Raw genomic sequence first — 115,343 nt, forward strand, 5'->3', positions numbered from 1 at the left:
GGCCGCCATCGGCCAGACCCGCGACTTCCTGACCGTCATGCTGCGCGAGGTCGGGGCGTCGGGGTCGGTGAAGGAGGCGTTCGAGCGCACGCACCCGTCCCGGTGACCTGGCTGAACGCGCTGCCCGAAGGCCCCGACCTGGCCGCCCCCGCGATCAGTGGGCGCGGCCGGCCGGTCACCGGGCCCGGCGGGAAGGCCGCCGCCGTGGGGCAGGTGTTCCGCGCGGGCGCCGTCGCGGGCGGCCAGGCCCGCTGGTACGTCCAGCTCGGCGACGGCCTCGCCCCCATCACCCAGGCCCAGGCGGCGCTGCTGCTCAGCGACCCGGCCAGCAGGGCCGCGTACGGGGGCGGCGCGGTCAGGGAGATCCCCGTGGACGCCGCCACCGCCAACGCCGCGCCCCGCTCCCGCACCGCCCTGCCCGCCGACGGGCTGCCCGCCGCGATGCCGGAGATGACGGCGTACGACCCCGCCCGCCAGCTCTGCGTGGTCTACGCGGAGACGGCCACCGGCTCCACCCGCGTCCGCCTCACCACCGGCGCCCGGCTCCCCGCGCCGCGCGGCGACGCCACCGACCTCGTCCGCCTCCCGCCAGGCCGCGCCGTGCTGGCGGGCGTGCTGCCCGGCGACGGCCAGCTCGGGGCCGTGCGCTCCTACTACCTGATCACCCAGGAGGGCCGCCGCTACGCCGTGCCGGGCAAGGAGGCGCTGAGCAAGCTCGGCTACGCCACCACGCAGGCCACCCCGGTGCCCCTGAACCTGCTCCAGCTCATCCCGGAGGGCCCGGTCCTGGACCCGGCCCGCGCCGCCAGGCCGGCCCTCGAAGACCCCCAGTAGCCACCGCGGCTCGCCGCCCCCGCTGCCCCCAGCGGCCCCGTGGGTCAGTAGCCGCGGTAGCCGGTGCCGGTCTTCATGCCGACGACGCCGGGGACGTTCGAGACCGAGCCGTAGCGGGCGATGGCGTAGCGGACGCCGGCGATGATGTTGTCCACCGGGTTGTAGATGTCATCGTGGCCGGGCAGCTTGTGGCGCTGGAAGGTCGGGTCGATCGTCTGCATGAGCCCCTTCGACGGGGTGCCCTTGGCGGCGTTGGAGTCCCAGTTGTTGATGGCGTGGGGGTTCCCGCCAGACTCGTGCTTGATGATCATATAGATGTCGTTCGGGCGCATCTTGTCGGCCGGGTAGCCGTGCGCCTTGAGGATCTCGATGGCCTGGTTGATCCAGCCGGCCACCTGGCCCTGGGGCGCGGGGCCGCCGCCGGGCGGTGGCGGGCCGCTCGGGCCGTAGCCGCCGAAGCCGCCCGTGGTGCCGCCCGTGGTGCCGCCGTGCCCGCCTGCGCCGGTGCCGTGCCCGGCGAGGGAGGTGCCGCCTCCATCGCCGCGCGGCGCCGGCGACCAGCCGAGCGGCTGCCCGGCGCGGGGCGCGAAGGGCTGGGCGTCCGGCTCCGGCACGGTCGCGGCCACGTCGGGGATCCCCGCGGTGGCGGCGGTGACCTTGCCCGCCAGGCTCGACAGCGTGGAGCCGGTCTCGGTGACCAGCCGCTGCAGGATGCCGCGGGCCTCGTTCAGCGCGGGGGCCGCGCTCCGTGCCAGCTCCTCGTCCGTGGGCGGCGGGGTGGCGGCGCGCAGCTCCCGTACGGCGGAGGCGTACCCCTGGCAGACCTCAAGCGCCTGCGACTCGGCGGCGCGCAGCGTCTCGGCGGCCGAGTCCAGGTGACCGGCGGCCTCCTCCAGCGCCTGCGCCACCCGGTCACCGGCGCCCGTCAGCGTGCTCATGTAGCCGGCGAACGCCTCGGCGCTGCCGCCCTGCCAGGCCGTCCGCACGTCGCCGGCGGCGGTGACCAGCGCACCGGTGTGCTGCCGCGCCGTGCTCGCCGCCGCCCGCCACGCACCGGCCGCCGCGGCGACAGCCCCCGGATCTCCGATGAGCCGCTCCGCCAGCCCGGCCAGCTCAGCCCCGCCCGGCACCGACCTGACCTCGTCGAGCCCGCTCACCTTCTGACCGCCTGGGCGTCGGCGGCGGTGTAGGTGCGGTCGACGGCGTCCAGGGTGCGGTCCACCGCCTCCAGGCGGCTGCCCAGCGTCCTGCTCGCCCGCTCGGCGGCGCCGCGCAGGCCGGCGGTCGCCGTCGCGAACGCCTCCGAGCCGGAGACGGCGCCGAAGGCCGCCGCCCCGGGGACGGCCGCGCCGATCAGGCCGGAGAAGGCCCCCGAGGCCGACTTCGCCGCCGCGCCGCAGCCCTCCAGCGCCTCGCGGTGGAACGTGAGCGCCATCGGCTCCCTCCTTCCTCAGCGCCGGAACAGCTCCAGCAGCTCCTCGGCCCGGTGGGTGCGGGCGATCCAGACCTCGCGCCCCCGGCGCTCCCTCGTGATCAGCCGTCCGGCGCGCAGCCGGTCGCAGTGGTACGTCAGCCCGCTGGGCGCGATCTTCATGTCGGTCGCCAGCATGGACATGGTCATGGGCTGGTCCAGCGCGCAGAGCAGGTCGGCGCGGACCGGCCCGACCAGCGCGGACAGCTCGTCCACCGCGGGCGCGACGGGCCGCCGCCACAGAGAGTCCGCCCCGGGCACCGGGTAGGCGATCCAGACGGCGTCGGGGTCGTCCAGGCCGATGATGAGCGCGTCCCGTCCGGCCAGCATCGGCACCAGGACGATCCGCCGGTCGCCCAGCTCGTACGCGCCGACGCCCACATCGGGCACGACCAGCCCGCGCTCGCCGTACACCATGCGGTCACTGATCGCGCCGAGCAGCAGTTCAGGCCCGCCGCGCACGGTCGTCACACCGACCCGCTCGACCTCCCTGTCCAGCAGCGGGCGGGCCCGCTTCCACAGGGGTTCCGTGGCGTTCCAGACGTCGGCCAGGGCGCTGGCGTACCCGCGCAGCCAGTGGCCCGGACGGTCGACGGCCGCGCGCCAGTGCGGGGGCGGCGCGCCGGGCCCGTACGTGCGCTCCAGGTCCTTGACCAGGGCGTCGGGCGGCAGGTCCTGCAGGGCGGTGATCTGGGCCTGCACGGAGACGTCGCCGCCGGCGGGGGAGCGCGGCACCAGGATGTCGGGCGCGAGCGTGGTCCCGGGAGCGGACAGGGGACGTACGGCCTCGTGGCCGAGCGGGCCGACCCGCGCGCCGACCGCCCGCCGCCACAGCTCGGGCAGGCCGCGGCGGCGGCCGGCGAGCGCGTCGGTGATCATGGCGAGTGCGGTGAGGCTGGTCGAGATCGAGATGGAGAGCTGCGGTGCGGAGCCGATGATCAGCTCACTCCGCACATTGGTCCTTGTTACTTGGGCCCCCACAGGTAGGAACTGTAGACAGGGAAGACATCGCCGGAGGAATGCTTCAACGAAGCTCGAAACATCAATAAAGCGGGCGATTCACGGGACTAAGTGCCGCTCGTTTCGGCGGCGTCCGGCCGGTGGTCAAATGATCTTCATCGGGTGCTCTCTCGCAAAGGCGGCTTATTCGCTGCGCGAAACTACGCCCCCTCGCTAACTCCTGCCTTAAAAGTGGCTTACAACCCCCGTTGCGGCATACGTCCCGTAGGCTGCGGGCGCCTCCCCGCACTGCAGACGCACCGGCGGAACGCGTTTCTTGCACCGAGACCAAAAGACCGACCACCGCGTGATGCCTTTTTCCACCGCCACCCGGCAGGCTGGTGGCAGCGGGCCCCGCCGGGATGGAAGGCTTCCGGCAACCGCCCCGGTCCTCCTGCGAACGGGCGGCCGGGGCGGAGCCCGCATCGCACCGAGAGGAGTGCTGCAGATGACACAAGACGCCGGCCGCGTCGCGGCGAAGCGCATCAACGACCACGTGGAGGTCATCCACGTGGATCACCCGGACGTGGTCCTGGAAGTACCTCGCCGCGACTGGGAGGCGTTCACCGCGGCCGTCAAGTCGGGGGCGTACGACCTCGACGTGCTCCCCCGAGTGGCCGAGGAGAGCGCGGCCTGACCTTCCGCAGCACGACGGCGCCCGCTCCCACCAGGGGGAGCGGGCGCTCCGCTGTCAGTGGCGCCCGGTTCAGTACGCCTTCGCGCGCTCCCAGGCCGCCGTGCCGACGGCCCTGCCGAGTGCCCGGCCCTCGAGGTCGCCGGCCTTGAAGTGGATGCCGCCGTACCGGCGCGACAGGCCGGCCTCCTCGGCGGCGGCGCTGAACGTGCTCCAGCGCAGCGTCACGTCACTGGCGGGCGTCACCCCCGGCTCCACCGGCGACGACCCGGCGGCGACGACCGCCAGCCCGCCGAACGCGTCGCTCCCGGTGAACCGCTTGAGCACCTCGGCCGCCGCCGCGCTGAACGTGCTGTGCCCCGACACGTACTCGCCGAACGGCGGCGTCGGGAACGTCGGCGGCTGGTACGGCACCCACGACGCCCCGTCGACGGTCCGCCCGCCCCACGTCGGGATGCGCTGCCCCTGGTACAGGAAGCGGATCGCGGTGATCGGCCGGGCCGAGTCGCGGTCGCGCTTGACCTCCCACGAGGCGATGCCGGCGTCCATGACGGAGTTGGCCAGCGCGAAGAAGAGCTTGACGTCCTGGTCGAGCCCGAGCCGGTCGCGCGCGGAGACCTGCTGGGCGAACAGGCACCAGTGTCCTGGCGGCGTCTCGCTGCTGGGGCCGTCGGACTTGACGGGCGCGTAGCCGCTGGTGTCGGCGTAGCCGCCGGCCTGGTTGGAGCCGTCGGCGTGCCGGTGGTCGAGCACCGCCTGGCAGGCGGCCAGCCCCGTACGGGCGGGGCGGCTCGACGAGTCTGCCGGGTCGAAGCCGAGGTCGGCCATGAGCGCGTCGAACACGGCCCGCTGCCCCGGGTACAGATCGACGGCGGCGAGGTGCGCGGCGTAGCTGATGGCCTCGGTCTTGGCGGCGGTGGTGCGCTCGGCCGGGGGACGCCGCAGGGAGCCGCCCAGCCGGGTGCCCACGGCGACGGGGTCGTAGGCGGCCCAGGCGTCGTAGGCGCAGGTGTGCGCGACGGCCAGCGCCCGCGCCACCATGGGCGGGCCGAGTGTGCCGGTGCGCACGGCCTGCAGCAGCGCCTGGTTCCAGCGCACCACCACGCTGGGCCCGTGCCGCCCGGTCTCGGCGTGGGCGGGGGTATTCGAGCCATCTTCGGGGTGACATCGCCCTACCCCGGAACGGCTCAGGGCAGCTGCAGCTCGGCGAACACGCCGCGATGGTCGGTCCCGGGAACATCCAGCACCTCGAAGTCGCGCACCGCCACCCGCCGGTCCGCCACCACGTGGTCGATGGCGATGATCGGGGGCATCGGCCGGAAGTTCGGCCACGTGGGCGTGAGCCCCTGGCCGAGCTGGTCGGCGGCGTCCACGTACCCCCTGGCCAGCAGCTCGCGGAAGGGGCGGTGGTCCAGGCCGGCGTTGAAGTCGCCGGCCAGCACCCGCACCACCGACGGCGAGGGGCCGGGCAGGGCGCGCAGGGACGCCTTCCACTCCTGCTCCTTGCGGCCCAGCGGCGGGTTGGGATGCACGGAGACGAACTCCACCCGGCTGCCGCCGGGCAGCGTCAGGGCGGCGGCCGGCATGTTGTGGCCGATCGGCGTGAACAGGCCGGTCAGCTCCGTGACCGGATGCCGGGCGTAGATGCCGCTGCCGCTCACGTCGGCCTCCGCCTGCAACACCCGGTACGGCAGAAGCCCGCGCAGCCCCGCCGCGTCGAGCCGGTCCGCCTCGGCGTGGGTCAGCTCGGGGGCGCTGAAGACGTCCACGTCGTAGCGGCGGACGGCGTCCACCACGGCGGCGGCGTCCGCCCGGCCGAACAGGTTGATCGACAGCACCCGCAGCGTCGCGCCCTTGGCGGGCGGCTGCTCGGCGGCCACCGTACGCGGCGCCACCAGGGCGATCATCGTCACGCACGCCAGCCCGGCCACCAGCGCCGCCCACCGGTTGCGGCGCAGCAGCGCCACGGCCGAGGTCAGCGCCGCCAGCACCACGCCGTACGGGGTGACGGTCATGAGCTGCGCCTCGAACGAGCCGCGCTCCCACCCGAAGGTCCGGACGAGCGCCCACAACGCCAGCAGCACGGCCGCCGTCCACGACATCCACCTGCGGCGCCGCCGCCGCACCGGCAGCTCGTCGGCCGCGGGCTGCTCGGCGGTGACCGTCGTACTCACGTCGTCGTCAGCGCTTGCGGCCGACCCCGGCGTACATCCAGGCCGGCTCGTCGGGGAAGAGCGGCGTCTCGCGCCACTTCGACACCGCCACCAGCCCGGGCTCCAGCAGGTCGAACCCGTCGAAGTAGCGGGAGATCTGCTCGCCGGTGCGCGGCGTCCTGTGCATGGCCTGCGAACTCGTGGCGGCCACGTAGTCGTCGGCCGTCCGCTTGTCGATCAGGTCGAGCGTCAGGTGGCTCAGCACCAGGTAGCTGCCCGCCGGCAGCGCCTGCGCGTACGCCTTGACCAGGCCCTCAGGGTCGTCGGCGTCGGAGATGTGCATGAGGATCGCCACCATGACGAGCGCGACCGGCTGGGTGAAGTCGAGCGTGGCCAGCGTGTCGGGGTGCTCCAGGATCGTGCGGGGCTTGCGGACGTCGGCCTCGATGTAGGCCGTGCGGCCCTCGGCCGTGCTGGTCAGCAGCGCCCTGGCGTGCGCCATCACGATGGGGTCGTTGTCGACGTAGACCACCCGCGACTCGGGCGCCTCCGCCTGCGCGACCTCGTGCGTGTTGCCCTGGCTGGGGATGCCCGTGCCGAGGTCGAGGAACTGCCGGACACCGAGCCGGCTGAGGTGGCGCACGGCCCGGCCGAGGAAGGCCCGGTTGTTCCTGGCGCTCTCGCGGATGCCCGGCACCGCGGCCATCGTCTGCTCGGCCACCCGGCGATCGGCCTCGAAGTTGTCCTTGCCGCCGAGCCAGTAGTCGTAGACCCGGGCGGAGTGAGGGATGTTCGGATTGATGCCGTGTGGTGCGCTCACATGGACGATCTTACGGGCATACCCGGCCTTCCCGGCGTTCACGCCGTCACGAACTCCGCGATGATCACCGTGGCGTCGTCCTTGGGCTCCTGGGCGGCCATCTCGTCGTAGATGCGGTCCAGGCAGGAGGCCGGCGACGCGCCCGCCGCGAACAGCACCTTCAGCCGCTCCGCCCCCAGCGCGTCGAGCGCCCCCTCGCTCGCGATCGCCACCCGGTCGCCCGGCCGCAGCGCCACCGTACCCACCTGCGGGCCGAACGGGCCAGGCAGGCCGACACGGCACTCGCCGTACGCGGGGGTCGTCAGCAGCCGCGCCTGCCCGCCCTTCGGGCAGTGCCAGATCGTGCCGCCGCCGGCGTGCAAGAAGCGCAGCCGCGGCGTCTCCGTACGGTCGAGCACCACCAGGTCCAGGGCGCTGGCCAGGCCGTCGCCCGGCGCCCGCACCGCGCGGTGCGCCGCCTGCGCGCACTCGTCCAGGTCCTCCTCCTGCACGCCGCCGTGCTGCGGCCGGGCCGCCACCACCGTGCCGACGGTCAGCGCCGCCGCCGCGTGCGCCCCGCCGCCCATGCCGCGGGCAGCGGCGATCATCCGCTCCTGCACGACGTACGCGTCGGACGGGCTCGCCTGCCCGCCCTCGTACGTGCCGCCCACCGCCACCAGCCGCGACCGCGACCCCGGCATCCCCGCCGGCCAGTTGCCCTGCCTGCCCCTGACCGTCATCACCGAGAGGCAGCCCAGCAGGAACGTGATCACGAAAACCGTCATGAGGTCCCCTCCCCCTGCCGCGATCACCGCGGCACACCGGTCCCAGTGAACGCCTTTTACGCGCGCGGCAACTGACGGCCGATCGACCGTCATGTCGTGACGTCCGGGCGGGGACAGATTTCGGGGTGAGGGCCGACACCACGCAGCACACCGCGGCCACCCCCGGTGACGAGGATGACACACACATGCCAGCCAGCACGCGCGAGCCCACCGCGTACCCGGCGACCCCGCCGGGAGCGGGCAGGATCTTGACAAGGCCGGAAACCCTGGTGACAACAGGATTTGACGCCTTATGGAGCATCATTCCCTGCGTTATCGTGAGTCCCGTCTTGTGCCCATCTCGCGTGCGGACGGCTCATGGCTCACTCCGGCTCCACGAGATACGACTCGGCCACCAGGCAGCTGGAGAAGGCGGTCGCCCGCACGGCCTCCGGCGCACGCGGCGCGGTCGGGTCGGTGGCGGTGGTCGCCGCGCTGTTCGGCGCCGTACCTCCGGTCTCGCTCGGCTGGCTCGTGCCGATGCTGCTCGTCCACCTGGCCTGGACCGCGCTGCACCTGCGGGTCTTCCTGCGCGCGCTGCCGCTGCCGCACTGGCTGGTGGCCGGTGATGTGGCCGCCACCGCCGTGCTCTGCCTGGCCCAGGTCCACCTGGTGCCGCCCGAGGCGCTCAACACCGGGTCGAGCTTCGTCTCGGGGCTGGTCACGATGACCATCGTCCTGGCCGGCGCCCAATGGCGTCCTCGTCTGGCCGTGCCCGCCGGGCTCGCGGTGGCCGTGTCGTTCGCGGCCGGCGTCCGCATCGCCTCGCCCACGCACGACGTGACAGGCCCTTTCGGGGTCAACATCGTGCAGCTGCTCGCCATCGTGCTGCTGATGGCGCTGCTGCGCCGCTCGGCCGCCTCCGCCGACGCCTTCCTGCGGCAGAGCGCCCAGGCCGAGATCGCCCTCATCGTCGAACGCCTGCGCCGCGAGGACGAGCTGCGCCAGGTCAGCAGCATCCACGAGACCGCGCTGCACACGCTCACCATGGTCGGGCTCGGCACGTACGACAAGCCGTCCGCCACCCTGCGCGCCCAGGTCGGCACCGACCTCACCGCGCTGGAGAAGCTGCGCGACCAGCCGACCGCGGACTCCGCGCCCATCGCGCTCGACGCGCTGCTCGACGAGGTCGCCGGACGCGCCGACGGCCTCCAGGTACGCCGCGATCTCATCCCCGAGACCGTCCCTGGCGAGGTCGCCGAGCGCTTCGCCCGCGCCGTCACCGAGGCGCTCGCCAACGTCGCGCTGCACGCCGGCGTCCGCGAGGCCGAGCTGGTCTGCGGCCGGCGCGACGGCACGATCAGGGTCGAGGTGGCCGACCACGGGCGCGGCTTCGACCAGCACCGCCTGCCGCCCGACCGGTTCGGCGTCCGCGGCTCCATCCTCGACACCATGCGCTCCCTGCCGAACGGCGGCGCCGCCATCACCTCCGGCGACCGCGGCACCCGCGTCAGCCTGTGGTGGCGGCCATGACCGAGGAGATCGAGCAGGTAGCCCAGCGCTACGCCCGCTACACCGCGCTCGGCGCGGTCGTCATCGCCGCCGTCTGGCACCTCGGCTACGACCTCACGGTGACCCTCACCGGCTGGAGCTCCTTCCGCTGGCCGATCGTCGTGCTCGTGGCCTGGGTCGTCTACTCCGTGATCCTGGTGATCGGCGCGCTCGCCCTGGCGCGTACCTCCAGAGGCCCCGCGCGCATCCGCGAGCTCGCCGTCGCCGCGCTCGCCGTGGACGTCGCCGTCATCCTCGCCTGCCGCCCCGGCGAGCTGCTCGGCATCAGCGACTGGGGCTGGGGCTCGGTCGGCTGGCTCGCCGTCATGCTGAGCTGGAACCGGCCCCGCTGGAAGGCCGAGATGATCGCCTTCCTGAGCGCCAACGCCGGCATCATGCTCCTCGCCATGGCGCTCTCCGGCTCGCTCGACCGCGTCTCCATCGCCAAATACCTCGTCGTCATCGCCGGCGGCGTCACCATGCAGCTCGGCTACATGGCCGGCTGTCACATGCTGCGCGCCCGCGCCGAGGAGACCGTGCTGCTGGCCCGCAGGCTCGCCGCCGACGACGCCTGGCGCGAGTCCGCCCAGCGCATCCACACCGACCGGCTGCGCCGCTACGAGGCGATCCGCGACGTCGCCGAGACCCTGCTCCACCAGCTCGCCGACGGCGCCGACCCCGGCGACCCGCGCGTCCGCGAGGACTGCACCGCCGGCGCCGCCCGGCTGCGCCGCCTCATCACCGAACGCGAGGACGTGCCCGACGAGCTGGTGTCCGTGCTGCGCGAGCGCATCGACGCCGCCGAGCGCCGCCAGGTCCTCGTCACCGCGCCGCCCTTCGGCGAACGGCTGCCCGAGCTGCCGGACGGCGTCCGCGAGGACCTGCTCAGGGCGCCCGTCCGCGCGCTCGACGGCGCCAGGTCGCGGGCCAGGGTGACGGTGTCGGCCATGTCCACGATGGTCAGCGTCGCCGTCGTCGCCGACAACGAGGACCTGCCCGTCAGCCCCAGTCCCGTACGCGAGGCCAGCGGGGTCGTCGTCAGCTACCAGCGGCAGGGAGGTGAGGTGTGGGTCAACAGCATCTGGGAGGGCCCGTGACCGTCGCGCTGGTGGAGGACCACCAAGTGGTGGTGGACGGCGTACGGTCGTGGTTCGGCCCGCCTGGTCCCGTCACGCTCGTCGCCCAGGGGCCCACCATCGAGTCGGTCCGCGGCGTCGCCGCCGACGTGCTGCTGCTCGACCTCAACCTCAACGGCACGATGGTCATGGACCGCATCGCCGGGTTATGCGCGGGCGGGCAGCGCGTGATCGTCTTCTCCGAGCACGAGGAGCCGGAGATCGTCCGGGCCGCGCTCGACGCCGGCGCCTCGGCCTTCATCGGGAAGGGCCGCGCCACCCGCGAGTCGTGCCTGGAGACCATCATGGAGGTCGCCGCCGACCGGCCCAGCGTCACGCCTCCCATGGCCCAGGCCATCGCCACCGACGAGGGCCCGCACCGTCCGCAGCTGTCCGACAAGGAGCGGATGGCGCTGCTCTACTGGTTCCAGTCGATGTCGAAGGCGTCGGTGGCGGCCCGCATGGGGATCAAGGAACGTACGGTGCGGCAGTACATCGACCGCGCCCGCGTCAAGTACGCCGCCGCCGGCCGCCCCGCACCCACCAAGGAGAAACTCCTCATCTGCGCCATCCAGGACGGCCTGGTCCGGCCGGACGAGGTCACCGTCTACACCTCCCTGGCCGCGAGGACCTCACGGGAAGAGGGATGAGAACCCTGGACCCCGGCCACTCCCGGCAGGAGGGGGCCGGCAGACCCGGGGTCCAGGCACATCTCCTGCGCCGGAGGGTTCAGCGGTGCTCGGCGCTGAGCACGACGGGATCGAAGGCGAGCGGGAAGGGCGCCGTCAGGTGAGCGACCGTGCCTGCCTTGTGAATGGCGGGCTCGCCATATCCGTCGCCGTCGAGCCGGTAGGTGTAGAGAGCAGGTCCTTCGTCGGGCTCGATGCGCCAGTAGTGAGGGATGCCTGCCCGGGCGTACGCGAAGGGTTTGATGCTTTGATCATGGGTGGTGGTGCTCGGGCTGCCCACCTCCACAGCGAGGAGCAGGTGACGGGGCGCGAACATCAACTCCACATTGCTAGCCGCTTCCGCGCGGACCACGACCAGGTCGGGGATGTAGAAGGTGCTGTCGGTCACCCGCAGATTGACGGTCGCCAGTGGTTCCAGCCCGGGCGGTGCCGCATCATCGAGCAACCGCTGCAGGCGGTAGATGATGCGCTGGTGCAGGGGCGTAGAGGCTGGACTCACCAGTAGGCTCCCGTTAAGAAGCTCGTAGCGGTTCCCATCGTCAGGGAAGCCGAGCAGGTCGTCGACAGTGAACGGCGGCTTGCCGGGGAGAACGGTTCGCTCAGTCCCGGCCGGCTCGATCGTTGCCATTGCGGTCACCCACTCAGTATCGAGATTCTCGCCCTCGGCCACATGCTACTTACCCGTATTTCATCACTCTTAGTTTTGGCGCCGTTACAGCTCGCCCTCTTGAAAGTTTCAAGTCTCTGAGCGATATCGGGAAAGCCCTTTCCGCAGCTCAACCCCCACGCGGGACCACCCTCCGCGGAGCTGACAGCGGGCATCACTTGGCCGGACCACGGCCGTCAGATACCGTCCCCCCACCAGGAGCGCTCCTCATCACCGGCAACCCCCCGACCGGAACACGGAGACCGCACATGCCCCAAGCACCGCACCGCCGCAGGGCGCCGCGCGCCCTGGTCCTGCTCTTCTCCATCGCGATGATCCTGCTCGTGCCGCTGACCGGCACCGCATCGGCGCACGGTTCCGTCGTCGACCCGGCCTCCCGCAACTACGGCTGCTGGCTGCGCTGGGGCAGCGACTTCCAGAACCCCGCCATGGCGCAGCAGGACCCGATGTGCTGGCAGGCGTGGCAGGACAACACCAACGCCATGTGGAACTGGAACGGCCTCTACCGTGACAACGTCGGTGGCAACCACCAGGCCGCCGTGCCCAACGGCCAGCTCTGCAGCGCCGGCCGCACCCAGGACGGCCGCTACCGCTCGATGGACACGCCGGGCGCGTGGAAGACGACGAGCCTCGGCGGCACGTTCGGCATCCGGCTGACCGACCAGGCCCACCACGGCGCCGACTACATCAGGGTCTACATCACCAGGCAGGGCTACGACGCCACGACCACGCCCCTCGGCTGGAACCACCTGGAACTGATCAGAGAGACCCCCAGGTACGCCCCCGGCGGCGAGTACACGATCACCGGACTCAACAAGGGCTCCCGCACCGGCCGCCACATCGTCTACACGATCTGGAAGGCCTCCCACATGGACCAGACGTACTACTTCTGCAGCGACGTCACCTTCAGCTGAGCGGGAGAGCCTCCGGCCGAGGAAACGCCACCCAGGCACTTCCCCCGTCACGGTCGAGGACCGGCATCCCACGACCGAACCCCGGCCGGCCGGGAAGGCCCCTCGCCGCCTCCCTCCGCAGGGGAGGCGGCGAGGGCCTGCTGCCCTTTCGGGGTCGGATCGCCCCGGCACCGTCCGCGAGCCGGGCGCGTCCGTGACGGCGTGAGGCCGGCCTGCCGCTATGGGCGGGGAGTGGTGGAGGCGCGGATGGCCAGGGCTATGGGGTGAACGCGTTCCGTGCCCGGCTCTGCGGTGCCCGAGAGCAGCTCGAACAGTAGCTCGGCGCAGCTTGCGCCCGCCTCCTTCGGGCGGAGGTCGATGGCGGTGATGGGTGGGTCGGCGAGGCGGGTGGCGGCGCTGTCGACGCAGGAGGCCAGGAGGACGCCGGTGCCCGAGGCGTGCAGCAGCGGCGCCACCTCCGTGGCCGCGCCGGCGGGGGCGCAGATCAAGGCGTCCATGGGCGTCGCCAGCAACGCGCGGGCGGCGGCTCTGACCTCGTCGCCGTTCGCGTCGAAGGAGACCCGCCGCACCAGTGGCTCCACCCTTTTGGCGGTGCACCAGGCGAGGTAGCCGCGGTGCAGGCTGGCGGCCCAGTCGCTCTCGTCGCCGGCCACGACGAGGCCGGGCCGGGTCGATCCGGCGTCGCGCACATGGTCGAGCAGGCGGCCGAGCATCACGGCGTGTTCGGACCAGACGACGCCGTCGGGCTGGCGGTCGCCGGGGAAGCGTTCGCAGGAGACGGTGGGCAGGCCGGTCGCCATCAGGCTCTCCACCACGGGATCGCCCGAGAGCGGGTCGCCGAGCACGAGCCCGTCGACGCGCGGCGGGCGGGCGCGGCGCTGGCCCGAGGTGATCAGCGTGACGTCGTAGTCGTGGCGGGCGGCCTGCTCGACCACCCCGAACACGAACGACATGTAGTAGGACGACCTGGTCAGCACCTCGGGCACGTGCAGGCCGATGGTGCCGGTGCTGGCCTTGCGCAGGTGGCGGGCCGAGCCGTTGGGGACGTAGCCGAGGCGCTCGGCGACCCGCGCCACCTGCTCCCTGGTGCGCTCGGACACCCGCCCAGAGCCGCGCAGCGCGTCGGACGCAGTCGTCTTGGACACCCCCGCCTCCCTGGCGACGGTGAGGATCGTGACCGGCTCGTCTGCGTGCACGCCCTGATCGTAGCTGTCCGTAAGCCTGCTCCTTCCCGGCCCGTCCGGTAAACGATCTGTTTCGCCTGGACTCCAGGTCTTGTCACCGCCCGCCCCGCGCAATTAAGTTGGCCCGCACGTTGCCGGAACGTTCCGGCATCCAGGAAGGGGCGAACGTTGCACCTGTCCACCGGCTCCCACCCTCATCCCCTCGACCCTCTCGCCGCGCGGGAGATCGACGAGGTCAGGCGGATCCTGAGGGAGGAGGGCCTGCTCACCGACACCGTCCGGGTGGCCTACCTCGGGCTGGAGGAGCCGCCCAAGGAGGACGTGCTCGCCTACCGGCCGGGCGACCCCGCCGGGCGCCGCGCCCGCGCGTTCCTGCTCGACCTCGCCACCGAGACGAGCCAGGACGTCATCGTGGACGTCACCGCCGGCAAGGTCGCCGCGCGCACCCCCATCGACCCGCTCACCGACGGCCAGGTGCCGATGCTGGACGAGGAGCACGCCCTGGTCAGGCGGGTGCTCAAGGAGGACGCCGGCTGGGCGAAGGCGCTGGCCGCGCGCGGCATCGACCCGGCGGGCGTGTACGTGGCGGCGCTCAGCGCGGGCCACTACGGCCTGGCGAAGGAGGAGGGCCGCCGGGTCGCCAGGGTGCTGGCCCACGTCATGCCCACGCCGGACAGCCTGCCGTGGGCGCACCCGGTGGACGGCCTGGTCGCGTACGTGGACCTGGTCAAGGGCGAGATCCTGGAGATCGTGGACACCGGCCCCCAGCCCGTCCCGCAGGAGTCCGGCGACTACGGCCACGGCCCCCACCGCACCACCCAGAAGCCCATCCACATCACCCAGCCGGACGGCCCCAGCTTCACCGTGGACGGCCCCCTGGTGACCTGGGAGAAGTGGAGCCTGCGCCTCGGCTACGACATGCGCGAGGGCCTCACGCTGCACCAGATCGGCTTCGACGACGACGGCCGCACCCGCCCGATCGTCTACCGGGCGTCGGTGGCCGAGATGGTGGTCCCGTACGGCGACCCGAGCCCGATCCGCTTCTGGCAGAACTACTTCGACACCGGCGAGTACCAGCTCGGCAAGCTCGCCAACTCCCTCGAACTCGGCTGCGACTGCCTGGGCGAGATCACTTACTTCGACGCGGTGGTGACGGACGGCGCCGGCGTCCCGAAGGTGATCACGAACGCGATCTGCATGCACGAGGAGGACTACGGCGTGCTGTGGAAGCACACCGACCCGGCCAACGGCTCGCGCGAGACCCGCAGGCAGCGCCGCCTGGTGATCTCGTTCTTCGTGACGGTGGGCAACTACGACTACGGCTTTTACTGGTACCTCTACCTGGACGGCACGATCGAGCTGGAGGTCAAGGCCACCGGCATCGTCTTCACCGGCGCCTATGACGACCGCGCCGCCCCTTACGCGTCGGAGGTCGCGCCCGGCCTCGCCGCCCCCTACCACCAGCACCTGTTCAGCGCCCGGCTGGACATGACGGTGGACGGCGTCGCCAACGCGGTGGACGAGGTGGAGGCGGTCCGGCTGGACAGCCCGTACGGCAACGCGTTCGGCCGCGAGGTCACCCGGCTGCGCACCGAGCGCGAGGCCCGCCGCGACGCCGACCTCAAGGCCGAGCGCACCTGGCACGTCGTCAACCCGGAGGTGCGCAACCGGCTCGGCCGCCCGGTCGGCTACGCCCTGCACGCCGAGGGGAGGCCGACGCTGATGGCCGCACCCGGCTCCAGCATCCACCGCAGGGCCGAGTTCGCCACGAGCCACCTGTGGGTCACCCGCTACCACCCCGCGGAGCGCTATCCCGCCGGAGACCTGGTCAACCAGCATCCCGGCGGCGCGGGCCTGCCCGCCTACACCAGGGCCGACCGCGACATCGACGGGCAGGACATCGTGCTGTGGCACACGTTCGGCCTGACGCACTTCCCCCGTACCGAGGACTGGCCGATCATGCCGGTCGACACGTGCGGGTTCGTCCTCAAGCCGGTCGGGTTCTTCGACCGCAACCCCACGCTCGACGTCCCGCCGAGCGCCGCCGAACATTCCTGCCACTAGAGGAGTAGAGGCCCATGCGTCCCATACGCCTGGCCTGCGGTGTCGCGGCCGCCCTGCTGGCTTCCGCCTGCGCCGCCACCGGTACGACCACCGCCCCCCAGGAGAACGCCCAGGAGAGCGCCGCCCCCGGTTTCCTCGCCGTCGCCGACACCGCACTGCCCACGGGTGGCGCGCTCAACGTCCAGGTGCACATCGACAGCGGCGCCGCCACCGGCTACGACCCCCAGCTCGCCGACGTCGCCACCACCTGGCAACTGCTCTCGCTGTCCTACGAGACGCTCGTGACGGTCGGCCCCGACTTCGCGATCCAGCCGCTGCTGGCCGAGAAGTGGGAGACGCCCGACGACCAGACGTACGTCTTCCACCTGCGCAAGGGCGTCAAGTTCTCCAACGGCAGGGAGATGACGGCCGCCGACGTGGTGGGCAGCCTGAAGCGGCTGCTGGCCTCGAAGTCGGTGTGGCGCGGCCAGCTCGGCCCGGTCGAGTCGGTCACCGAGGGCGAGGACGGCACGGTCAAGGTCGCGCTGAGCGAGCCGTACACGCCGTTCCTGGCGGCGCTGGCGAACGTGCCGGCCGCGGTGCTGCCGATGAAGGAGATCGACGCGGGCACGGTGGACCCGGCGACGACGCTGCTCGGCACCGGCCCGTACGTGGTGCGGGACCACCGCCAGGACGTGTCGTGGACGTTCGAGCGCAACGACGCCTACTGGGGCGAGGGCAGGCCGGCCGCCGACACGCTGACGATCACGATCGCCCCCGAGGAGGCGGCGCGCATCGCGGGCCTGCAGAACGGCAGCGCCGCCCTGGCCACGCTGGGCAACGTCGACTCGGCCTCGATGCTGGCCGGGGCGCGCGACGTCAAGGTCGTCACCCAGGCGACCACCGACTTCTACTACCTGATGCTCAACACGCTCAAGCCGGGCTCCAAGCTGGCCGACCCGAAGGTGCGCGAGGCCGTCGCCATCGCGCTCGACCCGGAGCAGATCGCGAGCGTGGCGCTCGGCGGCAAGGGCAAGCCGACCGCGATCACGCCGGCCGGGCTGCCCGGCGCGTGCGACCCGGCCGCGCTCCCGTCGGCCGGCAAGAGCGTGGACGACGCCAAGCGGCTGCTCGCCGAGGCGGGCGCGCAGGACCTGTCGTTCACGCTCAGCATCTACTCCACCGAGCCGGCCCCGGCCGTCGCGCAGGTCATCCAGCAGAACCTGCAGCAGGCCGGCATCACCGTCAAGATCGAGCAGATGGACGAGGCGAGCTGGTCGGGCAAGGTCTACGGCAAGGCGCCCGCCGACTTCGACGCCGCGCTGTCGTGGTTCGCCGGATACGCCGACGCCGGCATGGTCACCAAGTGGTGGAACCCCGAGCAGGCCGGCTTCAACGTCGGCTTCATGAAGCCGGACAAGGAGCTCAACACGCTCATCGACGCGGCGGGCCGCGTACCCGCGGGGCCGGAAAGGGACAAGGCGCTGAGCGCGGTGTGCGCCGGGGCCGACGCGGACGCCCAGATGATCCCGCTGGTCACCCGCCCTGCAACGGTCGCCTACCGGACCGACGCGCTCAGCCCCAGCCTGTACGCCACCGAGGGCTACGGCAACGTGCTGCGCCTGGTCGCCGACGCCCGCGTGAAGAAGTCGCAGTGACCATGCGGCTGCTGATGTGGTGGACCGGCCGGGCGCTCAGCTCGGCCGCCACGCTCCTGGGCGTCTCCGTGCTGATCTTCGCCGCCGTGCGGCTGATGCCGGGCGGCTTCGCCGAGACCGTGCTCGGGCCGTTCGCCACCCCGGAGCAGAAGGCGGAGCTGGCCGCGCGTTACGGGCTCGACCAGCCGGTCTTCTTCCAGTACGGCCACTGGCTGGCCGCCGTCACGGGCGGCGACTTCGGCTTCTCCATGATCAGCCGCCAGCCGGTGGGCGCCGAGCTGCTGGCCAGGCTGCCGGTGACGGCCGAGCTGACCGTGCTCGCGGTGGCCGCGAGCGTGCTCGCCGGGGTGCCGCTCGGCGTGCTGACCGCCGTACGCGCCCGCCCCGACGGGCGCGGCGGCGCGGCGGGGCGGCTGCTCAGCGGGCTAGGGGTCAGCGTGCCCGAGTTCGTGCTGGGCAGCCTGATCGTCTTCGTCTTCTCCCGGTACGCGCTCGGCCTGCGCATCGGCTCCTGGGTGCCGCTCACCGAGGATCCGGCCGCGAACCTGGCCACGATGATCCTGCCCGCGGCCGTCCTGTCGGTGTTCGCCGTCTCGGTCACCGCCAGGACCACCCGCGACGCGGTGATGGGCGTGCTGGTCGAGCCGTACGTGACGGCCGCCGTCGCGCGCGGCGAGTCGCCGTGGTTCATCGTCAGGCACCACATCCTGCGCAACGCCGCCGCCCCCGTGGTCACGCTCATCGGCACGACCACCGCGTACCTGCTGGGCGGCGCGCTCATCGTGGAGCACGTGTTCAACCTGCCGGGCATCGGCTCCTACGTGGTGCAGGCCGTCGGCCGCCGCGACTACGCGGTCGTGCAGGCCGGGGTGCTGCTCGCCGCCGCGGTCTTCATCGTCATGAACGCGCTGATCGACCTGCTGGTCGGGGCCATCGATCCCCGGCTCGGCGTGACCGCGGGGAGGAGCTCGTGAGGAAGCTGGACCGGCTGTCCGCCGGCGGGCTGGCCTGCCTGGGGATCCTGGTGCTGTTCGCGCTCGGGTCGCTGATCGGCGCCGGGGGAGACCCGGACGCCATCGTCGGCCCCCGCCTGCAGCCGCCCGGGCCCGGCTGGTGGCTGGGCACCGACAACCTGGGCCGCTCGCTGCTGCCGCGCGTCATGGAGGGCGTCGGCACCACGCTGCTGCTGTCGTCGGTCGCCGTGCTGGTGACGGCGGCGCTCAGCGCGACGTTCGGCATCGTCGCCGGCTACCGCGGCGGCTACCTGAACGAGCTGGTGATGCGGCTGGTCGAGGTGCTCTACTCCTTCCCGGCCATCGTGCTCGCCATCCTGGTCGCCGCCGTGCTCGGCCCAGGGCAGACGGCGGCGCTGGCCAGCATCGTGCTGGTGACGATCCCGCTGATGACCAGGCTCGTGCGCGCCTCCGCCGTGGCCGTCGCGCAGCGCGACTACGTCACCTCCGCCGTCATCAGCGGCGCCCGGCTGCCGCGCGTGCTGGTCAGGCACGTGCTGCCGAACGTGGCCGGCACGATCGCCGTGCAGGGCACGTACGCGCTGTCGGTCGGCATCGCGGTCGAGGGCGGGCTGAGCTTCCTCGGCTTCGGGGTGCAGCCCCCGCAGGCGTCGCTGGGGGTGCTCATCCAGCAGGGCGGCACGTACATGATCGCCGCGCCCTGGCTGATCCTCGGCCCCGGCGTCGTGCTCGTGGCGGCCATCCTGGCGATCAACGTGGTGGGCGACGGGCTGCGCGACCGCTTCGAGCCCAGGGAGACGAGGTCACTGACATGAGCCTGCTCTCGGTACGGAACCTGGTGATCGACTACGCGCGTACGCGTGCGCTCGACGGGGCCGACCTGGAGGTGGCGCGGGGCGAGAAGGTCGGCCTGGTCGGCGAGAGCGGGTCGGGCAAGTCCACGCTCGGCTCCGCCGTGGGCCGGCTGCTGCCGGGCGCCGCCCGCCACTCGGGCGGCGAGGTGCTGCTGGCCGGTGAGCCGGTCTTCGGCCTGCCGCCCGCCCGGCTGCGGGCGCTGCGGCGGCGGCAGCTCGGGTACGTCTTCCAGGACCCGATCGGCTCGCTCGACCCGACGATGCGCGTCGGGGCCCAGCTCAGGCTGGTGCTCGGGCGGGGTGGCGACGTGCACTTCCACCTGGGCCGGGTGAAGCTGGACGATCCGCGCGTGGTGCGCGCGTACCCGCACCAGCTCTCCGGCGGCATGGCGCAGCGGGTGGCGATCGCGATCGCCATGGCCACCGCGCCGGAGCTGCTCGTCGCCGACGAGCCGACCGCCGCGCTGGACAGCCAGGTACGCGAGGAGGTGTCGGACATGGTCTTCGCGCTGGCCGCCGAGGCGGGCACGAGCATCCTGTGGCTCAGCCACGACCTGCCCGCCGTGGCCCGCCGGTGCGACCGGGTGGCCGTCATGTACGGCGGCCGCGTCGTCGAGAGCGGCCCCGCCCGCGAGGTGCTCGGCGACCCCGCCCACCCCTACACGGCGGCGCTGGCCGGCTCCGCGCCCGCCGCCGCCGCGCACGGGGTGCGTCTTGAGCCCGTGCCCGGCCGCCCGCCGGTCCTCACCGGCCCCTCCCCGGGCTGCGCCTTCGCGCCGCGCTGCGCGTTCGCGGAGAGACGCTGCGAGCACGAGCGCCCGGCGCCGGTCAGAATCCGCGCCCAGGACGTCCTGTGCCACCGGGCCGCCGAGCTCCAGGACCGCCTGACCGCTCTCAGCGAGGTGAAGGCGTGATACTCGAACTCGACGACGTCACCGTCACCTTCGCCGCCGGGCCGCCGTTCCGCCGCATCCACCTGGACGCCATGCGGCACGTCTCGCTCCACGTGGCCGAGGGCGAGACGCTCGGCCTGGTCGGCGAGTCAGGCTCGGGCAAGACCACCACCAGCAGGGTCGCGCTGGGCCTGCAGCGCCCCACGTCGGGGACGGTGCGGTTCGGCGGCGAGCCGTTCCCGAAGCGGCGGCGCGCGCTGGCCGGCCGCATGCAGGCCGTGCTCCAGCACCCGCACTGGTCGCTCAACCCGCGCATGCGGGTCGGCAGGAGCGTCGCCGAGCCCCTGGACGTGCTGGGCCGCCCGGCCGGCGACGCCGTCGCCGAGATGCTGGAGCAGGTCGGCCTGGAGGCCGGGTTCGCCGACCGCTACCCGCACGAGCTGTCCGGCGGCCAGCGGCAGCGCGTGTCGATCGCCCGCGCTCTGGTGACCAGGCCCGCGTTCATCGTCTTCGACGAGGCGGTCAGCGCGCTCGACGTCAGCGTCCAGGTGCAGATACTCAACCTCATCAAGGACCTGCAGGCCGAGTACGGCTTCAGCGCCCTGTTCATCTCCCACGACCTCGGCGCGGTCCGCTACGTCGCCGACCGGATCGCGGTCATGCGCAAGGGCGAGATCGTCGAGACAGCCGACACGGCCACCTTCTACCGGGCCCCGGCCCACGCATACTCGCAACGACTTCTGGAGGCCCTGTGACTGCAAGCCCGGCGGCGTACGAGCCCCGTCCCGCGACCCCGTCCGCGTTCGCGCCGGGCGTGCCGCGCAACGCCGACCTGCCGCTGACTCCGCAGCCCAGCCCAGGACGCGGCTCGGTGGCGTTCGGCCTGCCCGGCGTGTACGTCGGCACCGCCGAGTACGCCGAGGGCCCGACCGGCTGCACGGTGATCCACGTGCCGGCGGGCGCGCGTACGGCGGTGGACGCCCGCGGCGGCGCGGTCGGCATGAGCGGCGGCTACGACTTCAACCACGCCATCTGCCTGGCGGGCGGCTCGGTCTACGGCCTGGCCGCCGCGGCGGGCGTGAGCGACGAGCTGCTGGCCCGCCGCGAGAACCGGACGAGGTGGGACGACCTGCAGCTCGTGTCGGGCGCGGTGATCTACGACTTCTCCTGCCGCGACAACGCCGTCTACCCCGACGCCGAGCTGGGCAGGGCCGCGCTGCGCAACGCGGTCGAGTGCGCGTTCCCGGTGGGCAGGTGCGGCGCGGGCCGCACGGCGAGCGCCGGCAAGGTGGACTTCGGGCGGGCCGAGTTCGCCGGCCAGGGGGCCGCGTTCGGCACGTTCGGCGAGGCGAAGGTGCTGGTCGCGACCGTGGTGAACGCCGTCGGCGCGGTGGTGGACCGCGGGGGCCGGGTGGTGCGCGGCAACTACCACGCCGAGCTGGGCGACCGCCGCCACCCGAGCGCCGACTACGCCGAGCTGGTGGGGTCGGGGGCCGCGCCGGTGATGGGCAACACGACGCTGACCGTGATGGTGACCAACGTGCAGCTGTCGGACGTGGAGCTGCTGCAGGTCGGACGGCAGGTCCACAGCTCGATGCACCGCGCGATCCAGCCGTTCCACACGCTGACGGACGGCGACACCATGTTCGCGATGACGACCGACGAGGTCGAGCTGACCGGGATCAAGCCGACCGGCCTCGGAACGCTGGCCTCCGAGCTCGCCTGGGACGCCGTCCTGAGCGCGGCGGAGTGACGCGATGCACGTCTTTCCCCGTTACCAGGCCGATGACCCGGCACAGGTGACCGAGCTGGTCAGGCGGAACCCGTTCGCGCTGGTCGTGAGCGCGGACGGCGGCGGCGCTCCGACGGCCACCCACGTGCCCGTCATCCTGGAGGGCGACACCCTGGAGGACGGCACGCTGCTCGGCCACCTGGCCCGCGCCAACCCGCACTGGCGCTCCTGGGGCCCCGGCACCGAGGTGCTGGTGGTCTTCACGGGGCCGCACGGCTACGTCTCGCCCACCGTCTACGGCACCGACCCGGCCGTCCCGACCTGGGACTACGCGGCGGTGCACGTGACCGGCCGGGTGGAGCTGCTCGACGACGCGATGGAGGTCGTCGAGCGCACGGTGACCGCCGCGGAGTCGCTGCGCGAGCCGTCCTGGGAGCCGACGCCCGCCTCGCGGGAGAGGTTCCGCGCGCTGCTGCCCGGGGTAGTGGCCTTCCGCGTGCACGTACGGTCGGTACAGGCCATGTTCAAGCTGAGCCAGGACATCGACGCCGAACGGTACGAGCGCGTCCGCGCCGACTTCGCCGCCGACAATCCGCGGCTCGCCGATTTGATGGACAAATAATGACTTTTCCTACTTTTTCGTCCAGCCAGACCGAACCCAGGCTCCGCGGCAAGGAACTCGGCGCCCACCTGCGCAAGCGCATCGCCGCCAACTACGCCGGCTACATCGACCTGTTCGCCGTGGCCGGCGCCACCCACGCGCAGGTGCGCGCGTGGGGCGAGCGGGCACTTGACCGCAGCGCCGACTGGGCGCCGAACCTGGCGGAGGAGATGGCCGGGATCGCCGCGGGCGCCGGTCTGGAGCCGTGGCAGGTCGCCGTCGTCAACGCGCGCACGGAGATCCTGGCCGCCATCGACGCGATCGGGCACGGCGAGTGCTCGACCTCGGTGGTGCTGCCCGAGAGCGGCCCGCCGCGTACGGTGCAGACCTGGGACTGGCACGACCACCTGCGCGACGCGCCCATCCTGTGGGAGCTGGAGCCGCGCCCAGGGCACGTCGTGCGCACGTTCACCGAGGCAGGGGCGCTGGCCAAGATCGGGGTCGGCACCGCAGGGCTGGGCGTGCACTTCAACATCCTGCGCCACGAGTCCGACAGCGCCGTCCTGGGCGTGCCCGTGCACCTGATCGCCCGCCGCATCCTCGACGAGGCGGCGACCGTCGAGGAGGCCGCCGGGATCGCCCGCTCGGCCCGGGTCTCCGCCTCGACCGTCATCACGGTGGTGACGGAGTCGGACGCGGGATCCATCGAGATCTCCCCGGCCGGCGTGGCCGTCATCCCGCCGGGACCCGACGGCGTCCTGCTGCACTGCAACCACTTCCTGGACGCGGACCTCGCGGCGGGGGAGCGGCACGCCACCCAGCGGCCCGGCACCTACGACCGGTTCCGCCACCTGAGCGGCCACGTCGAGGGGCTGAGCCAGGAAGGTCAGAACGCGCGGGCGCTCGCCATGCTCAGCCACGCCCCCGCCGCCCCCGTCTGCGCGCATCCCGACCTCACCCAGCCGCTCAACCAGCGGTGGGAGACGCTCGCCACGATCGGGCTCGACCTGCCCGCCGGGCGGCTGCGGGTGCACCAGGGCGGGCCCTGCCAGGTCACCGAGGCGACCTGGCAGACGTTCTGAGCCCCTACTTGAAGGCGGCGATGCCGGTCAGCGCCTTGCCGATGACCAGCTGGTGGACCTCGGAGGTGCCCTCGTAGGTCAGCACCGACTCCAGGTTCACCGCGTGCCTGATCACCGGGTATTCGAGGGTGACGCCGTTCGCGCCGAGCAGCGTGCGGCACTTCCTGGCGATCTCCAGGGCCTCGCGCACGTTGTTCAGCTTGCCGATGCTCACCTGCTCGGGGGTGAGCGTCCCCGCCTCCTTCAGCCGGCCGAGGTGCACCGCGAGGAGCAGCCCCTTGCCCAGCTCAAGCGCCATGTCCGCGAGCTTCTCCTGGGTGAGCTGGTACGACGCCAGCGGCCTGGCGAACACCTCGCGGTCGGCCACGTACGACAGCGTCGTCTCCAGGCAGTCGAGCGCCGCCCCCATCGCCCCGAACACGATGCCGAACCTGGCCTCGTTCAGGCAGCCGAGCGGCCCCGACAGGCCGCGCGCGCCGGGCAGCATCGCGTCGGCGGGCAGGCGCGCGCCGTCGAGCACCAGCTCGCTGGTCACGCTGGCGCGCAGCGAGATCTTGTGCTTGATCTCGTTGACCGTGAAGCCGGGCGTTCCGGCCGGCACCAGGAAGCCGCGTACACCCTCGTCCGTGCGCGCCCAGACCACCGCCACGTCGGCGACCGAGCCGTTGGTGATCCACATCTTGGTGCCGTTCAGCACCCAGTCGCCGCCCTCGCGCTTGGCCGTGGCGCGCATGCCGCCCGGGTCGGAGCCGAAGTCGGGCTCGGTCAGGCCGAAGCAGCCGATGCGCTCGCCGGCCGCCATCGCGGGCAGCCACTCCTGCTTCTGCTCCTCGCTGCCGTACTTCCAGATGGCGTACATGGCGAGCGAGCCCTGCACGGAGACCAGGCTGCGCAGGCCGGAGTCGGCGGCCTCCAGCTCCAGGCAGGCGAGCCCGTACGCGACCGCGCCCATGCCGGCGCAGCCGTACCCGTCGAGGTGCATGCCGAGCACGCCGAGCGAGCCGAGCGTGCGGGCCAGCTCGCGGGCGGGCAGCTCGCCGGCCTCGAACCAGCCCGCGACGTGCGGCCGGATCTCCCGGTCGCACACGCGCCTGACCGTGCTCCTGATCTCGCGCTCCTCCTCGGCCAGCAGGGTGTCCAGGGAGAACAGGGCGGTGGGTGCGATCATGACCTCTCCGTATTTTGGATCCAATATTGAAAATCCAATATGGCATAGTTAGGGTGCGTTGACCATGGACGTTCTGAATCTCATCGCCGGCCGCTGGGTCGAGGGGGACGGCGCCGAGTTCGCCGACACCAACCCCGCACGGCCCTCCGAGGTGGTCGCGCGCGGGCGCTTCGCCTCCGTGCCCGAGGTGGAGCGGGCGGTCGCCGCCGCCCGCGACGCGGCGCCCGGCTGGGCCGCCACCCCGCACCACGAGCGCGCCGCGATCCTCACCGCCGCCGCCGCGCACGCGGACGAGCACGCCGGCGCGTGGGGCGCGGAGCTGGCCCGCGAGGAGGGCAAGACGCTGCCCGAGGCGGTGGCCGAGGTCAGGGGCGCGGCCCGCATCCTGCGCTACTACGCGGGCGAGGCCGACCGCGAGAACGGCGAGATCTTCGCCTCGCCCCGCCCCGGTGAGAACGTCCTCGTCGTCCGCCGGCCCATCGGCGTCGCCGGGCTGATCACGCCGTTCAACTTCCCGATCGCGATCCCGGCATGGAAGATCGCCCCGGCGCTCAGCCACGGCAACACCGTCGTGTGGAAGCCGTCGTCGCTGGTGCCGCTGCTGGCGTACCGGCTGGCGCAGGCGCTGACCTCCGCCGGGCTGCCCGACGGGGTGCTCAACCTCGTCCACGGCGAGGCGGAGGCCGGAGCGGTCATCGTCGATCACCCCGGTGTCGACGCCGTCTCCTTCACCGGCTCCACCGCCGTCGGCAGAGCCGTCATCGCCCGCTGCGGCGAGCTGGGCAAGCCCGTGCAGACCGAGATGGGCGGCAAGAACGCCTCCGTCGTGCTCGCCGACGCCGACCTCGACCACGCCGCCGAGCAGGTGTGTCTCGGCGCGTTCCGCTCGACCGGGCAGAAGTGCACCGCCACCTCCCGGCTCATCGTCGCCGACCAGGTGGCCGACGACCTGCTCGAACGCGTCGCCGCGCGGGCCGCTGGGCTCGTCGTCGGCGACCCGCTCGCGGCCGGCGTCGAGATGGGGCCGCTGGTCAGCTCGGCCGCCCGCGACCGGGTCACGGCCGGGGTGCGGCGGGCCGTGGACGAGGGCGCCAAGCCGCTCGCCGGGGCCGCTCCGCTCGACGGGGAGGGCTGGTTCGTGCCGCCGACCGTGCTCGACCTGCCGGGGACGGGGGTCGGCTTCTGGCGTACGGAGCTGTTCGGGCCGGTCGTCGGCGCGGTGCGCGCGGGATCGGCCGAGGAGGCGCTGGGCCTGGTCAACCTCAGCGACCACGGCCTGTCGGCGGCGCTGTTCACCCGCGACCTGGGCGCCGCGCTGCGCGCCGTGGACCGGCTGGAGGTGGGCGTGCTGCACGTCAACTCCGAGTCGGCCGGGACGTTCCCGCACGTGCCGTTCGGCGGCGCCAAGCACAGCGGGTACGGCCCCAAGGAGCAGGGCCGCGCCGCCAGGGACTTCTACACCCGCACCGTCACCGTCTATCTGGGGGCGCCGGCATGAGCGGCGCGCTGTCGGGGCTGCTGATCGCCGACTTCAGCCGGGTGCTGGCCGGTCCCTACGCCACCATGCTGCTGGCCGACCTGGGCGCCGAGGTGATCAAGGTCGAGCGGCCCGGCGCGGGGGACGACACGCGGGCCTGGGGGCCGCCGTACGCCGACGGCGAGGCCACGTACTTCCTGGGCGTCAACCGCAACAAGCGCTCGATCGCCCTCGACCTCAAGGCCGACGCCGAGGTCGCGAAGGCGCTCGCCGCCCGGGCCGACGTGCTGGTGGAGAACTTCAAGCCGGGCACCATGGACCGGCTCGGGCTCGGCCACGAGACGCTGCGCGAGCTGAACCCGGGGCTGGTCTACTGCTCGATCACCGGCTTCGGCTCCGGCGCCGGAGCGGACCTGCCCGGCTACGACCTCATCGCGCAGGCCGTCGGCGGGCTCATGAGCGTCACCGGCGAGCCGGAAGGTCCCGGCACCAAGGCGGGCGTGGCGCTGGTGGACGTGATCACCGGCCTGCACGCCGGCCTCGGCATCCTCGCCGCGCTCCGCCACCGCGACAGGACCGGCGAGGGGCAGCGCATCGAGGTGTCGCTGCTGTCGTCCCTGCTCTCGGCGCTCACGAACCACGCCTCCGCGTACGCCGCCGCCGGGGTCGTGCCGCGCGCCATGGGCAACCGGCATCCGAGCATCGTGCCGTACGAGGTGTTCCAGGCCGCCGACCGCCCGATCGTCATCGCGGCGGGCAACGACCGCCAGTTCCGCGCCCTGTGCGCCGCCCTGGACCGGCCCGGCCTCGCCGGCGACCCCCGCTACGCCACCAACGCCGGCCGCGTCGCCGCACGCGAGCCGCTCGTCGCCGCTCTGAACGCGGCGCTCGCCGAGCGTACGGCCGACGAGTGGTTCGGCCGGCTGACCGAGGCCGGCGTGCCGTGCGGCCCGATCAACGACCTGGCCGCCGCCTTCTCCCTCGCCGCCGATCTCGGCCTCGGCCCGGCCGTGGACCTCGACGGCGTCGGCCAGGTCGCGAACCCGCTGCGGCTCAGCGCCACCCCGCCCGCCTACCGCCGCAGGCCGCCGGAGCTCGGGCAGGACGAGGCGTGGGTTCGTGAGATATTGGGGCGGTGAGTCCGGAAGAGGCACGACGCAGGCCGCCCACGGCCCAGCAGTTCGTGCTGGGCGAGCTGCGGCGCGCCATCACCACCGGCAGGCTGCGCCCCGGCGCCCCCATCCGGCAGGACGCGCTCGCCGAGGAGCTCCAGGTCAGCAGGGTCCCGCTGCGCGAAGCGCTCAAGACGCTGCAGGGCGAGGGCCTCGTCACCTATGAGGCCCACCGGGGCTACTTCGTCGAGACGCTCTCCCTCGACGACCTGCGCGAGGTCTACCGCATCAGGGAGCTGCTGGAGGAGGAGGCCGTGCGCCGGGCGGTCTCCCGGCTCACCGACGCCGACCTCGCCCGGCTCGAGGCCGCTCAGGACGACGTCGAGCGGGCCGCCGCCGCGGGCGACGTGCCGGCCATGGCCACCGCCAACCGGGTGTTCCACATGACGTTGTTCGACTGCGCGGGGATGCCGCGGCTGGCCCGCCTCATCCGTACGCTGTGGGACTCGACCGACGCCTACCGGTCGATGTACTACGGCGAGCCGGGCAACCGCGAGCGCGTGATCAAGGAGCACCGCGCCACCCTCGACGCGCTGCGCCGCCGCTCCGCCGACGACGCCGTGGCCACCCTCGACGGCCACCGCGCCCACGCGGTGGCCGCGCTCGCCCCCCAGCTCGACACCAGACCACCGGGGCAGGGTCAGCGCAGGGTCACCGACGACAGCGGCCGGCCCCTGTGGTCGAGCAGCAGCGCCGGGCAGCCCGCTCCTGGTCACGCCGGCCGGTCGGCCAGGGTGAGGACGGCGTTGATCAGGTCGGGGCCGTTCAGCATGTCCAGGTCGTTGTGGCCGGCGCCGTTCATCTCCACGACGGGGGCGCCGGCGGCCTCGGCGACCGTGCGGCTCAGGCGGGCGGGGACGATCGTGTCGGCGGTGCCGTACACGACGACGACCGGCGCCCGGACCCGGCGGATCTGCTCGGCGACGGGGAAGCGGTCCCGCAGGAGGGGGCGTACCGGGAGGAAGGGGTAGTTGACCTGGCCGGCCGCCGCCAGGTCGGTGAACGGCGAGCGCAGCAGCAGCCCGTGCGGCGGGCGCTCTATGGCGAGGCGGGTCGCGACCGCCGCGCCCAGGCTCTCGCCGAAGTACACCACCCGGCGCTCGCCCAGCCAGTCGCGGGCCGCCAGCGCGTCGCGGAACAGGCCCTCCTCGTCCGGGTCGCCGGGGTTGCCGCCGTAGCCGCGGTAGTCCATGAGCAGCACCCCGAGACCGTGCGCCGCCAGCGCGCTCGCCAGCGGCGCCCGGTGCAGCCTGTTGCCCGCGTTGCCGCCCATCACCAGCACGGTCACCTCACGCCGGCCCGGCACGTGCCAGGCGGCGAGTTCGAGCCCGTCCCGGGCGGTGAACGTGACGTCACGCGCCCCCGGCACGACCGTCCCGGCCGGCGGCGGGGCGGCGCGGTCGGGCAGGTAGATCAGCCGCCGCTGGAACACCCACAGCAGGGCGATGAGCAGGACCGCCACCGCGGCGACGACCAGGGCGGCACGCACGAGCGTCGGCACGCCCCTCACGGTACGCACCCGCCCGTCGGCCCGCACCCCTCAGGTCAGACCACCACGCCGGACTGGACGACGTGGCGGATGTGCTCGGGGTCGGCGAGGACGCCGATGTCCTCCAGCGGGTCGCCGTCGAGCACCAGCAGGTCGGCGTGCGCGCCCACCGCGAGCGTGCCGAGCTCGCCGGTCAGCCCGACCAGCTCCGCCGCCCCCGTGGTGGCCGCGCGCAGCACGTCGAGGGGCGACTGCACCTCGGCCCGCAGCCGGAACTCCTGGTTCTGGTGCCGGTGCATGCCGCCGAGCAGGTCCGTCCCGTACGCCAGCCGCACCCCGCCACGCGCGGCCCGTTCCAGCGCGACGATGCCGGCTTCGAGCACCTCGTCCACCTTGCGCCAGCTGCTCTCCGGCAGCCCGAAGTCGCGGCCCTCCTCCTTCAGCGCCCAGTAGGTCACCAGCGTCGGCACGAGGAACGCGTCGTGCCGCAGGAACAGCTCCACGCTGGAGTCGTCGATGAGGTTGCCGTGCTCGATGGAGCGCACCCCGGCCTCCAGCGCCCGGTTGACGGCGCGGGCGGTGTAGGCGTGGGCGGCGACGTACCGGTTGGCGGCCTCGGCCTCCTCGACCACGGCGCGCAGCTCCTCCATGGAGTACTGGGTCGAGTCGATGCGGTCGGTGGGGGAGGCGACGCCGCCCGAGGCCATCACCTTGATGTGGTGGGCGCCCTTGCGCAGCTCGTCGCGGGCTGCGGCACGCACGGCGTCCACCCCGTCGGCCACCCGCCCGACGCCCGCGCAGCACGGATGGTCGTCGGTGAGGTGCTCGCCCCGGCCCCGGAAGTCGGCGTGGCCGCCGGTCTGGCTCAGCCCCTTGCCGCAGAACAGCAGCCGCGGCCCCCGGATGAGCCCCTCGGCCTGCGCGTCGGCCAGGCCGAAGTCGGCGCCGGACGCGTCGCGCACGGTGGTGAAGCCGCGGCTCAGCATGTCGCCCATGATGCGGGCGGTGTGCGCGGTGACGTACGACGGGGGCTTCGAGCGCAGCGAGCCGAGGTCCGCGCTGGAGGCGGTGACGTGCACGTGCGCGTCGATCAGGCCGGGCACGACCCGCGCGCCGGCCACGTCGATCACCCGCGTGCCGTCGGGCGCGCCGAGCTCGTGCCCGGTCTCGGCGATCCGGCCGTCGGCGCAGCGCAGGTCGGCCTCCGCGTACGCGCCGGTCTCGACGTCGAGCAGCAGCGCGTTGCGCAGCAGCAGGCTCATGCGGCACCTCCGAACGTGAACTCCTTGGCGATCGCCTGGGCGGCGGCCACCGATGCGTCGTCGTAGGCGCCCTCGGCGTCGAGGATGTTGAGCACGCCGGCGACCTCGCCGTCCCGGCCGAGCACGGGCACGTTGATGATCGAGCCGCAGCCGAGGCTCTCGATCAGCTCGTGGTCGGCGAAGATCTCCCGTACGGCGGCCTTGTCGCGGCCGAAGTACGGCTCCCGCCCCTCGATGCACGTGCTCAGCCACTGCTGGGCCACCTCGACGGTCTTCTCGCCGCCCACGGGGTACTCGGCCGGGTGGCTGCTGTGCACGCGGCGCAGGGCCCGGCGTTCCGGCACCCAGGCGAGGACGGTGAACAGCCGCACGCCCACCTCCTCGCGGACCCGCCGCTCCAGCTCGTCCAGGTCGTTCACTTGGTCGCCTCCTCGGTGGTGGATCCGGTGGTGGATTCGGTCAGCTCTTCCAGCGATCGGCCCGCGGTGGCCAGGCCGAACACCATCACGCAGATCACGCCGGCCGCCAGCACCGCCGTGGTCAGGCCGAACACCCCGGCGAAGCCGAGGCTCGCGGCCGACCAGCCGATGATCGCCGGGGCCATGATGCTGCCGACCCGGCCGAACGCGCTGGACAGGCCGGTGCCGGTCGCGCGGATCCAGGTCGGGAAGACCTCGGGGGTGTAGGAGTAGACGCCGGCGTACGTGCCGTTCAGGAAGAACGACAGCACCGCGCCCGCGAGCGTGATCGTGACGGGCGAGTCCATCTGCGACAGCCAGAACGCGCTGACCGCCGAGCCCGCGAGGTAGATGGCGATGGTGTTCTTGCGGTCCAGCCGCTCCGACAGCCAGGCCGCGGAGAAGTAGCCGGGGATCTGCGCCAGATAGATGATGATCGAGAATTCGAAGCTCTTGGTGACGGTGATGCCGCGCTGCACGAGCAGCGTGGGGATCCAGGAGAAGAACCCGTAGTACGAGAACGTGATCACGAACCAGATCAGCCAGATGACCGCCGTGCGCCTGGCCATGGCCCTGCTCCACAGGAAGCGCAGGGCGCTGAGCAGGTTCACCTTGGGGGTCTGCGCGGCCGGCGCGGTCGCGGACTCGGGCACCGGCGGGAGCGGCGCTCCGGTGGCGCGCTCGACGCGGCGCTCCAGGTCGGCGACCACCTGCTCGGCCTCGCCCGTACGGCCCTGCTGGAGCAGGTACCTGGGCGACTCGGGCAGCGAGCGGCGCCACCACAGCAGCATGAGGATCGGCAGCGCGGTGATGACCTGCGCGATCCGCCAGCCCTCGTCGAACGTCGGCACCACGAACCGGCCGATCAGCGCCGCCGCCACGAAGCCGAACGAGAAGAACCCGGACAGCGCGCCGACGAACCAGCCGCGCCGATTGGCCGGCACGAACTCCGCCAGGAACGGCGCGATGATCGCGCTCTCGGCGCCGGCGCCGGCTCCGGCCAGCACGCGGGCGCCCAGGAACACCTCATAGTTGGGGGCGAACGCGGCGATCACCGAGAAGACGGCGTAGAAGGCGAGCGCGTACATCATGACCTTCTTGCGCCCGATCCGGTCGCCCAGCAGCCCGGCCGCCGTCGCGCCGAACAGGAACCCGAACGGCGTCGCCGACCCGATGATGCCGAGCTGGCCGTTCGACAGGTCCCAGGCCTCCTGGGCGCTCGGCAGCAGGAAGGCGACGACGGCGGAGTCCATGCCGTCGAAGGTGTAGCCGAGACCGCCGATCAGGAGGAGGAGATAGTGGGGACGGCTCAGCGGGAGCCGGTCCAGACGGGCCAACAAGGTCATCGAACACACCTTTCCCCAGGTAGTGGCCCTGCAGGTCGAATGCGAAGCAACATATAGTGCGTTTCGCTAAAATTGCAATGTTCTTTGCAAATCTGGCTCGACTGGAGCACGTAGCATGTTCCCCGCCGGATGCCCGCGCAGGGCTTCAGAAAGCCGGGCGAGGAGAGGGATGACGGGCACCGACAGCTTCGAGGAATGGCTGCGCGACCGGCTGCCGGCGCGCGGGCTGCGCGGCAAGTCGGCCGCCCTGCTCGAAGTGCTGCTCTCCCAGCCGCGCCGGGCCTCGTTCGGGTCGGCGCAGGAGCTGGCCCAGCTCGCCGGGGTCAACGTGGCCACCGTCACCCGTACGGCGCAGGCCCTCGGCTTCGCCGGCTGGCCCGCCCTCCAGCAGGAGCTGCGCGCCCGCTACCTGTCCTCGCTCAGCGCCGGCCAGGTCGCCGCCGAGCACCGGGGCAGCGGCTCGCCCAGCGCCCGCTCGCTGCGCCGCGACCTCGACAGCCTGGCCCTGCTCAACCGCCGTCTCGACGAGCGCGTGCTGGTGACCATCGCCGAGGCCGTCGCGGCGGCCCGGCGTACGGTGATCGTCGCCGACGGCAGCTACGCCGCCGTCGGCATCGCCCTCGCCCACAACGCCCGCCTGGCCGGCTACCCGGTCACCGCCGTCACCGGGGGAGACGCGGAGCTGGCCAACACCATGGCCGCCAGCGCCGCGGGCGACGTCCTGATCGCGATCAGCTTCTGGCGCCTGTACGAGAGCACCGTCCTGGCCGCCAACGAGGCCCGGGCGCGCGGCGTACGCGTCTTCGCCGTCACCGACGCCGCCAGCCCCGCCCTGGCGGGGGCCGCCGAGGAGGTCGTCATGGTGCCGGCGGAGGGAGAGGCGTTCTTCCCTTCGCTGACGGCCGGCATCGCCGTCGCCCAGGCCCTGGTCACCCAGCTCGCCGCCGTGGACCCGGCGCGTACGGGGGCCTCCATCGAGGCGGCGGAGGCCATGTGGGCGAAGTTCTCCCTCCTCCACCGCCGCCCCAGCACCCCCTCGGGGGACCGCTGACCTACGGGCGTGTCACAACCAGCTGGCCCGCACGCTGGTGGCCACCTCGGCACCTTCGGGCACGGGTGCGGACCGGGTGACGTCGAGCAGCCGCGCCACCGTCTCCACGATCTCCGGCGCCCGATCGCGCAACCCCACCACGTCGGCCTCCGACACCGTGTCGCGAGGCTCGCCGGCCTTGTCCAGCACGTCTTCGAGGTCCGACAGCCGCAGCAGCAGCCATTTCAGCGGCTCCTGCGACAGCCCTTTGTCGAACACCCGCTGCCCCGGCTCCCAGCCGTCCACGCCGGGATGGTGATGCGTGCGATCGAAGCTGCCCGGCTTCCCCGAGACCGACTCCAGCAGGTCCACCCGCCAGATCGGCCGGTCGACGGTGATCGGCCGGGCCGAATAGATCGACCCCTTCAGCTCACCCGTCTCCAGCCGGCGCAGCTCCAGCCGCACGCCGCGCTCGGCCCCCTCCTGCCCCTTCATGGGGTGGGGATCGACGAAGAAGATGTCGCTGACGGCCACGCCGATGCGATCGAAGCCGAAGAGGTAGAGCACGGAAGACCACGTCCTTCGCCGGGTGTGTGGGGCACCGTCTGCTCCTTCAACGTAACACCCCATACCGGGCGATCAAGGGCGGTTGGTAACGCGATGGGCGATTCGCTGGATGACCTTAGGAGTACGTCCCGCCACTGACCGTCACCACGGAGCAAGATCAAGCAGGTTCACGGTCCCTCGGGGCGGGCAAGCTGACGCTCGCGGAAGGGCCGACCGGGCAGGTGCCGCACCGCAAGGAGTCAGCGGGGCGGCAGGTGCTCGTGGGCCCACTGGGAGATCTGCTCCAGGGCCGGCATGAGCGCCTGGCCGGCCTCGGTCAGCTCGTACGACACCGTGACCGGCGGCCCCTCGTCGACCTTGCGGACGATCAGCCCGTCCTTGGTCAGCGCGGACAGCCGGTCGGACAGCACCGAGTCGCTGACTCCTTCGATGGCCCGTGACAGCTCGCGGAACCCGGCGGGCCCCATGCGCAAGCTGGCCAGCACGACGCCGACCCAGCGCTTGCCGAGCAGGGTGAAGGCGCGGGTGAGCGCCTCGTCGCGGCGCATGCAGGCTTCCACGGCGTGAGGTGTCGGTGCCGGCATGCCTCAAAACTAGCAGAAAAACTGCCGCTTTGATTTTCGTAGTGGGTATGGATAACGTAGCTGCATCTCGATACCTAGCGAGGAGATGTGTGATGAGTCAGACCCCCGCGGGCACCCGCCCGTCCGTCGTGGTGCTCGGTGGCGGCTACGGCGGCCACAAGGTGGCCAAGCTGCTCGACGACGTCGCCGACGTGACGCTCGTGGACCCGTCCGACGCCTTCGTGCACAACGTGGCCGCCTGGCGCGCGCTGGTGGAGCCCGAGTGGCTCGACCGGATCTTCCTGCCCTACCGGCGGCTGCTTGAGCACGGCCGGTTCCTGCGTGACAGCGCGGTGGCGGTGGACGGCCGCCGCGTGACGCTGGCCTCGGGGGCCACGCTGGAGCCCGACTACCTGGTGCTGGCCACCGGGTCGGCTCACGCGTTCCCCGCCAAGATGGACACCCCGGACTCGGACCTGGCCAAGGCCCAGGTGCGGGCCGCGCACGACGCGCTCAGGCAGGCGGGACGGGTGCTGCTGGTCGGCGCCGGGCCGGTGGGCCTGGAGCTGGCGGGGGAGATCAAGGCGGCCTTCCCCGGCAAGCACGTCACGCTGGCCGACGTGTCCGACGACATCCTGCCCGGCCCGTTCGAGCCGTCGCTGCGGGACGAGCTGCGCCGCCAGCTCGCCGAGATGGGAGTCGAGCTCAAACTCGGCAGCCCGCTCGTGGAGCTGCCTGCCGCCGAGCCCGCCACGGTGGCGCCCATCGCGATCGCGACCGAGTCGGGGGACAAGCTGGTCGCCGACATGTGGTTCCGCTGCTTCGGCGTGCGGCTGCGGACCGGCTACCTGCGCGGCGAACTGGCCGACGCCCTCGACGAGCGCGGATACGTCCAGGTGGACGAGCTGCTGCGGGTACGCGGGCAGGAGCGGGTGTTCGCGATCGGCGACATCTCCGACGCCGACCGCGACATGGCCGGGCTCGCCGGCCGGCAGGGCGAACTGCTGGCCGCCAACCTGCGCGCGATCATCACCGGCGAGGGAGAGCCGGCCCCGTACGAGCGGCAGCCGCCGGTCATCCTCGTCCCGCTCGGCCCGGAAGGCGGCGCGGGCCAGCTACCCGGTCAGGGCGTGGTCGGCGCCGGCGCCGCCGCCGAGATCAAGGGCCGCGACATGCTCGTCGCCTACGCGAGCGGGGCCTTCGACGTCCAGGACACCACCGCCTGAGCCGGTCATGGCTCGACGAGGCCGGCGCGGATGGCGTAGCGGGTGAGTTCGAGCCGGTCGCGCATGCCCAGCTTCTGCAGGATGTTCGCCCGGTGCCGATCGACCGTCTTCACGCTGATGACCAGCGTCTCCGCGATCTCCTTCGCGGAGTTGCCCTCCGCGATCAGCTTGACGATCTCCTCCTCCCGCGGCGTCAGGATGCTGTCGGGGATGCGCTCACCCTCCCTGTCGCGCTGCAGGTAGTCGCGGATCAGCGCGGTGACCGCCCCCGGATAGAGGAACGGCTCGCCCCGCATGGTGGCCCGGCACGCCTCCAGCAGGTCCTGGTCGGCGACGGACTTGAGCACGTAGCCGGACGCCCCGACCTTGAGCGACTCGAAGAAGTACTGCTCGTTGTCGTACATCGACAGGATCAGGATGCGGATGCCGGGCGCCCGGCGGGAGATCTCCCTGGCCGCCTGCAGCCCGGTCATGCGAGGCATCGCGATGTCGAGGATGGCGAGGTCCGCCTCGCTCTCGTCGGCCGCCGCCACCGCCTCGGCGCCGTCGGCGGCCTCGGCGACCACCTCGAGGTCGGGCTCGGCGTCGAGGATCAGGCGCAGCCCCCGCCGTACGAGGGCGTGGTCGTCGGCCAGCAGGATCCGGGTCTTGTTCACGAGGGTGCGCTCCGATTCGCGGGATCCGGGATGTCCAGGCGCACGCACGTGCCCACGCCTGGCGGGGAGTCGACGCTCAGCCGGGCGCCGATCAGCAGGGCGCGCTCGCGCATGCCGCGGATCCCGGCGCCGTCCTGGCGCGCGCCGCCCTGCCCGTCGTCGGCGATCCGCAGCACGAGCCGGCCGTCCTCGGCCTGCAGCGACAGCTCGGCGTGCTCGGCGTGGGCGTGCCTGGCGATGTTGGTCAGGCTCTCCTGGGCGATCCGGTACAGCACCAGCTCGACGTCGGGGCCGAGCTGCGGCAGGTCGGGCTGGACGGAGCGCAGAACCTTCACGCCGCTCATCTGCGACACGTCCGCGGCCAGGGCGTTGAGCGCGCTGTGCAGCCCGAGGTCCTCCAGGACGCCAGGACGCAGCCGGCGGGCGACCTGGCGGACCTCGTCGAGGCTCGCGCGCACGGTCTCCTGCACGCCGTGCAGCTCCTCCCGCAGGTCGGCGGGCGCGCGGTCCACCACCCGCTTCAGCCCGAGCAGCACCACGGTCAGGCTCTGGCCGATCTCGTCGTGCAGCTCGCGGGCGATGCGCCGCCGCTCGCCCTCCTGCGCCGCGAGGGCGTGCGCGCTGCTCGCGCTGCGCTCGGCCTCCAGCCGGTCGAGCATCGCGTTGAACGTCTCGATCAGGTGGGTCAGGTCGCTGTTGCCTCCGTCGGACAGGCGGTCACCGGTGCGCAGCAGGTCGACCCGCTGCATGAGGGCCGTCAACGCGTCGAGCGGCGCCAGGCTGCGGCGCAGCAGCAGCGCGTTCGCCCCCAGCATCACGGCCAGCCCGATCAGCAGCACCGGCACCTCGGCCAGCACGATCGGTGAGGAAATGGTGGCGGGGGAGAACGCCAGCACCAGCGTGCCTATCGTGAAGACCAGCCCGTTGATCAGCACCAGCCGCCGGAACAGCGCCTGAGCCGGAGTGCGCGGCAGGTGCACCGCCCGCTGCGCCGCCCCGCCGGCCACGCGGTCGTCCATGTCATCAGCCTCTTCGTCCAGGTGCGTCGTCGTCCATCAGGGCTGACCCCCATCCCGTGCCCACGTCTCCATGGTGTATCCCCACGGAGATGGGTGACGGACCCGATGGCCGGCGAACCCTGTCCGCCGCGAGACTTGAGCGGAGCCGGATGGGAGAGATAGCGGATGTCATGCATGCCAGCGATATCGCCGTAAGCCTGCCCACGGTCACCGCCGACGACCCCGTCACCAAGGCGGTCCGCCTCATGGCCCTGGGCCGCATGCCCGGCCTGATCGTGGTGGACGGGCGGGGGCGGCCCGCCAGCGTCCTGCCGGGGACGCAGGTGCTGCGGCTGGCGGTGCCGGGGGCGTACCAGGAGGACCCGGCGCTGTGCCGGACGATCGACGAGGCCCACGCCGACGTGTTCTGGGGGGAACTGGGCGAGCGGACGGTCGGTGACTGCCTGCCCCGGCACCCGGTCACCCCGGCGACCGTCCGCATGGAGGCGACGCTGCTGGAGGTGGCCGCGCTGATGGCGCGGCTGCGCAGCCCGATCGTCGCCGTCGTCGGCCGCGACGGCGTGCTCGCCGGCGCCATCACCCTCGAACGGCTGCTCACCAGTCTGGCCCTGGCCCCCGACGACTGACAGAACCAGGCCCGCCGGGCGTGTGCCGCGCGGCCACGCCCCGACCTTCCGGGCGCGGGCCGCCGGCACCGCCGCGGCGGCTCCTCTATCGCGAAAGGTCATCGCCGTGTTCGCCCTTCACTTTGCGCTGCCGTCATGTCCCGGACGGCTGCTGTGTCGTTACGTGCCCGCTGAACGCGGGCTCTCCGCCGACGGGCAGGCCGGCCCGCCGGGGCAGAACGGATGAGCGCGATACTCGCACTGGCCATCTTCATCGTGGCGTTCTTCTTCATCGCCACGGAGAAGGCCGACAAGGTCAAAGTCGTCCTCATCGCCGCGGGCCTGATGGCCGTGCTCGGCCTGATCCCCGGCGCCGAGGTGTTCTTCTCCGAGCACGAGGGCATCGACTGGAACGTCATCTTCCTGCTGCTCGGGATGATGATCATCGTCGGCGTCATCAAGCAGACGGGCGTCTTCGATTACCTGGCCATCTGGGCGGCCAAACGCTCGAGAGGGCGGCCGTACCGGCTGATGGTCATGCTGATGGGCATCACCGCCGTCGCCTCGCCGTTCCTCGACAACGTCACCACCATCATGCTGGTGGCGCCGGTCACGATCGTGGTGTGCAACCGGCTGCGGATCGCTGCGCAGCCGTACCTGATCGCCGAGGTGCTGGCGTCCAACATCGGTGGCGCGGCCACGCTCATCGGCGACCCGCCCAACATCATCATCGGCAGCCGCGCGGGGCTGACGTTCAACGACTTCCTCGTGCACATGGCGCCGATCGTGGTGGTCATCTTCGCGGTGTTCGTGCTGTTCACGCGGGTGCTGTTCCGCAAGTCGTTCCAGTACAACGCCGAGCACGTCGCCGAGGTGATGGCGCTGCAGGAGCGGCGGGCGATCACCGACATGCGGCTGCTGGTGCGCTGCCTGATCGTGCTGGCCGCGGTGGTGACGGGGTTCGGGCTGCACGCGGTGGTGCACGTCGAGCCGTCGATCGTGGCGCTCGTCGGCGCCGGCGTGATGCTGCTGGTCTCCCGCGCGAACGTCGACGAGGTGCTGCGCGAGGTCGAGTGGCCCACGCTGGTGTTCTTCGCCGGGCTCTTCGTCATGGTGGCGGGGCTCGTGCACACCGGCGTGATCGCGGCCATCGGCACCTGGGCGCTGGACGCCCTGGGCGACGACTACCTGGTCGCCGCGACGGCGCTGCTGTTCGGCTCCAGCGCGCTCGGCGCGTTCTTCGACAACATCCCGTACGTCGCCACGACCGCCCCCATCGTCGAAGGCGTCGTCGACGCCGCGACCGACCCGCAGGCCGGTCAGGCGCTGTGGTGGGCCTTCGCGCTCGGCGCCGACTTCGGCGGCAACGGCACCGCGGTCGCGGCCAGTCCGAACGTGGTCGCCCTCGGCATCGCCGCGCGCAACGGCCACAAGATCACCTTCTGGCAGTTCACCCGGTACGGCATCGTCGTCACCGTGCTGAGCACCGCGCTCGCCTGGCTGTACGTCTGGCTGCGCTACTTCACCTGACCCGGCGCCCCTGGTGTCCTCAGGGATGAATCAGGGGCGATCACCGATGATCTGGCCGGGCGGCAGGGGGCATCGTGGTCCGTATGAACCCCGCAAGCCGCCTGGCCCAGATCTCCTTCACCGCCGGCCCCGCCGCCCTGCTCGCCGGCTGGTTCCTCCTGCGTCCCGTTCACGGCGACACGCAGCCGGGGCTGTGGTGGACGGCGGCGCACCTCGCCTGGTTCGGCGGCTTCCTGATGTTCGGGCTGATGACGCTGGCCATGCGGGGTCTCGCCCAGCCGGTCTCCGGCGGCCGCCGGGTGGTGGTGGAGGCGGCGACCGGGGTCGCGCTGTTCGGCGTGGCGGCCAACCTGACGCAGCTCGTCATCGACCTGCACGCCGGGTTCGTCGCGCCCGACGGGGCCGGGCTGCGGGCGCTGCTGACGCAGGCGCGCGGCTATCCGGGGATCGAGCTGGTCGTCTACACGCCGGGGGCGCAGCTGTTCTTCGGCGCGGTGCTCGCGCTGGCGGCCGTGCTCGCCGTGCTGCGCCGCGTCACCCCGGTCAGCGCCGCCGTCACCGCCGGCGGGGTGGTCCTGCTGGGCGCCGCCACCCTCCAGGAGGGCAAGGCGACGGCGCTGGCCGCCGTCGGCATGGCGGTCATGTGGCTCGGGACGCTGCTCCTGGGCCGGGGGCCGTCCGGCGACGGTCTCCCCGCCGCCACCCCGACCCGGGTCTGACGCGCGGGTCAGCGGGCAAGGGGTGGGCAGACCGGTTCGTACGGGCGGTCCGGCAGGTGACGGTGCCACTCGGCGGCCGTCAGGGTGCGGCCGGCCCGGATGCAGACGGTCTCGGTCAGCGCCTCGACCGTGGTCGGCAGGCGGGTCAGGCGGCCGCCTCTGCCGACGGCCAGCACCTCGGCGGAGCCGGCGGTGAAGGCGACCGAGCGGGCGCTGCCGGTGAGCCCGACCGGCGGGCCGATCCGCCGCCCCTGGCGAACGTCCCACAGACTGAGCGTGTTGTCCTGGGAGGCGTAGGCGAACAGCCGCCCGTCCGGCGAGAGCGCCGCGTCCCACGGCGCGCCCTCCACCCGCATCCAGCCGCCCGCCTGCGCGCCCGTCGCGGTGTCCCAGACGCCGACCTTGCCGGCGAAGTTCACCGCGACCAGGTCGAGCCGGGCGCCGAACCACACGTCGTCGGCCCGCCCAGGCAGCGGCAGCCGGGCGCCGAACGGCGTGTCCGTCTCCAGGTCCACCAGCCGCCGACGGACCGTGTCGAGGCCGACGAGCCGGCCGTCGGCGGTGGCCGTCCAGCCGAGCAGCCGTTCCGGCCGCGGCACCTGCTTGAGCCGTCGCCCGCCGGGCAGCCCCCACAGCGTGAACGTCCGCTCGCCCGCCGTCCACAGGCCCTTCGAGGTGGGCAGCACCGACGCCGCCTCGCTCTCGCCGGCGAACCTCGGGGTGAGCGCGGCCAGCTCCCGCCAGGAGGCGACGTCGCGGACCGTGACGTGGTCGCCGCGCCGGACGGCCAGCAGCCGGTTGTCGGGGCTGAACGCCAGCTCGCTGTCGTAGTCGGCGAAGGCGCCGGTCTCGCGGCGGCGGCCGTTCAGGGTGATCTCGGTGCTGCCGAGCGCGTGCATGGCCACCGTGCGGCCGTCGCCGCTGAGCCGTACGGTGTCCATCGGCTCGTCGGACGGCGGGGCGGGCACGAGCGTCACCACCGTGTCGTCGCTGAGGTAGCGCAGGCCGTCGGGGCCGAACGCGGCGGCCGTCACCGGGTCGGGCGGGCGGCGCTCCAGCAGCAGCGGCTCGCCGGCGCCCGGCCGCCACACCGTGATCTTCGCACCCACGCCCGCGACCAGCTCGCCGTCCTGGCTGAACACCGGGATCGCGTGGTCCTCCCAGCCGTGCAGGACGGCCAGCTCCTCGCGGGTGCGGGTGTCGTACAGGGTCAGGCCGTCGTCGTCGCTGATCGCCACCCTCGTGCCGTCGGGGCTGAACGCGGCGGCGCTGTCGCAGTCGGCGCAGACGCCCGGGTAGCCGGGGCGGCGCTTGCCCGACGGCAGCAGGTAGCGGTCGGGGCCGGCGACCGCGTACCCGCCGTGGGGGTGCACGGCCGGCCGCCGCAGCGCGGGCAGCGGAGTCGTCGTCCCGGTACGCCAGTCGTGGACCTGCGTCCCCTGCCCGATCGTCACCAGCAGCCGGTCCCCGCTGAACGCCACCGACACGTCCACGGCGCCGGGTGCCGCGATCCGCCGCCCGACCGGCCGCCCGGTGGCCACCTCCCAGATCCCGATCCCGGAGTCGTCGGCCACGGCCACCACCTTCCCGTCGCGGCTGACCGCCACCTCCCGCAACCTCCCACTCCCGCCTTGGAGGGTTCCGGCCTGGGCGATGCTCCTGACTCCGGCCTCGGCACCGGAGCCGGGCAGGGTGGTGATGGGAGCGGTGAAGCTCCTCGTGCGCCGGCCGGTGGCGACGTCCCAGACGGTCACCTCGTCCGGGGTGACGCTGATCAGGGAGCGGCCGTCGGAGGTCAGGGTGCGGACGACGTCCGGGCCCGTCGCCGGGTCCCTGAAGGAGGTGGTGGCCGGGTCGGACGCGGCGGCCAGCAGGCTCGACCTGGCCTCGGCGGTGGGGGACAGCTTGCCTGAGGCGGCGGCGAGCAGCATGCCGAGCACCGGGTCGCGGCCCCGTACGGCGTCCGAGGCGGCGGCCAGCCTCGCCGAGTCGGCGGCGTCGCGCTGCCCGGCCAGGGTGGCGCTCTGCCGCCAGGCCAGACCGCCCGCCCCGACGGCGAGGGCGAGCAGGGCGGCCAGGCCCACGGTCAGGAGCCTGACGCGGCGGGAGCGCCGGCGGGTGAGGGTGGCGGAGGAGGCCAGGAAGTCGCGCTCCGCCGGGGTGAGCGTGAGGTGCTTGCGGTCGGCGGCGGCCCAGCGCAGCGCGTCGTCCAGGGTGCTGCCGTGGAACAGGTCGGCGTCCCTGCGGCCGTGCTCCTGCCAGCGGCCGGTCGCCACGATGATGCGGCGGTGCACGGCCAGGCCGTCGCGGTCGGCCTCGATCCACTTGCGCAGCCTGGGCCAGGCGAGCGGGAGCGCGGGGCGCAGCAGGCGTACGGGGTCGCCGCAGGACACCAGGTACGTGAACGCCCTCAGCACCCGGTCCGTGCCGGCGGGCAGCTCCGACCGGCGGGGCGCGCGCAACGCCAGCTCGCCCGCGTCGGTCACCGTCACCAGCCGCAGGAACAACTCGGGCACGAGCAGCCGGTCCTCGGGCGAGAGCGACGCATAGGCGTCCTCGGCGATCACGCCGAGCGCGGGGTCGGTCTTCGCGCCGAACGCGGCCCCGATCCGGCCCCCGTCACCGGCCCCGAGGGCGAGCAGCCGCGCCGTGTCGATGGCGCCTCGTCCGGCGACGGTGTCCTGGCCACGGCGACCGCGATCGGTGGTGCTTCGCATGAGGACGTGGGCAGCGGGGTCGGTGCCGGTCAGGAGGGAGAGCAGGAGGTCGCGGGAGGACGGCCGGAGGTCCGGGTCCTTGGACAGGGCGGCCTTGACCGGGCGGTGCAGGGAGGCGGGCAGCACCGACAGGTCCGGGTCGTGGGTCAGGACCTGGTGCATGATCGCGCCGACCGAGCCGCCGGTGAACGGGTCCTCGCCGGTGGCGGCGTAGAGGACGACGGCGGCCCAGGCGAAGACGTCGGCGGCGGGGCCGGCGCGCAGGCCGGAGAGGACCTCGGGCGCGAGGTAGCCGGGCGTGCCGGTCACGTCGCCGGTGGAGCTGAGCGTCATCTCCCGCGTACGGGCCACGCCGAAGTCGATGACCCGCGGCCCGTCGGGCCCGAGCAGCACGTTGCCCGGCTTGAGGTCGCGGTGCACGACACCGGCGTCGTGCACCGCGGTGAGCGCCGTGGCGATCGCGATGGCCAGGCGGTGCAGGTCGTCGCCGCCGAACGTACGCCCGGCGTCCCGCAGGCTGGGCCCCTCGACGTACGCGCTGACGATGTACGGCCGCGGCCCGTCGAGGTCGGCGTCCAGCACCCGCGCGGTGCAGAACGGCGCGACCCGCCGCGCGGCGGCGGCCTCCTTGGCCAGCCGCTCGCGCAGCCGCGGCGCCCCGGCCGGGTCGCCGCGCAGCACCTTGACGGCGACCCGCGTGCCGTCCTGGTCATAGCCCTCGTAGACGACTCCCTGGCCGCCCTCGCCGAGCCGGCCGGCCAGCCAGTAGCCGCCGAGCCGCTGCGGGTCCCCGTCGATCAGTGGACTGCTCATGCCTGGTTGGACGGCGGTGGTGACGCAGAGGTTGGGTAAAGGTCACACCCTGTGTCCGTTGACCCACACGTTACGCAGCTCGAACCCGGTCACGTCGGTCACCACGTCGGCCTCGGCCATGTTCTCGAACACGCTGTTGCTCACCTTCACGCCCCTGATCGGGTTGCCGGGGTTGCCGATGAGGGTGAACGCCCGGGGCGCGGTCCCGGCCCGCAGCCGGGTGATCTCGATGCCGCCGACGTCGGGGAAGTAGGGCCCGGTGTGCTTGTTCTCGTAGTTGAGCGCGACCTCGATGACCGCGTCGGCGGCCTGCCCGACCTTGACGTCCTTGACGTGAACGTCCCTGACGTAGCCGCCGCGCTCGGGGTTGGCCTTGATGCGGATCGCGCGTTCCAGGTGGGGGCTGCTCATCTCGCAGTTCCAGGCGAACACCCAGCGCACGCCGCCGGTCGTCTCACTGCCGACGGTCACGCCGCCGTTGCCGTCGCGCATGACGCAGCCGGTGACGAGGACGTTGAGGCAGGGCTCGTTCACCCGGCGGCCGTCGGCGTTCTTGCCCGCCTTGAGCGCCACGCAGTCGTCGCCGGTGTCGAACGTGCAGTTCTCGATGAGCACGTCCACGCAGGACTCGGGGTCGCAGCCGTCGTTGTTGGGGCCGCGCGGGCTGTCCACGGTGACGCCGCGGATCGTGACGTTCCTGCACAGGACGGGGTGGATGTTCCACATGGGGGAGTCTTTGACCGTCACGCCCTCGATGAGCACGTTGCGGCAGCGGTAGAGCTGGATGAGGTTGGGACGCAGGTGGTGGCCCTCGCCGAAGACCCGCTCGGCGACCGGCACGCCCTCCTCCGCCAGCTGCGCGAGCAGCCGCTTGTCCGGGCCTTCGGACGGCGGCGGGTCGTTCGACCAGTCCCACCAGTGCGTGGCGTCGGCCTGGCCGTCGATCACGCCCGAGCCGGTGATGGCGACGTTGGTACGGCCGTGGGCGTAGATGAACGGGGAGTAGTTCATCAGCTCGATGCCCTCGTACCGGGTGGCCACGACGGGCAGGTAGTCGGCGGGGTCGCGGCTGAAGCGGATGGTCGCGCCCGCCTCCACGTGCAGCTCGACGTCGTCGGCCAGGTGGATCGCGCCGGTCAGGTACGTCCCCGCCGGCACCAGCACCCGGCCGCCGCCGGCCGCCGCGCACGCCTCGACGGCCCGGCGGAACGCCTCGGTGCACGGGGTGACGCCGTCGCCGGTGGCGCCGTACCGGGTGATGGGGAACGTGCGGGCGGGGAAGCGCGGCGGCCTGATGCGCCGCCTGATGTCGGGCACCCGGCTCCACGCGGTGCCCGTCTCAGTGCCCGTCTCAGTGCCCGTCTCAGTGGCCGCCTCAGTGGCCGCCTCAGTGGGCCCGGCCAGGGCCGGCGTGACGAGTAAGCCGCCGAGCGCGGCGCCCAGGAACGTCCTGCGGGAGTGCTGCATCGATGTCCTCCGGATCGAAGCGGGGGTTCAGCCCTTCACGCCGGTGAGCGTGATGCCCTGGATGAAGGTGCGCTGGGCCAGGAAGAACAGCACGATGACCGGGATGAGGATGACCGTGCTCGCCGCCATCAGCGGCCCGAACTGGGTGGAGTACTGGGTCGAGTAGTAGGTCAGGCCCAGCGACAGCGTGTACATGTCGGAGTCGGACAGGTAGATCAGCGGCCCGAGCAGGTCGCCCCAGGCCGCGAGGAACTGGAACAGCGCGACCGCCGCCAGCGCCGGCTTGGCCAGCGGCAGCACGATCCGCGCGTAGATGCGCAGCTCGCCGGCGCCGTCCACGCGGGCGGCGTCGAGCAGGTCGCGGGGGATGCCGCGGAAGAACTGGCGCAGCAGGAAGACGAACAGCGGCCCGCCGAAGAAGTGCGGCACGATCAGCGGCAGGTACGTGTTCGTCCACCCCATCTCGCGGAACAGCGAGAACAGCGGCACCATCGTCACGTAGAACGGGATCATCATGGTCGCCAGCAGCGCGCCGAAGACGACGTTGCGGCCAGGCCACTCGATGCAGGCCAGCCCGTACGCGATGAACGAGCTCGACAGCACCGCACCGACCATGGAGAACGCGCAGACGACCATGGTGTTGACGAAGTAGCGCACGAACGGGAAGACCTGCAGCCCGTCCAGGTAGTTCGAGAACGTGATCTTGTCGGGGAACCAGACGACGGGGAAGGCGTTGAGCACGTCCACCGTCTTCAGCGAGGCCGTCACCATCCACACGAACGGCAACAGGAACACGATGCTCAGCGTGATCAGGACGGCGTGCTTGGCCATCCCCTGGAGCAGCCGCGGGTACATCATCGGCCTCCGTAGTAGACGCGGCGGCCCACCAGCCGGAACGTGGCGACGGTGAGGGCGGCGACGATCGCGAAGAGCACCCACGCGATCGCCGACGCGTAGCCGACCTTGAAGTATTGGAACGCGTTCTGGTACAGGTACAGGCCCGACACCAGGGTCGAGCCCGCCGGGTTGCCGGTGCCGCCGGTCATGACGTACACCGGCGTGAAGAACTGGAACCCGCCGATCAGCCCCGTGACCAGGGCGAACAGCATGTGCGGGCTGAGGTAGGGCAGCGTGACGTGCCGGAACCTGGCGAGCAGGCCCGCGCCGTCGGTGGCGGCCTGCTCGGTGAGCGCGGCCGGCACGTCCTGGAGCCCGGCGAGCATGATGACCATGAGGTTGCCGACGCCCCACGCGCTCATCACGATCAGCGCCGGCTTGGCCCAGCCGGGGTCGGACAGCCAGCCGGGGCCGGTGATGCCGACCTTGGCCAGGGCGTCGTTGAGCAGGCCGTACTGCGGGTCGAAGATGTACATCCAGAGCACCGCCGAGGCCACCGCGGGCACGATCGTCGGCAGGTAGAACACGGTCCGGTAGACCGGCTGCCCGCGGACGCCGAGGTTCAGCAGCAGCGCCAGGCCGAGCGCCACGACGATGCCGAGCGGCACCGACCACAGCACGATGACCAGCGTGTTCCACAGCGACGACCACCACACCTGGTCGGTCAGCAGGTCGCCGTAGTTGGCCAGGCCGATCCACTCGGGCGGGTTGACCATCGTGTACGACGTGAAGCTGTAGTACAGGGAGGCCAGCACCGGATAGGCGGTGAACCAGAGCAACCCGATGATCGCGGGAGAGGTGAACACCAGCCCCCACAGGACGTTTCTGCGCATGGTCTTACAGCCCCATCTGGTTCTTGAAGCGGGCGGCCTCCCTGCGGGTGTTCTCCTTCACCGTCCGCAGCGCCTCCAGCGCGGAGACCTCGCCGTACACCGCGCGGGCCACGTGGATCTCCAGCTGCTGGCTGAAGTAGTTGGTCTCCGGCAGCGACGGCTTGATGTTGGTCGCGGCGAGCATCGCGTCGTAGGAGGGCCGCAGGATCGGGTCGGCCCGCATCTTCTCCAGCGCGGGCGAGCCGAGGTAGCCGGGCGGGTAGTTCACGGTGTCGAACTCGGCCTGCGTGCCCTCGGGCGTGGCGGCGAACCAGCGCAGGAACTCCCACGCCGCCTCGGGGTTGCGCGCCTCCGACGGGATGAACGCGCCCCACCCGCCGATCCACGTGCCGGTGCCCGGCTTCGAGGCGCCGGGCGGCTGGTACGGCAGCAGCGTGGAGCCGTACGAGAAGTCCGGCACCGCCTCCAGGATCTGGCTGACGCTGCGCGGCCCGAGCGCGGCCATGCCCATGTGCCCGTACCCGAACGGGTTCATCTGCAGGGTCGGCGGCGCGACGTTGAGCCGGTCGGCGCCGCCCAGCGACTTCGCGTAGCGGGCCATCCACTCGACGGCGGCCACGACGTGCTCGTCGTCGGGCGTCACCTGGCCGCTCGCCGGGTCGACGAACTCCCCGCCGAAGGCGAACCCCCAGGTGAAGGCGGCGTTGGCGAACCCGGCCACCTGCCACGGCACGGTCCCGACCCGGGAGGCGCCCGCCCTGCCGACCTGGTTGATGGCCCGGGAGAACTCGTCCACCTCGGAGATCGTGCGCGGCGGCCGCTCGGGGTCGAGCCCGCACTGCTCGAACAGCTTCTTGTTCCAGTAGAAGGGGAAGTTCGGGTCGACGTCCCACTGGAGCTGCCAGACCCGGTCGTCCCACCGCATGCCGCGCCAGACGGCGGGCAGGAAGTCCTTCTCGCCCAGCCCGGCCTGGCGGACGAGGTCGGTGAGGTCGGTCATGATGCCCAGCTCGGCCCACTGCGGCACCTGGAACGGGATCACCTGCGCGAGGTCGGGCGGGTCGCCCGCGGCGATCGAGACCAGCAGCTTCTGCTGCTCGCCCTGGCCGGTCGTGGGCGCGTAGACGACCTCGACGCCGATCTCGTCCTGCACCGACTCGAACCGGGTGGCCAGCTCGACCCAGCCCTGGCCGTCCACGCCGCCGAACAGGTTGTAGAAGACGATGGTGGTGCGCCGGCCGGGGGCGGGCTTCTTGCTGAGGCCCTGCGTGTTCGGCGGCGGGCCGCCGTCCACCACGGTGCAGCCGGTCAGCGCGGCGAGCCCGGCCGCGCCGAGCGTCCTGAGCGCCGCGCGCCTGCTCATGCCCATGCCGCGCCGACCCCCCTGTGCTCGGTCATGCGGTGCTCGCCCACCCGGTACGGCTCCGCCCGCCGCACCGCCGTGTAGAAGTGGTGCAGGCGACCGTCATGGGTCACGACCGCGGGCTTGTGCGCGTACGTGTCGTCCACGCTGCCGGGCGGGCCCACGTCCACGAGGATCTCGGAGCCCTTCTCCCAGGTCCGCAGGTCGCGCGAGACCGCGTACCCCTCGCGGGCGTGCCCGTCGAAGGAGAGCCCGAAGTAGAACATCACCCACCAGTCGCCGTCGCGCAGCACGCACGGGTCGGAGGCGAAGCGCTCGTCGAACGCGCCCTGGCCGCCGTTCGGCACCACCGGCAGCGGGCTGGGGCGTTCCCAGCTCCGGAGGTCGGGCGAGACGGCGTAGCCGATCTGCTCGCGCCAGCCGTCGTAGGTGCGGTTCTTGGCGTTGTAGAAGCAGTAGTAGAGGCCGTCGTGGCGCAGCAGCCACGACTTGTACAGGCCGCCCCGCTCCCACGCCCCGCCGTCCTGCGGCCGCAGCACCGACCCCGTGTCCTTCCACGTACGCAGGTCGTCGCTGACCACGAACCCGATGATCGCCGCGCCCGCCTCCATGCCCGCCTCCGGGTAGGCGTGGTAGGTGCCCACGGCCTGCCCGTCCAGCCAGGTGACCTGCCCGTCCGAGCCGAGCCTGTCGTCGCGCACGATCGAGGTGAGCGCGGCGTTGTAGCGGCGGTAGGGGTGATCGGGGTCGCGGGGGAACACCACCTCGCCCGGCGTCCACGTCGTGAGGTCGCGCGAGCGGCTCAGCGCGGTCTGGTAGCCGGTGCCGTCGAAACCGACGTACGTCATGAGGTACTCGCCGCCGTCGGAGCAGACGAACGGGCAGTCCACGAACAACGCGTCGAACGCGCCGGGCTCGCCCGACGGGCCGATGAGCAGCCGGTCCGACTTGTACGGGGTGCGCAGGCGGCTTGCGTCGTATGGGATCATCGGCCCGGTCATCGGCCCGGTCATCGGCCCGGTCATCGCCGCGCCCCGAACGTCCACCGGCCGGCCGGGACCTCCCAGGCGCGCTCGCCGACGGCCGTGGCGGCATCGGGCGCCCGCGCCGCGCCGAGGTCGGGCAGCCGCACCTCGGCCGTCGAGCCGGGCGGCACCTCGACCTCCAGCTCGTACGCGCCGCCCGCCCGCTGCCAGGCCACGCCGACCTCCCCGTACGGGGTCGCGGTGCGGGCGGTCACGGACGCCAGGTCGCCGGGCGCGGCCGGCGTGATCAGCAGCTTCTGGAACCCGGTCGAGCCCGGCGCCTGCCCGATGCCGCCGAGCCCCCGGTAGAACCAGGCGTCGATGGCGCCCAGCATGTAGTGGTTCTGCGACAGGCCGCGGGTCGGGCCGTCCCACGCCTCGGTGAGCGCGGTGGCGCCGTTGCGCACCTGGTAGCCGTAGCTCGGATGGCTGGTCGAGGTGGCGAACCCGTAGAGCGCGTCGTGCCGGCCCGCCCTGGTCAGCACCTGGTAGAGCGCGGGCAGCGCGACCTCGCCGACCGTGATCTCGCCCGCCCGCACGGCCGCGCTCAGCTCGTCCAGCGCGCCGGGCACCAGCTCGGCCGGGACGACGCCCATGTCCAGCGCGAACACCTGCGAGGCCTGCCCGCCGCCGCCGAACCGCCCGTCCTTGAGGAACGCGCCGGTGAACGCGGCCGAGATCGCGTCCGTCAGCGCCCGGTACCGCTTGGCGTCGTCGTCGCGGCCCAGCACCCCGGCCGCCCGCGCCAGCGTGCCCGCCGCCCGCCAGTAGCCCCACGTGGACACCAGCGGCACCCGCGTGGTGTCGTCCAGGCCGAACCAGTCGCCCAGCCCGTGCCGCAGGATGCCGTCGTCGGCCTTGCCCGTCAGGTAGCCGACGTAGCGGGCCATCGCGTCGTAGTGCCGTTTCAGGGCGGAGGTGTCGCCGTACCAGCGGTACATCTGCCACGGGATGCGCACCATCGCGCCGCCCCAGTTCGGGTCGTCCCTGAAGGCGCCGTCGAAGACGAGGTACTCCGGCGCGATGTCCGGCACCAGGCCCTCGGGGGTCTGCGCCTCGGCGATGGTGACCAGCAGCTCACGCAGGTACGCGGCCACGTCGTAGTTGTAGGCCACCACGTCGAACAGCAGGTGGGTCTGCTCCAGCCAGCCCAGCTTCTCCCGGTGCGGGCAGTCGGTCAGGACGCTGTACATGTTGCCGCGCACCGCGCGGTCGATGATCCGGTGGATGTCGTTGAGCAGCGGGTCGGAGGTCTCGAACCGGCCGATCGCGTCGTTGTCGGCGCGCAGCACCAGCCCCGCCAGCGCCTCGCGGCCCGCCTCCGCGGGCAGGCCCTGCACCTCGACGTAGCGGAAGCCGTCGTAGCGGAAGCTCGGGCGCCAGCGCTGCGGGCCTTCCTTGGTGACGTACGTGTTGAAGATCGGTGCGCCGGTCGTCGGCTTCGACTGGATCACCCGGCCGAACGCGTCGAGCTGGTCGCCCGGCACCAGCCGCAGGTAGCGCCCGGCCGGCAGGTCGAGCCGCAGCTCCGCCCAGCCCGCGATCACCGTGCCCACGTCGAAGACCGGCGTGCCGTCGGTGGCCGTCAGCTTCTCCACCGCCGGCAGCTCCTCGGTGACCCGGATCGGCGGGCAGGCCCGAGCCCGCAGCGTGCCGGTCGCGTCGGGGAGGGCCACCGCGGGCCGCCAGCCGGAGCGGTCCGCGCCGGGGACGTCCCAGCCGGGCGGCTCCAGGCGGGCGTCGTGATCCTCGCCGCCGTACCAGTGGGAGCGGGTCGTCGGGCCCTCGCCGGCGAGCCAGCCGGCGTCCGTGCGGAACCGCTCCTCGCGGCCGTCGGCGTAGCGCACCTCCAGCTGCGCGATCGCCTTCGGCGCCGCCTTCGAGCCGTAGAACTTCATGTAGCGGTCCTGGTGCGGGAACACGTGCGCGATGCCGGGGCCGAGCGCGAGCCCGAGCGCGTTGCGCCCGTCCCGCAGCAGCGCCGTCACGTCGTGCACGGCGTACGCGACCCGCCGGGTGAAGTCCGTGTACGCCGGCTCCAGCACGGCGTCCGTCACCGGGGAGCCGTTCAGCGAGGCCACGTAGACGCCGAGCCCGGCGACGTACAGGCGGGCCCGCGTCACCCGGCCGGACGCGGTGAACTCGCCGGCCAGCAGCGGCAGCGGGCGGCCCTCGCCGACGCGCGGGTCGCCGTCCTCGTCGTACCAGTCGGGGTGGGTGATCCAGGACGCCGTCCAGTCGCCCGGCTCCAGCAGGCCCAGCTCGAAACGGGCCGGCTCGCTCCACTCCGACCAGCGGCCGGCCTCGTCGCGCGTCCTGACCTGCCAGCGCGCGGCGGTCCTGCTCGCCAGCGGCGCGCCGCCGTACACTACGCGCTGGCCGGCGGACTCGACCTCGCCGCTGTCCCACAGGCCGTCCACGCGCACGTGGTAGGCGGTCTGCGTGGCGGCGCCGGTCAGCCGCCAGCTCAGGACGGGACGGGTGGCCTCGATGCCGAGGGGGTCGGTCAGGTCACACGTTCGCAGGTTCGTCGGCAACGGGGACACTCCTCAGGTGATCTTCAACATGTAGGCGGCGGTGGTCGGCGGCACGGGCGGCAGGTCGGCGCGCAGCGCGTCGGGGGCGAGCCGCCAGGAGACGGGGCCGTGCCCCAGCAGCTCGACCCGCTGCGGGCGGCGGCGCAGCAGGCCCGCGGCGGTGCCCAGGCTCGTGATGACCGCGGTCCTGTCCTTCGGCCAGGCGAGCAGCGTGGCGTAGACGGTCTCGCCGCGCCGGGTGAAGCGGATGTCGCCGGGGCCGTAGGCGCGGTCGGCCTCGTTGTAGCCCTCGTAGCCCTTGGTCTCGCCCATCCCGGTCGAGCCCTCGGCGGCGCGCACCCAGGGCGTGGTGCCGTACACGCCCTCGCCGCACACCCGCAGCCACCCGCCCACCCCGGCCAGCAGCTCGCGGGCCCGCTCGTCCACCGTGCCGTCGGCGCGTTGCGGCACGTTCAGCAGCAGGCAGCCGTTCTTGCTCACCACGTCGATCAGGGTGTGGATGACCTGGTGCGCGCTCTTGCGCGGGTGGAACATCGGGTCGTCGTCCGCGCAGTCGAACCACTCGCCGTCGCTGGTGTCGAACTGCCACGGGTACGGCTGCGCGGTGTCGAGCTGGCGGCGCTCGCTGTCGAGCACCACGGCCGTGCGGTCGGCGTCCGGCACGTCCTTGATCGTGACGATGCCGCCGGTCGGGCACGTGTCGTAGTAGTGGGCCAGCAGCTCCAGGCCCGCCGCGCTGACCGGCTCCGACTCCACCACGCTGCCCTCGTCGAACGGCAGCCGCCCGTCGTCCAGGTAGACCAGGTCGGGGCGGTAGCGGTCGAGCGCCTCGCGGACGCGGGCGTAGAAGCGCTCCGCCACCCTCGCCGGCGGCCGGGCGCCCGGCTCGTGCCGCTCCGGGTAGAGCCGCGCCGGGTCGAGGCCCTCCCACCAGGTGCCGGCGCCGTCGGCGGCGGTCAGCCCCCCGTCGTACGGCTCGCCGGTCTCCGGGTCCTCGCCGTGGGCCACGTCGAGCCAGCGCCATGTCCAGTTCTGGTGAAAGCTCATGCCGAACGGCAGGCCGGCCGCCCGCGCGGCGCGCTCCCAGGCGCCCACGATGTCGCGGCGGGGGCCGACGCGGGTGGCGTTCCAGCCGTGCAGCTTCGAGTCCCACAGGTCGAAGTTGTCGCAGTGGGTGGCCAGCGCCACGAAGTAGCGGGCGCCGCTCGTCACGTAGAGGTCGATCAGCTCGTCGGGGTCGAAGCGCTCGGCCCGCCAGCGGGGGAACAGGTCCTTCGCGCCGCCCCCGCCGAAGTGGGCGCGATGGTGTTCGTGCTGCCTGGTGGCCCTCTTGCGTTCCCAGGGCTCTGACCAGGGCTGCATGCCGTAGAGGTGGCGGGCGTACCAGTCGCCTGAGCGGCCTGCCGACTGCGGGCCCCAGTGCGACCAGATGCCGAACTTCGCCTCGCTGAACCACTCGGGGATCCGGTGGGTGCGCAACGACTCCCAGTCAGGTCTGAATCGGGTCATCTCACCACTCGCACGTCGAAGGGCGCCAGGCGCAGGGGGCCGGGCGGCAGCGGTTCGCGGGAGCCGGTGACCTCGGTCGCCTGGGCGGTGAGGGTCACGGTGCTCGCGCGATCGGACCAGTTGTGGACGAACCACAGGCGCTCGCCCCGGACGTTGACCGCCGACCGGACGGTGACCCGCGGCTCGCCCGCCACCACCAGCGGCTTCGCGCCGAGGCCCGCGCCCGCCCGGCCCCCAACCGCGCTCGCCCGGCCTCCAGCCGCGTCCGTCCGGCTCAGGCCCGCGCTCGCCTGGCGGAACAGCTCGGCGGTCATGGCGCGGCCCGGGAGGGTGCCGACGTAGGTGACGGTGCCGGCGCCGACGCGGTTGCGGGTGATGGCGGGCCAGCGGCCGTAGTGGTGGTGGTCGTAGCGGGCCAGCACCTCGGCGCCCTCGGGCTCCAGCGCGTCCGCCCAGTGCCTGGCCACGTCCTGGACGCCGAGCCCGTGCAGGGGAAGCGGGTCCAGCAGCGTGGCGAACTCCAGGTACCGCACGCCGGCCGGCTCACGCAGCGGGCCGGGCGCGATCTCGGTACGGGCCCGCGCCTCCTCGTCGGCGTACCCGGTGAGGAACGTCAGGATGAGGTGGCCGCCGCCCTCGACGTACGAGGTCAGGGCCTCGGCGACGGCGTCGGGCAGGCAGTGGAAGGCGGGCGCCACGACGATGGGCAAACGATTGACCAATGCGGGTGGGACGAAGGCGGCTTGCAGGCCCGCGTCCGAGGCGCCCCGGTAGAACGTGGCCACGATCCGCTCGTAGGCGTCCTTGTCCGGGTTGCGCCCGTCCAGCGTGAGCGGCGGCTGGAAGGACAGCGCCCACTTGCTCTCGTGCGAGTAGAGGAACCCGACGTCGGCGTCCGGCGTCAGCCCCGCCACGTCGCCGGCCGCCCGCTCCAGCTCCGCGCCGAGCGCCGCGACCTCGCGGTAGACCCGGCCCGGCTCCAGCGCGTGGCCGAGGATGCCGCCCCAGTGCGTCTCCGCGCCGTACGGCAACGTGTGCCAGTGCCAGTACGAGATCATCTCCGCCCCGCGCGCCACCAGGGCCCACGCCGCCTGGCGGAGCTGCCCGTCGTACGGGGTGAGGTTGAGCTGGGAGCCGGCGATCGACGTGGCGTTCGTCTCGGTCACCCAGAAGCGGCGGCCCTGGGAGGCGTACATGCGGTCGGCCGCCTGGAACAGGCCCTCCGGGGTGGTGCTGAACCAGGTGACCTCGATCGGCGCGTCACCGGGGTCCAGGACGAGGTGGTCCTGGGGCAGGTAGTAGGCGTTTCCGCTGGTCACCGTCAGGTGTTCGGAGAGCTGGACGTCGTGCAGCGCCGGCCGCTGGTAGGCCAGGCACGTGGTCAGCTCGCGGTCCTCCGGCACCAGCTCGCGCACCAGGCCCGCCTGCCAGGCGATGAACGCGGTGGTCAGCTCGGCCTGGAAGCGCCGCCAGGCCAGGTCGTAGGAGGGGGTGGTGTTGCCGGCGGGCGGCCACAGCTCGTCCCAGTCGCCGATCCGGTGCGACCAGTACGTCAGGCCCCACTCCTCGTTGAGCCGGTCGGCGTCGCCGTACCGGTCGGCCAGCCACGCCTTGAACCGCTCGAACACCGGCTCGTTGTGGATCAGGTGCAGGCCGGGCTCGTTGTCGAGCTGGACGCCGAGCACGGCGGGATGGCCGCCGTGGTGGCCGATGACCTGGCGGATGACGCGTTCGGCGTACCGCAGGAAGGTGGGGGAGGTGAAGTCGATCTCCTGGCGCGCGCCCCACGGCACGCGGCGGCCGTCGGCGCGCTCGATCGCCAGCTCGGGGTGCTTGCGCTGCAACCACGGCGGGATGGCGTAGGTGGGGGTGCCGAGCAGCACCTTCATGCCGTGCTCGTGCGCGCCGTCGAGGACGGGCGTCAGCCAGTCGAGGTCGAAGACACCGTCGCGCGGCTCCCAGGTGGACCAGACGGACTCGCCGACGCGGATCGTGTCGATCTTCGCCTGGGCCATGAGATCGAGGTCGCGCCGCAGATCGGGGGCCCGCTGGTACTCCCAGTAGTACGCGGTGCCGAGGCGGACGTGGGTCGGACTCTTCGGGGGTGAAGGCGTCATGGAGTTACCCAATGATCTTAAAACGATTTACCAGATAGTATATTTATTCATGCCATTATGTCAATGCATAGAAGGTCTGGTGTCGTCGGGGCTGGGCTACTAGGGTTAAAACGTTTTGTCTCACCCCTCCGGAGGGACGTACGTGATCGCCGACTTCGACGCCGACTTCCACGCCGACTTCCACGCTGACTTCCCTGGGGACTTCCACGGGGACCCAGGACCAGGCACCGGAAGGCGGGCGCCCCGGGCGGACTTCGTCTCCGACGCCCCCAGGCTCTCACTGAACGGGCAATGGCGCTTCCTGCTCTCCGGCACCGCCGCGGGCACCGGCACCGGCCTCCCCGACCCCGCCCTGGACGACAGCGGCTGGGAGCGCATCACGGTGCCGTCGCACTGGGTGCTGGAAGGCCATGGCCGGCCCCTCTACACCAACACCGCCTACCCGTTCCCGATCGACCCGCCGTACCTGCCGGACGACAACCCCACCGGCGACTACCGCCTGCGCTTCGACCTGCCCGCCGGCTGGCCGGCGGCGCGGGACGTGCTGCGCTTCCAGGGCGTCGACTCCTGCGGCACGGTCTGGCTGAACGGCGAGCTGCTCGGCCACTCCAAGGGCAGCAGGCTGCCGTTCGAGTTCGACGTCACCGGGCGGCTGCGCGAGCGCGGCAACGTGCTGGCCGTCCGCGTGCACCGCTGGTCGTCCGGCAGCTACCTCGAAGACCAGGACATGTGGTGGCTGCCCGGCATCTTCCGCGACGTCGAGCTGCTGTCACGGCCCGAAGGCGGCATCGACGACTTCACCGTGCACGCCTCCTACCGCGACGGCGCCGGCACCCTGCTCGTCACCGCCGACGCCCCAGGACTGGTCGAGCTGCCCGCGCTCGGCCTCGCCATCCCCACCGGCGAACAGGTCACCGTCCCCGGCGTGCGCCCGTGGAGCGCCGAGGACCCCCACCTCTACCGCGGCACGCTCACCGCCGTGGGCGAGACCATCGACCTCGCCGTCGGTTTCAGGACCGTCGAGATCGCCGGCGGGCGGCTGCTCGTCAACGGCAGGCCCATCCTCATGCGCGGCGTCAACCGGCACGAACACGACCCCGACCGCGGCCGCTCGCTCGACCGTGCCACCATGATCCGCGACATCGAGCTGATGAAGCGGCACAACGTCAACGCCGTCCGCACCTCCCACTACCCGCCGCACCCCGAGTTCCTGCGGCTGTGCGACGAGTACGGCCTGTGGGTCGTGGACGAGTGCGACATCGAGACGCACGGCTTCATCTACGCCGGCTGGGAGGGCAACCCGCCCGCCGAGCCCATGTGGCGCGACGCCCTGCTCGACCGGGCCCGTCGCATGGTCGAGCGCGACAAGAACCACCCCAGCGTCATCATCTGGTCGCTGGGCAACGAGAGCGGCAGCGGCGCCGCGTTCGGCGACATCGAGGAGTGGATCCGCGAGCGCGACCCCACCAGGCCGCTGCACTACGAGCGCGACCCCTCCTACCGGCACTCCGACTTCTACAGCCTCATGTATCCGGCCCAGGACACCCTGGAGCGCATCGGGCAGCGCGAGGAGGAGACGCCCGCCGGCGTCGAGCCTGGCTCACCGGACGACGTGCGGCGGCGCGAGCTGCCGTTCCTGCTCTGCGAGTACGCGCACGCCATGGGCAACGGGCCCGGGTCGCTGGTGGACTACCAGCGGATCCTGGAGTCGTACGAGCGGTTCTGCGGCGCGTTCGTGTGGGAGTGGATCGACCACGGACTGGCGGGGCGCGACGCGCTCGGCCGCCGCTACTACCGGCACGGCGGCGACATCGACGCCAGCCCCAACGGCGAGCGCTTCTGCCTCGACGGCCTGCTCTTCCCCGACCGCACGCCGTCCCCTGGCTTGCTGGAGCTGAGCAAGGCCATCGAGCCGGTGGCGATGGAGGTCGCCGGCGGCGAGCTGGTCGTCACCAGCAAGTACGACTTCGCCGCGCTCGATCACCTGGCCTTCCGATGGTTCGTCGAGAGCGACGGGGTGCGCGGCGCTTCCGGGACGCTTTCCGTGCCGCACTGCCCGGCCCGCTCGTCCGTACGGGTCCCGCTGCCTTCGGCCGAGGCCGGCGGGGAGGGCGAGACCTGGCTCACGGTGGAGGCGGTCCTGGCCGAGGCGAACAGGTGGGCACCGGCCGGCCACGTGATCGCCTTCACCCAGACCCACCTGGGCACCACCACCCGCCGGCGCCCTGCCCCTGCCCCCGCCCCTGCCCCCGCCGCGCCGCCGGCTGTCGGCGGGCGCGCGGGGGAGGTGCGGTTGGGGGCGGCGGTGTTCGACGGCAGGACCGGCCGCCTGGCCCGGCTCGGCGACGTCGAGCTGGACGGACCCGTCCTCGACGTGTGGCGCGCCCCCATCGAGAACGACCACGGCCTGGGCGGCGCCAACGCGCTGGCCGCCGACTGGGAGGCCGTCGGCATCGACAGGTTCCTGCACCGCACCGCCGCCTTGGAACGCCCTGACGAACGCACCCTGGTCGTCCGAGGCCGCAGCGGCCCCGCCACCCGCACCCTGGGCTTCCGCACCACGTACACGTACCGGCTGCACGACGACGGCACCCTCCACCTGCGGATCGACGCCGACCCCGTGGGCGACTGGGACGACACCGCCTACGGCCACCTGACGGTGACGCCGCCCCGCATGGGCACGAGGTTCGCGCTGCCCGGCGGCTACACCGATGTCACCTGGTTCGGGCTGGGGCCCGGCGAGTCGTACGCCGACAGCCGCGCCGCCGCCCGCGTCGGCCGGTTCCGCAGCTCCATCGACGCGCTGCAGACCCCGTACGTCGTCCCCCAGGAGAACGGCAACCACGTCGGGACCCGCTGGCTGGAGGTGTCCGGCGACGGCCTGCCCACCCTGCGCGTGGACGGCGAGCCGCACGTCGACTTCACCGCCCGCCGCTGGACCGGCGAGGCACTGCGGGCCGCCCGCCACCCGCACGACCTCACCGACTCCGGTCGCGTGTGGCTCAACCTCGACCACGGCCAGCAGGGCATCGGCAGCGCGTCGTGCGGGCCCGCGCTGCCCGAGCGGTACCGGCTCAAGGTCCGCCCCTACACCTGGTCGATGACGCTGGCCGCGGTGCGCCCCTGAGAGGAATGACATGACGTTCGACTTCCGTCCGTGGCTCTACTGGGACCACGCCACCGACGACGACCGCCGCGCCCAGGAGGCCCACGTCGCCGGGCTGCGCTCGGAGATCGGGCTGGAGGCGGCGGGCAAGGTGTACATCTCGCCGCTGGCCGCCGTGCACACCGAACGGCTGCGCATGGGCGACTTCTGCTACCTCGCCGCGCACGCGTACGTCACCGGCGACGTCTCCATGGGCCGCGACTGCACCGTCAACCCGTACGCCGTCGTCCGTGGCACGATCTCGCTGGGTGACGCCGTACGGATCGGCGCCCACACCTCCTTGCTCGGCTTCAACCACGGCACCGCGCCGGACCGTGAGGTCTTCCGCCAGCCCATCACCAGCGAGGGCATCCGCATCGGCGACGACGTGTGGATCGGCTCGAACGTCGTCATCCTCGACGGCGTCACGATCGGCGACCACGCCGTCATCGGCGCCGGCTCGGTCGTCACCAAGGACGTACCGGCCTGGGCCATGGTCGCCGGCAACCCGGCCCGCGCGATCCGCGACCGCCGCACCCCCCGCGACCGGCAACCGCGCCCTGTCGCGCCGAGCGACCGGCAGGGACGGTCCGCCGGGCCGCGTGACCTGGAAGGACGGCTGGTCGCGTTCGCTGAGCGGGCCAGGGAGCAGGCGCACGACGTGCTGGCCCGCTGCTGGACCGGCGAGCGCTACGTGGACCGCCCCGGCGCCGAGCCCACCGTGCGGGCCTGGGCCGACGCCGTCGAGATCGCCGACCTGCTGCTCGGCGGCCCGCCACCCACCCCCGCCCGCGACGAGATCATCGCCTTCCTCCGCGACCGCCAGGACCCCGCCACCGGCCTCGTCCCGGAAATCGGCGCCCCCGGCTCCCCAGAGGCGGTCACCAGCGGGACGGGGCCCGTGGGCGGGGGCGATCTGGAGCTTGAGGGCATCACCGCGTACCACATCCTGTCCGTGGGCTACGCGCTCGACCTGCTCGGCACCCGCTTCCGCCACCCGATCAGAGCCATCTCCGAGCTGCCGCCCGCCGACCTCATCGCGCTGCTCGACGGCCTCGACTGGGCGCGCGGCGCCTGGACGGCCGGCTCGGTCGTGGACGCCGTCGGCACCGGCCTCCACCGCAACCTCACCGACTTCGGGCTGACCGGCCCCCAACTGGAGACCCTGTACGGCTGGCTGCTCACCCGGTGCAGGCCGACGCACGGGATGTGGGGCGAGCCCGACTCCGGCGCGGGCCGGCTGCACGTGGTCAACGGCTTCTACCGGCTCACGCGCGGGACGTACGCGCAGTTCGGGCTGCCGCTGCCGTACCCCGAAAGGGCCGTGGACACCGTGCTCGCCCACGCTCGCGACCCCCGCTACTTCGGCCCTGACACCGGCAACGCCTGCAACGTCCTCGACGTCATCCACCCGCTCTGGCTGACCGGCCGCCAGACGGGCCACCGGCGCGCGGAGGGCGAGTCCTGGGCCAGGGACCACCTGAACCGTGCCTTGGGCGGCTGGCAGGACGGCGCCGGCCTCAGCTTCGCCCTCACCACCGGCACCGGCCCCACCCGCACCCCCGGCCTGCAAGGCACGGAGATGTGGCTCGCCATCATCTGGCTGCTCGCCGACCACCTCGGACTCTCCGACACCCTCGGCTACCGCCCCCGGGGCGTCCACCGCCCAGAACCCGCCACGACCTACCCGACGTAACGGCTCCGGGACATGCCGGCCCCGCCCGGCCCCGCCCGGCCCCGGCCGGCGCGGGGCTGCGTCGCGGGTCAGGAGGGGCGCAGGGCGCGGAGGTCCACTGCGGTGGCCATGGCGCGGTGGCCGGCTGTGCTGGGGTGGAGGTGGTCGCCGCTGTCATAGGCCGGCAGGAGGCGGGTCGGGTGGGCGGGGTCGCGGAGCACGGCGTCGAAGTCGGCCAGAGGGCCGAAGCCGGTCCGGGCGTCGCACGCGGTCAAGGCGCCGAAGCCGGTCAGGGGGCTGGAGCGGGGCGGGGCGTCGGGGTCGGTCAGGAGGCTGGAGCGGGGCGGGGCGTCGGGGTCGGCCGGGGCGTTGGACATGTGGCTTCGGCGGAGGAAGGTGTTCACCTCCTGACGGACCTGTTCTCTGGCCGGTGTGTGGTATTCCGCGCCCTCGAACGGGGTGAGCGTTCCGATGACCAGGTGCACTCCGGCGGCGCGGGCCGCTGCCGCCATGCGTTGGTAGGCGGCGATGAGGTGCTCTGCTCGCGCCCCCGCGCCGACGTCGTTGATGCCGGCCTGGACGATCACCGTGGTGATGCCGGGCTTGGGCAGGACCTCCGCGGTCAGGCGGGTCTCTGCTGGGCGGCCGGTTCCTGCCCTGAGAACCTTTCCGCCTGAGATGCCCTCGTTCACGATGGCGAGTCCCAGGAAGTCGGGCCACGCTTGTCCGGTCTCCGAGCCGACCCCGACCGTGATCGAGTCGCCCAGCGCGGCGACAACCCCCGCCGGCGCCGCGGGGACGACGGTCAGGGCCTCCAGCCAGTGCCAGACCGTCGCCCCCTCGATGAAGGCGTCCCCGCGCTCGTTTCCGGCATGGTCACCGGGCACCGACCGGTAGCAGGGCGCCCCCGGTCCACGTCCGTCCAGGGGCAGCATGGCGCGGTTGCGGCCGGTCAGGGTGCCGCTGGGGCCGCGTAGGTACAGGCTGACGGCGAGCAGGTGCCCGGCGCGTACCGAGCCGGGGAGTGGGTCGCTGACGGCTGTCGTTCCGGGTGCCAGGGTGACCTCGGGGGTGCCGGCGAAGGTCGCCCTGCGGTTCGAGCCCGCCTCAAGGGCCGGTCCGCTGCTCGGGACGCCGACGCGGACGTGGCCGAAGCGCAGCGGGTGGGTGCCGTAGGCGTTGGTGAGGTGGAGGCGCAGGTCGGTTCCGCTCACGGCGGGGCGGACGATGTTGCGGATCGTGATCTCGTGCAGGTCTCCGGCGAGGATCTCGGCGGCGGCCGACCAGGCCGTCACCATGTCCATTCGGTGGTGGGCCGGTTCAGGTCGTACGGGCGGCGTGGGGCGGTCGGGTGGACCTTGCGGGCGCTGTACATGGGGCGGGCCGTGCCCTCGGGGCTGATGCCGGTCACGTCGTCGCCCCGCCACCGCACCTGGTACTCGCGTCCCGCCGCCACCTCCGTGCTGGTCCGCTCGGGGACGGGGAACGTGACGGTGACGCGTTCGCCCCGGCGCGGGGCGGGGATCGACAGGTAGCCGTCGGGGGCCCAGGCTCCGGTGCGGGTGCCGTCGAAGTCGCCGGCGGGGCGTGTGACGCGGACCTTGGCGTAGCCGGCCCAGTCGGGGATGCGGACGCGCAGCTCGCGCAGGTCCTCGTGCACGTCCAGGTCCACCCGGCCCTCGTGGGGCAGGTGGCTGAGCACGGTGACCTGGCGGGTGGCCCGGTTGAGCAGCAGGTTGACGCGGGTGACCCGGTCGTCGGCGGCGACGACGTTGTTCCAGCCCCAGAACAGCCCGCGCACCCCGGAGCCCACGCAGCACGCCTGTACGTCGGCGGTGTGCCCGCGGCCCAGCTCGACGTCGCAGACGAAGTCGTTGGGCGCGCCGTACCCGGCGAAGGCGCCGAGGACGCGCTCGCCCACCCGTACGTGCGTCGTCCAGCCGGGCTCGTCACCCGAGGCGTCGGGCGCGGACTCGACCCAGCTCAGGTCGAGCAACTGCGACTCCACCAGGTGGTTGCGCAGGAACCGCTCGACGACGCCCCAATAAGCGGTGTGCCCGGCGCGGGCCAGCGTGGCGCCGAGGCCGATGAGGTCCACCAGGGAGCAGCTCTCGTGCTCGTAGCGCTGGTCGGCCAGGTCGCCCGGTGTCCAGCCGAACGCGGTGGCCTGCCCGAGCGCCCAGTCGTACGAGCGGCGCACGAACGCGGTCAGCTCGTGGTCGGAGGTGTGCAGGGCGTACCGGGCGAGTCCTTCGAGGGTGCCGAGCCGGGTGTGGAAGTGCCCGCTGCGGTACGCGCGGGCCGGGTTGAAGCTGCCGTCCTCGTGGTAGACGCCGCTCTTGTCGACGATCAGCCGCGCGAACCACCCGCACAGCTCAAGGGCCTCCTCGTTGCCGGTGGCCTGGTGGTAGCGCAGCAGCGGCATGATGAGCCGGCCGCTGAACGAGGCGGGGTCGGGCGCGAGGTGCAGCGCGATCGCGTTGGGCGATGGCCAGCCGTCCGGCGTGTACTCCGAGGCCGGGTAGAACCAGACGTCCCGCTCCTTGACGGCGATGCGCTTGAGCGCGGCCACGTGCCCGTCGGCCAGCCTCCTGACCTCGGGGTCGCCGTCGGACAGGTAGGAGGTGGTCAGCGAGAGCAGCACGGCCCGCTGGTCGATGAGGTTGGCGTGGGCGGGCCAGCCGGCCTCGGGGCGGGCCTGGCGGTAGCTGAGCCCGTCGGGGCCGAAGAAGCCGGCCAGCCGACGCCGGTAACCGTCCTCGACCTCCCGCCACGTGTCCTTGCCCGTCATGTGCCTGGCCAGCACGCACGCGTCGAGCAGCCGCCCGTGGCTGGAGCCCCAGTCCCAGTCGCCGTGCCGCAGCACCGCGGGGCGGGCCAGCAGGTCGGCGCTGAAGTACGGGATGCCGTCCATGCCGGTGTCCGGCAGCCCGGCCACGGCGTTCATCGCCAGCTCGGCCCGCTCTTCGAGCACGACCGTGTCGGGTATCTCAGCCATCGTTCCCCTTATAAATATTCACTACCGCATAAATCTTGCTCTCCAGCCTCCGCCGCCTCTCCTGTGGCGTCAAGGTGAGCATAGATATTCGTATCTTGTTGGATATATAAACCGTGAGGCAGGATGTCCGCATGAGCGATGATTCGGTGGTACGACCCCGCCCGGAAGCCGCCGTGACCCTGCGACCCGCGCCCGGCATGCGGATCGAAGGCGGTTTCTGGGTAGCACGGCAGCGGGTCAACCGCGAGGTCACCATTCCCCTGGGCGGCGTGCGCATCCGCGAATCCGGCGCCTTCGCCAATCTCGAACAGGCCGCACGCGGCGGCGGGCAGCATCACGGCAAGGTCTTCGCCGACTCCGACGTCTACAAGTGGCTCGAAGCCCTCGCCTGGGAGCGCGGCAGGGCCGAGTCGGCCGAGCTGGCGGGCGCGTACGAGGAGGCGTCCGCACTCGTCGCCGCCGCCCAGGCCCCCGACGGCTACCTGCACACCCACACCCAGCTCACCGGCCGCCCGCGCTACAGCGACATGGCGTCCAGCCACGAGCTCTACTGCGCGGGCCACCTCATGCAGGCCGCCGTCGCCGGCCGCCGCGCCATCGGCGACGAGCGCCTGCTCGGCGTCGCGGGCCGGGTCGCCGACCACCTCGTCAAGGACCTGCCGCCCGACGCGCTCGACGGGCATCCGCAGATCGAGACCGCGCTGGCCGAGCTCTACCGCGAGACCGGCGTGCGCGCCTACCTCGACCTGGCCGCCCGCATGATCGACGGCAGGGGGCACGAGACGCTGCCGCTCAAGGGGCACCACGGGCCCGGCATCCGCCAGGACCGCGTCCCGCTGCGCGCCGCCACCACCGTCGAGGGGCACGCCGTCCGGGCGATGTACCTCGCCGCGGGCGCCGCCGACGTCGCCGCCGAGACCGGCGACCGCGAGCTGCTCGCCGCGCTCGCGACGCAGTGGCGTGACATGGTGGCGACCAAGACGTACCTGACCGGCGGGCTCGGCTCCGTCTGGTACGGCGAGCAGTTCGGCGGCCCCCACGAGCTGACCCCGGAGACCGCGTACTGCGAGACGTGCGCCGCCGTCGGCAGCGTCCAGTGGGCGTACCGGATGCTCCTCGCCACCGGCGAGTCCGCCTACGCCGACCTCATGGAACGCACCCTCTACAACGCCGTCCTCCCCGGCGTCTCGCTCTCCGGCGACCGCTTCTTCTACGTCAACGCGCTGCGCGTGCGCGCGGGGGCGAACCCCGACGACCGCCGCGCCGCCGCCCGCGGCCGCCAGGACTGGTACGGCACCGCCTGCTGCCCGCCCAACGTCATGCGCCTGCTGTCCTCGCTCGACCGCTACCTCGCCACCCGCGACGACGGCGGCGTCCAGCTCCACCTGTACGCCCCTGGCACGCTCAGGGCCGGCGACGTGGTGCTGCGGGTCGAGACCGGCTACCCGTGGGACGGCCGGGTGGAGATCACCGTGGCCGAGGCACCGGACACCCCGTGGACGCTCGCCGCCCGCATCCCGTCGTGGGCCGACGGCGCCAGCGTGGACGGCCTGTCGGGCACCGGGCTCCCCGCGCGGCCCGGCTCCTACTACCGCGCCCGCCGCGTCTGGCGGCCCGGCGACCGCATCGTGCTCGACCTCGCCATCCGCCCCCGCCTGACCGCCGCCGTGCCCCGGCTCGACGTGGCCCGCGGCCAGGTCGCGGTGGAACGCGGGCCGCTCGTCTACTGCCTGGAGCAGGCCGACCACCCGGGCGCCGGCGTGGACGACCTGTGCCTGGAGGGCGGGCTGTCCGACGGGCTGTCCGATGGGGGCCCGATCACCGGCCTGCCCGCCGAGGTGGTGCCGGTCCACGCGCGCGGCCGGGCCCACGTGCACGGGAAGGAGGACGGCGGCTACCCCTACCGCACCGCCGCCGCGCCTCTTGAGCCCGAGCACGTGGGCCCGGTCGACCTGACCTTCGTCCCCTACTACGCCTGGGCCAACCGCACCCCGGGCGCCATGACGATCTGGACGCCGATGCACTGACCACCGGGTGAGACTCTCTAGGGGGTCTCACCCACGGTCACTCCGGTCACCGACAGCCCCTCGACGTCGCTCACCACGTCCGCCCGCAGCACCCGCGCGAACGAGCTGTCCCTGATCGTGATGTCGCGCAGCGGCTGCTCGGGATAGCCGCGCAGCAGGTACGCGCTGCGCGTCCTGTCGCTGCGCAGCCCCGACACCCGCACGTTGCGGATCGGGGGCGGGTCGTCGCCGTTGTGCCCGTCGCCGTGGTAGAGGTCGATGGAGACGGCCTCCTTGGTCAGCTCGCTGATCGTGACGTCCTTGACGAAGACGTTCTCCACGAAGCCGCCGCGCACCGAGTTCGTCTTGACGTACAGGCCGAAGTACAGCCCGGGGCCGCCCCAGCGGCAGCGGCGCACGAACACGTTGCGGACGCCGCCGGTCGTGTCGGTGCCGATGGCGACGGAGCCGTACCGGTAGCGCATGTCGCAGTCCTCGATCAGCACGTTCTCGCACGGCACCCCGACCCGGCGCCCGTCGGGGCCCCGGCCCGCCTTGATGGCGATGCAGTCGTCGCCGACGTCGAACACGCAGCCGGAGATGACGACGTCGCGGCACGACTCGGGGTCGCAGCCGTCGTTGTTGGGGCCGCGCGAGTGGATCGTCACGTTCCTGACCAGCACGTTCTCGCAGCGCACCGGGTGGATCTCCCACATGGGGGAGCGCACGACGCGCACGCCCTCGACGAGCACGTTGCGGCACAGGTACGGCTGGATCATGTTCGGCCGCAGGTAGTGCCCGGCCCCGAAGACCCGCTCCTCGACGGGCACGCCGCCGGCCGCCATGCGCTGCAGCGCCGCCCAGTCCTCGGTCTCCTCCGGCGTGCCGGGCCGCCAGCCGAACTCCGGCGTGCCCACCCACGGCCACCAGTGCTCGGGCCCCGCCGAGCCGTCGAGCGTGCCGCGGCCGGTGATCGCGATGTTCTCCTGGCCGTAGGCGTAGATGAAGGGGGAGTAGTTGTAGCACTCGACGGCCGAGAAGCGGGTGTGGACGGCCGGCAGGTAGTCGGCGGGGTCGGTGGAGAAAAGGATCACCGCCCCCTCCTCGACGTGCAGGTCCACGTTGCTGAGCAGGTGGATGGCACCCGTCGGGTACGTCCCGGGCGGCACCCGCACGTGGCCGCCGCCCGCCTCGTGGCAGGCGCCGATCGCCGCGCGGAACGCCTCCGTCCAGGTGTCACCGCTCTGGTACGCGGTCACGTCGAACCATCGGTCGGGGAACTCCGGCGGGCGCACCCGCTCGCGCAGCTCGTCGGCGTACCGCCAGGCGTCCGCCTCGCTCTGGAACTCGCTCGGGAACTCGCTCATGCCACCTTCCTCATGCGCAGCGCGTGATAGAGCGGCAGCGCGATCACCCAGGACGGGTTCCACGTGTTCGCCTCGCCCGTACGCTGCCAGTTGGTCTGGAAGAACCCCTCACCCTGCTCGCCCGGCGTGGCGAACCCCCAGTCGCCGGGCTTCCTGCAGACGCCCTGGCCCATGGCGTGCAGGATCCGCACCGCCCGCTCGGCGTAGCGCGGCCGGCCGGTCGTCCTGCCGAACTCCAGCAGCTCCGACGTCGGGAAGAACACGTCGAGGTGGTGGTTCTGCACACTCACCGCCGGCCAGCCGGCCGCCTTGAACCCGCGCCTGGCGAACGTGCTGTCCGCGGCGAACTCGGGCGACCACGCGTACACGAACGTCAGCAGCCAGTCGGCCGCCGCCTCCGCCCACTCCGCGTGGCGCGCGTCGCCGGTGAGCCGGTGCAGCTCGTACGCCGCCAGGAAGAAGTACATCCCGGCCTCCTTGTCCTCGCCGGAGGCGTCAAGGGTGGCGTGCGCGAACGGCCGCTCGTACGTCGCCGCGTGCACCCGGTGGTAGCAGGCCAGCACCTCCTCGGCGCGCAGCAGCCACATCCGCTCCCCGCTCAGCCGGTACGCCCCCAGCATCGCCGGCACGCAGGTCACTCCCGCCGCGCTGACCAGGTCGGAGACCGGGGTGCCGAGCGGGCTCCAGCCGACCGGGACGACCCCTTCAGGCAGCCTGGTGTGCCAGAACACCGCGGCGGCGTCCGTCACCGTCTCCACCCACGACCGCGGCACCTCCAGTCCGGCCTCCTCGAACAGCAGCGCCAGCGCGGCCAGATCGGTGATCGTCTCGCCGTGGGCCCTGCTGGAGACGAACTCGCCCCAGCCGTCCCTGGCGAACATCTCCCACCGGCCGTCGTCCACCAGGTAGCGGGCGGCGTGCAGGCCGCGCACCGGCGTCCTGCTGCCGTCCACGTAGAAGCCGGCGGCGCGGCGGGCCCGCTCGACGCGCTCGGGCTCGCCGTCCTCGATGCCGAGCATGGCGTCGCACAGGGCCAGCTTCATGCACTGGCCGGTCCACCCGTACAGGTAGGAGCGCGGGCGGCCGTGGCGCACGCCCTCGTAGGCGAGGTAGCCGTCGCCGTTCCAGCGGGCGTCCATCGCGTTGGTCTTGAGCCGGACGATCTCGGACGCGGTCAGCGGGGCGGCGCCCTCGTCCCGGTAGAGGGGGGTGTGCACGAGCGTTCTGAAGCCGAAGCCGCGCGGCTCGACCTCGCCCCAGTCGAGGCTGTGCCAGGTGGTGATCGCCGCGCCGGGGGCGAGGTCGCGGTAGCCGAGCGGGCGCTCCTCCGTCGTGGCCTTGCTGACGTAGCAGACGTCGGGACGGCCGTTGAACGCGATCACGCCCGTCATCGCCGTCACCGCCGGGCCCGGCGCGCGGACCACGCCGAGTGATCCGTACGCGACCGTGCCGTCCCTCTCGTCCCTGACCGGCTCAGGGTGGGCGAACAGGCTGACGTAGCGGCCGTCCCATGCGGCGTTGACGGCCGGGACGGGCAGGCGGTGCTCCTCGCACACGAAGCCGACGTGCGGGACCTCGCGGCTCGGGTCCGACGACGGGTTGTCGTTGTAGAGCACGCCCGGCATGGTCAGGTGGACGTCCTCGGCCGGCAGCGGGAGCAGCAGGCCCGCCGCCACGTCGGTGAGGTGGCGGCCGGTCTCGTTGTGCCAGGCGGTGCGCAGCTCCAGCAGCCCCTCGCGCCCGAAGCCCAGCTCAAGCCGGACGCTCAGCTCCCCGGCCCGCGCCGTCACCACGATCCCGCCCCCGGGATCGGGCGGCCGGACCCGCACGGTGGCCGGATCGGCGCCCTGGAACCGCCAGGGCCGCCCGGCCGAGGCGGTGAACAGGACGTGCAGCGGCACCTGGAGGTGCGGCGCCCGAGCGCCGCTGCGCGTCAATCGCAACTGTGCCGGGGCCCCGCCGCCCGCGGCGCCGGAGCCCCCGGCGCCGCTCACGACCTCGACCAGCTTTCCTCCGGGGCCGGTGAGGCAGGCAAGCGGTGGGGTTTCCTGCTCGCGCCGCTGGGGGACGGCGTGGGGGGCGGTCATGGGACGCGGCGCAGGCGGATGGCCTGTCCGACCGTGCCGGGCAGCGGCACCGTGACCACCGGCCCCTTCATGACGCCGAGCGGCGTCACCGTCATCTCCCACGTGTCGATCACCTCGGCCTCGTACCGCCCGTCCGGCACGTCGAACGACCGCTCGGGGAACCGGTGCTCGCCGCAGAACTCCAGGTAGAACTCCCCGGTCAGCTCCAGCATCGGCGCGTCCCTGTCGCGGTAGGCGGCCTCGCCGGGGATGGCGGCGAGCACCTGGCGCAGCAGCGCGAGCCTGGGCACCGCGGCCCCGGTCAGCGTCCCGCCGTCCTGCGACCAGGTCAGCCCGTCGTCCCCGGCGTACGCCTCCCCGTGCGTGACGGGCCGCCGCCGTACGACGCCGTCCCACGCCTGGGTCACCACCTCCTCGGGGGTGAGGCTGAGCCACGGGTCGCCGGCGTCGCCCTCGTACCCGCACATGTCCATCCGCACCGGCTTGTGATGGTGGCGGGTGGCCACCCAGGCGTCGCGCGGGCTGCGCGCCCGTACGCTGCCGTGCGTCCAGATCCGCCGCCACAGCAGCGGCGAGCCCGCCTCGGCCGTGATGGACAGCGGATGGCGCAGCGGGTCCTCCTCGGCGACGAGGCCGCCCAGCGCCACCCAGTCGTGCTCGTCGAAGGCGGGGAACGCGGCGGGGTCGTCGGTGAGCGACCACCACACGTTCCGGTGCGCGGCCAGCCGGGGCACCACCTCGCTCAGGTAGCGGGCGGCGGCCTGCGCGTCCTCCACCCCCTCGCCCGGCCGCAGCAGCACCAGCTCGGCCGTCACGCCGATCGCGGCCAGCTCCTCCACCCGCTCCTCCAGCGCGTCGAGCGAGCAGCGGGAGGCCAGCGCCGCCATCCGCACCCGGTCGAACGGCGACGACCGCAGCGCCGCCAGCGTCCGCGCGCGCCGCCGCTCGTCGTGCAGGTGCCAGCCGAGCGCGGTCGTCGCCAAGCCCTTGTCGATCATAAACTCACCCTCGTCATCCGCAGCGCCAGGTACGGCCGGCCCGGCAGCGCGACCCGCGCCCGCCCCTTGTGCTCCCCGTCCACCGGGGTGATCGTCATGGCCCAGGTGTCGATCAGCTCCACCCGGTACGCGCCGTCGTCCGGCAGCTCGACCGTCACGTGCGCCTGCTGCCGCCGCCCCAGGTACCGCAGGAACGACCCGGCGGCGCCGTCCTCCACGACGCGCCGCAGGAACGCGATCCGCTCCGGGCTCTCGCCGAACAGCCCGCCGCCGTTGCTGATCCACGCGCGCGGCTGGTGGCCCATCAGCGACTCGCCGTGCCCGACGTACCCGCCCCGCGCCACGCCCTCCCAGAAGCGGTCCAGCAGCTCCTGCGCGGTCACGTTGCCCCAGCGCTTGCCCAGGTCGCCCTCGTAGGAGATCTCGTCGATCACCACCGGCTTGGGGCACGCGCGCAGCCAGGCGTCGGTGGGGGTGGCGTCCCAGTGCTGGATGCTCTGGTGCGTCACCCACGGCTTGGTGAAGTCGTACAGGGAGGCGACCTCGTACATGCGGGTGCCGTTGTGGATCGAGCGCAGATGCTCGTACGGATCGAGCCGCACGATCGTGCGCAGGATGTCGTCCCAGTCCTCGACGGTCTTGGCCTTGTTGAAGTCGTACTCGTTGGCCGCCGACCACCACACGTTGCGGAAGGCCGCCAGGCGGGCGATGACGTACCGCAGGTAGGCGTGGTCGGCCTCGCGGCCCATGTCCTCGATGCCGCGCACGCCCCCGTCGTACGGGTGGAACAGGATGACGTCGGCCTCGACGCCGAGGTCCCGCAGGTCCCGTACGCGGGACTCCAGGTGGCGGAAGAAGGCGGGGTCGTAGCGCGTGAAGTCGAGCCCGTCCGGGTCGGTGCCGGCGAACGGCACCAGCGGCGGCCGCATCGGCCCGGTCGGCAGCACGCACATGCGCAGCTTGTTGAACGGCGAGCCGGCCAGCGTCCGCAGCGTGCGCTGCTCGCGCTCCTCGTCCAGGTCGTGCGTCCAGTGGTAGGCGGTGGTGCCGAACGGCAGGTACGGCGTGCCGTCGGCGTACACGAAGCCGGTGCCGGAGGCCCGCACCGGGCCATGGTTGCCCTCGGACGCGGGCGACACCTCGAAGGTGCCCCCATGGCCGTCCAGTTCGGTCACGTTACTGACGGTGGTGTAGCTCCACGAGCCTGCCGCGTCCGGCATGAACCGGACGCGGTAGACGCCGTCACCGTCGTAGAAGCCGTCGGCTTCGACGACGCGGTGACGGAAGCTGAACCGGGCCGACAGGCGAACCTCCGTGAAGGGGTTGCCGCCGGACGGCCCGGACAGCTCGATCTCGTGGACGCCCCAGCGTTCCACGGTGGGGGACAGTGTTACCAGTCCTTCCCTGCTTCGCTCTGCGCCTTGATGTAGGCGGGGATGTCCTGCTGCTGGGTCAGGGCCAGCGCCTGGTCGGGCGTGCCGCCGTCACGCAGGATGTGCTGGCGGTAGACCGACCACATCGGCAGGTCCCAGTACTCGGTGTTCCGGTAGCCGGAGATGGTGGCGTTCTCGCCCCAGTAGACGGCCGAGGTGTCGATCTCGGCCAGCTCGGGGATCGCCTTGCCGAAGCTCTGCACGACCTTGCCGGTCTCCAGGACCGCCTTGAGCCCGTGGCTGGACAGCTCGGTCTGGCCCTCCTCGGAGACCAGCCACTTCACGATCCGCAGCGCCTGGTCCTTCTTCGAGGAGGACGGCGGGATGAACGCGGCCCGCGTGTTCGGCTGGTAGGTCGTCTTGTCGCCCTTCTTCAGCACCGGGATCGCGCTGACGCCGATGTCGACGTTCTTGCCCTGCTCGGCGAAGGACTCCTCGTCCCCGTCCTCGATGAACAGCTCGCTGCCCGCGTACATGGTCAGCCGGGACAGCGTGTCGACCGCCATGGCCAGGTGGCCCGGCTGGCTCATGTCGCCCTTGAAGAAGTCGGTGACGGTGGTGAACTCGTTGCGCGGGATCTCCAGGAAGCGGTACAGGTTGTCCACGTACTGCTTCCAGGCGTCGCTGCTGACGTCGACCTTGACGTCCTCGGGCGCGGGCTCCTCGCTCGACGTCGGCAGGAACGGGTAGAGACCGGCCTGGTTGAAGTCCAGATACTGGTCGGGATGCTGCATGTAGCCCTTGTAGTGATCAAGGCCGTCGTCCTTGGTCAGCTGCTTGGCCTTCTTGTACGCCTCGTCGTACGTCATGCCGGGCTCAGGATGCTTCACCCGGAACTTGTCGAAGATCTTCTTGTTGTAGAGCAGCACGTGCTCGTCGATGAACAGCGGCACCCCGTAGATGCCGCCGTCGGAGCGCGACCTGGTCAGCTCCACCGTGGCTCGGTTCAGCGTGCTCAGGTCGATGCCGGCCCGCTCGAGGTCGGCGGTGAGGTCGCCGACCCAGCCCATGGGCTCGAGGTCGCGGTCGATGCGGTTCTTCGGGTCCTCGATGATGATGTCGGGCGTGACCCCGGCGTTCTTGAGGTCCTCGTAGCGGATGGGCAGGTCCCACGTCGCGTACTTGATCTTGACGTCGGGGAACGCGGCCCGCAGCTTGTCGCCGATGAGCTCGTCGAAGACGCGGGTGCCCTGCCGCGACTCGTCCACGGTCGACTCGAACGGCTTGTAGTTGGCCGCGAAGATGAACAGCTCGTCGTCGCAGACCTGGAACGGCTGGCTGTACTTGTTCGGCACGTCCTTACAGGCGGCGGCCGACACGGACGCCTGGGCCGGGACGGCGGTGACGCTCAGCGCCAGCGCGAGCAGGGCGATGCCACGAACCTGGTTCCTCATGAGTTCCCCTTCGCAGGCGCGTAACCACACTGGCGTACGACGTTCCGCCGGACACCGTTCTTGAATTCGGTGATGGTGTGCTCGGGCCAGTTCGACAGCAGGCCCACGGCGTCACGCAGGTATTCCTCGTTGAAGACGACGTGCCGGATGTTGTTGCGGTTGTAGGAGTAGACGAGGTGGATGAAGCCGTCGGCGCTCTGCGTCAGCACCGGGTAGGTGAACTGCGGGCCCGACTGCGCCTCGACGTCCACCGTGTGCTCCCACGTACGGCCCTTGTCGGGCGAGAGCGACAGCCGCATGGGGGAGCGGTGCTCGACCCACGGGTTGTAGGCCAGCACCAGCTTGTCGTTCGCCAGCTTGAGCGCGGCCACCCGCGAGTTCGGGTTGCCGATCGGCTCGGCCACCGGCGCGCTCCACGTGCGGGCGAAGTCGGTGGACTGGCTGGTGTGGATCGCGCCGTCCCCGGTCCGCAGGTACGCCACCAGCCGCCCGGGCTCCACCTCGACCACGGTCGGCTGGATCGAGCCCTCCGGCGTGCGGATCCAGCTCCCCGTGTCCTCCGGGTACGCCTTCCACGTGCTCATGTCCTCGCTGAAGACGTAGAACCCGGACCTGGATTCCGACTCGTCGTAGAGGGGCAGCAGCACCTCGCCGTTCGACATGCGGATCGGGTTGGTGCCGACCATCCACCCCCATTCCTTCCGGATGGTGACCGGCTCGCTCCAGGTGTGGCCGCCGTCGTCGGAGGTGATCAGCCGGATCGGCGCCTGCTCCCAGCCGTGCCCCTCGATCGTGACGAAGAACAGGTAGAGGCGCTTGCCGTCCGACCACAGCACCGGGTTGCCGTCGGCCTTGCCGGGCTCGTCGAACACCACCTCGGGCTTGGACCAGGTGTGCTTGCCGGCCGCCAGCCGCGACAGGTAGAGGGCCTGGTCCGGCGCTCCTTCCGTGGTGCCGCCGTAGTAGACGGTGAGGATGTCACCCTGCGGGGCCTGCGCCACGGCCGCCGCGTGCACCTTGGGCACGTCGGGGTCGGGCGGCGCCACGTCCTGGCGGCAGGCGTACGCGCCGGTCGGCTGGACCCGTACGGTGTCGTCGCCTCCGCCGCGATCGCCCGCCGCGTACGACGGCACCGCGACCGCCACGGCCAGAGCGCCGTATAAAAGGCTCTGCCGAACTTTCATCACACGCCAATCTCTAGATACTTGATGGTCTTGCGCAGGTAGGAGAAGGCGACGTGCACCCGCCCGCCGCCGCCGTCGATCACGCCCGGATACGAGTAGCCGAGCTCGTTCTGCCAGTACTCGGAGTCGGATTCCTGCAGGACATGCCGATCAGGCCAGGTCAGCCCGCCGTCTTCGGACAGGGCGAGCACGAGCGGGGTGCGCAGCGCCTTCTTGCGCCGCCGCCCGTTCTTGGTCACCCACCTGAACTGGTCGCGCTCCAGGCTCGCGTCGTTGTAGACGAGCGCGAGCGGGCCGTCGCCGAGCCTCGTGAGCTGGACGGAGGAGTCGTTGTTCGGCAGCTCGGTCCGCTCAGGTGCGGACCAGGTGCGGCCGTCGGCCGAGACCGAGGCGTGGATGCGCCCGGCCCGCCGGTCGCGGAACAGCGCCAGCAGCCCGCCGGGCCGCGGCGCGATCGTCATCTGCACCACGCCCGCGCTGTCCGGCACGTCGTGCGCGGTCCAGGTGCCGCCGCCGTCGGTGCTGACGTGCACGACGCTGCGGTCGCCCGCGGCGGCGCAGTGGTAGGCGGGCAGCAGCCACGTGCCGTCGTCCAGGACGATCGGCGGGTGCCTGACCCAGCTCCCCGCCTCGGGCAGCAGGACGCGCGGCGCGCTCCACGTACGGCCGCCGTCGCCCGAGGTGCGGGCCACCACGTGCGCGGTGGTCTGGTCGTGCGGCTCGCCCGAGGTGTTCAGCAGCCACACCTGACCGCCAGCCTCGAACAGCACCGGGTTCTGCTCGGTGCGCTCCGGGTCGGCGGCCACCAGCGCGGGCCGCTCCCAGCGCCCGCCGGCCAGCCGCGACACCACCACGTTCGTGCCCGGATCGCCCTCCTGCGGGCCGCTGAACCAGGTGCACAGCAGCTCGCCGGATGAGGTGAGCAGCAGGTTGGCGGCATGGTTGTCGACGCCGTGCGGGGCGGGCAACAGCGACTCGCGCGCGCCCTCCAGCGTCGCGGACGGCCGTACGACGCCGTCGAAACGGGGGTCGCTCACGCCGTCACCTCCCGCACGCCGGGGTCCGACACGCCGCGCAGGTCGAGTTCGCCGGCGAAGTGGCAGGCCACCCGCCGCCCGCCGACCTCGCGCAGCGGCGGTCTGTCCGCCCGGCATTCCTCCTTGGCGTACACGCAGCGGGGATGGAACGGGCAGCCCGGCGGCACGTTAGCCGGGTCCGCGATGTCGCCGAGCAGCTTGATCCGCTCCCGCTGCCGCCTGGCCGCCGGGTCGGGGTCGGGCACCGCCGACAGCAGCGCCTCGGTGTAGGGGTGCAGCGGCCGCCGGTACAGCTCCTCCGTCGGCGCCTCCTCCACCACCCGGCCGAGGTACATCACCGCCACCACGTCCGCGACGTGCTCGATGATGCCGAGGTCGTGGCTGACGAACAGGAAGCCCAGCTCCGACTCCTCCTGCAGGTCCATCAGCAGGTTGAGGATCTGCGCGCGGACCGACACGTCCAGCGCGCTGACCGCCTCGTCGGCCACCACCAGCCGGGGCGAGAGCGCCAGGGCCCGCGCGATGCCGACCCGCTGCCGCTGGCCGCCGCTGAAGGCGTGGGGGTAGCGGTCGGCGTACTCGCGGCGCAGGCCCACCCGTTCCAGCAGCTCGCCGACGCGCTCGGCGATCTCGTCGGACGAGCCGTACCCGTGCACCCGCATCGGCTCGCCGATGATCTCGCGCAGCGTCTTGCGCGGGTTGAGCGACGAGTGCGGGTCCTGGAAGATCATCCGCACCTCGGCCCGGTACGGCTTGAGCTCTCGCTCCTTCAGTCCCGCCACGTCGATCACCGAGCCGTCGGCCCGCCGGTAGAGCATGCGCCCGCCCGTCGGGTCGTGCGCCCGCACGATGCACCGGCCGAGCGTCGTCTTGCCGCAGCCCGACTCGCCTACCAGGCCGAGCGTGCTGCCCGGCGCGATGCTCAGATCGACCTCGTCCACCGCGCGCACCGCGCCCACCTGCCGGCCCAGCAGGCCGCTGCGGACGGGGAAGTGTTTGCTCAGCCCCTCGATTTCGAGCAGCGGCTCCGTGCTCACGCCGTCTCCCTCTCGTCCTGGTCCGGTTCGTCCTGGTAGAGCAGGCACGCCACCTCGCGATCACCGATGTCGGCCAGGGGCGGAGACACCACGTCGCACCGGCCCGCCATCACGTGGTCGCAGCGCGGGTGGAAGAAGCAGCCGTCCGGCCGCGCGTACGGCGGCGGCACCGTGCCCCTGATCGCCGTCAGCCGCCGCTGCCTGGCCTGCCCCAGCCGGGGCATCGAGCGCAGCAGCGCCTGCGCGTACGGGTGGCGCGGCTGCGACAGCACCTGCTCGGCGGAGCCGTACTCGACGACCCGGCCCAGGTACATCACCGCCATGCGCTCGGCCACCTGCGCCGCCACGCCGAGGTCGTGGGTGATCAGCATGATCGCCATGCCCAGCTCGTCCTGGAGGTCGCGCAGAAGCTCAAGGATCTGCGCCTGCGTGGTCACGTCGAGCGCGGTGGTCGGCTCGTCGGCGATGAGCAGGCTCGGCCGGCACGACAGCGCCATCGCGATCATCGCCCGCTGCCGCATGCCGCCGCTCAGCTCGAACGGATAGGAGTCGACCCGCCGCTGCGGCATCGGGATGCCGACCCGGTCGAGCAGGTCGATCGCCCGCCTGCGGGCCTCGGCCTTGCCGACGTTCTCGTGCAGCCGCACGGCCTCGATGATCTGGGCGCCGATCGTGTGCACCAGGCTCAGCGAGGCCATCGGCTCCTGGAACACCATCGCGATGTCGTTCCACCTGACCTGCCGCAGCAGCCGCTCGCCCGCGCCGACCAGCTCGACGGGCCCGCAGGGGCGGTGCAGGGTGACCTTGCCGCCCTCGATGCGGCCGGGCGGGTCCACCAGGTGCAGGATCGAGCGGGCCATGACGCTCTTGCCGCAGCCGGACTCGCCGACGATGGCCAGCGTCTCGCCCTTGTGCACCCGCAGGTCCACGCCGTCCACGGCGCTCACGACGCCGTCGTCCATGTGGAAGTGCGTACGCAGGTCCTCGATCTCAAGCAGCACGTCGCCTGCGGCCACGCCTGCCCACCCCCTTGTTGTCGCGTGTCGAATGGTCGCGCTCACTGTCGCCCTACGCGGTTACGCCTGAACGGCTTCCTTCTCCGGGCTCCGCTCGCCGCTCCGTAGGGATCGGCGGCGTCCCGTAGCCCGTCGCCGAAGAAGTTCATGGCGACCACCACGACCACCACCGCGACGCCGGGCGCCAGGAGCCACGGGGCGTCGGCGACGACGCGCACGTTCTGGGCGCCCTCCAGCAGCACGCCCCAGCTCACGGCCGGCGCCTGCAGACCCAGGCCGAGGAAGCTCAGGCTGGTCTCGCCGAGGATCATCCCGGGGATGGCCAGCGACAACGAGGCGATGATGTGACTGGCGAACGACGGGATCATGTGCCGGAAGATGATCGACAGGCGGCCCACGCCGTCCAGCCGGGCCGCGGTGACGAAGTCCTCCTCACGCAGCGACAGGAACCGGCCGCGCACGTCCCTGGCCAGCCCGGTCCACCCGATCAGCGACAGCAGCACCGTGATGGCGAAGTATCGGGTCAGCGGCCCCCAGTCCGTGGGCAGCGCCGCCGACAGCGCCATCCACAGCGGCAGCGTCGGGATCGCCATGAGGAACTCGATGGCCCGCTGCACGATGTTGTCCACCGCGCCGCCGAAATAACCGGAGACGCCGCCGATGAGCATGCCGAGCAGGAAGCTCGCCAGCACGCCCACCAGCCCGATCGACAACGACACCCGCGCGCCGTGGATGAGCCGCGACAACAGGTCACGGCCGTTCTGGTCGGAGCCGAGCAGGAAGAACGGATCTCCCTTGTGCACGGGCCCGATCAGGTGGATGTCGGACGGGATCACCCCGAGCAGCTTGTACGGGTCCCCGTGCACGAACAGCCCGACCTCGATCACCCGGGACGGGTCCTCGGTGTAGGTCTGCGCGAACGTGTCGGGGTCGCGCTCGCTGGTGTACCCGTACACGTGCAGCCCGTGCTCGCCGGAGACGCGCAGCACCTGCGGGGGCGCGTACGTCATCGTCGTGTCCGCCGTCGAGCTGGACATCGGCGCGAAGAACTCCGCGAAGATCGCCACGAAGTAGATCGGGATGAGGATCGCCGCGCCCGCCATCGCGAGCCGGTGCCGGCGGAACTGCCGCCACATCAGCCGCCACTGCGGCAGCGTCCCTGCTTCCCTCGCCGTCGGTCGCCTGAGGAACATCTGGCGCTACTCTCTCTTGTACCTTTTGCGGATTCGCGGGTCCCACCACGCCAGTGCCAGGTCGCTGATCACGGTGCCGATCACGGTCAGCGTGCTGAGGATCAGCACGAAACTGCCGACGAGATACATGTCCTGGTTCATCACGCCGCTGAGCAGCAGCGGGCCGCCGGTCGGCAGGCTCATGACGACCGAGACGATCGTCTCGCCGCCGATCAGGCCGGGCAGCAGCCAGCCCACGGTGCTGAAGAACGGGCTGAGCGACATCCGCACCGGATACCGCAGCAGCAGCTTCCACTCCGGCAGGCCCTTGGCCCTGGCGGTGACGACGTACGGGCGGTAGAGCTCGTCCAGCAGGTTCGCCCTGGTCACCCGGATCATGCCGGCGGTGCCCGACACCCCGATGACGACGATCGGCACCCACAGGTGACTGGCCAGGTCCAGCACCTTGCCGAGGTTCCATGCCGCGTCCTGGAACTCTGGCGAGAACAGGCCGCCCACGCTCTGCCCGAAGAAGCGGAACCCGATGTACATCAGGACCAGCGCGAGCATGAACTCCGGCACCGCCATCCCGATGAAGCCGAGGAAGGAGAAGCCGTAGTCGCCCCAGGAGTACTGGCGGACCGCGCTGTAGATGCCGATGGGGAACGCGATCGCCCAGACCATGAGCAGCGAGCTGAGCGACAGGATCGCCGACAGCGCGATGCGCTCGCCGACGAGCGTGGACACCGGCTGGTTCCAGGCAAACGATTGACCGAAGTCACCGTGGAGGAGGATGGCGGAGATCCACCGCCAGTACTGCACGAGCAGGGGGTCGTCGAGGCCGTACCGCTGCCGCAGGTTGGCGATCTCCGCCGGAGTGATGCCGTCGCCGCCCGCCTGCGCGTTGGCCACGAGGGTCGAGACGTAGTCGCCCGGCGGCAGGTTGATGATGACGAACGTGACGATCGAGATCGCCCACAGCGTCACCACCACGTAGACCAGGCGGCGCCCGAAGTAACCCAGCACGCCGGCCCCTCAGAGGGAGTACTGCTCGGGCTGGGTCGGCCCGGGGTTCACGGCCGTGTTCGCCATCGCGTCGGGCACGTTCTTGAACGCGGTGCCGACGATGCCGTACTCGTTCGGGTACGAGCTGACGCCGATGGCGTAGAACTGCTCCTTGGCCACCCGCACCACCTCCTTGGCGTGCTCCAGCGCCTTGGTGAAGTCCGGCTCGGTGCGCATCTTGGTGAACGCCTCCAGCTGCGCGCGCACCTCCGCCGGCGGCTCGTCGCCGCTCTTGCCCTTGCTGCCGTACCACTGCGCCCAGCGGATGGCGTAACGCGCGCTGCCGGAGTTGCTCGGCACGTAGTAGTGGTCGCCGCCGGTGCCGGTGATCACGTCGAAGTCGCTGCACGTGTACGTCGAGCACTGCGGCTGGTTGCCCATCGAGCGCTCGGTGAAGAGCGTGGCCGCGACCGGATCGACGCGCAGCCCGACGCCGACCGCCTCCCAGCCCTTCTTGACGAACTCCAGTGCCTCGACGTGGTGCGGGAACTCCGTGGAGGCCATGACGGTGACGATCAGCGGCTTGCCGCCGGGGCCGAGCCTGCGGCCGTCGGCGTCCTTCTCGGTCAGGCCGGCCTTGTCCAGGTGCTCATTGGCCTTGGCGACGTCGTACTCGGTGTACTGCTTGGCGAAGCCGGCGTCGTAGAGCGCGTTGTTCTTCGACGGCGCGCCCTGCCACGGCTCGCCCTGTCCGGCGTACACGCCGTCGATGATCTCCTTGCGGTTGATCGCGTACGACAGCCCGATCCTGAAGTCCTTCTTCCTGAACAGCTCGCGCAGGCCGTCGTCCTTGATCGTCTGGTTGAACTGCAGGATCATCGTGTTGCTCAGCCGGCTCGGCACGTCGAACAGCCGGTACTTCCCCTTGGCCGCGTTCTGGGCGACCAGCGGCTTGTTCTCCGGCGTGTTGAAGTTGTACAGCTGCAGGCCGAGCTCGCCGTTCATGATCTTCAGCAGCTCGACCTCGACGTCGCCGAGCACCTCCGCCCTGAACCGGTCGATGTACGGGAGTTGCCGCCCCTGCTCGTCGACCTTCCAGTAGTACGGGTTCCGCTCCGCCACGACCGCCGTGCCGCGCCCCACCGGGTTCGTGATCTTCCACGGGTGCAGGGTCGGCATGTCGGCGTTGTGCGCGACGTCGTTCTTGTTCATGAACAGCTGGGTCCAGTCCTCCAGCTGCTCCTCCTTGGCCAGCTTGTCGGCGTCCGGGTTGTACTTCTTGTGGAACTGTTTCAGGTAGTGCTTGGGCAGCAGGAACCCGGCCGCGCCACCGCGCTCGAACGTCGAGACCGCGATCTGGAACAGCAGGCCCGCCTTCGGCTCCTTGTAGGTGTAGGTGACCGTCCGCTCGTCGACCTTCTCCACCTTGACCAGCTCGTCCGTGGTGCCGTTCTCCAGATAGAGGTCGTAGACGCCGGTCGTGTGCAGGTCCTTGTAGACGGCCACGTCCTCGAAGGCGAACACCAGGTCGTCGGCCGTGCACGGCTCGCCGTCGGACCACTTCAGGCCCTCGCGCAGCTTGAAGACGTACACCCGGCCGCCGTCCTTGACCTCGAACTCGGCCACGTTCGGGATGATGTCGTCCGGGCCCTTCTGGCCGTTGGTGCCGGCCTTGAGCCTGACCAGGGGCTCGTAGCCGAGCGAGTAGTACAGCCAGTCGAAGTCGTCCTCGCCGACGATCGCCGAGGTCCACGTGCCGCCGTACGTGCCGGCCTCCTTCAGCGGGGTGACGACCATCGGGTTCCTCGGCAGGCGCTGCTCCAGCGGGGGCAGCTTGCCGGCCTTGACCAGCTCGGCCAGCGCCGGCGCCTCTTTGGCCGCCGGGTCCGCGGCCGCCACGGGTCCCGCGCCGCCCGTGTCGGGGCTGGTGTCGAAGAAGCCGCAGCCACCGGCCGTGGCCAGCAGCAGCAGCCCGCCGCCGCCGCGGAGCAGGCTCCTCCGCGTGAACACGTGCTCTGTCATCGGTGCTCCGTTCCGGGGTCTAACGATTGACCTTGACCTGGCTGAAGGTCGCGGTGATGTAGGGGTGGACGCCGTTGGCCTCCTGGTTGCCGTCCACGGCGAGGCCGACGTAGAAGCGGCTGGTCCGCATCACGATGCGCTCGTAGCCGATGCGCTCCCAGTTGAGCGAGTTGTCCGACAGGAACGCCTCGAACTCCAGGTCGGAGCCGGTCGGCAGGCTCCGGCAGACCAGGCGCAGCCAGTACGGCTTCTCGCTCAGCGCGTCGGACCACAGCCCGACGCTCGGCTGACGGCCGTGCGAGGCGACCCTGATCGCCTTGGCGCGCCGCCCCGAGCCGTCCTCGCCGCTGGCCGAGTAGCCGATGCCGGCCATCATGAACGGCGAGTTCGGCTCCAGGTCCTGCCGGACCATGATCCCGGCCACCGCGTCCACGTGGTTCTTGCTGACGCCGTCGACGCGGGCGGTGATCTCCAGCACCTCGCCGCGCCTGCTGAAGCCGACCGCCTTGTAGGCGAAGTGGAAGGAGTCGTTCCAGCCGGCGATCCTGCCGGAGCCCTTCATCGTGAACACGCCGTCCTTGAGCGCCGTGTTGCCGGGGATCGGCACCTGGCCGATGTCCTTGACCTGCCAGCCGGTATGGGTCCTGGTGCGGTTGACGTGGATCGGCACCAGCGAGGAGGTGGTCGCCGTGCCGGTGCCGTCGGTGGCCCTGGCGGTCAGGCAGTAGCTGCCGTCCTTGACGCCGTCCCACGTCACCCGGTACGGCGCGGCCGTGGCCTCGCCGATCTTCGTGGCGCCGTGGAAGAACTCGACCTTCGCGATGGAGGCCCCGTCGAGTGCCGTGGCGTCGGCGGTGATCGTGACGCTCTGCTCGTCCTTGGCCGCGGCGAACACCTCGTCGATCGCGGGAGAGGTGATGGCCACCTCGGGGTTGCGGGCGCCGGCCCGCTCGATGGAGTTGAGGTAGCGCTCCAGGTTCGTGTACCCGTCGGGGCCGATCGCCTGCGCGTCGGCGGGGTCGGCCGGGTCGAGGCCGTGCGCGCTCTCCCACGCGTCCGGGATGCCGTCGTGGTCGCCGTCGGCGGGTGCGGGCACCTCACTGGGTAAGGGGAGGAAGCCGCCCACGTCCTTCTGCGAGTTGATGTGCCGTCCCGTGCCGGTGCGCGCCTCGTTGACCAGCCGGGCGTCGATGGCGTCCCGGCGCGGCAGGGTGGCGCCGGCCTGTTCCAGGACGCTCGCGAACGCCTGCTGCGGGCTCTGCTCGGTGATGCCTTCGGCGAACTCCACCGGCCTCGGCAGCAGCGTGACGCCGCCGATCGGGAACGTGATGCCCTTGCCGTTGTCGGCCGTGACGTCGGCGTGGCCCTCGATCACGTTGCCGCTGACGTGCCACTGGCCGAACCGCCCGGGGGCGACGATCTCCCTGGCGATCGCGGGCAGCGTGTTGGGGCCCGGCTTGTAGTAGTTGCCCACCAGGTTGATGCCGTTGGACCACTCGCCGCCGTAGCAGGACGTGATGCCGGGGTTGTAGATCACGTTGTTGCGGTGGTCCACCCGCAGCGCCATGCCCTCTTCGAAGCTGAAGCGTGGGTTGCGGGCGTTCTGGTGGATAAGCAGGTTGTGGTGGTACGTGATCGTGTCGCCGCCCCACAGGCCGCCCATGCCGTGCCGGCCCTTGTCGTGCACGGAGTTCGTCAGGCCCTCGGAGATGATGCACCACTGCACGGTCACGTTGGTGTTGCCGTAGACGGAGCAGCACTCGTCCACGCCCCAGCTGAACGAGCAGTGGTCGATGATGAGGTCGCGCACGCCCCGCGCGCCGAACGTGTCGATCGGGGTGCCCAGCTCGTCGCCGCCGCGGAAGCGCAGGTGGCGCAGGATGATGTTGTCGCCCTTGATCTGCGTCTCGTTGCCGGTGACGGTGATGCCGTGGCCCGGTGCGGTCTGGCCGGCGATCGTCAGGTTCGAGCCGGTGACGTCGAGGCCGCCCTTGAGCTTGATGGTGCCGGCCACCCGGAACACGATCGTGCCGTCCGACTTGGCGACCGCCTCGCGCAGCGAGCCAGGCCCGTCGTCGTCCAGGGTGGTCACCTCGTACACCGCGCCGCCCCGGCCGCCGGTCACGTACCTGCCCGCGCCCTCCGCCCCCGGGAAGGCGGGCACCTTCTTGGCGAGCACATCGGCGGAGGCCGTCGCCGGCGGGCTGGGCGTCGGAGTGGGGGCCGCCGCCGCGGCCTGACCCGCTGTCGTCCCCCGTGTCGTCTCCCACGCCACGGCGGGCGTGGCGAGGGCCGCCGAGCGCATGAAAGCGCGGCGGCCGAATCCTGATCTCAGGGGATCGAAGCCAAGGGCCTCGGTCATCGAAACGCTCTCTTTCCGCCCTGGAAATAGGCAGGGCCGTGCCGCTGAATCGGCACACTCCGGACCACGCTGTAGTGGGTGCGAATTTTTATTCAGCCATGAATGGAGTGGATTCATCACATCGTGAACGACGCCGATGTGACTGTCAAGAGTCGTTTCCCTACTGGTCAACTTTCGCGTTCGCCCCGGGGGCAACGCGACGAAGGCCGCCGCGCATGGCGCGACGGCCCGTCGAAGGTGACGGCACAGGGCCCTGAGCGGATCACGGTCGCCGCGAGCGGCGGCGCCGGGCTCCTGCTCAGTCCTGGTGCGGGGCGGGGGTCAGTCGTTGAGGAGCTCCTCGGCGACGCCGACGTCCGTGATGAGGGTGTTGACCCAGCCGCCCTTCAGCGCGGCCCTGATCGCGGCCGTCTTGCGGCGGCCGCCCGCGATCGCGATGCGGCGCGGCACCCGGCGCAGGTCGGCGGCCGGGATGCCGAGGATGCGCTCCTCCAGCGGCGAGTCGATCAGCCGGCCTTCCGCGTCGAAGAAGCGCAGGCACACGTCGCCCACCGCGCCGAGCCCGCGCAGCGCCTCCAGCTCGTCCTCGGAGATCGCGTTGCCGCTCTCCTGCAGCAGCGGCGACGGGTTGAGGCTGCCGATGCCCACCAGGACCGTGGTCAGCCGCGACCACGCCTCGACCACCTGGCGCACCACGTCGTCGTCCGACAGCGCCTGCCGCGCCACCGGCGAGCCCACCAGCCCTGGAGCGGGCAGGAAGATCGGCTCGGCGCCCGTCAGGTCGGCGAGGTGGGCGGCCAGCCGGGTCGCCTGCACCTGCGCAGAGCCCTTGCCGACGCCGCCGATGAGCTGCACGACCTCCTCGGCCACCCGGACGGGACGGCGCTGCATCGCCTCGACCGTGGCCAGCAGGCTCGCACTCCAGGAGGAGATGCCGAGGTGCTCGCCGCCGATCAGCGTGGCGTCGAGGTAGGTCGCCCCCGCCGAGCCCAGCGCGGCCACCACGTCGTGGTTCTCGCCCGCCGCGTCGACGACGATGATCTGCTCCACGCCGTATTTCCGCTCGAGGTCCTCCTCCAGCAGCGCGTGCACCCCGGAGGGCACCACGACCACCGTGCGCACGATGCCGATCTCCGCCGCCTCCTTCAGCAGCCGCGACACCCTGGGCTGCGAGATGCGCAGCTGGGCGGCGATCTGCGGCTGGCGTACGCCGTGCTCGTGGTAGAGGCGGGCGACGCGGACGAGCAGCCGCATGCGCTCGGACTCCGCGCCGAGCCGCCGGCCGCCGAACCTCACCTCGCCCGCGCGGCCCTTGTCGAGCCCGCCGCCGACCCCACTGCCGACCCCACTCCCGAGCCCACTGCCGACCCCACTGTCAGCTCCCACGATCGCTGGCCTCCGCTTCGGCTCCGCCGCTCCTGCTGGTCCGGTGGCGAGCCCGGGCCACTGCCGAGTGCCATTGTGCTAGCACACGGCGCCGTCCGCACATCGGCTGCACGGGCGCGTGCCGCCGCTCGTGCAGCCGGTGCTCATCGGCCCTCCGCGAAGGCGCGGATCTTGGCGAAGAAGTCCTCGTGGATGAACCGGGCGTCGATGGAGTCGTACGTGCGGATCGGCCGGTGGGCGGCCGAGAAGTCGTAGCCCCCGTCGTAGCGGAAGGTCGGCGCCGGCCGCTCGACCCAGGTGCCGCAGTCGGGGTGCAGCATCAGGCCGACCGCGGGGGAGTCGCCGAGCACCCGGAACTCGATGGAGCCGCCGTGCTCGCGCTCGTTCCACTCGACGAGCTGGCGTACGAGGTAGTCGCCGACCTCCCCGTACGGCGCGACCTTGGCGTCCAGCTCGGCGTAGCTCACGGCGGTCATCCGGTACGTCGGCGCGGGCACCTGCCAGACCCGCAGCGCCGAGGAGAACACCACGTTGGCCGCTGCGATGTCGTTGGACAGGTTGAACTCGGGCCGCCCGTCCTGGGGGCCCCGCCCGTCGTAACCGCCGCCGCCGATCCAGACGACGGTGAGGTCCCGCTCGGCGATGCGCGGCTCCATGAGCAGGGCGGCCGCCATGTCGGTGAGGGGGCCGAGGAAGGCGACGTAGAGGGGCTCCGCCGCGTCGCGCATGGCCTCCTCGACGATCAGCTCGGCCCCTGGCGAGGGCACGGGGGTGCGTGCGTCGGGCAGCGCGTACGGCGCCCCGTCCGCCACCCGCACCTGCCCGTCGAGCTTCATCAGCCGCAGCAGCAGCTCGATCTCCGCGCGGCTCTCCTCCAGGCTGTGCCGGGTGCGCCGGTTGCCGAAGTGCGCGGGTATCAGGCCCCTGATGTCGAAGCTCGGGGAGAGCAGGGCGTGCACGATGGCGAACTGGTCGTCCGCCTCGTTCTTCGCATCGGTGTCGATGATGACGCGGCGCCGGTGGGAAAAAGTCCTGCCCGCCATGCGGCCCTCCAGAATGGCCGTGGTGAATATTTATTCGATAATGTATCTATATTCTGATATTAGGTTGTGACATTTGTGCTGTCAAGATCCCAGAGGATGACGGAAAGCGCGTACGGCGAGATCGTGTGATCGCCGTGGCTGCCGTCCTCCAGCAGATCCCAGCGGCCCCGCTCCGGCCTGCCGCCCGCCAGCAGCCGCACCCGGTCGCGCACCGGCGCCTGGTAGACCCGGTGGCTGACCCCGTTGAAGCAGCAGTCGTCGAACCTGTTGAGAATCTGCAGCTGGCCCCGGTCCTCGCCGACGGACGCCATCACGTACATCTGCAGATAGTCATCCGCCGTGCCCGCCGTGACCGAGGAGTAGAAGCCGGGGAACGACGCCTTCGTCTGCTCCCAGTCGCCCACCGTCGGGCTGGGCTTGGGGGAGGCGGGGCGCAGGAAGAACGGCAGCGAGCCGGCCACCGGATAACTGTGCCTGACGCGCGGGTCGAGCGCGGCGTACACGGTGGTCGTCCAGCCGCCGCCCGACAGGCCCAGCATCTCGACCGAGGCGGGCCGGTAGGTCGCCTCCGCGTGGTTGAGCGTGACGACCAGCGGCTCCAGGAAGAACGTCAGCGTCGAGAACGTCTCGCTCTCCCACGGCACCAGCTCCCGGTGCGACGGCGGTGGCAGCATCGTGCCCGGGTGCGCCGGGTCCTCGATCTGCTGGCCGCCGTTCCAGTGGTGGAAGGGCATCGCGTACGCCATCACCCGGTAGCCCCGGTCCAGCAGGGCCTGCACGGTGCGGAGCATCGTGTCGAGCGGCTCGCCGTGGCCGTTGTGGTAGAGCGCCAGGCGGCGGTTCCACGGCTTGCGGGGCTGCAGGTCGTACACCTTGGCATTGATCCCGTACCGCAGGGGGACGGTCAGCAGGTCGATCCTGCGGACGCCGGTGAGCGGGGCGAAGTCGGGGGCGTTCACGCCCTTGTCCACCTCCGGCCGTCCCTGCGGCAGGCCGGCGCCCTTCCAGATGAAGTCGATCATCTGCTGGCGCCTGGCTTCGATGTCGTCCGGTCCGCCGATGCCGATGAGCGGCTCGATGTCCACGCCCGCCACCGCGGCGGGCAGCGTCTTGTACTCGGGGCCGAACCGGGCCGCCACCTCCTCGTTCACCGGCGCGACCGGCCGCGCATCGTGCGGCCGGGCCGGAGCCGTCCGCATCCCCGCCGCCCCTGCTTCGGCGCTGGCCGCTGTGCGGGCCGCCGCCGCGGCCGGGCCCGCCGCGGCCAGCGCGAGGCCGATGCCGCCCAGCGCGCCGCCCAGCAGCCTGCGCCGGCTCGCGCGGCCACCGGACCCGTCGCCTGCTTCTCGCTGGTCCGTCATCGCGTCGTTCCCTTCGCTCGGGGGTCCCAGCCGTCCAGGACGAACGCCGGGTCGCGCCACTGCTCCGCCTCCTCGGGCGTGAGCTGCCGGGAGCAGGCCAGCCGCTGCGAGGTGTCGATCGGGGTGCCGGCCAGGTCGGTGCTGCCGAACTCCCAGAGGGACGCCGACTGGGCCTGCGCGCAGTCGTTCGGGTCGATCTGCCAGCCGACCGGCGCCACGTGGGCGTCCATCTTCGTGTCGATGAACACGGCCTGGCTGTGCGTGAACCGCCACACCGCGCTGCGCCCCAGCACCACCGACGCGTCCGGCACGCCGGCCGCCCTGGTCAGCTTCGTCCTGACGAACACATAGCCGTGGCGGGTGGCGTCGCTGCGGCTCTGCGAGATGTAGCCCGAGCCGGTCGACTCCAGCACCGAGTCCTGGATGAACACTGTGCCCGTGCCCCACACGAAGTCGGTGTCGCCGCTGATCCTGCTGTCGGTGACGAAGCCCTTGCCCTGCAGCCGCAGCGTGTCCTGGAAGCTGACCAGGTGCACCCGGTCCAGCACGATCCTGTCGTTGTTGCCGCGGAACGCCTCGGCCTGCGAGCCGCCGTCGGGGGTGGTGTTGTGCACGGTGAGCCCGGTCAGCCGGAAGTCGGCCGCGTCCACGCCGAACGTCTGCCGCCAGCAGTTGTGCAGGTCGGAGGTGTCGAGCACGCGGCGCGGGCACACGTCGGCGGGGCCGCCGTCGCTCAGCGCCTTGTCGCCGTTGCGCAGGTCGTTGTTCGGGTACTGGATCACCGTACGGCCGGGGCCCGCGCCCTTGACGGTGAGGTGCGGGCGGTCCTCGCGGACGTAGACGATCTCGGTGTAGACGCCGGGCTTGACGTCGATGGTCACCGGCCGGTCGTTGCCGAGCGGCACCGCGTCGATCGCGCCCTGCACGGTGCAGAAGTCGCCGCTCCCCTTGGCGGAGACGGTCAGCCGGCGCTGGTCGTGCGGCCGGCGCTTGGTGGTGGTGAAGCGCCAGCGCGCGGCGTCGTGGCCGGGGAAGACGCCGGCGTCGACGGTGACGGTGTACGTCCTGCCGTAGTCGAGGCGGTGGTGCGGGTAGACGGTGGCGGTGTTCCCGTCCACCATGATCGACTCGTACGAGAAGTCGTGCGGCAGCCCCGTGTCCGAGACCGCCTGGCCGACGTTTCTCCTGTCGTCCTTCGCCTTGGCCGCCTCAATGCGGTCGGCGAGCGTGCCGTCCGCCGCGCGGATCTCGATCGCCCCCGACGTGCCCAGCTCGACGGGCCCGGGGAACGTGATGGTCAGTGGTGCGTCCACGCACGTCGCAGCCGCCCGTCCGGGAACCGAGAAGCGGGGGCCCGCCTCGGCCGCCGCGGCGGGGACGGTGCCTAAGACGAGTGCGGTGACGGTGGCGAGAACCGGGATCGATGCCTTCACCTTTGGCCCTTCTACGCGCGAATGGATAGTTGGCTGCGAATATATATGTAGACCGCCTGACATCTCGGGTCAAGAGCAGTGAGCGCCTTGTCCGTTCACTCGCGCCCGTGGCATGCTGACGCCCTATCGGCCGGAGCGGCAGGCGAAGGTCCTGGCCAGAAGGAGTGCGCCAACCCGCCGCTGATCATCCTGCGGTTCCGGCGACACGTCGCGCAGACCGCCACCTGGCTCGCGCAACCCTGAGAAAGGTCGCCATGACCCCCTCTCCCAGGAGCGTCATCCTCGACACCGACATCGGCAGCGACGTGGACGACGCGCTCGCCCTCGCCGTGCTGCTCGGCTCACCCGAGGTGGACCTGATCGGCTGCACCACCGTCTACGGCGACACGCTCTTGCGGGCCCGGCTCGCCAAGCGGCTGACCGGCCTGGCCGGTCAGGCCCGCCTGGCCGGTCGCACGCCCGCCGTCCTCGCCGGTGCCGCCGAGACGCTGACCGGGCGGCCCGTGTGGTGGGCGGGACACGAGGGGCGGCTGTTCCCCGACCTCGGCAGCGAGCAGGTGGACGAGGGGGACGCGGTGGCGTACCTGGTGGAGCGGGTCACCGCCGCGCCCGGCCAGGTGGACGTCGTGGCGGTCGGCCCGCTCACCGACATCGCCCACGCCGTCACCGCGTCGCCCGCCTTCGCCCGCGACGTCCGCCACCTGTGGATCATGGGCGGCCGCTTCGACGGTCCAGAACCCGAGCACAACTTCACAAGCGACCCCGAGGCCGCCGCCATCGTCTTCGGCTCCGGCGCCCCCATCACCGTCACCGGCCTCGAGATCACTACGACCGTCCGGATGGACGCCGCCGACGTGGCCGCCATCGCCGCCGCCGGACCGCTGGGACAGGCTCTCAAAGCGGAGATCGAGCAGTGGTGGCGATACTGGAACGAGCAGTGGAACTGCCCGCACGATCCGGTCACTGTCCTGACGATGCTGATGCCCGACCTGTTCGGCTTCAGCCCGGAGGGCGAGGTCACCATCGGCCCCGACGGCTCCAGCACGTTCACCCCGGGCGCCGGCCGCACCCGCATCACCACCACAGCCCCACCGGACCGCGTCACCCAGGAAATCGTCCACCGCATCGTCGCAGCAGCCACGTAACAGGGGGCGCTCGGATCAGCGGATGAGGTGGGCCTCAGGAGTAGAGGCGCTCGGGGGAGACCAGGAGGAGCTTACCGCCCTCCGTCGTGCGCAGATCCGGGGCGAACCCGGCGGCGCTGTAGCAGGCCAGCCGTGTCGATCGGGTGTCGTAGCCGCGCTCGGCCAGCAGGTCGCGGACTCGCCGGAGCCGTTCGACGTGTCCTTCGCACATGGTGTCGCCCCATTTGACCTCGCCCAGCGAGAGGACCTTGCGCGGGCCGCCGTCCGGCTCGCCCAGCACCACGACGTCCACCTCGTGGCTCGTACGGTGCTCGGGATCGTTGACGACGCCGTGACCGACCTCCGCCGGTACGCCGTCGAAGGTGCCGGCGTCCGCGAAGTCCGCGGCCCAGGTGCGGCAGATCTCCTCGAAGTGCGGCCCCACGACCTGGCTCAGGAACCGGTCGCGGCTGCGCTGCCACACCTGGCGGGCTCGCCGGCGTTCGAGCTCGCGCCAGGCCGGGCGCATCACGGCGTGGTAGAAGGTGATCAACGGCTCGGTGATCCGGTAGAGCGGACGTGCCGCCCTGAGCATGTCAGGAGACTTCGCCAGCAGGCCCGCGTCCTCCAGGACGGCGAGCGGGTGGCTGATCTCGGTGGACTTGCGGCCGATGTAGCCCGCGATGCCGCCGCGCGAGGAGTTGCCCTCCGCGACCGCGGCCAGGACCGAGTGATAGAGCGCCACGTCATGCAGGTCGGGCTCTTCGGCCAGCAGGTAGCGGGCCTCGCGGAACAGCGGGCGTGCCGGGTTGAGCACGGCCCGCTGCACCCAGTCGTCGAAGTCGGTCAATGAGCGCGGCGTGTCGTCGCGGACGTATTCGCGGCGGTAGGCGGGGGTGCCGCCGACCACGGCATGAGTCAGCAGGGCGAGCCGCGGGTCGTCGATCCGCCAGAACTCGGCCGCCAGCCGGTAGTCCAGTGTCGGCACGACCAGCTCCAGGCCGGCCCTGCCGCGCAGCGGGGCGTTGCCGGCCAGCAGCCCGCCCATGAACGTGAGCGCCGAGCCGCACAGGATCAGCCGGATCGGCGGCCCGCCCTTACGGCGGCGTACGTCGAGGGCGGCCTGGAGCACGGACGGCAGCTCGGGTGAGACCTTGACGAGGTAGGGGAACTCGTCGATTACCACCGGGAGGGGAGCGGAGGTCCGCAGGTCGAGGATCGCCTCGATCACCTCGCGCCAGGACGTGAAACGCAAGGGAGCGGGGCTGCCGAGCCGGGCGGCGAGCTGCTCGCCGATGAGGTGGAGGTGCTCGGCGGGCAGCGCCTCGGTGCCCTCGATGTAGATGCCACCCGCCACGTCGCAGAGGGAGCCCAGCAGGAAAGTCTTCCCCTGGCGCCGCCTGCCTGAGACCACGCCGAGGGTTGGGTACTGGGACGTGTCGGCGATGAAGTCGGCCAGCTCTGCCCACTCCACCTCGCGATCGAACATCTCGGCCGGTTTCGTAATGGTCACGCCGACCAATGTAGAGGTCGACTTATTATAAGTCCACTTCTATATCTGTCCCTCCCCGTACGGGACCAGCCTGACCGGGCCCAGGAGGCCGTACGGCTGAGCGGTGAGGGAGCCGTAGACTGCTGGGTCGGTTTGGCGGAGGCGGTTGCCCAGGGGGGTGGCGACCTCGACCTCGATGGTGTTCCGGCCGCGCTTGACGTGCGGGCCGAGGTCGATGACCGGGTGGAGCAGGTCCACCGGGTCGAGGGGGTGGCCGTTGACGCGGACGCGGCAGGTGTCGGTGACCTCCCCAAGCTCCAGGTACGCGGGGCCGTCCAGGTCCACCGTGGTCGTGTACGTGCCGACGCCCGAGACGTCCGCCAGGCCCGGCAGGTCGTGCCAGGGGGCGAGCCGGTCGAGGTCGAGGGTGAGGGTGTGGTCGCCGTCCGGGCGGCGGTCGCGGACCTCGAGGTGCCAGGTTCGCGGTTCGACGGGCTGGGGGATCCGGTCGATGTGAGTAGTGACCGTGCGGCCGGTCGAGAGGGTCGTGGTGTGCCGGCCTGCCGTGGTCGTGCGGATCAGCAGGTGACCGTGGTCGTAGCGGACCGAGTCTGCGGACGTCTCGGTGGCGTGCGGGCGGGTGCCCGTGCGGTCGCCGAAGAGCCCCGGGCGGCCGATGGCGACGATGCGGGCCTGGCCCGGGCGCAGCGCGACGCGCAGGCGGATGCCGTCGGCGTCCTCGGTGTAACGGGCGATGCGTTCTGCCCGTCCTGTCCAGGGATCCAGCAGGTACGGGACGCCGTCGGTGTCGGTACGCGCCAGCGTGACCTCGTGGTCGATGGGCGTGACCGGCGGTTTGGCGTTCTCCTGGTGCTTGCCGTTGCACAGGTAGTAGTAGTCCACCCGGCCGGCCACGCGGCGCATGGTGAGCAGGGTGGACGGGGTCGCGTACCGGGCCCAGGTGGGCTGGCGCGGGCCCCACGACTCCGCGTACCCCACCGAACCCCCGTACGGCGTGAACGCCGCGAACCCCGGCCATCCCGCGCCCGGCGCGCTCGCGTACGAGAAGCCGTGCAGCACCGTCTGGTTGAGCCCCGCCGCGTACGCGCCGCCCATCGTCAGCAGCAGCTTGCGCCACGTGGTCGTGTAGGCCCCGCCCTGGTACGCCCCCGCCTCGCAGGACAGCACCTCCCCGCCCGCCATGTCCCGGCCGCCCGCCAGGCAGCGGTAGTCGTCGAGGTTCTTGAAGCCGAGCGACTCGCCCTCGGGCACGTCGAGGATGGCCGCCGCCTCGATGGCGTCGGTCCGCAGCCCGTACGGCTGCGCCCGCAACCGCAGCCCCAGCGAGTGCGCCCAGTCGCGCAGGGCGGTGAAGTGGTGCTCGTTGAACAGCTCGGACACCGTGTCCCAGTAGTCCTTACGGGCGTGCCTGGTCAGCACCGGGTCGAAGGCGAACACCAGATCCTCGTCGGCCAGCACGACGACCGGCAGCACGTCGGTCAGCGGGTAGCCGCGCCGCCGCTCGAACTCGGCCGGCAGCTCCGGCGTCCACGGCAGGGCGTCGCTCTCGATCTCGATCGAGTCCTCGAACAGCGCCCCGCCCGATCGTTTCAGCAGCCTCCTGATGGCGGGGGTGAGCAGCCGCCGCTCCCAGAAATCGATCACCGCTTCGGTGCCCGCGCGGCTGAAGTGGTCCACCACGTACGCCTCGGGCGCGGTATGCGGGCCTGACTCCGGACGCTGGCCCGAGCCGCGCTGCCAGTAGGAGATGAGCAGCCATTCGCCGTCGCCGGGGGCCGTCCAGATGATCGTGCCGCCGTCCACGGGGACGGTCCGTACGGAGGCGGGGTCGAGGCCGGTCTCGTCGCGGGTCGAGTGTGCGGGCTCGACCCTGGCCGCCTGGACCAGCAGCAACGTACGCTCGCTCCGCCCTTCGACGGCGGGCGGCGAGTACGGACTTATCCGAGATGCTGTGATGAACAGCCGCGATCTCCGCCCCACCGAACCCGGCATCGGCCAGCTGATCGACCTCCCGCCGAATCTCGCTGGGCGTGACCTGGGTGGATGGGGCGCCGGGCCACTGGGCCCGACGCCCCGGTCGAAGAGACCGGCCTCAACCGCCCGCTGGGCGGTCAGGTGGTCAGGAGGGGATCGGGTAGGGGAAGGCGCTCGTCACGCCGATCTTGTCGTACTCCATCTTCGAGCGGTCGAAGTCGTCCTGCCAGTTGGCGTTCGTGACCTCGTTGCACTGGTACGACTGGTACTTGTCGTCGCTCACCTCGCCCACCTCGACGTTCGAGATGGAGAAGCCGCAGCCGCCGGCGTCCATGTGGACGCCGCGCGTCCCCGAGTCCGGCATCTGGCCCGCGGGGTCGTTGAGGACGTCCCCGATGACCATCTGCGTCACGTGGTTGTCGATGGCGTGCGGTTCGACGTTGTGCACGCCGTAGGTGTAGAAGGCGCCCATGTCGCCGCTGTCCAGGCCGGTCTCCTCCAGGCGGATGTAGGAGAAGCGGTTGCCCCTGGCGTAGTTGTCGGCGTTGGCGATCTCGGGGCGGACCTCCAGGCTGATGCCGTAGCGGGCGCTGTGCTTGACGACCACGTTGCTGACCTCGTTGTGGCCGGTGCTCATCAGCTCGATGCCGGAGGCGTCGCCGGGGACGAGCTCGCCGACGTGGTCGATGTAGGTGTTGCTGATGGTGTGGTGGCCGGAGATGTCACCTTCGCCGGGGTAGCCGCCTTCGACCTTGATGCCGTCGCCGCCGAGGTTGGCGAGCAGGCTGTCGGTGATCTTGACCCGTTCGTTCGCGAAGAGCAGGAAGATGCCGGTGAAGCCGGTGTCGGAGACGTGCAGCCTGGTCAGGCCGATGTCGCGGGTGTTCTCCAGGGTGATCATGCCGAACCGGTTGCGCGGCATCTCGATCTGCCGGTCGTAGATCGGGTACTTGTGCTCGTAGCCGGAGTCGCCGGAGGAGTTCCAGCCGTAGCGGTACCAGTTGACGAAGTCGGAGTACTGCAGGGCGAGCCCGTCGAAGGTGAGCCGCTCGACCCGCTTGTCGGGCGACGACCCGGCCAGCGAGATGATCGTCTTCACGGTCGGCGCCATGACCTTGTCGATGGAGGTCTTCGGCCAGTAGTAGACCTCGCTGTTGGCGAAGTCGAAGTAGTACTCACCGGGCTGGTCGAGGAAGCGCAGCGTGTTCTGCACGAAGTAGCGGGAGCCGCTGCGGCTGTTGACCAGGGCGAAGCGGCTGTCGTGGTTGAGGGTGAAGAAGTTCTTGCGGAAGTCCGCGCCGCCGAGCGGCACGTGGTCGGTGAACCAGCTCCACGACCCGCCCGACCAGACCACCATCTGGGCGTTCTTGTCGAAGTCGGCGTCCCACTCCTGCGGGATGTCCTTGGGGTCGAAGAACAGCCAGTTGTGCACGGCCTGGTATTCGGCCTCGGGCGTCACCGAGAACAGGTAGGGCGACCAGAGGTCGTCGGCGGTCCTGTTGGGGTGGCGGGCGGTGGTGGCGCGGGCGCCGTCCTCGAAGAGCGTGTAGAAGGTCCGGTCGACCTTCGTCTTGTAGATGTTGTCCTTGTACTTCTCCCACCCCGTGACCGGCCGGGCGCCGACGAGGCGGGCCTTGCCGGGGCCGTCGGCGCTGCGGTAGGTGATGGTGTGGCCGTCGCGGCCTGAGTCGGCGTCGGTGAACTCGATGGTCTTGTCGACGACGTAGTCACCGGCCTTGACGTTGACCACGATGTCGCAGTTCTTCTGGTACTTCGGGTTCCTGAGCTGGTCGCGGGCCTGCTCGATGGTCTTCCACGGGTTCCTGGCGCTGCCGTCGCCGCGTTCGCTGCCGGTGGTGGCCACGTAGTAGTCGCACGTCCTGGCCGTGGCAGTGGCCGGGGTGGTCAGGCCGCCCAGGAGTAACGCGACGGCGCCGATGGACCTGAGGATCACTGGCTCTCCTTAACCTCCCGCCACCGTTCGTACTCGGCGCGGGTCTCGGGGGTGAGGGGGTAGTAGTCGGACAGTGCGCCGCCCTCCTCGATGCGGGCCCTGCTGTAGCGCTCCCACTGCTCGTGGTCGGCGGCGGCCTCCAGCACCTGGCCGGCCCGGCGCAGCGGCACCACCACGGCGCCGTCGTCGTCGGCCACGCACAGGTCGCCGGGCAGCGCGAGCGCCCCGCCCACGGCCACCGGCACGTCGTACGCCCAGGGGAACAGCTCGGCCTGCGAGGCGTAGTGCGGGGTGGCGCCGGTGCACCAGATGGGCAGGCCGACGCCGCTGACGCGGGGCAGGTCCCTGATCCTGCCGTCCACGACGATGCCCGCGCCGCCCCTGCGCTTGAAGTAGCGGACCAGCATGTCGCCGAAGCAGCCGGTGTAGGCGCTCCCGTACGCCTGCACCACGAGCACGTCTCCTGGTTTGATGTCCTCGAGCACGTGCCACAGGGCTGTGTGCCGCTCGACGTACTCCTGCCCGAGCCCGGAGGCGATGTCCTCACGCTGCGGCATGAACTGCAGCGTGCGGACCCGTCCGGCGATCTTCTGGCCTTGGGCGATGGGGCGCGGGCCTTCGATGAAGGTCCGCCGGATGCCCTGGGCGTGCAGCTTGGCGCAGGCGGTGGCCGAGCTGATCCGGGACAGCCCCGCGATGAGCGCGGGATCGGGGTCCGCGGGCAGCGACCCGCGAACGGGGAGATCCCAGATGGCCTCGTCCATGTGACTCCTCAGTAGTGCTGGTGTGACGGCGTGCGGACGCGCGCGGTCGTGTGCAGGTCGAGCCGGATGCGGCGGCCGGGCGGCAGCTCCACGAGCAGCCGCGGGCCGTGCACCGGCACCTCCTGCTCGCTCTCGTGGATGGGGGGTGCGGTGTAGGCGCGGGGGTCGCCCGGGTAGCCGTCACCGGCGGAGCTGGTGGTGGTGACGTGGTCGATGTCGTGCTCGCCGAACTGGCCGGCCTGCACCACGACCCGGCGGGTGCTGCTGAGGCTGAGGTTGACCAGCTCCAGCTCGGCGCCGTCGGCGCGGACCGCGCTGACCAGGGCGGCCACGTCGGGCGGCAGGCCGGGGCGGTGGCGGTCGGCGTCGAAGTAGGCCAGGCGGGTCGGCAGCAGGCCGCCGTTGTAGAGCACCTGCGGGGTGCCGGTGACGAGCTGCAGCAGCGCCTCGGTGAGCACGGGGTTGAGCCGCTGCCAGTGGTGCACGTGGATGGTGGCGAGGTCGGCGTCGTCGGCCTCGATGAGCGCCATGCGGCGCTGCACCTGGCCGAGCGCGGTGGTGAGCATCAGCTCTGGGTAGGCCGGGTTGGCGCCGCGCAGGTACTCCAGCCAGGGCGCCTCGTGTCCCGCCTCCTCCTTGTTGCGGAACGGCCGCACGGTCGTCCAGTCGTAGCCGGACGCGCGGCGCAGCCGCTCCAGCCGGTCGGCGTCCGCGCCGCCGAGCGAGCGGTGCCAGAGCCAGACGGGCAGACCGAGCTGCGGCGGCTGGAAGTCGAACCAGCCGGAGTCGTCGTGCCGGTTGGGCACCAGCATGGTGGGTTTGCACGCCTCGTCGCCCAGCTCGGCCAGCCAGCGGTCGCTGATGCTCATCTCGGTCTCGGTGACGGCGGCCTGGGTGGCGCGCTCGTACACCGCCTCCAAGGGGTCGCGGCCGATGGCCAGCGCGGCGTCGTCGCCGGTCAGCAGATGGGCGTTGACGGCGGCGATCGCGGCGGCGGCGCCCACGCTGTAGAGGCCGTGCGGCCACTGCCAGCCGTAGTTGCCGCCGTACCAGCGGCCGTCGTGCAGCTCGCCGACGATGCCGGTCGGGCCCACGTTGTCGGGGATGATCCCGTCGTTGGCCTCGGCCCTGCGCTGCCAGGCGCCGATGTAGCGCAGCGCCCAGTCGCGGTAGCGGTCGTCGCCGTCGTACAGCCAGGCGTTGACGGCCAGGCTGGTCGCGGCGAGGTTGACGGCGACGTCACCGCGGCCGATGCGCTCGCTCATGGCGGCGCCCATGCGGGCGGCGTTGCACGGATCGCCGAGGTCCTCCCAGCGGGTGATGCCGGGCAGGTCGCGCAGCGGCAGGCCGAACGGCCGCATGCTGACCAGGTCGGTGTGGTAGGAGGCCCACTCCCACTGCAGGCCGTAGCGGGGGCCGACGGCGCCGTTGTGCGGGGCGCGGATGATGTCGTGCTCGGCGTCGTAGTTGGCCGAGCCCGGCAGGTACAGCTCGGCGAAGCGGCGGGCCCGCTCGGCGAACCGCTCGTCGCGCGGGTCGGCGGCGCAGATGCCGTAGAACAGCAGCATCGACTCGCCCTGGTGGAACCAGTCGTAGCCGCGCTCGTACTCGTCCACCAGGTAGCCCAGCTCGGTGAGCTGGGCGGTGACGCCCTCCCAGTGCTGCTTGGCCGCACCGAGCAGGTCGTCGGCGCCGCCGAGCTGGTAGAGGGTCGGCCAGTTGAAGAACGCCTCGTAGAAGTCGTCGGCCCCGTCGCGGTCGGCGGCCGGGCCGTGGTAGATCAGCCGCCCGTCGGGTCCGCAGTAGCGGCCGGCGAAGGCCCGCCAGGCCTCGTCGAGGGCGTCGAACAGCCGGCGTTCCAGCACCGCCCAGGCCGGGGGCGCGCCGAGCGGTACGGTCGCTCTGATCTCGCGCATGGTCACCCTTTCGTAGCTCCTGCCGTGAGGCCGCTGATGATGTGCCGCTGCATGAAGACGAAGAAGACGAGCAGGGGAGCGATGGCCAGCAGCAGCGTCGGGAAGACCACCGAGTAGTCGGTGGAGTACTGGCTGACCGCCGCGTAGACGCCGGTGGTGACGGTGTAGAGGCCGCTGCCGGGGCCGAGGATGATCTGCGGGTTCACGAAGTCGTTCCACACCGAGAAGGTGTTCAGGATGATCATCGTGGCGACCGCGGGCCGCATCAGCGGGAAGACGATCTGCCAGAACGTCCGCAGCCTGCCCGCCCCGTCCACCGCCGCCGCCTGGTCGAGCACGGCGGGGATGGTCGCGATGTAGCCGGCGTACAGGAAGATCGAGAACGGCAGCGTGAGCGTGGTCTCGAACAGCACGAACCCGCGGATGGTGCCCATCAGGCCGAGGGTCTTGAGCACGTACACGACGGGGATGACCAGCACCTGGCCGGGGATGAAGGTGCCGGCCAGGAAGAACAGCATGAGGACGCGGAAGCGGCGCTTGGGGCTGCGGGCGATCACGTACGCGGCGGGCGCGGCCAGCCCCACCGACAGCACGTTGACCGCCACCACGAACAGCAGCGTGATCGCGTAGCCCTTGGCCACGTTGAAGTTGGGGTTGGTCAGCGCCCTGCCGAGCGGTTCGAGGGTCAGGCCGCCCAGGCCGAACGGGTTGGCCAGGATGTCCTGCTGGCCCTTGAAGGCGTTGACGGTCAGCACGTACAGGGGGATGAGCATGAAGGCGGCGGCCGCCCAGAGGAACGTCTTTCTCATTGGTGCACCGCCAGCTCGCCGCGCCTGCGCAGCTTCGTCACCACGAACGCCAGCGCCGCCGTGACCACCATGAGGATCACCGACTGGGCCGAGCCGAAGCCGAGGCGGGCGTCGTGGAAGGAGTTCCAGAGGATGAGGTAGGCGACGGTCTGGGTCTGCCCGGCCGGGCCGCCCGCCGTCAGCGAGACGACCAGGTCGTACGTCTTCAGCAGCGTCACCAGCGACAGCACGATGTTCACCGTCACCGACGGCCCGAGCGCGGGCAGCGTGACGTTCCTGAACACCTGCCACCGCGTGGCCCCGTCGATGCGGGCCGCCTCGATCAGCGAGTGCGGCACCGCCTGCAGCCCGGCCAGGTAGAGCACCACGTTGACGCCGAACCCGGCCCACACCAGCACCGCGATCATGGTGACGGTGGCCCACGCCGGGTCGGACAGGAACGGCAGCACCTCGCCGCCCCAGGTGGTGATGAGGTTGTTGACCGCGCCGGTGGTGCCGAGGATGGCCGACCAGAGGAAGCCGACCACCAGGGCGCTGAGCACGTGCGGGTAGAACAGCACGATCCGGAAGAACGTGTTGAGCCGGGAGGCGCCGTTCACCAGGAGGGCGAAGCCGAGGCCGCACAGGTTGAGCCCGGCGGTGCCGGCCGCGGCGACGAGCAGGGTGACCAGCGCCGCGCGGCGCAGCTCGGGGTCGTCGAGCAGGTTGACGTAGTTGGCGGCGCCGACGAAGGCGGGGTCGGCGCTGAAGCCGTCCCAGTCGGTCAGGCTCAGGTAGAGGGCCAGGCCGACCGGGACGATCAGCATGACCACGTAGAGCACGGTCGCCGGCGCCACCATCAGCGTGGTCGCCAGGCCCTCGGTGCGGCGCCTGGAGCGCTCGCCCACGGGGGGCCGTCGCACGGTCGGGGGTGCCTCCCGGGTGAGCGTCATGACTTGCCGGCCACCCAGCGGTCCACGCCCTCCGCGACCTCCTTGGGTGACTTGCCCACGTACAGGCCCTGGACCTCGGTGTTCCACGCGGCGTTGAAGCCCTTGGGCAGGGTGGCGTCGCCGTAGCCCTCACCCTGCGGGACGCCCTGCGGCGCCTGGTCGAGGATCTCCTGGACCTGCTTCTCCAGCGGGGTGAACGCGCGCTCGACGCCGGTGCGGAAGTTGCCGTCCTGGGCGAGCTGGCTCTTGACCGCCCCGGGGTCGGTGACGAGCCACTGGACGAGCTTGAGCGCGGCGTCCTTGTTGGGGGTGGACTTGAGGATCATGTACGGGGCCGCCAGTGTCGCGCCCTGCGGCCCCGGGTAGGTCTGGCCCTTGTCGACCGGGGCGGGGAAGACGCCGACCTCGAAGTCCTTCTCGGCCTTGGCCTCGGTGGCGGTGAACCAGCTCCCCATGACGTACATGCCGGATTTGCCGGACAGGAAATTCGTCTCGGCGTCGGCGTACTTCATGCCGAGCGCGTTCTTGTCGACGTACCCCTTGTCGATCCAGGTGCGGTAGCGCTCCAGGTAGGGCAGCAGCGACTCGCCCGCCTTGATCTTGCCCGCCTTGACGTCCTGCTGCCAGGTGGGATGCAGCTGCGCCCTGCTGGGGTTGGACAGCTGCAGCACCTGCAGCCCGGTGAGGAAGTCGCCGCCGGTCTGCAGCGGCAGGTAGCCCGCGTCCTTGAGCTTGCCCATGGCGGCGTCGAACTCGTCGAACGTGGTCGGCGGCTCCTTGATGCCCGCCTTCTCGAACGCGGCCTTGTTGTAGAAGACCAGCGACTGGGCCTGCACGCCGACGCCGACGGTGTAGATCCTGCCGCCCAGCTTGGCCTGCTCGGCGAGCGGCGTGTCCTTGGCCCACGGCTGGTCGCTCAGGTCGAGAAGCTGCTGGGCCAGCGTCTCGTCGGCCATCAGCGTCTCCACCACGTCGGGTGCGTTGCCTGCGGCGAGCTGCTGCGGCAGCGTGTCGGCCACGCCCTTGCCGGTCGGCGCCTCGATCTTGACGTCGATGCCGGGGTTGGCCTGCTCGAACGGCTTGACCAGGCCCTCCCAGTACGTCTGGGTGAGGTTCGGGCTGATGTTCACCAGCATCCGGACGGTGACCTGGCCGTCCTCGTTCTGCTGCGCCTGGGAGTCGCCGGCGAAGCCGCCCCCGCCGCAGCCGGTCAGGACGAGCAGGCAGCCGAGGGCCGATAGGGCGAGGGACGGTCGGGGGGAACGCATCGCACCTCCAAGGGGGCGAGATCTGCGACGCCTTTTAATGGGTCGGTACTCGATTAGCGATTATTTAATACGTTGGTCACATGGGGTCGTCAAGGGGATATGTGACGCTACAAAAACGTTTCTAGCGGCTTACTGAGTCATAAGTACGTTAAAGTGGGCCCGTGAACGCACCCGATGACGACAAGCGGCTGGTGGTGGGCGACGAGGAGCTCGCCACGCTGCGGGAGTGGGCCGCGCGCGAGCCGGCCAAGGGGACGGCGCTGCGCAGCCGCATCGTCCTGGCCTGTGCCGAGGGGCTGCCCCGCAAGGAGATCGCGAGCAGGCTCGGCGTGAGTCCCGCCACGGTCGCCAAGTGGCGGGCCCGCTTCGTCGAGCGCGGCATCGACGGGCTCGACGACGCGCCCAGGCCGGGCCGCCCGCGCAGCCCCGAGCGGCAGGAGGCCGAGCGGGTCATCGCCGCCGCGGCCGACGGCGCCGCCGTGCCGTCCACCAGGACGATGGCCGCCCAGCTCGGCCTCTCGCAGTCCACGGTGGCGCGCATCTGGCAGGAGCAGCAGATCGCGCCGCCCGCCGCCCGCCTGCTGCCCAGAGAGCTGCTGTCCGACCGCGTCTACGCGCTGCTGCGCGGCTGGATCGTCTCCGGCGAGCTGACGGCCGGGCAGCGCCTGGTGGAAGCCGAGATCGCCCGCCGGGTCGGCACCAGCCAGGCACCGGCACGTGAGGCGATCAAGCGGCTGGCGCACGAGGGCCTGGTCATCTCCTATCCGAACCGGGGCAGCTACGTCGCCGAGATCTCGGACGAGCAGGCCCGGGAGGTTCGCGACATCAGGGTGTTGCTGGAGGAGTATGCCGCACGAGGCGCGGCTGCCCGCATCCAGCCCGAGACGTTGCGCCAGCTCTCGGCCGACGTGCTGGCCATGCGCAAGGCGGCGCGCGACGGCGACATCGGCGCCTTCCGCGACGCCGACCTCGCCTTCCACCGCCGGGTCTGCGCGGCCTGCGGAAACTCCTTCCTGCTGCGGCTGTGGCGGACGATCGAGTCGAACCTGTGGAGCCTGCACGTCGTGGGCAACCCGCTCTACGACGGCGACTGGGGCGCGATGGCCGGTCACCACGACGACCTGGTCGCGGCGCTGGCCGCGGGCGACCCCGAGGAGGCCGCCCGCCTGTTCGCCGCCCACGCCCGTGGCGAGGCCTCCCGCACCCGCCCCAAGAACGCGGCAGGTGCGGGCGACGCCGTGATGGTTCAGACAGATGGTGTGATTCGGGCAGATGGGGTGGTTCGGGCGGACGGGGTGGTTCAGATGGACGGGGCGACCTCGTAGGTGGCGCCGCGGCGGGTGTTCAGCACGATCACGTTCGGTTCCGGCCGCTCGGTCTTGACCGGCCGGCCGTGCTCGGTGACCGTCACAGGGCCCGCCGTGCGCAGCGTCAGCCGCCGCCCGAGGTCCGACCTGATCCGGCCGCGCCGCAGCGCGCCACCGGCCCACTCCACGTCCACCTCGAACCCGCCACGGGCCCGCAGCCCCCGGTAGGACCCGGCCGGCCAGGCGGCGGGCAGGGCGGGCAGCAGGTGCACCTGGTCGGCGTGGCTCTGCAGCAGCATCTCGGTGATGCCCGAGGTGCCGCCGAAGTTCCCGTCGATCTGGAACGGCGGGTGCAGGTCGAACATGTTGGGGGCGGTCCGCGCGGGCACCAGCAGGTTCGACAGCCGCTTGTACGCCTCGGCCGAGTCCAGCAGCCGCGCCCAAAAGTTGATCTTCCAGGCCAGCGACCACCCGGCGCCCGCCTCGCCGCGCAGCTCCAGCGTCCGCCGCGCGGCCTGGGCCAGCTCCGGCGAGAGCCTGGGGTCGATCTGGTGCGCGGGGAACAGCCCCCACAGGTGGGAGATGTGCCGGCTGCGCGACAGCGCCGCGTCGCCCCGGTAGTCCTCCTGCCACTCCTGGATCTGCCCGAGGTGCCCGATCTGGTTGGGGACGAGCCGCCCGCGCGCCTCCGACGCCTTGGCCGCCAGCTCCGGCTCGGCCCCGAGCACCTCCGACGCCTCGGCGAAGGCCCCGAACAGCTCGCGCAGGATCTGCATGTCCATGGTCGGGCCCGCGCAGATGCTGACGTTCTCGCCGTCGTCCTCGTGGTGGCCGACCTCCGGGGAGTGCGACGGGTTCGTCACCAGGTAGCCGGACCCGGGGTCGGTCTGCAGCGTGTCGAGGAAGAACTCCACAGAGCCCTTGATCAGCGGGAAGTGCTCGCGCAGCCGCCGCTCGTCGCCGGTGTAGAGGTAGTGCTCCCACAGGGTCAGGCAGAGCCAGGCGCCGCCGGTCGGCCAGACGCCGTAGAAGGCGAAGTCCACCGGCGCGGTGCCGCGCCAGCCGTCGGTGTTGTGGTGGGCGACCCAGCCCTTGGCGCCGTACTGCGTCTTCGCGGTTTTCGCCCCCGTCTCCGACAGGTCCTTGATGAGGTCGAAGAGCGGGTCCATGCACTCGATGAGGTTGCCCGGTGCGGCCGGCCAGTAGTTCATCTCCAGGTTGATGTTGATCGTGTACTTCGACTCCCAGGCCGGGGTCAGCGAGTCGTTCCAGACGCCCTGGAGGTTGGCCGCGTGGCCGGGGGAGCGGGAGGAGGAGATGAGCAGGTAGCGGCCGTACTGGAAGTAGAGCGCGGCGAGCTGCGGGTCGGTGTCGAGCTGCTTGCGGGCGATGCGCTCGTCGGTCGGCAGCGCGGCCGCGTCGGACGTGCCGAGGTCGATCGACACCCGGCCGAACAGCTCCTGGTAGTCGCGTACGTGCTTGCGCCGCAGCACCTCGTACGGCTGCCCGCTCGCCCGCTTGAGATACCGCCCGGCCACCTCGGCGGGGTCACCGCCGACGTCCCGGTAGCTGCGGTAGCTGGAGCCCATGGAGATGAGCAGGGTGACCTCGTCGGCGCCCTCGACCGACAGCGTGCCGCCCTCGGTGCGCACGGTGCCGCGCTTGGCCTCCGCCTTGGCCAGGGCACGGAAGCGCACCTCGCCCTTCAGCCCCTGGGTGTCGCCGCTGACGCCGTCGAGCGCGATCGTGTCGTGCCCGGCCGCCGAGGAGGTGACGTTCTGCGGGCTGGTGAAGGCGGCCTGGAACGTCACCGAGCCCGGCTTGTCGGCGCTGAGCCGGACCACGATGACCTGGTCGGGGTTGCTCGCGAGGACCTCCCGGGTGTGCCGCACGCCGTCGCGCACGAAGCTCACGGAGGTGACGGCGGTGGTCAGGTCCAGCTCGCGGCGGTAGTCGGTGAACTCGTCGGAACCGGGGAAGGTCAGCGTCAGGTCGCCGAGCACCTGGTACGGCGCCTGCTCGCTGGGCTGCCCGAGGAACTTCTGGTCGGCCAGGTTCTGGGCCGCCTTCCACTTGTCCTCCCACACCCACTGCCGGATCTGGGGGAGCGCGGCCAGCGCCTCGGGGTTGTCGTAGGTGTGCGGGCCGCCGGCCCAGATGCTGTCCTCGTTGAGCTGGAGCCGTTCTGTGGCCACGCCGCCGAAGACCATCGCGCCCAGCCGGCCGCAGCCGACGGGCAGCGCCTCCAGCCACTGGGCGGCCGGGCGGGTGTACCAGAGGGTCAGGGCGTCGTCGCCGGCGGCGGCCCAGGCGGGGCCGGCCGCGACGCCGTTCACGAGCAGGGATCCGGCGGCGGCCGTCAGACCGGTCGCGAGCACGCCTCGGCGCGTGTAGCCGTCGTTGGTCACGGTTGCTCCTGTTCGGTGGGGTGGGGGATGGACGCTCGCCCGGGGGCGACGAGCCGGCTGCCCGGGGTCAGTGCCGGGTGCGCACTGCCGTGCGCACGAGCCAAGGGCGAGAATCGCCCTATACATGGGATGTATCTTTACGTCACACTGCCGATATCTGTCCAGACCCGGCGTAATTTCGTTGAAACATCGGAGGAAAAGCCGTGAGCCGTATCGACGCCCACCACCACGTCTGGGACCTGGCGGCCCGCCCGCACGCCTGGCTCGACCCCGAGCCGATGGCGCCGGTGCGGCGCACGTACACGCTGGACGACCTCGCCGGGCACGCCGCGGCGGCCGGCGTGACCCGCACGGTGCTCGTGCAGGTGCTGCCCGACCTGGACGAGACCCGCGAGTTCCTCGCGCTCGCAGCCGCGTCCGAGCTGGTCGCCGGCGTGGTCGGATGGATCGACCTCACCGCGCCGGGCGTCGCCGACACGCTGGCCGCGCTGCCGCCGGGGCTCGTGGGCGTGCGCCACGGCGTGCAGTCCGAGCCCGACCCGGCCTGGCTCGACCGGCCAGGCGTGCGCCGCGGGCTGGCCGACGTGGCCGCCGCCGGGCTCGCCTACGACCTGCTCACGCTGCCGCACCAGCTCCCTTCCGCGATCAGGACGGTGGCCGCGCTGCCCCAGCTGACGTTCGTGCTCGACCACCTGTCCAAGCCGCCGATCGCGAGCGGCGAGCTGGAGCCGTGGCGCGGCCACGTCAGGGAGCTGGCCGCGTACCCGAACGTCTACTGCAAGCTGTCCGGCATGGTCACTGAAGCAGTCACCGAAGCAGCCACCGAAGCCGTCAACGAGGCCCTCAACGAGGCCGGCCGCACGTCCTGGCGGGTGTCCGACCTGCGGCCGTACGCCGAGACCGTGCTGGAGGCGTTCGGGCCCGAGCGGGTGATGTTCGGCTCCGACTGGCCGGTCTGCCTGCTCGCCGCCCGCTACGACCAGGTCGTGGCGGCCGCCGACGAGCTGTGCGCCGGCCTGTCGGAGGACGAGCGGGCCGCCGTCTTCGCCGGGACCGCCCGCCGCGCGTACAAGATCTAGGCGGCCTCCACCCTGAACGTCGTGTGGTAGCTGCGCGACTCCTGCGGGCCCAGCCAGATCATGCTGCCGTCCTGGCGGGCCGCAGCGTCGCCCGCCACGTGGTGGGTGGAGGGCTCAAGACCGACCGCGTAGTTGCCCGAGCGCAGGTTCAGCCACTCGAAGAAGTACGGGAACTCCGCCGCCCGCCACTCGACGGCCACCCGCATGCCGATCCGGTCGTTGACCACGGCCACTCGGTGCAGGCCGTCGGAGCGCGGCACCAGCGCGTGCTCGTACACCTGCTCCACGAACCCCGGCGCCGGCCCGGGGAAGACGACGTGGTCGGCCTTCTGCTCGGCGACGCTGTCGCTCTGCCACAGCGTCTCGCGGACGTCGGCCTCCAGCCTGGCGCCCTCGTCGAGCAGCGGCCAGCCCAGATTGATGTGGTACAGGTACATGTGCGGCGTCGGCTCGAACCCGGCGTTGGTCACCGTGTCGGTCAGCCGGATCTCGTCGCCGCCCAGGTCGGCCTCGATCCGGCGGACCAGCCGCAGGTTCTCGGCGAACACCGCGGCCTGCCGCATCTCGCCCTCCGCCCACAGCACGCAGCGCTCGCCGTCCCACCGCTCGCCGTAGCCGGTCAGCCGCGCGGGCAGGTTACCGGCCCGGCCGTGCAGCCCGTGCCGTACGGACGCGCGCGGCGGATACCGGTAACCCCCGGCGGGCACGTCGCCGCCGAACAGCGTGTGGTCGAGCCCGGCCGTCACGATCAGCCCCGAGAACGAGCGCAGCCACGACAGCCCGTCCTCGTCGTTGTTCTCGTGCAGCCCCGGGTGCCGGAAGCCGGTGGGTGAGCGCCAGCCGAAGGCGCGCCCGGCGTGTTCGGCGTGCCCGATGTCCATGCACCGGTCCACCAGCACGTCGAACGCCAGCCCGGAGCCGGTGCGGAACTCCAGCGTCCTGATGCCGCGCTCGACGCCGTCGCCCAGCGTCACCAGCCGGACCCCGCCGGCCGCGCTCAGATCGCCCGTCAGCTCGGCCAGCCGGCCGCGGTTCGGCATCATGCCATCACCCACCCTCCGTTGACTTCGATGGTCTGGCCCGTGACGAAGGAGGCGTCGGGGCCGGTCAGGAACGACACCACGGCGGCCAGCTCGTCCGGCGTGCCACGCCGCTGCAGCGCCTGCCGCTCCAGCACCATGCGGTTGTACGCCTCCAGGTCCTCGTGGATCTCCTCGGCCGCCGTCGGGAACGCGCCGGGCGAGACGCAGTTGACCCTGATCTCGCGCGGGCCCAGCTCGCGGGCCAGCGCCCGGGTGAGCGCCGCCGCCGCGCCCTTGGTCGAGACGTACGCGGCCAGGTCGGACCAGCCGCCGTGCATGGTGATCGAGGCGACGTTGACGATCGCGCCCCCGCCGAGGCCGAGCATGTGCCGGGCGGCGTGCTGCGCGCACAGCCAGTAGGCGCGCTGGTTGACCGCCACCACCTCGTCGTACTCGGCGGGCGGCATCTCGAGGAACGGCCTGGCCGGGTAGACGGCGGCGTTGTTGACCAGGATGCCGACCGGGCCGAGCCGCTCGGCCGTCTCGGCGAACGCCGCCTCGATCGCGGCCGGGTCGCGCAGGTCGGTCTTCAGGTTGAGCGCGCCGGACAGGCCGCCCGCGTCGACGTCGAGTGCCGCCACCCGGTGGCCGTCGGCGGTCAGGCGGCGCACGATCGCGCCGCCGAGCGCGCCCGCGGCTCCCGTGACGAGCGCCGTGGTCATGTCGTCCTCCATTCCTCGTGCAGGTCCTTCAGCAGGCGCCGGGGCGGTGTCCCGGCCAGCAGCCCGTCGCGGACGATCGCGGACGAGCGCCGCTGCCGCTCGATGTAGCCGGGGAAGCGCGGCCTGATCCAGGCGGCCTCCAGCGTCGCGCGGGTGTCGCGGTAGAAGCCGTCGCCGTTCTCCCAGACGGAGTGCGCGGCCGGCTGCCCGCCGGTGGCGGGGAACAGCCCGGCCTGCACCGGCTCCGACGTCAGCCGCAGCAGGTGCGTCCGCACCGGCTCCCGCTTGTCCAGGGCGCGGCGCGAGACCGCGAGGCCGGTGCCGCCCAGCACGCTGCCGGGCGGACCGCCGGGCCAGGCGGGCGCGTCGGAGAAGGCCAGCGGGTACGTGACGTAGCCGTACAGCAGGGGACACCAGTCGATCCGGCCCGCCGCGATCGCGTCCAGCACGCCGATCGGGTTGAGCAGCGACACCTCGCGGTCCGCGTGCGCCAGCAGCTCGGCCATCAGCTCCAGCGCCCGCTCGCCGGCCGCCTCGTCCAGGAACTCGCCGCAGGTCAGCGCGCAGAACATGAGGAACGCGTGCGGCCCGCCGAGGCACAGGGCCATCCGCGCGCCCCGCGCCTGCGCGGCCACCTCGGGCCAGGTGCCCGGCACCCGCAGGCCCTGCCGGGCGGCGGCCACCTGGGCCGCGGCGTCCAGCGGCAGCGCCCACTGGCGGCCGTCCAGCCGGTAGCTCTCCCAGGACCGGCCCGCGAACCGCAGCCCGGCCAGCTCCTCAGGGGCGAACAGCTCCTCCATCGGCACCAGCGCGTCCACCGCCGCGCCCAGCCCTGGATGGTCGATCACCAGCACGTCGTACGTCTCGGCCAGCGTCGCGATCGGCTCGGACTCGAACCCCTCCAGGGGCTGCCTGTCCCACCTGATCGGCTCGGGCACCCGCCCGTACGGGTGCTCGCCCGCCTGGTCGAGCCGGGTCAGCCGCTCCAGCGGCGCGTACCCGCGCGGATGGTCCCAGGTCAGTCCTCGCATGCCAGCACGCCCTCCGCCACCAGCTCGGCGGTGCGCTCGGCCGGGTAGCCGAGCTCCGCGAGCAGCTCCCTGGTGTGCTCGCCCACCAGCGGCGCGCCCCTGCGCACCTCCGGTGGGGCGGCGCTGAGGCCGTAGGGGAAGCCGGGCGTGGTGACCGTGCCCTCGGTGCGGTGCTCGTAGGTGACGAACGAGCCGTTGTGCTCGACCTGCGGGTCGGCGACCAGGTCGGCGTAGCCGTACACCGGGCCCGCCCACAGGTCGTGGCGGGCGAAGATCTCCAGCCACTCCTCCGTCGTGCGCTCGGGCAGCCGGGACGCCACCAGCGCGGTGATCTCGTCGCGTCTGGTGTGGCCGTCGGCGTCGCCGTCCATCGCGGCCAGCTCGGGCAGATCGAGCGCCAAGGCCAGTCCGTCGAGCCGCGGCATGCCGAGCGCGACGTAGCCGTCCTTCGTGGCGAAGACGCCGTACGGGGCCCTGATGTAGGTGTGGCCGTGCGGCTCACGGCCGCGCCGCTGCGGCACCTTGCCGACCGTGAAGATCGAAAGCTCCTGCATCTGCACGGCGACCGCCGCGTCCAGCATGTTCACGCTCACCCGCTGGCCCTCGCCGGTCCGCTCACGGTGCAGCAGCGCGGCCAGCGCGCCCTCGAAGGCGCTGTAGGCGGTGATGGCGTCGATCGCGTACGAGCCCGCGGGCGCCGGCGGGTCGCCCTCCCTGCCCGTGCTCAGCATGGCCCCGCTCATGGCCTGCAGCAGCAGGTCCTGGCCTGGGCGGGCGGCATAGGGCCCGGTCTCGCCGTAGCCGGACATGGAGACGTACACGATGGACGGGTTGAGCCCGCTGATCGTGTCGTGGTCCATGCCCAGCCGCTCGGCCACGCCCGGCCGGTAGTTCTGCAGGAACACGTCGGCCGTCGCGGCCAGCCGGTGCACGATCTCGCGGCCCGCCTCGGACTTGAGGTTCACCGCGAGGCTGCGCTTGTTGCGGTTGAGCGACAGGAACGAGGCGTTGACCTTGTTGCCGGTCGCGCCGCCCGCCGGGGCGTGGCGCTGCCACTCGCCCGTGACCGGCTCCACCTTGACCACGTCGGCGCCGAGGTCGCCGAGCCGCATCGCGGCCAGCGGCCCCGCCATCGCGATGGACAGGTCGATCACCCGGTAGCCGTCGAGCACGCCCATGTCAGCGCCCCTCGAAGACGGGCTCGCGGCGGGCGGCGAACGCGGCCCTGCCCTCGGCGGCGTCGGCCGTGGCGAAGCAGACGGTCTGCAGGTCGCGCTCGTACCTGATGGCCTGGTCGAGCGGCATCGAGTAGGCGGCGCCCAGGTTGGACTTGGCGGTCTGCGCGGCGATCGGCGGGCGCCTGGCGATGGTGGCGGCCAGCTCCTTGGCCGCCGCGGCCAGCGCCCCGGGCGGGTACACCTCGGTGACCAGGCCCCACGACAACGCGCGGGCGGCGTCGATCGGGTCGCCGGTCAGCAGCATCGTGGCCGCGTTGCTGGGGCCCACCGCGTGCGCGAGCAGCGCCGACTGGCCGCTGCCGCCGATCCAGCCCAGCTTGATCTCCGGCGCGGCGAACGTCGCCGTCTCGGACGCCAGCCGGATGTCGCAGGCCAGCGCCAGCTCCAGGCCGCCGCCGTAGGCGTAACCGTTGATCGCCGCGATGATCGGCTTGCGCAGCGCACGGACGGCGTCGCCGTAGTCGCCGCGGTTGCGGAACTCCCACGGCGTCGCGTACTCGTCCAGCTCGCGGATGTCGCTGCCGACGCAGAACGAGCGCTCGCCCGCGCCCGTCAGGACGGCCACCCTGATCTGCGGGTCGGCGTCCACCCTGGTCAGGCAGGCGCGCAGCGCTGCGGCCATGTCGGGGGTGATGGCGTTGAGCTTGGCGGGTCGGTTGAGGGTGACGACGGCCACCGGGCCGTCGACGTCGATGAGGACGTCCAAGGGGAGGCTCATTTCTAGCAGCAGAATTTCTAGCAGCAGAGACGTACGTGCTGTTCGGCGTCGGCGCGGGCCACCTCGACCACCGTGCGCATGGCCTCCTCGGCCTTGCGGTGGTGGCGGCGCCTGATGGCCTGGGCCACGCGCTCGTGGTTGGGCAGCGTTTCCTTGTTGTGCGCCACCGAGCGGGTGTGCACCTGGCGCACGGACCGCAGGGCGATGCTGATCATGTCGTAGAGGTAGAGCAGCAGGTCGTTGTCGGCGGCGGCGAACACCGCCTGGTGGAAGGCCAGGTCGGCCTCGATGAACGGCTCGGGGTCGTCGGCCGTGGCGTACAGCGCGGCCAGGGCCTCGTCGATGCGGCGCAACGCCGCCGCGTCGGCCCGCTCGGCGGCCACCCTCGCGGCGCCGGGCTCCAGCGCGACCCGCAGGTCGGCCAGCACCCGGATGTCCTCGGGGCGCGGCTCGGGCTCGAACCGCCAGCTCAGCACGTCGGCGTCGAGCAGGCTCCACGACTCGCGGGGCCGCACGATCGTGCCCGCGCTCCTCCTGGTCTCCAGCAGGCCCTTGCCGGCCAGCACCTTCACGCCCTCGCGCACCGCCGAGCGGCCCACGCCCAGCTCGCCGACCAGCTCCTCCTCGATGGGGATGGAGGTGCCTGGCGCCAGCTCGCCGTTGACGATGCGGGCGCCGAGCGCGCGTACGACCTGGACGTGCCGGGCCGCGTCACTGCGGGGATCAGTAGCCACGGACCCGCACGCTATCCCGAGCCCGGCCGAATTCCTAGACCCTTCATCAGATGAAGTTCGAGTTTCATCTGATGAAGTCTTCACAGAGCCGCGGTCCGGTAGTAGCTTGCCGTGAGGCTGGTAGCCGCCGTGAGGCGCCAACCGACATCTCCCGACATCTGCCGACCTCGACCCACCCCCACCTCCGTTCGCGAGGGAGCGGCCATGACGACCCTGGGACTCATCCACACCTCGGCCACGCTCGTGCCGGTCTTCGCCGACCTGTGCGCGCGGCACCTGCCGGGCGTCGAGACGTTCAACATCGTCGACGACAGCCTGATCAAGAACACCGTCACCGCCGGGCGCCTCACCCCCGGCACCGCGCGCCGCGTCGCCGGGCACATCGCCTCCGCCGAGGCGGCGGGCGCCGACCGCATCCTGGTCACCTGCTCCTCCATCGGCGCCGCCGTCGAGGCAGCGGAGCCGCTGACCGGCGTGCCCGTCACCCGCGTGGACCGGCCCATGGCCGACCGCGCCGTCGCCATCGGGCGCAGGATCGGCGTCATCGCCACCCTCGCCACCACCCTCGACCCCACCGCCGACCTCGTACGCCGCCGCGCCGAAGCGGCAGGAGCCGGCGTCACGCTCACCGCCCGGCTGTGCGAGGGCGCGTTCGAGGCGCTGATGAGCGGCGACGCCGCCACCCACGACGCCCGCGTCGCCGCCGCGCTCACCGAGCTGGCCGGGGAGGTGGACGTCATCGTGCTCGCCCAGGCGTCCATGGCTCGGGTCGCGGACGCCGTCGTCTCGCCCGTGCCCATCCTGGCCAGCCCGCCCCTGGCCATGGAGCACCTCGCTAAGGAGCTGCATGCGTGAGCTGACCGTCGCCACGTACCAGGTCGTCACCCGGCTGCCGCTCGACCAGGCGGTCGGCGCGATCGCCGGCGAGCAGAGCACCGGGACGTTCGTCAGCGTCGCCGGCGAGACCGACGAGCTGCGCGCCCGGCACGGCGCCGTCGTGCTGGACATCACCGAGGTCCCGCCGCCCATCGCCGAGCCGCTGCCAGGGGCGCGCGGTGACGGGCCGCTGCGGGCGGCGCTCGTCCGCATCGGGTTTCCCCTGGAGAACACCGGGCCTTCGCTGACGAACCTGCTGCCCGTCGTCGCCGGCAACCTCTACGAGCTGCGCGAGGCGGCCGGGCTCAAGCTCGTCGACCTGGAGCTGCCCGCCGCGTTCGGGGCGGCGTACCTGCCGGCCGCGTACGCCGTCGAGGGCACCAGGGGGCTCGTCGGGCGGCCCGACGGGGTGCTCATCGGCACCATCGTCAAGCCCAACGTCGGGCTGCGGCCCGCCGACTACGTGCCGCTCGTGCGCGAGCTGGGGCTGGCCGGGGCCGACTTCATCAAGGACGACGAGGTCAACGCCGACTGCCCGCCCGCGCCGCTCGCCCAGCGGGTCAAGGCCGTCACCGGGGCGCTCGACGAGGTCGAACGGCGTACCGGGCGGCGGCCCATGTACGCCTTCAACATCAGCGACGAGCCCGACCGCATGCTGCGCAACCACGACCTGGTGGTGGCCGCGGGCGGGACCTGCGTGATGGTGAACCTCAACGTCGTCGGTTTCCCGTCCGTCGCCATGCTGCGGCGCCACGCCCGCGTCCCCATCCACGCCCACGTCACCGGCATCGGAGCACTCGCCCGGCACCCCGGGCTGGGGATCGGGTACGTCGCCTACCAGAAACTGGCGCGCCTGGCCGGTGTGGACCACCTGCACTGCGGCGGCTTCCACAGCAAGTTCTACGTCACCGACGACGAGGTGGCCGCAACGGTCACCGCCGTCCGCACACCGCTGCTCGGCGGCTTCCCTTGCCTCCCCGTCCTGTCCTCCGCCCAATGGGCCGGCACCGCCCCCGTCACCTTCGACCGCACGGGCACGGACGACCTGCTGATCCTGGCCGGTGGCGGCGTCCTCGGCCACCCCGACGGCCCCGCCGCCGGGGTGACCAGCATCCGCCAAGCCTGGAGGGCGACGACCTCCGGCACCCCCCTGGAGAAGGCAGACACCCCCGAACTGACCCGCGCCCTGACCCACTTCGGCGGAATGGTCCCCCGATGAGGCAGGCATGGGGCATCACCTGCACAGGGGTGGTGTGGTGACGCTTTTCGGGTTCGTTGCCGATGACTTCACCGGGGCTACGGATGCTTTGTGGCAGTTCAGGCGCTTTGGACTGAGCGGGTCGCTGGTGACCGATGCGCGGCGGTTGCACGATCGCACCGACGTCATCGGGCTCGCCACCACGGCGAGGGCCGCCGAGGATCCGGTGGCGGTCGCGCTGCCGGCGCTTGAGGCGGTGGCGGCTCTCGGGCCGGCGGTGGTGCAGTACAAGGTCTGCTCGACGTTCGACTCCGCGCCCGAGCGGGGCAGCATCGGGGCCGTCATCGCGGCCCTGCGCCGCACCGGGCTCGCTGAAGGGCCGGTGCCGGTGCTGGCCGCGCAGCCCGAGTTCGGGCGTTACACCTGGTACGCCAACCACTTCGTCCGCTATGGCGATGACGTGCTCCGTCTCGACCGTTACCCGCCCGCCCGCGATCACCCGGTCACCCCCGCCAGTGAAGCCGACCTGCGGGTCCGGCTCACCGAGCAGGGCGCCGGGCGGGTCGGCCGGCTGCCGGCGGACGCGACGCCCGAGCAGTACCTCGCCCGCCGCGACGACGACGCCGTCATCGCCGACGCCACCACCGACGCCCACCTCCACACCCTCGGCCACCTCCTCCTCTCCACCGCTTGGTCCTCGGCTTCGGGGTCTCGCCCCTCCGCGCGGGTGCTGTGGTGTGTGGGGTCCGGGGGATTGAGCCAGGCGCTGGCGTGGGCGGCGGCAGAGCGGCGGGCGCCCATGGAACCCGGGCCCGGACCGGTCGGACAGAGCCCGGGCGCGGCCGGACAGCCGGCGCTGGGGGCGATGGTGCCGGTGCTGGTGGTTTCTGGGAGCCGGTCTTCTGTTACCGCGCGGCAGATCGCCGCCGCCCGGCAAGCCGGGTGGGAGGTCGTGGATGTGGCTGAGGGGCTCTCCGTGGCGGAGGAGAGTTTGCGGGCGGGGCGGCACACCATCGTGCAGTCCACCCTGGGGCCCGTCCGTGACCCGGAAGGGATCGGGGAGGCGCTGGGCCGGGTGGCGGTGGCGGCGGTGCGGGGTGGGTTGACGCGGCGGGTGGTGGTGGCCGGGGGCGACACCTCCGGGCAGGTGGTGGCGGCGTTGGGTGCCCATGCGCTGGACGTGGTCGGATCCCTGGCGGTGGGCGGGCCCGTTTGCGTGCTTTCCGCGGATGATCCGGCGGTCGATGGGCTGGAGGTGGCGCTCAAGGGCGGTCAGGTGGGGCCGGATGACTTCTTTCTCCGGGCGGCCGCGGGTTCACTTCCGACCGTGCGCGGTGGCCGCGGGACGGGATGATGGTCGGCATGCACTTCCAGCCGATCGAGCGCCCCGCCCAGGCGTTCCAGCAGCCCGTGACCCCCGCCCATCTCCAGGAGATCAGCCGCCGGGTCTTCGGCCGCGACGCCGTGGAGGCGGTCGAGCTGGGCCTCGGCATGTACAACACCACGTACAAGGTGACGGTCGAGGGGCGGGACCGGCCGGTGGTGATGCGGTTCGCACCGGAGCCCGCCCGTCAGGCCCGCTCCGAGCGGGAGCTGATGCGCAACGAGTACGCGACCGCCCCCTACCTCGCCCCGATCGCCCCGCTGATGCCCAGGATCATCGCCGCCGACTGGTCGCACGAGCTGATCGGCCGCGACTACCTCGTGCAGACGCTCCTGGACGGCGTGCCCGCCCCCGACGGCCTGCCCGGCTACCCCCGCCCCACCTGGACGAGCTTCTTCAGGAAGATGGGGGAGATCACCAGAAAGATCCACGACGTGCGCGGCCCCGCATTCGGCCCCGGATTCGGCCCCGGATTCGGCCCCGTGGCGGCGCCCGCGTACCGGACGTGGAGCGAGGCCGTGGCCGGCGCCCTGCGCGAGCTGGCGGCGGACGCGGAAGACGCCGGCCTGCACGCCGCCGACCTGCGCAAGGCCGCCGCGCTGGCGGAGGAGCGGCGTGACGTGCTCGACGAGATCACCGAGCCGCGCCTGCTCACCGGCGACCTGTGGACGGTCAACGCCATGATCGCGAAGGACGCGCCCGAGCCCACGCTGACCGGGGTGCTCGACTTCGACCGTACGTGGTGGGGCGACCCGGCCGCTGACTGGACGATCAGGATGGCGAACGCCAAGCAGGACGAGCGGCTGGCGTTCTGGGAGACGTACGGGAAGCAGGACCGCACCCCCGCCGCAACGTGGCGCTCGCTGATCTACGAGATCCGCCATCTCGGCGCCGTCCGGCTGGAGCGCCACCGTCACGGGGAGTGCGACGGCGTCGCGCAGTCCTACGACGACGTGACCGCCGTGCTCGCGGAGATCGATTGAGGCTCACAGCGGCGCCTCTCCGAATATGATGTTGATCATCGATCGGGGCCGT

The 115,343-nt window shown here is 72.1% G+C and carries 93 protein-coding genes and 1 pseudogene; 33 read left to right on the forward strand and 61 right to left on the reverse strand.

Going from position 1 to position 115,343, the window contains the following annotated elements:
• Window positions 1–102 precede the first annotated feature (102 nt).
• Complete coding sequence (locus tag ABZW11_RS19475) at window positions 103–834, forward strand: type VII secretion protein EccB (RefSeq protein ID WP_355418868.1); 732 nt, start codon at window positions 103–105, stop codon at window positions 832–834.
• Window positions 835–878: 44 nt separating this feature from the next.
• On the opposite strand, the gene ABZW11_RS19480 is transcribed toward ABZW11_RS19475, so the two are convergent.
• From ABZW11_RS19480 to ABZW11_RS19490, 3 genes are read right to left on the reverse strand one after another with little or no spacing between them, the layout of a single operon-like run.
• On the reverse strand, window positions 879–1,991 hold the full coding sequence (locus ABZW11_RS19480) for a transglycosylase SLT domain-containing protein (RefSeq protein WP_355418870.1): 1,113 nt from the start codon (window positions 1,989–1,991) through the stop codon (window positions 879–881).
• On the reverse strand, window positions 1,988–2,269 hold the full coding sequence (locus tag ABZW11_RS19485; protein WP_355418872.1) for a hypothetical protein: 282 nt from the start codon (window positions 2,267–2,269) through the stop codon (window positions 1,988–1,990). Before ABZW11_RS19485 ends, ABZW11_RS19480 begins: the two co-directional genes overlap by 4 nt.
• A gap of 15 nt (window positions 2,270–2,284) precedes the next feature.
• Window positions 2,285–3,259, reverse strand: coding sequence for a winged helix-turn-helix domain-containing protein (locus ABZW11_RS19490; RefSeq protein ID WP_355418874.1), 975 nt, complete (start codon window positions 3,257–3,259; stop codon window positions 2,285–2,287).
• A 493-nt stretch (window positions 3,260–3,752) separates the two neighbouring features.
• On the opposite strand from ABZW11_RS19490, the gene ABZW11_RS19495 reads away from it, so the two are divergent.
• The gene (locus ABZW11_RS19495) at window positions 3,753–3,941 is read left to right on the forward strand and encodes a hypothetical protein (RefSeq protein ID WP_355418876.1); all 189 of its coding nucleotides are present in this window, start codon (window positions 3,753–3,755) and stop codon (window positions 3,939–3,941) included.
• Window positions 3,942–4,010: 69 nt separating this feature from the next.
• On the opposite strand, the gene ABZW11_RS19500 is transcribed toward ABZW11_RS19495, so the two are convergent.
• The 4 genes from ABZW11_RS19500 to ABZW11_RS19515 form a co-directional block, all read right to left on the reverse strand.
• The gene (locus tag ABZW11_RS19500; RefSeq protein ID WP_355418878.1) at window positions 4,011–5,042 is read right to left on the reverse strand and encodes a vanadium-dependent haloperoxidase; all 1,032 of its coding nucleotides are present in this window, start codon (window positions 5,040–5,042) and stop codon (window positions 4,011–4,013) included.
• A gap of 83 nt (window positions 5,043–5,125) precedes the next feature.
• Window positions 5,126–6,112, reverse strand: a complete 987-nt coding sequence (locus ABZW11_RS19505) for an endonuclease/exonuclease/phosphatase family protein (RefSeq protein ID WP_355418880.1) — start codon at window positions 6,110–6,112, stop codon at window positions 5,126–5,128.
• A gap of 7 nt (window positions 6,113–6,119) precedes the next feature.
• Window positions 6,120–6,911, reverse strand: coding sequence for an SAM-dependent methyltransferase (locus tag ABZW11_RS19510; RefSeq protein WP_355418882.1), 792 nt, complete (start codon window positions 6,909–6,911; stop codon window positions 6,120–6,122).
• Between the two features lie 38 nt (window positions 6,912–6,949).
• A complete protein-coding gene (locus ABZW11_RS19515) occupies window positions 6,950–7,675 on the reverse strand; it encodes a SpoIIE family protein phosphatase (protein ID WP_355418884.1) in 726 nt (241 codons plus the stop codon).
• Window positions 7,676–8,032: 357 nt separating this feature from the next.
• Here ABZW11_RS19515 and ABZW11_RS19520 point away from each other — a divergent pair, with 357 nt between their 5' ends.
• The 3 genes from ABZW11_RS19520 to ABZW11_RS19530 are packed head-to-tail and all read left to right on the forward strand — an operon-like array spanning window position 8,033 to window position 10,970.
• The gene (locus ABZW11_RS19520) at window positions 8,033–9,187 is read left to right on the forward strand and encodes an ATP-binding protein (RefSeq protein WP_355418886.1); all 1,155 of its coding nucleotides are present in this window, start codon (window positions 8,033–8,035) and stop codon (window positions 9,185–9,187) included.
• Window positions 9,184–10,302 carry a hypothetical protein gene (locus ABZW11_RS19525; RefSeq protein WP_355418888.1) on the forward strand — a complete coding sequence of 373 codons (1,119 nt, stop codon included), beginning with the start codon at window positions 9,184–9,186 and terminating at the stop codon, window positions 10,300–10,302. Before ABZW11_RS19520 ends, ABZW11_RS19525 begins: the two co-directional genes overlap by 4 nt.
• Window positions 10,299–10,970 (forward strand): response regulator, encoded by a 672-nt coding sequence (locus ABZW11_RS19530; protein ID WP_355418890.1) that lies wholly within the window; start codon window positions 10,299–10,301, stop codon window positions 10,968–10,970. The genes ABZW11_RS19525 and ABZW11_RS19530 overlap by 4 nt, the downstream gene beginning before the upstream one ends.
• Window positions 10,971–11,049: 79 nt before the next feature.
• On the opposite strand, the gene ABZW11_RS19535 is transcribed toward ABZW11_RS19530, so the two are convergent.
• Window positions 11,050–11,637, reverse strand: coding sequence for a Uma2 family endonuclease (locus ABZW11_RS19535; RefSeq protein WP_355418892.1), 588 nt, complete (start codon window positions 11,635–11,637; stop codon window positions 11,050–11,052).
• Between the two features lie 287 nt (window positions 11,638–11,924).
• On the opposite strand from ABZW11_RS19535, the gene ABZW11_RS19540 reads away from it, so the two are divergent.
• Entirely contained in the window at window positions 11,925–12,590 is a 666-nt protein-coding gene (locus ABZW11_RS19540) for a lytic polysaccharide monooxygenase (RefSeq protein WP_355418894.1), read from the forward strand.
• A 218-nt stretch (window positions 12,591–12,808) separates the two neighbouring features.
• On the opposite strand, the gene ABZW11_RS19545 is transcribed toward ABZW11_RS19540, so the two are convergent.
• Window positions 12,809–13,786 (reverse strand): LacI family DNA-binding transcriptional regulator, encoded by a 978-nt coding sequence (locus tag ABZW11_RS19545; RefSeq protein ID WP_355418896.1) that lies wholly within the window; start codon window positions 13,784–13,786, stop codon window positions 12,809–12,811.
• A gap of 156 nt (window positions 13,787–13,942) precedes the next feature.
• Here ABZW11_RS19545 and ABZW11_RS19550 point away from each other — a divergent pair, with 156 nt between their 5' ends.
• The 9 genes from ABZW11_RS19550 to ABZW11_RS19590 are packed head-to-tail and all read left to right on the forward strand — an operon-like array spanning window position 13,943 to window position 23,611.
• Window positions 13,943–15,838, forward strand: coding sequence for a primary-amine oxidase (locus ABZW11_RS19550; RefSeq protein WP_355418898.1), 1,896 nt, complete (start codon window positions 13,943–13,945; stop codon window positions 15,836–15,838).
• Window positions 15,839–15,852: 14 nt separating this feature from the next.
• Complete coding sequence (locus ABZW11_RS19555; protein WP_355418900.1) at window positions 15,853–17,475, forward strand: ABC transporter substrate-binding protein; 1,623 nt, start codon at window positions 15,853–15,855, stop codon at window positions 17,473–17,475.
• 2 nt (window positions 17,476–17,477) lie between these two features.
• Window positions 17,478–18,449: an ABC transporter permease gene (locus tag ABZW11_RS19560; RefSeq protein WP_355419103.1), complete on the forward strand. Its 972-nt coding sequence runs from the start codon at window positions 17,478–17,480 to the stop codon at window positions 18,447–18,449.
• Window positions 18,446–19,264 carry an ABC transporter permease gene (locus ABZW11_RS19565; RefSeq protein ID WP_355418902.1) on the forward strand — a complete coding sequence of 273 codons (819 nt, stop codon included), beginning with the start codon at window positions 18,446–18,448 and terminating at the stop codon, window positions 19,262–19,264. Before ABZW11_RS19560 ends, ABZW11_RS19565 begins: the two co-directional genes overlap by 4 nt.
• Window positions 19,261–20,217, forward strand: a complete 957-nt coding sequence (locus tag ABZW11_RS19570; protein WP_355418904.1) for an ABC transporter ATP-binding protein — start codon at window positions 19,261–19,263, stop codon at window positions 20,215–20,217. The genes ABZW11_RS19565 and ABZW11_RS19570 overlap by 4 nt, the downstream gene beginning before the upstream one ends.
• Window positions 20,214–20,951, forward strand: a complete 738-nt coding sequence (locus tag ABZW11_RS19575) for an ABC transporter ATP-binding protein (RefSeq protein ID WP_355418906.1) — start codon at window positions 20,214–20,216, stop codon at window positions 20,949–20,951. Before ABZW11_RS19570 ends, ABZW11_RS19575 begins: the two co-directional genes overlap by 4 nt.
• Window positions 20,948–21,949: a P1 family peptidase gene (locus ABZW11_RS19580; RefSeq protein WP_355418908.1), complete on the forward strand. Its 1,002-nt coding sequence runs from the start codon at window positions 20,948–20,950 to the stop codon at window positions 21,947–21,949. The genes ABZW11_RS19575 and ABZW11_RS19580 overlap by 4 nt, the downstream gene beginning before the upstream one ends.
• A gap of 4 nt (window positions 21,950–21,953) precedes the next feature.
• Window positions 21,954–22,550 carry an FMN-binding negative transcriptional regulator gene (locus tag ABZW11_RS19585; RefSeq protein WP_355418909.1) on the forward strand — a complete coding sequence of 199 codons (597 nt, stop codon included), beginning with the start codon at window positions 21,954–21,956 and terminating at the stop codon, window positions 22,548–22,550.
• Window positions 22,550–23,611 (forward strand): C45 family peptidase, encoded by a 1,062-nt coding sequence (locus ABZW11_RS19590; protein WP_355418911.1) that lies wholly within the window; start codon window positions 22,550–22,552, stop codon window positions 23,609–23,611. Before ABZW11_RS19585 ends, ABZW11_RS19590 begins: the two co-directional genes overlap by 1 nt.
• A gap of 4 nt (window positions 23,612–23,615) precedes the next feature.
• Here the strand turns inward: ABZW11_RS19590 and ABZW11_RS19595 are convergent, their stop codons facing one another.
• Window positions 23,616–24,779: an acyl-CoA dehydrogenase family protein gene (locus ABZW11_RS19595; RefSeq protein WP_355418913.1), complete on the reverse strand. Its 1,164-nt coding sequence runs from the start codon at window positions 24,777–24,779 to the stop codon at window positions 23,616–23,618.
• Between the two features lie 64 nt (window positions 24,780–24,843).
• On the opposite strand from ABZW11_RS19595, the gene ABZW11_RS19600 reads away from it, so the two are divergent.
• The 3 genes and pseudogenes from ABZW11_RS19600 to ABZW11_RS19610 form a co-directional block, all read left to right on the forward strand.
• A complete protein-coding gene (locus tag ABZW11_RS19600) occupies window positions 24,844–26,277 on the forward strand; it encodes an aldehyde dehydrogenase family protein (RefSeq protein WP_355418915.1) in 1,434 nt (477 codons plus the stop codon).
• Complete coding sequence (locus ABZW11_RS19605) at window positions 26,274–27,395, forward strand: CoA transferase (protein ID WP_355418917.1); 1,122 nt, start codon at window positions 26,274–26,276, stop codon at window positions 27,393–27,395. Before ABZW11_RS19600 ends, ABZW11_RS19605 begins: the two co-directional genes overlap by 4 nt.
• A 44-nt stretch (window positions 27,396–27,439) precedes the next feature.
• Window positions 27,440–27,997: pseudogene (locus ABZW11_RS19610) on the forward strand (GntR family transcriptional regulator); the annotation flags it as partial.
• A gap of 143 nt (window positions 27,998–28,140) precedes the next feature.
• On the opposite strand, the gene ABZW11_RS19615 reads toward ABZW11_RS19610, so the two are convergent.
• Genes ABZW11_RS19615 through ABZW11_RS19630 form a run of 4 tightly spaced genes read right to left on the reverse strand, consistent with a single transcriptional unit; the run spans window position 28,141 to window position 31,983 of the window.
• Window positions 28,141–28,929: an alpha/beta fold hydrolase gene (locus ABZW11_RS19615; protein WP_355418919.1), complete on the reverse strand. Its 789-nt coding sequence runs from the start codon at window positions 28,927–28,929 to the stop codon at window positions 28,141–28,143.
• 44 nt (window positions 28,930–28,973) lie between these two features.
• Window positions 28,974–30,179: an amidohydrolase family protein gene (locus ABZW11_RS19620; RefSeq protein WP_355418921.1), complete on the reverse strand. Its 1,206-nt coding sequence runs from the start codon at window positions 30,177–30,179 to the stop codon at window positions 28,974–28,976.
• Entirely contained in the window at window positions 30,176–30,598 is a 423-nt protein-coding gene (locus ABZW11_RS19625; protein ID WP_355418923.1) for a GAF domain-containing protein, read from the reverse strand. Before ABZW11_RS19625 ends, ABZW11_RS19620 begins: the two co-directional genes overlap by 4 nt.
• Window positions 30,595–31,983, reverse strand: a complete 1,389-nt coding sequence (locus tag ABZW11_RS19630) for an MFS transporter (RefSeq protein WP_355418925.1) — start codon at window positions 31,981–31,983, stop codon at window positions 30,595–30,597. The genes ABZW11_RS19625 and ABZW11_RS19630 overlap by 4 nt, the downstream gene beginning before the upstream one ends.
• Window positions 31,984–32,152: 169 nt before the next feature.
• Here ABZW11_RS19630 and ABZW11_RS19635 point away from each other — a divergent pair, with 169 nt between their 5' ends.
• Window positions 32,153–33,034 carry a MurR/RpiR family transcriptional regulator gene (locus tag ABZW11_RS19635; RefSeq protein WP_355418927.1) on the forward strand — a complete coding sequence of 294 codons (882 nt, stop codon included), beginning with the start codon at window positions 32,153–32,155 and terminating at the stop codon, window positions 33,032–33,034.
• 12 nt (window positions 33,035–33,046) lie between these two features.
• On the opposite strand, the gene ABZW11_RS19640 is transcribed toward ABZW11_RS19635, so the two are convergent.
• Window positions 33,047–33,580, reverse strand: coding sequence for a hypothetical protein (locus ABZW11_RS19640; RefSeq protein ID WP_345399917.1), 534 nt, complete (start codon window positions 33,578–33,580; stop codon window positions 33,047–33,049).
• A 239-nt stretch (window positions 33,581–33,819) separates the two neighbouring features.
• The gene (locus tag ABZW11_RS19645) at window positions 33,820–34,128 is read right to left on the reverse strand and encodes a helix-turn-helix domain-containing protein (protein WP_355418929.1); all 309 of its coding nucleotides are present in this window, start codon (window positions 34,126–34,128) and stop codon (window positions 33,820–33,822) included.
• Between the two features lie 128 nt (window positions 34,129–34,256).
• Here ABZW11_RS19645 and ABZW11_RS19650 point away from each other — a divergent pair, with 128 nt between their 5' ends.
• Window positions 34,257–35,369: an FAD-dependent oxidoreductase gene (locus tag ABZW11_RS19650; RefSeq protein WP_355418931.1), complete on the forward strand. Its 1,113-nt coding sequence runs from the start codon at window positions 34,257–34,259 to the stop codon at window positions 35,367–35,369.
• A 5-nt stretch (window positions 35,370–35,374) separates the two neighbouring features.
• On the opposite strand, the gene ABZW11_RS19655 is transcribed toward ABZW11_RS19650, so the two are convergent.
• Window positions 35,375–36,025: a response regulator transcription factor gene (locus tag ABZW11_RS19655; protein ID WP_355418933.1), complete on the reverse strand. Its 651-nt coding sequence runs from the start codon at window positions 36,023–36,025 to the stop codon at window positions 35,375–35,377.
• Complete coding sequence (locus ABZW11_RS19660; RefSeq protein WP_355418935.1) at window positions 36,022–37,044, reverse strand: histidine kinase; 1,023 nt, start codon at window positions 37,042–37,044, stop codon at window positions 36,022–36,024. The genes ABZW11_RS19655 and ABZW11_RS19660 overlap by 4 nt, the downstream gene beginning before the upstream one ends.
• A 170-nt stretch (window positions 37,045–37,214) precedes the next feature.
• On the opposite strand from ABZW11_RS19660, the gene ABZW11_RS19665 reads away from it, so the two are divergent.
• The 3 genes from ABZW11_RS19665 (at window position 37,215) to ABZW11_RS19675 (ending at window position 39,898) form a co-directional block, all read left to right on the forward strand.
• A complete protein-coding gene (locus tag ABZW11_RS19665; protein ID WP_355418937.1) occupies window positions 37,215–37,670 on the forward strand; it encodes a CBS domain-containing protein in 456 nt (151 codons plus the stop codon).
• Window positions 37,671–37,892: 222 nt separating this feature from the next.
• Window positions 37,893–39,179: an ArsB/NhaD family transporter gene (locus ABZW11_RS19670; RefSeq protein ID WP_355418939.1), complete on the forward strand. Its 1,287-nt coding sequence runs from the start codon at window positions 37,893–37,895 to the stop codon at window positions 39,177–39,179.
• Between the two features lie 83 nt (window positions 39,180–39,262).
• Window positions 39,263–39,898 carry a hypothetical protein gene (locus tag ABZW11_RS19675; protein ID WP_355418941.1) on the forward strand — a complete coding sequence of 212 codons (636 nt, stop codon included), beginning with the start codon at window positions 39,263–39,265 and terminating at the stop codon, window positions 39,896–39,898.
• 8 nt (window positions 39,899–39,906) lie between these two features.
• Here ABZW11_RS19675 and ABZW11_RS19680 read toward each other — a convergent pair whose 3' ends face one another.
• The 9 genes from ABZW11_RS19680 to ABZW11_RS19720 are packed head-to-tail and all read right to left on the reverse strand — an operon-like array spanning window position 39,907 to window position 55,176.
• On the reverse strand, window positions 39,907–43,428 hold the full coding sequence (locus ABZW11_RS19680; RefSeq protein ID WP_355418943.1) for a serine/threonine-protein kinase: 3,522 nt from the start codon (window positions 43,426–43,428) through the stop codon (window positions 39,907–39,909).
• Between the two features lie 42 nt (window positions 43,429–43,470).
• On the reverse strand, window positions 43,471–44,895 hold the full coding sequence (locus ABZW11_RS19685; protein ID WP_355418945.1) for a glycoside hydrolase family 28 protein: 1,425 nt from the start codon (window positions 44,893–44,895) through the stop codon (window positions 43,471–43,473).
• 27 nt (window positions 44,896–44,922) lie between these two features.
• Window positions 44,923–45,753: a carbohydrate ABC transporter permease gene (locus ABZW11_RS19690; protein ID WP_355418947.1), complete on the reverse strand. Its 831-nt coding sequence runs from the start codon at window positions 45,751–45,753 to the stop codon at window positions 44,923–44,925.
• On the reverse strand, window positions 45,750–46,625 hold the full coding sequence (locus ABZW11_RS19695) for a sugar ABC transporter permease (RefSeq protein WP_355418949.1): 876 nt from the start codon (window positions 46,623–46,625) through the stop codon (window positions 45,750–45,752). Before ABZW11_RS19695 ends, ABZW11_RS19690 begins: the two co-directional genes overlap by 4 nt.
• Window positions 46,626–46,629: 4 nt before the next feature.
• Window positions 46,630–47,988 carry an extracellular solute-binding protein gene (locus tag ABZW11_RS19700; RefSeq protein ID WP_355418951.1) on the reverse strand — a complete coding sequence of 453 codons (1,359 nt, stop codon included), beginning with the start codon at window positions 47,986–47,988 and terminating at the stop codon, window positions 46,630–46,632.
• A complete protein-coding gene (locus ABZW11_RS19705; protein ID WP_355418953.1) occupies window positions 47,985–48,977 on the reverse strand; it encodes a hypothetical protein in 993 nt (330 codons plus the stop codon). Before ABZW11_RS19705 ends, ABZW11_RS19700 begins: the two co-directional genes overlap by 4 nt.
• A 32-nt stretch (window positions 48,978–49,009) precedes the next feature.
• The gene (locus tag ABZW11_RS19710) at window positions 49,010–51,550 is read right to left on the reverse strand and encodes a family 78 glycoside hydrolase catalytic domain (RefSeq protein WP_355418955.1); all 2,541 of its coding nucleotides are present in this window, start codon (window positions 51,548–51,550) and stop codon (window positions 49,010–49,012) included.
• Window positions 51,551–51,562: 12 nt separating this feature from the next.
• Window positions 51,563–53,059 (reverse strand): alpha-L-fucosidase, encoded by a 1,497-nt coding sequence (locus ABZW11_RS19715; protein WP_355418957.1) that lies wholly within the window; start codon window positions 53,057–53,059, stop codon window positions 51,563–51,565.
• Window positions 53,056–55,176 carry a beta-galactosidase gene (locus ABZW11_RS19720; RefSeq protein ID WP_355418959.1) on the reverse strand — a complete coding sequence of 707 codons (2,121 nt, stop codon included), beginning with the start codon at window positions 55,174–55,176 and terminating at the stop codon, window positions 53,056–53,058. Before ABZW11_RS19720 ends, ABZW11_RS19715 begins: the two co-directional genes overlap by 4 nt.
• A gap of 142 nt (window positions 55,177–55,318) precedes the next feature.
• Between ABZW11_RS19720 and ABZW11_RS19725 the strand changes: the two genes are divergently transcribed.
• A complete protein-coding gene (locus ABZW11_RS19725) occupies window positions 55,319–58,303 on the forward strand; it encodes a glycoside hydrolase family 2 TIM barrel-domain containing protein (protein WP_355418961.1) in 2,985 nt (994 codons plus the stop codon).
• Window positions 58,304–58,313: 10 nt separating this feature from the next.
• Window positions 58,314–60,017 (forward strand): acyltransferase, encoded by a 1,704-nt coding sequence (locus tag ABZW11_RS19730; protein WP_355418963.1) that lies wholly within the window; start codon window positions 58,314–58,316, stop codon window positions 60,015–60,017.
• A 68-nt stretch (window positions 60,018–60,085) separates the two neighbouring features.
• Here the strand turns inward: ABZW11_RS19730 and ABZW11_RS19735 are convergent, their stop codons facing one another.
• Both ABZW11_RS19735 and ABZW11_RS19740 read right to left on the reverse strand, forming a co-directional pair.
• Window positions 60,086–61,294, reverse strand: a complete 1,209-nt coding sequence (locus ABZW11_RS19735; RefSeq protein ID WP_355418965.1) for a GDSL-type esterase/lipase family protein — start codon at window positions 61,292–61,294, stop codon at window positions 60,086–60,088.
• Complete coding sequence (locus ABZW11_RS19740; RefSeq protein WP_355418966.1) at window positions 61,288–62,994, reverse strand: hypothetical protein; 1,707 nt, start codon at window positions 62,992–62,994, stop codon at window positions 61,288–61,290. The genes ABZW11_RS19735 and ABZW11_RS19740 overlap by 7 nt, the downstream gene beginning before the upstream one ends.
• Window positions 62,995–63,167: 173 nt before the next feature.
• Here ABZW11_RS19740 and ABZW11_RS19745 point away from each other — a divergent pair, with 173 nt between their 5' ends.
• The gene (locus ABZW11_RS19745; RefSeq protein WP_355418968.1) at window positions 63,168–65,021 is read left to right on the forward strand and encodes a beta-L-arabinofuranosidase domain-containing protein; all 1,854 of its coding nucleotides are present in this window, start codon (window positions 63,168–63,170) and stop codon (window positions 65,019–65,021) included.
• Between the two features lie 17 nt (window positions 65,022–65,038).
• On the opposite strand, the gene ABZW11_RS19750 is transcribed toward ABZW11_RS19745, so the two are convergent.
• The 17 genes from ABZW11_RS19750 to ABZW11_RS19830 all read right to left on the reverse strand — a co-directional run bounded on the left by ABZW11_RS19750 (window position 65,039) and on the right by ABZW11_RS19830 (window position 88,337).
• Window positions 65,039–66,367, reverse strand: a complete 1,329-nt coding sequence (locus tag ABZW11_RS19750; RefSeq protein WP_355418970.1) for a glycoside hydrolase family 28 protein — start codon at window positions 66,365–66,367, stop codon at window positions 65,039–65,041.
• On the reverse strand, window positions 66,364–68,454 hold the full coding sequence (locus ABZW11_RS19755) for a hypothetical protein (protein WP_355418972.1): 2,091 nt from the start codon (window positions 68,452–68,454) through the stop codon (window positions 66,364–66,366). The genes ABZW11_RS19750 and ABZW11_RS19755 overlap by 4 nt, the downstream gene beginning before the upstream one ends.
• Window positions 68,451–69,452 carry a DUF5605 domain-containing protein gene (locus tag ABZW11_RS19760; RefSeq protein ID WP_355418974.1) on the reverse strand — a complete coding sequence of 334 codons (1,002 nt, stop codon included), beginning with the start codon at window positions 69,450–69,452 and terminating at the stop codon, window positions 68,451–68,453. Before ABZW11_RS19760 ends, ABZW11_RS19755 begins: the two co-directional genes overlap by 4 nt.
• A complete protein-coding gene (locus ABZW11_RS19765) occupies window positions 69,449–70,828 on the reverse strand; it encodes a DUF5060 domain-containing protein (RefSeq protein WP_355418976.1) in 1,380 nt (459 codons plus the stop codon). Before ABZW11_RS19765 ends, ABZW11_RS19760 begins: the two co-directional genes overlap by 4 nt.
• A 14-nt stretch (window positions 70,829–70,842) precedes the next feature.
• Entirely contained in the window at window positions 70,843–72,279 is a 1,437-nt protein-coding gene (locus ABZW11_RS19770) for an ABC transporter substrate-binding protein (RefSeq protein ID WP_355418978.1), read from the reverse strand.
• Window positions 72,276–73,463, reverse strand: a complete 1,188-nt coding sequence (locus tag ABZW11_RS19775) for a sialidase family protein (RefSeq protein WP_355418980.1) — start codon at window positions 73,461–73,463, stop codon at window positions 72,276–72,278. The genes ABZW11_RS19770 and ABZW11_RS19775 overlap by 4 nt, the downstream gene beginning before the upstream one ends.
• Entirely contained in the window at window positions 73,463–74,500 is a 1,038-nt protein-coding gene (locus ABZW11_RS19780; protein WP_355418982.1) for a sialidase family protein, read from the reverse strand. The genes ABZW11_RS19775 and ABZW11_RS19780 overlap by 1 nt, the downstream gene beginning before the upstream one ends.
• Window positions 74,497–75,537 carry an oligopeptide/dipeptide ABC transporter ATP-binding protein gene (locus ABZW11_RS19785; protein WP_355418984.1) on the reverse strand — a complete coding sequence of 347 codons (1,041 nt, stop codon included), beginning with the start codon at window positions 75,535–75,537 and terminating at the stop codon, window positions 74,497–74,499. The genes ABZW11_RS19780 and ABZW11_RS19785 overlap by 4 nt, the downstream gene beginning before the upstream one ends.
• Entirely contained in the window at window positions 75,534–76,553 is a 1,020-nt protein-coding gene (locus ABZW11_RS19790) for an ABC transporter ATP-binding protein (RefSeq protein WP_355418986.1), read from the reverse strand. The genes ABZW11_RS19785 and ABZW11_RS19790 overlap by 4 nt, the downstream gene beginning before the upstream one ends.
• A 41-nt stretch (window positions 76,554–76,594) precedes the next feature.
• Window positions 76,595–77,746, reverse strand: a complete 1,152-nt coding sequence (locus tag ABZW11_RS19795) for an ABC transporter permease (protein WP_355418988.1) — start codon at window positions 77,744–77,746, stop codon at window positions 76,595–76,597.
• Window positions 77,747–77,752: 6 nt separating this feature from the next.
• Complete coding sequence (locus tag ABZW11_RS19800; RefSeq protein WP_355418990.1) at window positions 77,753–78,751, reverse strand: ABC transporter permease; 999 nt, start codon at window positions 78,749–78,751, stop codon at window positions 77,753–77,755.
• 9 nt (window positions 78,752–78,760) lie between these two features.
• Complete coding sequence (locus ABZW11_RS19805) at window positions 78,761–80,752, reverse strand: ABC transporter substrate-binding protein (RefSeq protein ID WP_355418992.1); 1,992 nt, start codon at window positions 80,750–80,752, stop codon at window positions 78,761–78,763.
• A 19-nt stretch (window positions 80,753–80,771) separates the two neighbouring features.
• On the reverse strand, window positions 80,772–83,114 hold the full coding sequence (locus ABZW11_RS19810) for an Ig-like domain-containing protein (RefSeq protein ID WP_355418994.1): 2,343 nt from the start codon (window positions 83,112–83,114) through the stop codon (window positions 80,772–80,774).
• 321 nt (window positions 83,115–83,435) lie between these two features.
• On the reverse strand, window positions 83,436–84,500 hold the full coding sequence (locus ABZW11_RS19815) for a sugar-binding transcriptional regulator (RefSeq protein ID WP_355418996.1): 1,065 nt from the start codon (window positions 84,498–84,500) through the stop codon (window positions 83,436–83,438).
• A gap of 143 nt (window positions 84,501–84,643) precedes the next feature.
• Window positions 84,644–85,543, reverse strand: coding sequence for a nucleoside hydrolase (locus ABZW11_RS19820; protein WP_355418998.1), 900 nt, complete (start codon window positions 85,541–85,543; stop codon window positions 84,644–84,646).
• A gap of 59 nt (window positions 85,544–85,602) precedes the next feature.
• Window positions 85,603–86,904: a hypothetical protein gene (locus tag ABZW11_RS19825; RefSeq protein ID WP_355419000.1), complete on the reverse strand. Its 1,302-nt coding sequence runs from the start codon at window positions 86,902–86,904 to the stop codon at window positions 85,603–85,605.
• Complete coding sequence (locus tag ABZW11_RS19830; protein ID WP_355419002.1) at window positions 86,901–88,337, reverse strand: pectinesterase family protein; 1,437 nt, start codon at window positions 88,335–88,337, stop codon at window positions 86,901–86,903. Before ABZW11_RS19830 ends, ABZW11_RS19825 begins: the two co-directional genes overlap by 4 nt.
• Window positions 88,338–88,591: 254 nt before the next feature.
• On the opposite strand from ABZW11_RS19830, the gene ABZW11_RS19835 reads away from it, so the two are divergent.
• Entirely contained in the window at window positions 88,592–89,482 is an 891-nt protein-coding gene (locus tag ABZW11_RS19835; RefSeq protein ID WP_355419004.1) for a nucleoside hydrolase, read from the forward strand.
• A 34-nt stretch (window positions 89,483–89,516) separates the two neighbouring features.
• Here ABZW11_RS19835 and ABZW11_RS19840 read toward each other — a convergent pair whose 3' ends face one another.
• The 8 genes from ABZW11_RS19840 to ABZW11_RS19875 form a co-directional block, all read right to left on the reverse strand.
• Window positions 89,517–90,974 carry an ATP-binding protein gene (locus ABZW11_RS19840; RefSeq protein WP_355419006.1) on the reverse strand — a complete coding sequence of 486 codons (1,458 nt, stop codon included), beginning with the start codon at window positions 90,972–90,974 and terminating at the stop codon, window positions 89,517–89,519.
• A gap of 39 nt (window positions 90,975–91,013) precedes the next feature.
• On the reverse strand, window positions 91,014–92,867 hold the full coding sequence (locus tag ABZW11_RS19845) for a glycosyl hydrolase (RefSeq protein WP_355419008.1): 1,854 nt from the start codon (window positions 92,865–92,867) through the stop codon (window positions 91,014–91,016).
• A 226-nt stretch (window positions 92,868–93,093) separates the two neighbouring features.
• Window positions 93,094–94,902: a right-handed parallel beta-helix repeat-containing protein gene (locus ABZW11_RS19850; RefSeq protein WP_355419010.1), complete on the reverse strand. Its 1,809-nt coding sequence runs from the start codon at window positions 94,900–94,902 to the stop codon at window positions 93,094–93,096.
• Window positions 94,899–95,666, reverse strand: a complete 768-nt coding sequence (locus ABZW11_RS19855; protein ID WP_355419012.1) for a hypothetical protein — start codon at window positions 95,664–95,666, stop codon at window positions 94,899–94,901. Before ABZW11_RS19855 ends, ABZW11_RS19850 begins: the two co-directional genes overlap by 4 nt.
• Before the next feature lie 8 nt (window positions 95,667–95,674).
• On the reverse strand, window positions 95,675–97,582 hold the full coding sequence (locus tag ABZW11_RS19860) for a hypothetical protein (RefSeq protein WP_355419014.1): 1,908 nt from the start codon (window positions 97,580–97,582) through the stop codon (window positions 95,675–95,677).
• A 2-nt stretch (window positions 97,583–97,584) separates the two neighbouring features.
• The gene (locus ABZW11_RS19865; RefSeq protein WP_355419016.1) at window positions 97,585–98,391 is read right to left on the reverse strand and encodes a carbohydrate ABC transporter permease; all 807 of its coding nucleotides are present in this window, start codon (window positions 98,389–98,391) and stop codon (window positions 97,585–97,587) included.
• Entirely contained in the window at window positions 98,388–99,293 is a 906-nt protein-coding gene (locus ABZW11_RS19870) for a sugar ABC transporter permease (protein ID WP_355419017.1), read from the reverse strand. The genes ABZW11_RS19865 and ABZW11_RS19870 overlap by 4 nt, the downstream gene beginning before the upstream one ends.
• Window positions 99,294–99,319: 26 nt before the next feature.
• The gene (locus tag ABZW11_RS19875; protein ID WP_355419019.1) at window positions 99,320–100,591 is read right to left on the reverse strand and encodes an extracellular solute-binding protein; all 1,272 of its coding nucleotides are present in this window, start codon (window positions 100,589–100,591) and stop codon (window positions 99,320–99,322) included.
• A gap of 161 nt (window positions 100,592–100,752) precedes the next feature.
• Here ABZW11_RS19875 and ABZW11_RS19880 point away from each other — a divergent pair, with 161 nt between their 5' ends.
• Window positions 100,753–101,916 (forward strand): FCD domain-containing protein, encoded by a 1,164-nt coding sequence (locus tag ABZW11_RS19880; protein WP_355419021.1) that lies wholly within the window; start codon window positions 100,753–100,755, stop codon window positions 101,914–101,916.
• On the opposite strand, the gene ABZW11_RS19885 is transcribed toward ABZW11_RS19880, so the two are convergent.
• Window positions 101,892–104,306, reverse strand: a complete 2,415-nt coding sequence (locus ABZW11_RS19885; protein WP_355419023.1) for a glycoside hydrolase family 95 protein — start codon at window positions 104,304–104,306, stop codon at window positions 101,892–101,894. The genes ABZW11_RS19880 and ABZW11_RS19885 overlap by 25 nt on opposite strands.
• 203 nt (window positions 104,307–104,509) lie before the next feature.
• Here ABZW11_RS19885 and ABZW11_RS19890 point away from each other — a divergent pair, with 203 nt between their 5' ends.
• A complete protein-coding gene (locus ABZW11_RS19890; protein WP_355419025.1) occupies window positions 104,510–105,385 on the forward strand; it encodes an amidohydrolase family protein in 876 nt (291 codons plus the stop codon).
• On the opposite strand, the gene ABZW11_RS19895 is transcribed toward ABZW11_RS19890, so the two are convergent.
• From ABZW11_RS19895 to ABZW11_RS19920, 6 genes are read right to left on the reverse strand one after another with little or no spacing between them, the layout of a single operon-like run.
• The gene (locus ABZW11_RS19895; protein ID WP_355419027.1) at window positions 105,382–106,428 is read right to left on the reverse strand and encodes an aldose 1-epimerase family protein; all 1,047 of its coding nucleotides are present in this window, start codon (window positions 106,426–106,428) and stop codon (window positions 105,382–105,384) included. The two genes, ABZW11_RS19890 and ABZW11_RS19895, sit on opposite strands and share 4 nt — an antisense overlap.
• Complete coding sequence (locus ABZW11_RS19900) at window positions 106,425–107,129, reverse strand: SDR family oxidoreductase (RefSeq protein WP_355419029.1); 705 nt, start codon at window positions 107,127–107,129, stop codon at window positions 106,425–106,427. Before ABZW11_RS19900 ends, ABZW11_RS19895 begins: the two co-directional genes overlap by 4 nt.
• Window positions 107,126–108,160 carry a hypothetical protein gene (locus ABZW11_RS19905; protein ID WP_355419031.1) on the reverse strand — a complete coding sequence of 345 codons (1,035 nt, stop codon included), beginning with the start codon at window positions 108,158–108,160 and terminating at the stop codon, window positions 107,126–107,128. The genes ABZW11_RS19900 and ABZW11_RS19905 overlap by 4 nt, the downstream gene beginning before the upstream one ends.
• The gene (locus ABZW11_RS19910; protein WP_355419033.1) at window positions 108,148–109,338 is read right to left on the reverse strand and encodes a CoA transferase; all 1,191 of its coding nucleotides are present in this window, start codon (window positions 109,336–109,338) and stop codon (window positions 108,148–108,150) included. Before ABZW11_RS19910 ends, ABZW11_RS19905 begins: the two co-directional genes overlap by 13 nt.
• A 1-nt stretch (window position 109,339) precedes the next feature.
• Entirely contained in the window at window positions 109,340–110,116 is a 777-nt protein-coding gene (locus ABZW11_RS19915) for an enoyl-CoA hydratase/isomerase family protein (protein WP_355419035.1), read from the reverse strand.
• A 17-nt stretch (window positions 110,117–110,133) separates the two neighbouring features.
• Complete coding sequence (locus tag ABZW11_RS19920; RefSeq protein WP_355419037.1) at window positions 110,134–110,850, reverse strand: FadR/GntR family transcriptional regulator; 717 nt, start codon at window positions 110,848–110,850, stop codon at window positions 110,134–110,136.
• Between the two features lie 204 nt (window positions 110,851–111,054).
• Here ABZW11_RS19920 and ABZW11_RS19925 point away from each other — a divergent pair, with 204 nt between their 5' ends.
• Genes ABZW11_RS19925 through ABZW11_RS19940 form a run of 4 tightly spaced genes read left to right on the forward strand, consistent with a single transcriptional unit; the run spans window position 111,055 to window position 115,291 of the window.
• Window positions 111,055–111,705: an aspartate/glutamate racemase family protein gene (locus ABZW11_RS19925; protein ID WP_355419039.1), complete on the forward strand. Its 651-nt coding sequence runs from the start codon at window positions 111,055–111,057 to the stop codon at window positions 111,703–111,705.
• Window positions 111,698–112,945 carry a RuBisCO large subunit C-terminal-like domain-containing protein gene (locus ABZW11_RS19930; RefSeq protein ID WP_355419041.1) on the forward strand — a complete coding sequence of 416 codons (1,248 nt, stop codon included), beginning with the start codon at window positions 111,698–111,700 and terminating at the stop codon, window positions 112,943–112,945. Before ABZW11_RS19925 ends, ABZW11_RS19930 begins: the two co-directional genes overlap by 8 nt.
• Window positions 112,946–112,952: 7 nt before the next feature.
• Window positions 112,953–114,278, forward strand: coding sequence for a four-carbon acid sugar kinase family protein (locus ABZW11_RS19935; protein ID WP_355419043.1), 1,326 nt, complete (start codon window positions 112,953–112,955; stop codon window positions 114,276–114,278).
• A gap of 8 nt (window positions 114,279–114,286) precedes the next feature.
• A complete protein-coding gene (locus ABZW11_RS19940; protein ID WP_355419045.1) occupies window positions 114,287–115,291 on the forward strand; it encodes an aminoglycoside phosphotransferase family protein in 1,005 nt (334 codons plus the stop codon).
• Window positions 115,292–115,343 lie beyond the last annotated feature (52 nt).

The sequence above is a fragment of the Nonomuraea sp. NPDC004580 genome, from assembly GCF_040609855.1.
GTDB lineage: Bacteria > Actinomycetota > Actinomycetes > Streptosporangiales > Streptosporangiaceae > Nonomuraea > Nonomuraea salmonea.

Coding starts and splice junctions, on each gene's coding strand:
- ABZW11_RS19485 (WP_355418872.1), bottom strand. CDS start 2,269: ATGGCGCTCACGTTCCACCGCGAGGCGCTGGAGGGCTGCGGCGCGGCG.
- ABZW11_RS19495 (WP_355418876.1), top strand. CDS start 3,753: ATGACACAAGACGCCGGCCGCGTCGCGGCGAAGCGCATCAACGACCAC.
- ABZW11_RS19515 (WP_355418884.1), bottom strand. CDS start 7,675: ATGACGGTTTTCGTGATCACGTTCCTGCTGGGCTGCCTCTCGGTGATG.
- ABZW11_RS19520 (WP_355418886.1), top strand. CDS start 8,033: ATGGCTCACTCCGGCTCCACGAGATACGACTCGGCCACCAGGCAGCTG.
- ABZW11_RS19525 (WP_355418888.1), top strand. CDS start 9,184: ATGACCGAGGAGATCGAGCAGGTAGCCCAGCGCTACGCCCGCTACACC.
- ABZW11_RS19535 (WP_355418892.1), bottom strand. CDS start 11,637: ATGGCAACGATCGAGCCGGCCGGGACTGAGCGAACCGTTCTCCCCGGC.
- ABZW11_RS19540 (WP_355418894.1), top strand. CDS start 11,925: ATGCCCCAAGCACCGCACCGCCGCAGGGCGCCGCGCGCCCTGGTCCTG.
- ABZW11_RS19555 (WP_355418900.1), top strand. CDS start 15,853: ATGCGTCCCATACGCCTGGCCTGCGGTGTCGCGGCCGCCCTGCTGGCT.
- ABZW11_RS19560 (WP_355419103.1), top strand. CDS start 17,478: ATGCGGCTGCTGATGTGGTGGACCGGCCGGGCGCTCAGCTCGGCCGCC.
- ABZW11_RS19570 (WP_355418904.1), top strand. CDS start 19,261: ATGAGCCTGCTCTCGGTACGGAACCTGGTGATCGACTACGCGCGTACG.
- ABZW11_RS19585 (WP_355418909.1), top strand. CDS start 21,954: ATGCACGTCTTTCCCCGTTACCAGGCCGATGACCCGGCACAGGTGACC.
- ABZW11_RS19590 (WP_355418911.1), top strand. CDS start 22,550: ATGACTTTTCCTACTTTTTCGTCCAGCCAGACCGAACCCAGGCTCCGC.
- ABZW11_RS19595 (WP_355418913.1), bottom strand. CDS start 24,779: ATGATCGCACCCACCGCCCTGTTCTCCCTGGACACCCTGCTGGCCGAG.
- ABZW11_RS19600 (WP_355418915.1), top strand. CDS start 24,844: ATGGACGTTCTGAATCTCATCGCCGGCCGCTGGGTCGAGGGGGACGGC.
- ABZW11_RS19605 (WP_355418917.1), top strand. CDS start 26,274: ATGAGCGGCGCGCTGTCGGGGCTGCTGATCGCCGACTTCAGCCGGGTG.
- ABZW11_RS19620 (WP_355418921.1), bottom strand. CDS start 30,179: ATGAGCCTGCTGCTGCGCAACGCGCTGCTGCTCGACGTCGAGACCGGC.
- ABZW11_RS19630 (WP_355418925.1), bottom strand. CDS start 31,983: ATGACCTTGTTGGCCCGTCTGGACCGGCTCCCGCTGAGCCGTCCCCAC.
- ABZW11_RS19635 (WP_355418927.1), top strand. CDS start 32,153: ATGACGGGCACCGACAGCTTCGAGGAATGGCTGCGCGACCGGCTGCCG.
- ABZW11_RS19645 (WP_355418929.1), bottom strand. CDS start 34,128: ATGCGCCGCGACGAGGCGCTCACCCGCGCCTTCACCCTGCTCGGCAAG.
- ABZW11_RS19650 (WP_355418931.1), top strand. CDS start 34,257: ATGAGTCAGACCCCCGCGGGCACCCGCCCGTCCGTCGTGGTGCTCGGT.
- ABZW11_RS19660 (WP_355418935.1), bottom strand. CDS start 37,044: ATGGACGACCGCGTGGCCGGCGGGGCGGCGCAGCGGGCGGTGCACCTG.
- ABZW11_RS19665 (WP_355418937.1), top strand. CDS start 37,215: ATGCATGCCAGCGATATCGCCGTAAGCCTGCCCACGGTCACCGCCGAC.
- ABZW11_RS19670 (WP_355418939.1), top strand. CDS start 37,893: ATGAGCGCGATACTCGCACTGGCCATCTTCATCGTGGCGTTCTTCTTC.
- ABZW11_RS19675 (WP_355418941.1), top strand. CDS start 39,263: ATGAACCCCGCAAGCCGCCTGGCCCAGATCTCCTTCACCGCCGGCCCC.
- ABZW11_RS19680 (WP_355418943.1), bottom strand. CDS start 43,428: ATGAGCAGTCCACTGATCGACGGGGACCCGCAGCGGCTCGGCGGCTAC.
- ABZW11_RS19685 (WP_355418945.1), bottom strand. CDS start 44,895: ATGCAGCACTCCCGCAGGACGTTCCTGGGCGCCGCGCTCGGCGGCTTA.
- ABZW11_RS19690 (WP_355418947.1), bottom strand. CDS start 45,753: ATGATGTACCCGCGGCTGCTCCAGGGGATGGCCAAGCACGCCGTCCTG.
- ABZW11_RS19695 (WP_355418949.1), bottom strand. CDS start 46,625: ATGCGCAGAAACGTCCTGTGGGGGCTGGTGTTCACCTCTCCCGCGATC.
- ABZW11_RS19700 (WP_355418951.1), bottom strand. CDS start 47,988: ATGAGCAGGCGCGCGGCGCTCAGGACGCTCGGCGCGGCCGGGCTCGCC.
- ABZW11_RS19705 (WP_355418953.1), bottom strand. CDS start 48,977: ATGATCCCATACGACGCAAGCCGCCTGCGCACCCCGTACAAGTCGGAC.
- ABZW11_RS19715 (WP_355418957.1), bottom strand. CDS start 53,059: ATGACCCGATTCAGACCTGACTGGGAGTCGTTGCGCACCCACCGGATC.
- ABZW11_RS19720 (WP_355418959.1), bottom strand. CDS start 55,176: ATGACGCCTTCACCCCCGAAGAGTCCGACCCACGTCCGCCTCGGCACC.
- ABZW11_RS19730 (WP_355418963.1), top strand. CDS start 58,314: ATGACGTTCGACTTCCGTCCGTGGCTCTACTGGGACCACGCCACCGAC.
- ABZW11_RS19735 (WP_355418965.1), bottom strand. CDS start 61,294: ATGGTGACGGCCTGGTCGGCCGCCGCCGAGATCCTCGCCGGAGACCTG.
- ABZW11_RS19740 (WP_355418966.1), bottom strand. CDS start 62,994: ATGGCTGAGATACCCGACACGGTCGTGCTCGAAGAGCGGGCCGAGCTG.
- ABZW11_RS19750 (WP_355418970.1), bottom strand. CDS start 66,367: ATGAGCGAGTTCCCGAGCGAGTTCCAGAGCGAGGCGGACGCCTGGCGG.
- ABZW11_RS19755 (WP_355418972.1), bottom strand. CDS start 68,454: ATGACCGCCCCCCACGCCGTCCCCCAGCGGCGCGAGCAGGAAACCCCA.
- ABZW11_RS19760 (WP_355418974.1), bottom strand. CDS start 69,452: ATGATCGACAAGGGCTTGGCGACGACCGCGCTCGGCTGGCACCTGCAC.
- ABZW11_RS19770 (WP_355418978.1), bottom strand. CDS start 72,279: ATGAGGAACCAGGTTCGTGGCATCGCCCTGCTCGCGCTGGCGCTGAGC.
- ABZW11_RS19775 (WP_355418980.1), bottom strand. CDS start 73,463: ATGAAAGTTCGGCAGAGCCTTTTATACGGCGCTCTGGCCGTGGCGGTC.
- ABZW11_RS19795 (WP_355418988.1), bottom strand. CDS start 77,746: ATGTTCCTCAGGCGACCGACGGCGAGGGAAGCAGGGACGCTGCCGCAG.
- ABZW11_RS19805 (WP_355418992.1), bottom strand. CDS start 80,752: ATGACAGAGCACGTGTTCACGCGGAGGAGCCTGCTCCGCGGCGGCGGC.
- ABZW11_RS19810 (WP_355418994.1), bottom strand. CDS start 83,114: ATGACCGAGGCCCTTGGCTTCGATCCCCTGAGATCAGGATTCGGCCGC.
- ABZW11_RS19820 (WP_355418998.1), bottom strand. CDS start 85,543: ATGGCGGGCAGGACTTTTTCCCACCGGCGCCGCGTCATCATCGACACC.
- ABZW11_RS19825 (WP_355419000.1), bottom strand. CDS start 86,904: ATGACGGACCAGCGAGAAGCAGGCGACGGGTCCGGTGGCCGCGCGAGC.
- ABZW11_RS19835 (WP_355419004.1), top strand. CDS start 88,592: ATGACCCCCTCTCCCAGGAGCGTCATCCTCGACACCGACATCGGCAGC.
- ABZW11_RS19855 (WP_355419012.1), bottom strand. CDS start 95,666: ATGGACGAGGCCATCTGGGATCTCCCCGTTCGCGGGTCGCTGCCCGCG.
- ABZW11_RS19860 (WP_355419014.1), bottom strand. CDS start 97,582: ATGCGCGAGATCAGAGCGACCGTACCGCTCGGCGCGCCCCCGGCCTGG.
- ABZW11_RS19865 (WP_355419016.1), bottom strand. CDS start 98,391: ATGAGAAAGACGTTCCTCTGGGCGGCCGCCGCCTTCATGCTCATCCCC.
- ABZW11_RS19875 (WP_355419019.1), bottom strand. CDS start 100,591: ATGCGTTCCCCCCGACCGTCCCTCGCCCTATCGGCCCTCGGCTGCCTG.
- ABZW11_RS19895 (WP_355419027.1), bottom strand. CDS start 106,428: ATGATGCCGAACCGCGGCCGGCTGGCCGAGCTGACGGGCGATCTGAGC.
- ABZW11_RS19900 (WP_355419029.1), bottom strand. CDS start 107,129: ATGACCACGGCGCTCGTCACGGGAGCCGCGGGCGCGCTCGGCGGCGCG.
- ABZW11_RS19905 (WP_355419031.1), bottom strand. CDS start 108,160: ATGCGAGGACTGACCTGGGACCATCCGCGCGGGTACGCGCCGCTGGAG.
- ABZW11_RS19910 (WP_355419033.1), bottom strand. CDS start 109,338: ATGGGCGTGCTCGACGGCTACCGGGTGATCGACCTGTCCATCGCGATG.
- ABZW11_RS19915 (WP_355419035.1), bottom strand. CDS start 110,116: ATGAGCCTCCCCTTGGACGTCCTCATCGACGTCGACGGCCCGGTGGCC.
- ABZW11_RS19925 (WP_355419039.1), top strand. CDS start 111,055: ATGACGACCCTGGGACTCATCCACACCTCGGCCACGCTCGTGCCGGTC.
- ABZW11_RS19930 (WP_355419041.1), top strand. CDS start 111,698: ATGCGTGAGCTGACCGTCGCCACGTACCAGGTCGTCACCCGGCTGCCG.
- ABZW11_RS19935 (WP_355419043.1), top strand. CDS start 112,953: ATGGGGCATCACCTGCACAGGGGTGGTGTGGTGACGCTTTTCGGGTTC.
- ABZW11_RS19940 (WP_355419045.1), top strand. CDS start 114,287: ATGCACTTCCAGCCGATCGAGCGCCCCGCCCAGGCGTTCCAGCAGCCC.